Below are 108,899 nucleotides of genomic sequence, written 5' to 3' on the forward strand. Positions count from 1 at the left end.
ACGCGCCGATGCCGTTCGGGGCGAGCGCGTCGATCGTCTCGAAGGCGTGTTTCGCATAGCCCGTCGTCTCGAAGACGACGTCTACCGGCTCGTATTCGGCGGGAATCTCGGGAATCGGCGTCTCCCGTGAGTCGACGTAGGTCGCCCCCAGGCCTTCGATCAGGTCGATCGTGGGGTCGGGCCTGTCACGACGACCGAGACAGTAAGCGCGGTCGTACTCGAGTCGCTCCGTGACGATCGAAAGTGTTAGAAGTCCGAGCGATCCGTTTCCCAGTACGAGCGCGGATTCGGGTCGCCAGTCGAACGCCGACCGCGAGGCGCGGGCGTGTTCGAGGGCCTTCGCCGTGATGCTGATCGGCTCGATCAGGAACCCGGCCGGCGCGAGCTCCTCGGGGATCGGAACGAGGAACCCGGCGGGGCTCGTGAAGAACTCGGCCATGAAGCCGTGGGCCCCGACGATGCCGCGTTCGACGTACTCGCCGTCGGGAGCCATGTCGGGCTGGCCGCGCTCGAAGTGGTCGGTCGGTCCGTTCGGCGGTCGTCGCACCGTCGGCACGACGACGGTTCCCTCCTCGAGGTCGGTGTCGTTCGCGTCGGCGACGACGCCGACGGCCTCGTGGCCGAGCACGAGCCGATCCTCGCCCGCGGGGACGTCGCCGTGGTGGCCCGCGATGACCTCGTGGTCGGTGCCATCGACGCCGACGCGAAGCGTCCGCACGAGGGCCTCGCCGGGGCCCGGTTCGGGGACGGGCACTTCGAACAGCGCCGGCTCTCCCGCCCCGGGCTCGACTGCGATGGCGTCCATGCTCGATCTGACGGCGGCAACGGACTAAAGATTTACCTCGAGTCGAGTGACTTTTCTAAGATCGAGCGTGCGATCGGGTCGAAGAAGGTGTTCGATCGGACGAGACCGCGTCGCGGTCGAACCGACGAGCGATCCATCACGCTTTTGTCCCTGTGCTCGGTTCGTCTCCACGATGGATCGATCGGTGACCGAGACGGACCTCGAGTTCGAGCACGTCCCTCGAACCGACCAGTCGTTCGAGAACGCACTCGCGAAGGCCCGCGACGGCGAGCGGCTGACGGTCGCGGACGGGATCGAGCTGCTGACGACCGGGACCGACGTGGAGGGGATCGATCGACGACGCAAAGAGCGGGTGCTCGAGGTCGCAGACCGGCGACGCCGGGAGGTCGTCGGCGAGGAGGTCACCTTCGTCGCGAACCTGAACAACAACGTCACGACGGCCTGTAACGTCGGCTGTCTGTTCTGTAACTTCAAAGACGCCGCGTCCACCTTCGAGACCGACCACGAGGGGGCAACGGCCGGCTTCACGAAGACGCCCGCAGAGTCACGCGAGATCGTCAGCGACGCCGTCTCCCGTGGCATCTACGAGGTCTGTTCGGTCTCCGGGCTCCACCCGGCCTTCGCCCTCGACGCCGAACACCGCGAGATTCTCGAGGCCCACGAGGACCCGACGGCGGTCAACTACAAGCCGCCGGCGGCCTACGAGACCGATCCCGGCACCTACGTCGAGCAGATCGAAGCGATGGACGTCGACGGCGTCCACGTCCACTCGATGACCCCCGAGGAGGCCTACCACGCCCGCCGGGGCACCGACTGGAGCTACGAGGAGGTCTACCGCCGCCTGAAAGCGGCGGGTCTCGATACGGTGCCGGGCACCGCCGCCGAGATCCTCGTCGACGAGGTCCGGGAGGTGATCTGTCCCGGCAAGATCGGCTCCGACGAGTGGCTCGCGGCGATGGAAGCCGCCGCCGACGTCGGCCTGGGACTGACGGCGACGATCATGTACGGCCACGTCGAAAACGAGGCCCACCGGGTGTTACACCTCGAGCGCGTCCGCGAGCTCCAGGAGCGAGTCGACGGCGCGATCACCGAGTTCGTCCCGCTGTCGTTCGTCCACGAGAACACCCCACTGTACCGCCACGGCGTCGTCTCCGGCGGCGCGAGCCCCGACGAGGACGAACTGATGATCGCCGTCTCGCGGCTCTTTCTCGACAACGTCGAGCACATCCAGTCCTCCTGGGTCAAGTACGGCAACGAGGGCGGGCTGAAGATGTTGAACTGCGGGGCCGACGACTTCATGGGGACGATCCTCTCCGAGGAGATCACAAAGCGTGCGGGCGGGGAGTACGGCGAGTTCCGCTCGGTCGCCGACTACGTCGAGCTGATCAGCTCGATCGGGCGGGTGCCGGTCGAGCGCTCGACCGACTACACCGAACGCCGCGTGATCGACCCCGACGATCCGCCCTTCGGCCCACGGCTCGGCCCGCAGGCCGACGGCACGCCGCTGCTCGAGGACGAGAAGCGGGTGCCGGCGGACGACTGATACGGATAGCTGTAACTGTGTATCGGGGCAACCGCCAGACGTGTCGCGGTTGCCAGGGTGCGTGACATAGAAGTGTTGGAATAGGAATGGTTGCAGAAGGCAGTGCAAGACTTAGAGGATGAATTCACCGTTCGCTTCGCTCACGGTTCATTCGTCACATCGCAGAGAGACGCGCTGACGCGCGTCTCGGACCGCGGTCTATGCCGATAGAAACTGCGAGCGAAGCGAGCAGTTTGCGCCCTGTATCTTGCACGCGACACTTGACAAGACTCCGATAGGCATGGTGTGTGAGGGCTTCTATGACACGCTGCCGGACAGGACGGCAGCAGTCAGTGTGATCTCCCGGAGCCGAACCCACGATTTCAAATTCCGGCCGGCCCTAGAGCCGGCAATGGGAAACGCAGCACTCCGGGAGATCGCCGTCATCGAGGAGGTATCCTTCGCCGACCTCGAGGGGTCGGTCGTCGCCGTCGACGCCCACAACTGGCTCTACCGGTACCTGACGACGACGGTCAAGTGGACGAACAGCGACGTCTACACGACCCCCGACGGGACCGAGGTCGCCAACCTCGTCGGCATCGTCCAGGGCCTGCCGAAGTTCTTCGAACACGACATCACGCCCGTGATGGTCTTCGACGGCGGCCCCTCCGAACTCAAGGCAGACGAGATCGAGTCCCGTCGCAAACAGCGCGAGAGCTACGAGGAACAACTCGAGCGCGCCCGCGAGGAGGGCGACGCGGTCGCGATCGCCCGGCTGGAGTCACGCACCCAGCGCCTGACGCCGACGATCCAGGAGACCAGCCGCGAACTGCTCTCCCTCCTCGACGTGCCGGTCGTCGAAGCCCCCGCGGAGGGCGAGGCCCAGGCCGCACACATGGCCCGCCGGGGTGACGCCGACTACGTCGGCACCGAGGACTACGACGCCCTGCTCTTTGGCGCACCCCAGACGTTGCGCCAGCTCACGAGCAAGGGCGATCCCGAACTGATGGACCTCGAGGCGACGCTTGCGAAACACGAGCTCACGCTCGAGCAGTTGATCGACGCCGCCATTCTCATCGGGACGGACTTCAACGAGGGCGTCTCCGGGATCGGCCCCAAGACCGCGATCGCAGAGATCACCGAGCACGGCGACCTCTGGAGCGTCCTCGAGGCTCGCGGTGACAGCGTCGAGCACGGCGACCGGGTCCGCCAGCTGTTCCGCGAGCCGACCGTCACCGACGACTACGACGTCGCGACGAGCCTCGAGCCCGACCTCGAGGCCGCACGGGCCTACGTCACCGAGGAGTGGGCCGTCGATCCCGACGAGGTCGAACGTGGGTTCGAGCGCATCGAGGAGAGCGTGACACAGACGGGGCTGGATCGCTGGACGTGACGGCGGTGTCTCCGACCGGGTCGCCGTCGCGTGTATCCGGTCGACGCCGCCCGGATGACGACGGCTTTACTCCTCGAGGATGCGACTCCCGCCGGGTGGCAGGAAGTGCTGGATCAGGTCCGGACTGGCGACCGTGCGCACGAACGACTCGTCCTCGAACCGTTCGCGCAGCCGCCGGTAGATCCGCTTCGCGACGTCACCCTGTGCGAACCGGCCGGGTTCGACCTCGAGTGTCGTCACCGCCCGCTCCTCGATCGCCGACGGCGGACCGCCGATCACGCGGGTGTACGGTTCACACTGGATCCCGACGGCGACGCCGACCGGCGTGTCGTCGAAGTAGGTGCGATCGCCACGGATCGCGAAGCCGCCCTTCTCTAAGTACTCGCCGCTTTCGGGCGTCTTCGTCACCTGGTCGGCGTCGACCATGTAGACGTCGCCGGCGAAGCGGCCGTCCTTCCAGACCGAGGAGTAGGAGACGGCGAACTGGGCGGCCTCCTCGAGACTCGCGTCGGGGATGTCGACGTCGGGACTCGAGGCCTCGCTCGGGTCGGTCGCCTTGAGGACGGTGACGGGGCCGCCGTGGGCCTGGGTGTGAAAGACCCTGTCACCCGGCTCGAGGTACTTCTTGACCAGTTCTTCGTTCTGGTCGGCGTTTCGCCCGCCGATGACGAGGAAGTCGTCGCTCGTGTGGACCCACCGGAACCGCTCGTACCACTCCTCGCTCTTCCGTACCGGTACGGAGGGCTCGGCGAGCCAATCGCGTTCCGGGTCGTCCTCGCCTCCCTCGTCGGCGTCGTCCTCGTCGTCGGCCTGTTCCCACTCCTCGCGGCGACGTTTGACCGCCTCGAGGTCCTCGCGGGTGTCCTCGATCGCCGCGAGTGCGCCCTCTTTCTTCTCGGCGACGCGTTTGGCCTCCGTGTAGAGCCTGTCGGCGTTTTTCTCGACGCCGTCGCTGGCGACGAGGTCGATGTGTTCGTCCTCGAGTGCGACCGTCACCGTCCCCTCGCGGCCGTCGACGTCGGCGACCGCCTCGGCGGCCGCGATGCCGCGTTCTTTCCCCTCCTCGAAGCGCTCCTCGATCTCGTCCCAGGGACGGTCCTGCTCGCGTGCCGTCTGGATCGTCGAGAGGATCTCGTCGACCAGCCCGTAGTTCGCGTACAGCGACTCGGCCTGCTCGCGTTTCCGTTCGGCCTCCTGCTCGAACCCCTCGATCGCACCCTGCTGTTGTTCGATGATCCGTTCGTGTTTCTCGATCTCGGCCTCGAAGTCCGGGCGCTGGTCGGTCGGCTCGGCTGGCTCCTCGTCTTCGAGTTCGAGCCGGTAGAAGTAGTCGTCGAGCGCCTCGAGGAAGCTGTCGTAGGGCTCGCTCGCGAGGTCGTCGTGCTCCTCGAGCGGGAACGGCGTGACGTCGACGACGCGGTCGTCGCCGTCGCGTTCCTCGTCCGCGTCGTTCGCGTCGTCCGCGTCGTCCGCGCCGTCCGCGACGTAGAGCCGGGGATCGACGTGCCCGGTCCGGAGGTCGATCGCGAGCCGTTCGATCTCCCGGTAGAGCCGGTCGTAGACCTCCGAATCGGCGTCGTCGATGTCGAGCCCCTTCTCGACGCCGGCGCGGGTACACAGCTCCTCGGCGTACAGCCCTCCGAAGTTGAGCTGGGTCGCGAGCGTCCGGACGACGTCGGTGTCCGACTCCTCCATCTCCCGGTCGAATGCCTCCCGGGAGACCGCAAGCGGGTTGATGCGGGATTCGGGGAACTCGTAGCGCGAGCCCGGCACCACGGTACGGGACTTCAGCCGGACTGTCTCGAGGCAGTCGATCACCTCGTACTCGCCGTCCGTGACGGCGACGTTGCCCTGGCCGAACAGCTCGACGATGATCCGCGTGGTGCCGTCCTCGCGCTCGAAGACGAACTCGAGGATGCGGTCGAACTCGTACTGGGAGACGCCGGCGAAGTCCGCTCCCTGTAATCGGTTGCGAAGCATCATCGCGAACTGTGGCGGTCGTCCCGGCGCGTCGGGCACTCGTTCCTGGGCGACCGTGTGGGCGCGTTTGACGTCGCCGACCTCGATCAGTAGCTCGACCCGGCCCCGGTCGAAGTCACGCATCTTCAGCCGGACGAGGTCGTCACCGTAGAGGTAGGCCTTGTCGACCTTCGCGCCCTCGTAGGCCCCGAGTTCCTCGACGAGGGCGGCGAGGTCGACGCTTGTAAGCTCCCGCTTTGGATCCATACAACACACTGTCCGGCCAGGTCAAAAAGACGTGTCGCTCCCGGCCGCAGCAACTGCTCGTAGCCGACGTCAGTTCGTACTCACCACGCCGCGACGCGGTAGGGGCCGTCGATGGCGTCGAAGTCCTCGACGGCGTGGACGCCGGGGGCGGCCGCGAGCCGATCGCGGACTTCCCCGACGGTTGCGAGACGCTCGTCGACGTGGAACGTCAGCCGACAGCCGACCGCGACCGCGAGCCCGTCCTCGCCTGCGTCGACCTCGCCGACGGTCTCGACGCCTGCGTACCGGACGACGGGAACGGCCTCGAGGGCGTCCGTCACCCCCGCGGCGAGCTCGTCGCCTCGCTCGATCGGGACCTCGACGGTGACGGTCGCGTCGGCGATCACCTCGGTGACGGCGTCGGCGTCGGTCATGGTCGATCCTGAACGCGTCGTCGCTTGTCGATCGATTCGTTCATGATGGCCGTTCGTCGGCACACTTTGAAAAGACTAATCGGCTCGAGCGCCCTGCACTGACCCATGACCGACGCTGTCGAGGGTTGCCGGGCTGCGGTAAACCGCACCCTCACCCTCGATCCCGACCCCGATCGATCGGACGAGGTGGCTCGGCGACGATGAGCGCGGACACGACCGACCCCGGTCCCGACGTCACCCGGGTGCCGTCGTTTTTCGACCGTCTCGAGGACGCCGGCGGTCTCGCGGTCGAGGGCGTCCTCGAGGCGCTAGCGCCCGAGGTCCAGATCGCTCACGAGGGACCCGTCGAACGGGCGGGCGTCGTCTTCCACTACCGGGGCGTCCGGGTTCCAGGCTACGACGCCACGTTCGTCCACGAGAGATCTGACGCCCGCGACGTCCCGGCGTTCAGCCTCGAGGTCGACACGATCGGACCCCGGAACACGTGGGCAGTGTTCGACGCGACACTCGGCTGGGACGTCTACCTCGTCCGGACCGCTGACGCGACGGTGCTCGCCTGGATGAGTGACGAGGAGTTCGAAGCCGAGGAGGCGGGGCGGTTCGACTCGAAACGCGAGGCGGTCGCCGCGGGACGGTTCTCTCTCGGGGTCTTCCTCCGGACGGGCGAGGAGTGGGCACAGCGACGCGAACTCATGGAACGGACCGAAACGCCGGCGCTCATCCAGCTCGAGGACGGGCGCACCCTCGTCCCCGAGACCCAAGGGGAGTTCTACGAGGAGGTCGACTCGACGGTCGTCGAGTTCCGCTTACACGGCGGCGGCGCGCCCGACTACCTCGGCGTGCTCGAACTCGAGATGACCGTCGAGGAGTAACGACCTTGCGTTCCCAAGGCCGATGTTATTCGTCGCGGCTGTCCTCTCTGTCGGTTGTCCCCGTCACGGCAAGCCATCCCGGCTGGTGGCGGAACCGACATATAGTCCGATGAGCATAACACCAAGGTAGGAGGCCGTACAATCGGACATATCGTCCCATCGGACGGTGATACACACACATGGTATTTCGCACACTCTGGACCCGTCTCTCGTCTCTCTGGCGGTCCGACACTACGGACGAGGAACCGCCGACAGACGAGCCCGACGCGATCGAAGAGAGCGAGACGGACGCGACGTTGAGCTACGCCGAACAGGTCGAGTACGGCGTCGACGACCGCGACCTCTCGGACGAGGACAAGATCCTCCGCCTGCTCGTCAAACGCGGCGGGCGCGTCGACGAAACGACGATCATCGAGCAAACCGGCTGGTCGGAAGACCACCTCGAGCGCGTTGTCGACACGATGGAAGCGGACGATCAGATCAGCGCGGTCACCGTCGGTCGAAAACGCGTCATCTGCCGTCGCGGCTTCGAACCCAAGGGATATCGCTCTCACCTCGGAGAGTAACGGATACTATCGACTCGAGCGCAGTCAGTGTTCGCCCGCCGCTGTGACCGCCGACGAATCGGACACCGACGGGTGTCACTCCGTGCCGACCGCTCTGTCGGGCACGCGAGACGGCGTTCCCGGAGAGTGAGCGGAACCGCGTTCCGACGGGCCGGCGAGCTCGCTGCGGGCTCGACTTCGACGGCGTCGCAATCAGCGCGTCGTTCATCTCGATTTGACGTCCGTGACGACTTCGATGATCCCGTCTTCGAGCCGTCGCACCGCCGAGAATCCTATACCGGTGCGGACCCACGCTCTCACATGGTCGAGGTCACCTACTACTGTCCGTACTGTGGAGCCGTCACCGGCGTCGAGCGCGAGGGCTACCTCCGGGACAAGTGCGTCACCCGGGAACCACTCGCGGGCTGGGAGTACGCCGCCACGACGGACGACGTCGAGGCTGCAGACGGCATCGAGTTCGTCTGCCTGGGCGACGCCGGCGGCGACATCTACGTCGAGGGCGACGAATCCGAAGACGTCGAGGACGACAACGGCGTTCGAATCGCAGACGGCCCCAACGCCGACGTCGACGGACCGGCGGCCGACAGGGACGGCTGCGGTCGAACGTTTTACCTGAGCTACGTCAAATACGAGGACGGCACCGAGGTCGAACACCGACGACCGGCGTACGACCGGCCGCGGTTCGATTTCTCGCCGTGAGGCAGGGTCCGTCGCTCACGCTGACTCCGGACTCTCGATCATCACCGGGTCGCCGACCGCGATCGACTCCCCCCACGTCGACTCGGGAACTCGTGTGTTGACCATCAGCCTGAAGTAGTGATCGAACTGCGTCTCGTGCGCCCACGGCGGCAGCGTGGCCCGACGCCGGTCGACGAACGTCTCCCGAAATCCCGGCGTCGGCTCGCCGGTATCGGGGTGACGCGTCGGGACGACGCACCGTTGACACGGGTTGACCCCGCGAAGGCTCGCGGATCCGATCTCGAACGGGACGACTCGTCCGGGCCGATCGTAGAGTCGATCCTCCCAGAACGCCGGGACGTCGCCGACCTCGAGGTTCGGCCGCAGGCGACGACGCAGCTCCGCGGCGTCGATTCCCTCGTACCACGAGGCGACGGCCTCGAGCGTCGTCGTCCCGATCACCGTCGGTCCCGAAGCGTCTTCGTCGTCCGGAAAGCCGCCCTCGTCGTCACGGACGAGCTCGACCGGCCGGTCGAAGAAGGCGGTGAGCCAGGACGCGAGTGCGTCGCGGTCGTCCTTGAGGTGAAACGTCCGCCGGTCGACAGACGTATGGCGCTTTCCGTCACCGTCGTACTCGCCGACGGTCACCACCTCCTGCTCGAGATCGAACTCGGCTTGCAGCCGGTGGATCACCTGCTCGCGTTTCCCGGTTACGTACTCGCCACTCGAGTCCACGATCGCGTACCGTCGGTCCCACTCCAGACCGCCGTTTTCGACGATCGCCGCCGACTCGACGGCCGTCCCGTCGAGCGACTTGATCGGGTAGACGAGGATCTTCTCGAGGTGTGCCATCGATCGACACGTCGTGCCGGTCGGGAAAAGGCGTGTCTATCGACGGGGCCTACCGAACCGTAGCGATCGCTTACGAGCGGAGTCTCCGATTTCGTCGGTCTCGAGTTCACCGAATGTCAGACCCTTGTTTACTCGTACGGCGTGCGTACTCGACCGTACGAACTGCTGTATGGCAACGACACACGGGTTACGTTGTCGCACACGGGAACGAATATCCTCTACGTTTATGCGTCAGGATACGTCTCGTTCTAGTATGTCCGAAACCGGGACGGAGCGCCGGCCGCTGTCCAGACGGCTTCCCGATCCGAACACAGCGTCGAACGTCATCTACAATCCCTCGCTCGAGGAGCTCCGCGAGCTCGCAGAACCCGACGAGACGACGACCGAGTACGGATCGCCGTCGTACGTCAGCGAATACCGATCGCGAAGCTCCGAACGGACGAAAAACGCCGTCGACGACGAGTTCGGCGACGAGGACTACGAGCTGCTCGAGGACGCCGCCGACCTCGCCGGCGAGCGCGAGATGGTCTGTGTCGATCGGATCATGGGCCGCCACCCCGACGCGACGTTTTGCTGTCGGCTCTTCGTGCCGACGGAGTACGCACGGATCGCGCTCGCGTGGGCGAAGCTGTTCGAACCGACGGACGGTCGTGAACCCGATCTCCACACCGTCCAGATCCCCGACCACGACGAGACCGCGATCCGCATCCGTCCCGAGGAGGGGTTCACGGCCGTACTCGGCAGCGACTACACCGGCGAGGCCAAGAAGTCGTTCCTCCGGTTGCTCATGTACCGCACGAAACAACGCGGTGGCCTCGGGCTTCATGCCGGAAGCAAACGCGTCCGCGTCCGCGACGCCGACGGCGACATGCGCATCGTCGGCCAGGTGTTCCTCGGCCTCTCCGCGACCGGCAAATCGACGCTGACCTCGCATGGCTGCTGGCTCGAGGAGCCCGAAGACGCCGTCATGCTCCAGGACGACGTCTGTGCACTCCTGCCGGACGGCTCCGTCGCTGGCAGCGAGGGTCAGGGGCTGTACATCAAGACCATCGGCCTCGAGGAGGACGAACAGCCGGCGCTGTACGACGCGGCGACCGACGAGTCCGCGGTGCTCGAGAACGTCGCGGTCGACGACGACGGCACGGTCCACTTCGAGGAGGACCGGTACACCGCAAACTCCCGGGCCGTCGTCCAGCGCGAACACCTCGCGAGCGCGGACGAGGAGATCGACCTCGACCGGGTCGACCAGGTGTTTTTCATCACCCGGAACCCGCTGATGCCTCCGGTCACGAAACTCGACGAGGAGGAAGCCGCCGTCGCGTTCATGCTCGGCGAGTCGATCGAGACGAGCGCGGGCGACCCCGACCGGGCCGGCGAATCGATCCGCGTCGTCGGCACTAACCCCTTCATCGTCGGCTCCGAAGGTGAAGAGGGCAACCTCTTCCGTGACCTCATCGCCGACCTCGACGTCGACTGTTACGTCATCAACACCGGCTACCTCGGCAACGAATCCAAAGACGTCGGCGTCACGGAGTCGGTGACGATTCTCACCGAACTCGCGCGGGACACCGTCGAGTGGACCCACGACGACCGCATGGACATGACGATTCCCGCCGAGATCCCTGGCATCGACGTCGAGGAGTTCTACGTCCCCGACCACGTCGAGGACTACGAGGACGCCGCCGCCGAACTCCGCGAGGAACGACGCGAGTACCTCGAGAGCTTCGAAGCACTCGCTCCAGAGATCAAAGACGCGACGTACTGAGTCGGCTGGAAGCCGTATGCGAGCGAGTACCACTAACTCGCTTCCACACGAAGAACGGGTATGAGCGAATCCGGTACACCCCCAACCCCGGACGGGATGGCGCTTCTGGGGCACGGGCTGGCGTTCGCCCGGAACCCGACCGCGGCGCTGGAGCAGTGGGCCGCCCACGGCGATGTCGTTCGGCTCCGGCTCCTCGGCGAGTCGATATACCTTGTCACCGGTCCCGACGAAATCGAGACGATCCTCGTCGACGACCAGCACGCGTTCACCATCGGTACCGAGCAGCAGGCGACATTCCAGGGGATCGAGGACCACGCCATGACGACGGCGACAGGTGAGCGCTGGAAGCGGCTCCGTCGCGGGGCCCACCCGGCCGTTACCCGCGAGCGCGTCACACAGTACGGCGACCGCTTCGGATCCGTCACGGCCCGCTTTCTCGAGGACTGGAACGACGGCGACCGGATCGACCTCGCCGCCGAGATGCGTCGGCTGACGGTCCAACTCCTCGGGGAGACCCTGCTGGAGGCGGACCTCCGCGGCCGGGAGGACGTCGTCCTCGAGGCCACCGACGCCTTCCTCGACCGGGCCGACTTCAGCCGCCCCGGTCAGTTGCTCCCGAACGCGATCCCGACGCCGACGGAGTTTCGGTTTCGGCGTGCGGTGGGACGGCTCGACGCCGTCGTCGACGACCTCCTCGAGCGGCGGCGAGCCGACGCCGACGCCCGCGAGGACGTGTGCTCGATTCTGCTCGAGGCACACGATCGCGGGAAGCTAACGATGGCGGAGGTTCGACACAACCTGGTCGCGTTCGTGCTCGCCGGCCACGAGTCCCCCGCGGGGACGCTCATCCGGGCCTGGTATCTGCTCGCGAACCACCCCGAGGTGACCGACCGGCTCCGGGCGGAGTACGACCGGGTCGTCGACGGCGACTGGCCGACGGCCGGGGAGTACGACGACCTCGAGCTGACCCGTCGCGTGATCGACGAGACGCTCCGACTGTACCCGCCGACGACGGGCGTCAGCCGGCAGGCGATCGAACCCGTGACCGTCGGCGAGTACGAGTTCGACGCCGGCACCCAGTTTCTGATTCCCCAGTGGGTCCCCCACCGCGACGAACGGTTCTGGGACGAGCCGGAGACGTTCGACCCCTCGAGGTGGAAGCGAGATGCCGACCGGCCGGAGTTCGCCTACTTCCCGTTCAGCGGCGGCCCGCGCCGCTGTATCGGTGCCGACTTCGCCCGGCTGGAACTGGTGCTGGCGCTCGCGACGATGGTCGATCGCGCCGATCTCGACCTCGAGGTCGACGAACCCCTGACGTTCCGATCGTCCCTCCAGCTCCGGATCGAGACGGACATTACCGCGTCCGTACGGACACGATTTTGAATATCATCGGTGTCTCGTCGATCCCGCCACGTGCACGCTCCGTATTCGAACATTCGATCGGCCCGCGAGTGATCGAAGCCCCGAACGCGAACCCACAGCTGATCGTATACTCGGCAAACGTCGCTCGAGGTGTCACAGATCGCAGATTCAGCGGCTATCACACACAGATACGATTATATGCGTCCGGTTTCCATACCCGACAATGAGCGCGCAGCTACGGAAACCAACCGTCCGCGAATGCGAACTGTGCGGTCGGCAGGAGCGATGGGACGACGACCTCGAGGCATGGCAACTCGTCCGCGAGGACGGCGAGAAGCGGGTCGGCAATCCACACTGCATCCACGAGTGGGACATCACCGGCACGTTCAACCCGATCGACGAGAGCTGATCGCGACTCCGGAGACGTCCCCGACGGACCCACGTTCGCGTACGCTTTTGTCGGCTTCCGCCGTAGACGTATCCATGCCAACGGTGTACATCACCGCACCGCTTTCCGCCGCAGACGAGATCGTCGAAACGGTGCTCGAGGAGCGACTCGTCGCCTGTGTCAATCACCTGCCGATCAGGTCGACCTACCGCTGGGAGGGCGAGATCCACCGCGAGGAAGAGGCATTGTTGCTCGCGAAGACGACCGACGACGCCTACGACGACCTCGTTTCCCGCGTCCAGGAGCTTCACCCTCACGACGTTCCCTGCATCGAGCGATTCGACGAGGACGACGTCCTCGAGTCGTTCGCGACGTGGCGCGAGGACGTGATCGAGTAGACTGCCCCAAAAAGCAATCCTTAAAACTCGCGCACGGGTTCGTTCGGGTATGGCTGGAACCATCGAAGTGCTCGTTCCGGGTGGCCAGGCCGATCCCGGCCCGCCGCTTGGTCCCGAGCTCGGACCGACGCCGGTCGACGTCCAGGCCGTCGTACAGGAGATCAACGACCAGACCGAAGCGTTCGACGGGACTGAAGTCCCGGTAACGGTCGAGTACGAAGACGACGGCTCCTTCGAGATCGAGGTCGGCGTGCCGCCGACGGCAGAACTCATCAAAGACGAGGCCGGTTTCGATACCGGCAGCGGCGAGCCCCAGAAGGACTTCGTCGCGGACCTCTCGATCGATCAGGTCAAACAGATCGCCGAGCAGAAAAAACCCGATCTGCTGGCCTACGACGCGAAAAACGCCGCGAAGGAGGTCGTCGGCACGTGTGCCTCTCTCGGCGTCACCATCGAAGGCGAGGACGCACGCGAGTTCAAAGAGAAGGTCGACGACGGCGAATTCGACGACGTCCTGGCCGAAGCGTAACGCCGACTCGATTTTCGACGGTCGACATCGGAGCCGCTACGACGGTCTCATCGTGCGAAGCCACAGTCGAAACCGCCCGTCGTCGGCCTGGAGCCAGCCGACCGTCGTCAAGCCGGCGGCGACAAGCGGCGTGGCCGACGCGCCGCCTGGAACCAGGACGTCGGTGGTGAGGACTGCAAGAACGGTTACGATTCCGGCGCACGTGTAGGCTCGCGTGTAGCGGACGCTGATGCCGGCGTCCCACGCGTCGGCGAACAACGACGTTCCCGCGGCGAACAACACCACGAGCAGCGTCGTGTGGATCCAGTAGCCGAGCTGTGGGGAGATTGCGACGAACGCGACCGTCCCGGTCGGCTCCGACGACAGCGACCAGTACAGATCGTGTGCAGGCGTCGTGGCGATACAGACGATGTTGAGACCGGTGAGGACGGCCGTGATCCCGTAGACCAGTCGTCGCTGTGGCACGCCCACCGTGCTGCTGGCGGTGGCGGCGAACAAAAACCACCCGAGTCCGGCCAGGGACGAGCCGACGAAACTCAACGCGAGAAAAAACCCCTTCACGAGTGGGTCCGGATCGAGCACCTGCGCGGCGAACATGGCGTTCCAGACGCCCGCGCCCATCACGAGGAGAATGTACGCCAGTCCGTTGTCGCTGCCGCGATACGAGATCGCGGTCGCAACGTACGGATACGTCGAGAGGACCACGACGGCTGCGCCGGCTACGAGTACCCACGTCCCCCACTGCACCACTGACATAGCTGGTGTCGGTCGTACTCTACCTTGGTAGTTACGCCACGCCGACACAGCACCGGCTGAACGTGCTTTCTCCCCGAGCCGATCAGCTGTCGGGGTCGCCGTAGGAAGCGCCGTCGCGCTCGTCGGCGCGCATCCGTCGCAACGCCGCCCGGGCGTTGCTCGCCTCGTAGCCGAAGTAGACGTCGGTTCCGTACGCGGCTGCCACCTCGGTCGCGTGGATCAGGTTGTCGACGTCGACGTCGACCGCGTACAGTTCGACGCTAAACGGCGTCTCCTCGAGCGCGCTCTCGAATCCCTTCGCGATCGTCTCGAGCCAGTAGGTCGTCGTGTAGGCCATGTCATACAGCGGAACGACGAACTCGTCGACGACCGCTTCGAGCGCTTCGAGGTCGAGACCGGACCGTTCGTAGAGGTGACCCGGATACGGGTCGGGATACAGCGTCAGGTACACCCGACCCGGAATCCGGTCGACGGCGTCCGCGACGAACTCCGTGATGACGTCTGCCCGCCACTCGAAGCGATCGTCGAACTCGCTCGCGGCGAATGCCTCCTCGCAGACGCCACAGCGGCAGTACTCGGCTCGCGGGAAGCCGACGTCGTCGAGTCGGACGTCCTCGTTCGCCTCGACGCAGTCGTCGATGACCTCGAACAGCCCCTCCCGGTACTCCTCGCGGGAGGGACAGATGTACGCCCAGTCGAAGTACGGACGCTCACGCGTCGCTGGCCGTCCCATGTCGTCGACGGGAACGAGCGACGGGTCGGCGTCGGCGGCAGCGTTGTCCCCGAAACACGAGACCATGTTGACGGCGTCGGCGATCGGCTCGGCGGATCGACCAGTTACGTCTTTGACCTCGTAGAACCCGCGATCGAACTCCTCCCAGTTCACTTCGTCGGCGTTGCGCGTGACGACGCCATACATACGGGGACGTACGAAACGCAGCGGGTAAGACGTTCGGAATCCTACTCGGTCGGTTCGTACTCGACTTCGACCTCGGAGGAACGGCCGGAGACGAGTTTCCACACGAGAACGATGACGACCAGCGCGATCAAGACCTTGACTGTCCGGGACATGTATCTGTGGCTACGTGAGACGCGCACTTAGATTTTTCTAGAGGTCGATCCAAAACGGCCGGAGAGCGACCCGACCGCGTCCCGGCTCACTCACAGATCAGGTCGGCGATGTCCTCTCTGACGATCCGCCCACAGTACTCACAGCGAACGCCGTCTCTGAGCACCTCGAAGCGGGAGGTGGCCGGCTCGTTCGCGGTCGTGATACAGCTATCGTTGGGACACTCGAGGACGCCTTCGACGATCTCGGGGCGTTCGACGCGATGTTTTCGCTCGACGTCGTAGTCACGGACGATGTTGATCGTCGCGTCGGGGGCGATCAACGAGAGAACGTCGACCTCGTCCTGGCTGAGCTCGCGACCCTCGACCTTGACGATGTCTTTGCGTCCGAGCCGATCGGAGGGGACGTTTATCCCCACCGAAACCTCTTCTCCATCGCTGCCGTCGATGCCGAGAATAGCGAGGACGTTGAGCGCCTGCCCGCCGCGGACGTGGTCGATGACAGTGCCGTCACGGATCTTGCTGACGCGGAGTGCGTGATCGTCGGAACTCATGCGGAATCACCCACGAGGAGATCGAGCAGGGCCATCCGGACCGGAACGCCGTTGTGAGCCTGCTCGAAGTACGACGCGTGCTCGGTCGTATCGACGTCTGCGGCGATCTCGTCGACGCGGGGAAGCGGATGTAACACCGTCAGGTCGTCGCGTGCCGCCTCGAGGGTCTCGAGGTCGATCCGGTACTCGCCTGCGACTTTCCGGTACTCGTCTTCGTCGGGGAACCGTTCCTGCTGGATACGCGTGACGTAGAGCACGTCGAGCGAGGGAAGGACCGACTCGAGACTCTCGTGTTCCCGGACCGTCGCGCCCTGCTGGTGGAGATCGTAGACGACGTCTCGAGGAAGCTGTAGGCTCTCGGGACTGATGAAGTGTTGTTGCGTATCGAAGTTCGTCAGTGCGTACGAAAGCGAGTGGACGGTTCGGCCGTACTTCAGGTCGCCCATGATCCCGATCGAGAGATCGTCGAGTCCGGCGTTTTCTCGGATCGTGTACAGATCGAGCAGCGTCTGGGTCGGGTGATGGCCCGCGCCGTCGCCGGCGTTGATGAGCGGGACGTCGACGTACTCACTTGCCATCTTCGGCGCCCCCTCGAGTGGGTGACGGAGGACGAGTGCGTCGACGTACCCCTCGATGACGCGGACCGTATCCGCGAGCGTTTCGCCTTTCTGGACGCTCGAGGACTCGATCGATCCCATGTCGACGACGTCACCACCCAGTCGCTTGATCGCCGTCTCGAAGCTCATCTTCGTGCGGGTGCTCGGCTCGAAAAAGAGCAACCCGAGCAACGACCCGGCGTGTGCTTTCGCGACGGCGTCCGGATCGTCGTCGATCTCGGCCGCGCGATCGAGGACCCGCGTTATGTCCTCGCGAGAGAGTTGTTTGCTCGTGATGAGGTGATCGTGGCGCATCTGTTCGTCATGGCACTCGCCGACCCCTTGAATCTCTCCATCCGCTCGCGTCGTTTCGAAATCAGAATGATGCTACGGTGACATTTTTTACCGTCTCGACCGCGATTGACGTCGAGTTCGAACGTCGCTGGTGCGGAGCTATCCCCGGTTCGACGAGGATTTGTTCGGCGGCCGAAGCTAAGGCAAAGAGTTATCAGTCGGATAGGGAAATACTCACATCCGCATGGAGGGTCGGCTGCAGACTGGTATCAACGTGTTAGACCGAAAACTCGATGGGGGGATCCCACCCGGGTGTATCGTGGCCTACACCGCCGATCCGGCCAGCCAGTCGGAACTCCTGTTGTACGAGCTCACCGCCGCACGCGGAACGCTTTACGTCACGACACAACGGTCCGACGACGCCGTTCGTCACGCGATCGACTCGTCGATGGCACGCGTCGGCAGCCCGACCGTCCGTCACCTCGACAGCGACGAGCCACTTTCGGAAGCGACGCGCCTGATCGGTGCACTTCCCGACGGTGCGAACCTCATCATCGACCCGGTCGACGTCCTCGAACGGACGGACCGACACGAGTACGTCGACTTTCTCAATACGCTCAAAGATCGCATGCTCGAGACCGGGAGTCTCGCGTTCTTGCACTGTCTGAAAAGCGACGCCGAACCCGAGAACCGGCCGACGACGACACACGTCGCCGACGCGGTCTTCGATCTCCGGACGACCGTCGGGGCGACCGAACTCGAGAACTTCCTGACGATTCCCAAGTACCGCCGCGGTGGTGCCCCCTCCGAGACGATCAAACTCGAACTCTCAGAACGGGTCGAGATCGACACGAGCCGCGACATCGCTTGATCTCCCGATCGTAGCGTTTCGCCTCGAGCTTTCGTGAACGTTACTCGTCGGCGTCGGCCTCGAGTTCGTCGACGATCTCGTCGGCGTCGACGTCTGCGTCCTCGAGTGCGTCCTCGATGTCGCCACCGCCAGCGCCCATCCCGCTCATCATACCGCCCATGCCGCCCATCATGCCGCCGGCACCGTCGATGATCTCCTGGACGATGACGCGGTCGACGCCGACTTTGTCGATGACGTCCTGGGCGATCTGTTGTTTCGAGAACATCCACTGCTGGTTCATCGTCAGCTGTGGGGTGGACTCGACGTACAGCGTCTCTTTCTCGACGACTTCGGTCTCGAACTCGGGTTCGGCGTCTTCGTCTTCGTCGTCGGGCTCGACGGGAACCTCTTCCTCGACCTCGTCGACCTCGATCTCGAGTTCGGGCGAGACGTCGAGGTACATCTCGAAGAGGCCGGCGGCGCGTTCCTCGCGGTCGTCGACGACGTCGACGATCTCGTAGTCGTACTCGACGTCCTCGCCGGCGAGCGGATGGTTGAAGTCGACGCGAGCGCGACCGCCGATGATCGTCGTGATGTGACCGGTCCGGCCCTCGATCTGGACGTGTGCACCGGGGTAGCGGTCGTCCTCGTCGATCTTCTCGGCGCTGATCGTCTCGACGTCGTCGGGATCGTGCTCGCCGAAGGCCTCTTCGGCGGGAATCGTGACCGTGCCCGAGTCCCCGGCTTCGGCGCCGACGATCTCGTCTTCGACGGCCTCGAAGATGTGTCCCTCTCCGAGGACGATGGTCCGCGGTTTGAACTCGGTTTGCTGATCGTCGACGCCTTCCTCTTCGGCGACGTCGGGATCGGTCGTATCGACCAGCTGTTCCTCCTCGACGGTACGTGCAGTGTACCCGAGCTTGACGAAGTCGCCAGCCTGGAGCCCGCTCGCTTCGTCGTCGGTCGTGCCGTCTTCGACGTCTTCGTCGACGTCGTCGGCCTGCTCGGCCTGTTCCTCGGTCATACGTAGTACGTCCAGCCGTCTGCATAAAAGGACGACGTTTTGAGCCGGCCGGAACGACCGATACTTACGGGTCCCGACCGTGATCCGCCCCATGTACGAAGTCGAAGTGAAGGTCCCTGCAGATCTCGAGGCCGTCCGCGACCGACTCGGCGACCTCGAGGCCGATGCGCTCGCGACCGTCGTCCAGGAAGACACCTACTACGACGCGCCACACCGGTCGTTCCCGGAGACCGACGAAGCGTTGCGAATCAGACGCGAGACGGTCCGCGAGGGTCGTATCGGTGACGCCGACTCGAGCAACGACACGAACGATACCGACGGGAGTCGGCTCACGTACAAGGGGCCGCTGGTCGACGACGAGTCGAAGACCCGCGAGGAGGTCGAAACGCGCCTCGAGGACGCCGCCGAGATGGACGCGATCCTCACGAATCTCGGGTTCGAACCGGCCGCGACGGTTCGCAAAGAACGCGAGCGATTCGCACTCGAAGGCTACACCGTCACCCTCGACCGCGTCGACGACGTCGGAACGTTCGTCGAGGTCGAAACCGAAGCCGAGAAAGCCGACCTCGAGTCCGCTCGCGAAGGCGCATTCGGCGTACTCGACCAACTCGGACTCGATCCCGACGCGAGCATCCGGACGTCGTATCTCGAGCTCGCACTCGAGAAATAACCCGGAGGCATCTTTCAGGCGGGTCTGCTTTTCGCAAGTTATAGAACCACACCGACGCAACGTTCGCCAATGACCGAGCGGAACATTCGAATCGAGCCGATCGACCGACGGGCGGTCGAGGACCAGGAAGTCGAGATCGTCGAACGAAAGGGTATCGGTCACCCTGATTCGATCTGTGACGGCATCGCAGAGAGCGTCGCGAGTGCGCTCGCACGCGAATACATCGACCGCGTCGGAAAGGTGTTGCACTTCAACACCGACGAAACTCAGCTGGTCGCCGGCGAGGCAGCACCCGCATTCGGCGGCGGCGAGGTCGTCGATCCCATCTACCTGTTGATCGTCGGCCGCGCGACGAAACGCTACGGAGGCCAGACGATTCCGACCGAAACGATCGCGCTCCGGGCCGCCCGCGAGTACCTCGAGGAAGAGATCCCGAAACTCGAGTTCGGGACGGACGTCGTCGTCGACGTTCGCCTCGGCGAGGGAAGTGGCGACTTACAGGAAGTCTTCGGCGAAGACGGCGCGACCGTCCCGATGGCAAACGACACGAGCTTCGGCGTCGGACACGCCCCCCTGACGGAGACCGAACGGATCGTCTATAACGCCGAACGTCGACTCAACGGGGAGTACGCCGAACGAAACCCCGTGCTCGGCCCGGACGTGAAGATCATGGGCAAACGAGAGGGCGATCACATCGACGTCACCGTCGCCGCCGCGATGATCGACGAGCACGTCCCGGACATGGAAGCGTACAAAGCCGCCGTCGAGTCCGTCCGCGAGTACGTCCACGAGGTCGCCGGCGAGTACACCGATCGCGAGGTATCGGTTCACGTCAACACGGCCGACGACTACGAGGAGGGATCGATCTATCTCACGGTCACCGGCACCTCCGCCGAGCAGGGTGACGACGGCTCCGTCGGCCGGGGCAACCGCGCGAACGGACTCATCACGCCCAACCGCTCGATGTCGATGGAGGCGACAAGCGGCAAGAACCCGGTCAATCACATCGGCAAGATCTACAATCTGCTCTCGACGCACATCGCCGAAGACGTCGTCGCAGAGGTCGACGACATCCGCGATCTGCGCGTGCGCCTGCTCTCTCAGATCGGTCGTCCGATCGACCAGCCTCACGTCGCCGACGTCCACGTCGTCACCGACGACGGCGTCTCGCTGGGAGACGTCGAAGGCGAGATCGAAGCGATCGTCGACGACCGTCTCGCGAACGTGACCGGCGTGACGCGGCAGGTCATCGACGGCGAGTTGACGACGTTCTAATCGGCCGATGACCGCAGACCGACCAGCACCGCCCGATGACCTCGAACGCGAGCTCGATCCCGAGTTGCTCGAGGCACTCGAGTCCCACGACCCGGAGACGCTCCGTGCCGTCGGCCGGTACGTCGACGAGCTCGCGTCGTGGAAAGAACACACGCAGGGAGACGACCTCGAGGACCTCGAGTATCCGGCCGACGTTCCCGACCGCGCAAGCGTTACGGTGACCGAGATCGACGGGACGGAGTACCTGTACTACCAGTGGCGAGAAGGCGACGAGATCCGCTCGAAGACCGAAACCCGGTAGCGACCGGATCCGCGCCACAACCCCGTCGCAGTCCCACACTTTCGACGAGCGAACCATACTTCTTTTTCGCGTGCCGTCGGAACAATCTGCACGACTATGTGCGCAAATTCCACAACTGGTACGGAATCGCTATTCGACCCCCCGTCCAACCCGGTCGGGTACGTCGCGATCCTGATGGCGGTCGTCACGGGTGTGTTACACCTCGTAGCATCGACGAACGCCATCCAGTTCAGCCAGACGCTCGGCATCCTGTTTATCCTCAACGGGCTCGGCTTTCTCGGCGGGGCAGCTATCTATCTGACCCGGTTCTGGCGGCGGCCGCTGTTTCTCGTCGCGGCCGCGTACTCGATCGTGACGATCCTCGCGTTGTTCCCCGTTCAGGGCTGGGGCATCGAGGCATTCTACATGGGCGGGGACCTCAATCCGCTCGCGGTGATCACGAAAGCCGCCGAGGCGATTCTGGCTGTCTGTGCCATCTACCTCTATACCGACGCCTGATACTACCAGACAAAAGTCAGTGAACACCCGATCGCGTCTCGAGTGCGGTCGGTGTGTGAACTGTTTTGCCCGGCAGTATGAACGTCGGTCGTCACTCGTCACTGGTTTTAGCTTACGATCTCGATCGGCACCGGCATGAAACAGAGCACGCCAAGGACGAAGGTCACGATTCCAAGAAGGATCCGTTCAGCCCCCAGTCGGTCGTCGACGACCGGCTTTGCCGGTCCCGCCGCGGCGATGAGGGTGGCGAAAAACCCCCAGAAGACCCAGATGAGCACCGAGTTTCCGTCGTAGCCGCCGACGTAGTAGAGATAGCCCGCCAGCGCGAAGAGAACGCCGGGAACGAGCGCAGCGACCGTCTCCTGGCGGTCGCCGACCATCGCCCGGAGGATGTGTCCGCCGTCGAGTTGGCCGACGGGGATCAGGTTCAAGAACGTGACGAACATTCCGACCCAGCCGCCGATGACGACCGGATTGACCGACGTCGTCGGATCGTCGCGATACAGCGGCTGGTCGAACGCCGCCGCGAGCAACTCGAGCAGGGGTGGATACCCTAGCTGTAACCGGATCGCGTCGGGATCGTTTGCCAGCTCCGCCGGCGCGATTACGGGTGGAAGGTGAAGTCCGACGACGGTGACGACGACCGTCGCGACTAGCCCGGCAAGGGGGCCGGCGACGCCGATGTCGAACAGCGCCTTCCGGTCGGGCATTCTACCTTTCATCTTGATGACTGCTCCCATCGTGCCGATGATCGTCGGGACCGGAAGGAAGTACGGCAACGATGCGTCGACGTCGTGGTACCGACTCATCACGTAGTGGCCCATCTCGTGGACGCCGAGTACGAGCAAGATCGCAACCGAGAACGGCCAGGCCCGCCAGATCTCGAGCGGTTCCGCGAACGGATCGATGTGATACCACATCGCGCCAGCGAACAGCGTCGAGGCGACCGTCGCGAGAAACAACACGACGTTCGTCCACGGAATGCCGTCGATACCGGTGTTCGTCGGCTCGGCAACGATGACGTACTCGCCGTGTCGTCGGGTAAACTGCGCCTCGTAACCCGCATCACGGAACGCGGGCCATAGCTCTCGCATCATCGACTCGGGGTCGACCAGCGGATCGCCGTAGTAGAACAACCGTTCGCCGTCGGTTCGCGTCTCGTAGACGGCAAACACCGATCCGATCGTCTCGAGAGGAGGGCCTGGATCGAACTCGTCGGCGTCGTCCATTAGCAGTTGTTACTCGTCGTCAAGTATAAATCGACTGCAACCGGTCGTCGTACGGCCGTTGTAAGTCGGCGCCGGCGATCAGTTCTCGGCGGGGATGCGGGGAAGGCAGGTTCGATGGGGATCAAGCGGGTTCGACGCGCCACGTGGTCGCACCCGTGTACGACCACTTCTCGATCTCGAGGTCGGAGGCCGACTCCGAGAGTTTCACCATGAGCGCGCCGATCTCCTTCGGGGAGAGGCCGACGTCGTCCGCGATGAACTTGCCCTTGAAGTAGAGTTCACCGTCTTCGGCGCGCTCGCGCAGGTACCGCTTCAGGCGGTGTTCTTTGCTTTCCGTGGAGGTTTGGGCTGTCGTGCTCATCGACAGATATCCCTTTCGCCCAGCAGATGATATAACGGCTGGTCGGTTAGTCACGTTTCGACTACGTTTAGAAATTCGAGCGTCTTCGAAGCTTTCACCGAACGTTACAGGACGTTTTACGACACTCTCATATCTCTTTAGAAATTTTATAGCCGCTTCTAGTTCGTTATCTCCGACTGAGGGGAGGGTGCGGTTGGAATCCGGTCGACATCGTCCGGAAGTCCGAAGCGACGATCAGGAGCGTTCGTGGACCCAGAACTCGTCGTCGACCGTCACTTCCTTTTTGAACAGTGGTACCTCGTCTTTCAGCCGGTTGATGCCGTCCTCGACGGTCCGGAACGCCTCCTCGCGGTGGCCGGCGAGCACGACGACGAAGACGATGTCCTCGCCGTCGCGAACGACGCCAGTCCGATGGAACAGTTCGACGGCGTAGACGCCGTCGCGGGACTCGAGGTCGGCCTGCAGCGAGGCGAGGCGCTGTTCGGCGACGCCCTCGTACTTCTCAAACTCGAGGTACTCCGTTCGCTCGTCGTCCGGGTCGTCTCTCGCCCGGACGCGTCCGGTGAAGGTCGCAATCGCGCCCGCCTTGTCCGCGTCAGGCGACCGCTTGATTCTGGCCACCAGCGATTCGAGAGTCCTGTGGGGTTCGGTCGCCTCGAGATCGGCGACGACGGCCTCAAGGTCGAGGTCAGCGGGCGTTCGAGCGGTTGCGATAGTCGAGTCGGGAACGTCCTCGTCGTCGCCGACGACGACGGTCGGATACCGAAGCGACTCGACGCCGGCGACGACAGCGTACTCGCAGTCGGTCGCGAGCGTATCGATCGCGTCGGCGACCGATAGGCCGGTGCCGTTTGCGGTCCAGTCGCCGTCGGCACCGAGGTCGTAGGTGACGTCGCCGCCGACGGTGAGCGTCTCGTCCCGTAGCGCCGACGTGCCGTCGGCGATCGTGGCGTCGTACCAGACGACGCCGACGCGTCCGTCCTGGGAGAGTCGATCGACGATTCTGTCGACGGCTCGCTCGAGAGCGCCGTCGCGTGTACCACGGTCGAGTACACCAAGCACGTGCATACGTCAACCGTGGTTCGGTTAGGGTTTGTAGCTGTCGCCGTCGGTCGCATCTGTCGTCCAGTCTATGGTCGGGGTGGTTGGCAACCCTTAAGAACGCATCCCGGTTACACCGCGATAGCATGAAAGTGGTCGTTTCTATCGGCGGGAGCGTGCTCGTGCCCGATCCGGGTACGAATCGGGCTGGCGAGTACGCCGCCGTCATCGACGAGCTGGTCGCAGACGGCTGTCGGGTCGGTGCCGTCGTCGGCGGCGGCGGCGTCGCACGCACGTACATCGGGGCCGCTCGAAATCTCGGTGCGAACGAGATCGAGCTCGACCAGCTTGGAATCGACGTCACCCGGCTCAATGCCCGGCTGCTCATCGCCGGACTCGGCGAGGACGCGGTGACCGCGCCCGCACTCGACTACGAGGAAGGAGGCGAGGCACTCAGGCAGGGCGAGATCTGTGTCATGGGTGGCGTCGCCCCCGGCCAGACGACCGACGCCGTCGCCGCTGCACTCGCGGAGTACGTCGACGCCGATCTGCTCGTCTACGCGACGAGCGTTCCCGGCGTCTACGACGCCGACCCCAACGAGGTCGACGGAGCGACCAAACACGACGAACTCGCAGCTGCCGAACTCGTCGACGTCATCGCCTCCATCGAGATGACCGCCGGCTCTTCAGCGCCCGTCGACCTGCTCGCGGCGAAGATCATCCAGCGCTCGGGGATGCGGACCATCGTCCTCGACGGTACCGATCCCGACCGGATTGCACGGGCGGTCCGTCACGGGAAACACGACGGCACCGACGTCATTCCCGAAAACGTCGGCGAAGAACCGACCTACTGGGCCAGCGATGACAATTGAGAACGACTCCGAACGTCCGTACACCCTCCAGGCCGAGGACGGAGACGACCACCACGCCTTCTGGGCTGATGAAGTGGCGGATCGGATCGTCTCCCGGGAGCCGGACGAGCCGATCGTCGTCAAAGGCGGCATCTCGCCCTCCGGCGTCCCCCACCTCGGCAACGTCAACGAGATCCTGCGGGGCTACTTCGTCGCCGAGGTGCTTCGCGATCGCGGCTACGAGGTCGAGCAGGTGTTCACCGCCGACGACCGCGACCCGCTCCGGAAGCTCCCCCGAACGCTGTGTGACCTCGAGGGGAACCTCGTCGACTTAGGCGAGGTCGACGCCGGCGCGCTCGGTCGGAACCTCGGCGTGCCCTACACCGACGTTCCCGATCCGTTTGGCTGCTGTGACTCCTATGGTGACCACTTCGCGACCATCATCGAGGACAGCGCCGACGCCGTCGACGTCCCCATCGAGTTCGTCTCGACGACGGAACTGTACGAGTCGGGCGAACTCGAGGACGTCGTCTCCCACGTCCTCGAAAACGAGGATCGCGCCCGAGAGGTCCTCGCTTCCTACCAGGACAAGGTCGACGACGACTACGTCCCGTTCAACCCGATCTGTGCGGAGTGTGGGAAGATCACCGAAACGGTGACCGACGTCGACGTCGGTGGCGAGGCGTCTAGCGCCTCGGACGGTCGAGCGGGGAGCGACGAGACCCGAGAGACGGCCGGCACCGTCGAGTACCGCTGTACCGACATGGAAGCTGGCGATCGGACTATCGAGGGCTGTGGTCACGAGGGGGAAGCGACGTTCCGGGAGGGGAAACTGCCCTGGCGCTTCGAGTGGCCCGCCCAGTGGCAAGTCCTTGGCGTCGACTTCGAGCCGTTCGGCAAGGACCACGCCGAGGGCTCCTGGCCGAGCGGCCAGGACGTCGCCCGCAACGTCCTCGAGATCGAACCGCCCGTGCCGATGGTCTACGAGTGGTTCACCCTCGACGGCGAGCCATTCTCCTCGTCGGCGGGCAACGTGATCCTCGTCTCGGAGGTGCTCGAGCTGTTAGAGCCCGAAGTCCTGCGGTACTTCTTCGCGAAAGACCCCTCGAAGGCACGCGACTTCAGCATCGAACGACTCGATCAGCTGGTCGACGAGTTCGACCGCTTCGAGCGGATCTACTTCGACGAGGTCGAAGCCAGCGAAGACGAACGCGAGTTCGCCGACCGCGTCTATCCGTTCGTGGTCGATGGGGCGGCTGCCGCCGCCGATCCGGAGCGTGTCGACCGGCACGCAGAGGAGTCTCGCGAGGAGCGAATCCGACTGCCTTACACTTTCGCCGCGGTGCTCGGCATGACCGACGATCCCGACTTGCGCGAGGAGATCGCTCGCCGGGAGGGACACATTCCAGCGGACGCTCCCGAGTGGGCAATCGAGGATGCGCTGGCACGGGTCGAGCGAGCGCGCAACTGGGCTCGACGGACGGGCAACGAGTTCGACTACGAGCTCAAACGATCCGAAATACCCGACCACGAGTTCGACGAGGCGACCGAGACGGCGCTCGACGAACTCGCTGACTTCATCGAGGAAGGCCACGAGCCCGAGGAGATCCAAGGCGAGATCTACGAGACGGCAAAGCGCCACGACGTCGACGTCGGCGACTTCTTCGCCGCCGGTTACCGGCTCTTTTTCGACGAACAGCAGGGACCGAAACTCGGCACCTTCCTCGCGAAGGTCGATCGGGAGTTCGTCGTCGCACGGCTGCGCCGCGAGCGATAGCTGGAGAGACAAAAGCCATTTGAGAACTGGCCTCCGAGATAGGAGTGATGGACTACGGCCTCTCCTCGCCCGCCTTCCTCTCGGTCCCCGAGGTGTTCGGCTCGAGCACGCTCACCTGGATTCTCGTTGGCGTCGCGGCCTACTGGCTCGCGCTCGTGGCCCTGCGCAAGGGTGGCCTGCTCCCCGGCTACGTCGGCGCGCAGGGACCGATTATGACGATACACACGAAACGCGGCCGCGCGTTCCTCGATCGCCTCGCCGGTCCGAAGCGGTTCTGGCGAGCCTGGGCCAACCTCGGCGTCGGAATCGCGATCGTCGTGATGGTCGGCATGTTCGCGATGTTGCTGATCGCGGCGCTCTCTGCGCTTCAGGCCCCGGAGACGACGGAGGTTCAACAGCCACAGAACGTCCTCGTCATCCCGGGCGTCAACGACTTCCTGCCGCTTTCTGCGGCCCCGGGGATCGTCTTCGGACTGCTCGTCGGACTCGTCGTCCACGAGGGTGGCCACGGTCTGCTCTGTCGGGTCGAGGACATCGACATCGAGTCGATGGGTGTCGCAATGTTGGCGATCCTCCCGATCGGCGCGTTCGTCGAACCCGACGAGAGAGATCAGCGCGAGACCGATCGTGGCGGTCAGACCCGGATGTTCGCCGCCGGCGTCACGTTCAACTTCGCGGTCACGATCGTCGCGTTCGCGTTGCTCTTCGGTCCGATCGTCGGCGCGATCAGCGTCGCACCCGGCGCCGCCGTCGGCGGCGTCGCCCCGGGATCGCCCGCCGAGGCGGCCGAGATCGAACCGAACGACCGGATCACGGCCGTCGACGGCACCGACCTCGAGACCAACGACGACCTCGCGGCGACACTCCAAGAGACCGACGCCGACGAGGTGGCGGTCGAGCTCAACGACGGGGAGCGCACGACGACCGTCGAACGGTCGGTGCTTGTGACCGCCTCGGCCGGGGACGACACCGTCGGCGTCGTCACAGGTGACACCATCGTCGCCGTCGAGGACGAACCCGTCGCGACCGAGCGCGGCTTCCTCGAGACCGTCGAGAACGAGTCGGTCGCCACCTTGACCGTCGAGGACGAAGATGGCGATCGCGAGGACCGTGACGTGCCGATCGGTGCGGCCGTCCAGGTCGCCCCGGACGGCCCTCTCGCGACTGCCGGCGGTCCCGCGGGCGAACTGTTCGTAATCACCGAGATCGACGATCAGGAGCTGACGACCTACGACGACCTCGAGGTGGTCTTGGCCGAGACGGAGCCTGACGAAGACGTTACTGTCACGGGCTATCACGACGGTGACACCGTCGAGTACGACGTCACGCTCGATGAGAACCCCCGCGAGGACAGCGGCTTTCTCGGTATCAGAGGGATCGCAGGCGTCTCCGGACTCTCCGTAAACGACATCGGCATCCAGCTCTATCCGGCCGACGAGTACCTCGCCTTACTCGGCGGCGGCGGCGACAGCAGCGTCAGCGACACGTTCGTCGACTCGTTCCTCGGGAAGATCGTCATCGCGCTCGGGTTGCCGATCGTCGGCTTCCTCGAGCTGTTGCCGTTTAACTTCGCCGGCTTCACCGGTGGTATCGAGAACTTCTACGAGACGCGAGGTGCGCTTTCTCTGTTCGGTGACGGCACCGTCTTCGCGGTCGCGAACCTGCTTTTCTGGACCGGGTGGATCAACGTCCAGCTCGGGTTTTTCAACTGCATTCCGGCCTTCCCGCTCGACGGCGGACACATCTTGCGGACCAGCACCGAAGCGATTCTCTCGCGGCTGCCGATCGAGACGACCCGTGGCATGGTGCGGTCCGTGACGACGATGATCGGACTGACGATGCTCGTGAGTTTCCTCCTCATGGTGTTCGGTCCGTCCCTGTTTGCCGGATGATCGATCGGACGTCGCGCTGGACAAACACAAACGGACCTTTCTTATCGTCCCCATCCTAACCCGACGATATGGAACGACGCGAAGCGCCACCGACCGACGAGGGATGGTACGTCCTTCACGACTTCCGGTCGATCGACTGGGACGCCTGGCGAGACGCTCCTGACCACCGCCGCGAGCGAGCCATCGAGGACGGTAGCGAGTTTCTCGCTTCCTGTGAACGCCTCGACGACGCCGAGGAGGGCGACTCGGCGACGTTTACGGTGCTCGGCCACGAAGCGGACCTCCTGGTGCTCCACCTCCGGCCGTCGATGGCGGCTCTCGACGAGCTAGAACGGCAGTTCGAACAGACCGCAGTAGCCGAGTTCACCGATCGAACCGACTCCTACGTCTCGGTGACCGAGGTCTCGGGGTACGTCTCGAGCGAGTACTTCGAGGACGGCGAGGTCGACGCCGGCATCGAGAACTACATCCGGATGCGGCTGCACCCGTCGATCCCGGACGCCGAGTACGTCAACTTCTACCCGATGGACAAACGCCGCGGCGAGACCGACAACTGGTACGATCTGCCCTACGATGAACGCGCCGAGCACCTCGAGGCCCACGGCGAGATCGGCAAGGCCTACGCGGGGAAGGTCACCCAGGTCATCTCGAGCAGCATCGGCTTCGACGATTACGAGTGGGGCGTGACCCTGTTCGCCGACGATCCGACGGATATCAAAGACCTGCTGTACGAGATGCGCTTCGATCCCTCGACCTCGAGGTACGCCGAGTTCGGATCGTTCTACGTCGGCCGCCGGTTCGCCCCGGAGAACCTCGATGCGTTCCTCGCCGGCGAGGCTGTCTCCCAGGAGCCGGCCGAAGGTCACGACGAGGGAGAACGCGGACACCCCCATGCGGGTGCGGGCGACTCGCCACACGGTGAGGGCCGCCCACACGGCGAGTCGGACGAGGGGACGGACGAAGGCGAGGCCGTCAGAAGCGAACTCGAGGACCAGGGCGTCTACGCGGGCTCGCCCCACGGCGAGGACGTCCACGCGGTCGTGCTCTACTCGACGGCCGACGTCGACGAGCTCTTCGAGGAGGTCGACGGCCTCCGGACGAACTTCGATCACTACGACACACACGTCAAGACCGCAGTCTACGGGTCACACGACGGAGGCGACGAAAACGCCGTCGTGAGCCTCTGGGAGACCGAGCGTGCGGCGGAGACGGCTGCCGGTTTCCTCGCCGAATTGCCCGACGTCGTCCGTCAAGCCGGCGACGACGAAACGGATTCGTGGGGGACGATGGGCATGTTCTACACGGTCAAACCCGACCACCGCGAGGACTTCGTCGGCACGTTCGAGGACGTCGGTACCGTCCTGTCGGGAATGGACGGTCACCGAAAGAGCGACCTGCTCGTCAACCACGAGGACGAAAACGACATGTTCATCGCCAGCCGCTGGGATTCCCGCGAGGACGCGATGGCATTTTTCCGCAGCGACGAGTTCGCCGAGACTGTCGAGTACGGCCGGGACGTGCTCGCAGACCGGCCCCGGCACGTCTTCCTCGCCTGACACGGGTCATCTTCGTGTTCGGCTCTGCTCGGCGGGAGCACGGTGTGTCCCCGTCGGAACGGCCCTGCGTACTCCAGTGCCAGTGCGATCACAGACGTACACGTCTGATATCGGCGGTAACGTTGTTACGACGAGGTCGCTGTCCATCGAGTAGTAACAGTAGTCACCACCCAGCCACCGATTCGACCGAACACCAAGCCGAATAGTGAGGCGAGAACAAGCACTATCACGACGAAAAACACCACGCTGAACGGTGGTGGCCACGCTATCACGGTATCGGTAGTGGGACCGTCCGCCGCTACGATAGGTGTGAGTATTGCTATGACTCCACCGAGAAAACCGACACGAAGTCCGGCGGCATTCGGGTCTGCCGAGTGAATGACAGCTATCACTCCCGCGAGAAACCCACCGATAATCATCATTCCACCCGCGATGTCCGCCTCGGAGTGTGGCAGCCAGTTTACGAGAACTGTGACGGGGGAGTGAAATACTACTCCCTAATAGGTTTGTATCGATGACCATTTTCGATACATGATCCCATTCTGATAACTTCGTATCACCGGGTGACCGGCGTATCGCACGCGACTGTCCTTAGCGGGGGAGAGAGAACGTCGCTTTCAGGTGCTCGAGCGAGAGGACGGAGCTCGGCCGATCCATGTGAACGCCGATCTCGCCCGAGAGCGCCCGGAGACCGATCCGCTGGAGCGGCTCCGGGAGCGAGTAGGCCCGCCGGATCAGGTGACCGAGTTCGATCTCTCGCTCGAGCTCCTCGCGCCAGGCCCGTTCGTAGGCGGCGAGCGTGGTCGGCCGATCGGGATCGATCTCGCCTGCGGCGTGGTCGGCGCTTGTCATTCCATAGAGGATTCCGCCGCCAGTAAACGGCTTGGTCTGGGCGGCGGCGTCGCCGATCAGGAACCCTCGACGGGTCGTCACGCGGTCTGGCGGTCCAATAGGGATCACGCCCGAACAGCGGTCCGTGACCGCGACCTCGTAGCCGTCGATCAGCTCCTCGAAGTGTTTGCCGACCTGGACACCCGGCGGCGCGGCGAGGCCGTACTCGACGCCCGCCTCGCCGCGTGGGATCCGCCAGGCGAAAAACCGCGGCGCGGTGAGGTGGACGTCGACGAAGTTCCCGTGGTCCGGATCCGTCGCGAACGCGAGCACGCCGTGGAGCAGTTCGTCGGGCTCGGGTAAGGCGAGTTCTGACCGAACCTTCGAGCGCGGTCCGTCACAGCCCGCGACCATCTTCGCCGCGACGGTCTCGGTGCCGCCCGGCCCCTGGACCTCGAGTTCGACCCGGTCGGAATACTCCGTGACCGCGGTGACGGTGTGACCGTCGCGGACGTCCGCACCCGCCTCGCCCGCGAGTTCGGCGAGGTGACGGTCGAGCCCGACCCGATCGATGACGTTCGAAACGGCCTCGGGCTTGTAGAACGGGTAGGCGCTGCTGTCGGGACCGCCGACGTGAAAGCGTGCGCCGTAGACCTCGTTTTGCAACAGCTCCGTGCGTGCATCCTCGCCCGTAAACGCCCAGACGTCCGTGCTGACGTGTCCGGAGCACGCGAGCGGATCGCCGATCGTTCCCGACTCGAGTGCCAGCACGTCGTACCCTTGCTCGGCTGCCCGTCGTGCGAATCGGGCCCCCGGCGGACCGACGCCCACGGTCACGAAGTCGTACATGTCCGTCACGTTCTCGTCCGGCGATAAATAGTTTCTCGAGATCGGTACCTCACTCGAGCAGCGTCCACAGCCGCTCGTGGTCGCCCTCGAAGCGCTCGAGCAGCGACCGGACCTCCTCGCGGACCTCCTCGTCGACCTCGACGAGGACCATCCCCTCGTCTGGCTGGCCGTAGACGACGTGTGCACCCTCGGGGGCGGCGACGATCGCCGGCAGCGTCGCGAGGTCTTCCTCACCGTCGACGAGGATCGTGGTCGGCTCGGGGGCCTCGAGAGCCGCACAGAGGGCCTCGAGCAGGTCGACGGTGATCGCGGCGGGCGGGTTGACGACCTCGAGCGTCGCGCCGGTCGTCACCGCTTCACGGATCTCCTCGTCGACGGCACTGCGTTTGGTACGTCCGTCGACGAGGGCGATGGCGGGTTCGTGGCCGGCTTCGCGGAGGTGGTAGGTGACGACGTCGCCGACGGCGACGATCGGCCCGTCAGCTTGGGCGAGCAGGTCGGACGCGTCGGTTTCGATCGGACCCAGAGGATCTTTGAGTTCGCTCCGAAGCGACTCGGGGAGAGTGAGCAACGGCTCGTCGGACGCGGCCGTCGCGTCGTCCGTATCGCGAGTCACGTCAGCGGACCTTGAGTGCGTACGCGCCCGGCTCGGTGACCTGCATCTCCGTGGCGATCTCGCTGTCCTCGGGATGGGAGATCGAGACGTAGCCGGCCCAGTCCTCGGTCAGCGACGAGGAGCTACAGTTCTCGCAGGTTTCGGCGTCGGGATCGTTTATCGTGTGACACTCCCGGCAGGCGAGGCGGTTGGATGCCATCGTTACTCACCCGTGGTGGCTTCTTGTGCGTCCCGGTCCTCTTTGAGCCAGCCGTGTTTGCCCAGTCCGGGCTGTTTGGCCGTGAGCCCGATCTTCGAGTCCCGCGGGTTGCGCTCGTCGATGCTCTTGGTGACGATGCGGGCCCGGACGGCGTCGTCGACGCCGAGTGCGCGGTCGGACTCGTTCGAGGAGAGGCGCTGGTTCTCGCCGTCGAAGGCGAGGTATTCGTCGGAGATCTGGGAGACGTGCAACAGGCCGTCGACCGGGCCGATCCCGACGAACGCACCGAACTCGACGACCTCGACGACGGTGCCGTCGACGACCTCTTGCATCTGCGGATCGAAGGTGACAGCGTCGAACTCCGCCTCGTAGTAGACGCCCGGCCGATTGGGCAAGACCGCACCCTTGCCGATATCGTGAACTTCGGTGACCGAGACGACGCTGCCTACTTCCTCGTCCATCCGTCCTTCGAGTTTGTCCTGGAGCAGTCGCTTGACCAGCCCGGGCGAGACGTCGCCCAGCTCCTTCGGCGGTACCTCCACCGTGTCTTTCAATCTGACCCGTTTGTACATCTATGGTCGAGTGATCGCTAGTTTGTTTCTCCCGCGTAATGCAATTACCGGTACACCCGCCTCGAGCACGCGGTCCCGAAGCGGTCGGTCGTTCGTGACGACGTAGTCGGCGTGGCCCTGGCGGGCGAGTTCGACGAGCGCGTCGTCGGCGTACGATGCCTCCGTGTCGACGGCGAGACAGCGTTCGGTCGCCAGATCGTGGCCCACGTTCGCTGCGGTGCCCTCGGTGCCACCTTTCTCGGCGAGCCGGCGCAACTCCTCCAACACCGGCTGTGGCGTGACCGGCTCGAACGACTCGAGGAGTCGCTCGAGTTCGTCGAACAGCCTGACGTCGAGTTCGACCGGCATCATGAGCGCACTGGTGTCGATGGCGACCCGCTCCATCGCCTTACGCTTTCAGGGTACCGACGCCGATCAGCCGCCAGCGCGCACCGATGCGGCGATTGATCGCAATCTTCGCGCCCGGCTCGGCACAGACGGGTCGTTTGAGATTGACCTCACACTCGTTCTCTCGAGCGCTCGTAACCGCGCCGACGGTCGTCGCCGTCCCGATCGTCATCATCAGGGGTTCGCCGGTCGAGATCTCGTCGATCTCCCCGCCACCGTCGGTCCCGACGACGCGATCGAGCAGGTCGACGTCCATCGTAAACTGCTGCCAGGTCGGGGGCAGCGTGTCGGCCGGCCCCGCCAGCCGGCCCGCGAGCGCGTCACCTTTCGTGAGCGCGGGATCGAGTGCGGTTCCGACGCCGAGCAACCCGCCGGGGGTCGCCGTCTCGACGTCCGTCCCGCCGGCTTGCAGCGAGCGAACGGTCGTCCGAATCGGCTCGTACTCGGTCTGGCCACCGCGGTCGATCTCCCGGCCGGGCCGGATCTCGATCTCGTCGCCGACCTCGAGCTGGCCCTCGGCGAGGCTGCCCCCGAGGACGCCGCCGGCGAGGTCTTCCCACGTCGTGCCGGGCTTGTTGATGTCGAAACTCCGGGCGACGTGCATGCGCGGATCCACGTCGGGGTCGCGTCCGGGCGTGGGGATCTCCTCCTCGAGCGCGCCGATGAGCAGGTCCATGTTGACGTTCTGACCCGCCGAGATGGGGACGACGGGGGCATCTTCGGCGACGGTCCCCTCGACGAACTCCTGAATCTGTTCGTAGTTCCGTCGGGCCTGGTCGGCGTCGACGAGGTCGACCTTGTTCTGGGCGACGACGATGTTGTCGATCCCGATGATGTCTAGCGCCATCAGGTGTTCCTCGGTCTGGGGCTGTGGGACGGGCTCGTTGGCACTGACGACCAGTACGGCTCCGTCCATGATCGCAGCCCCCGACAGCATCGTCGCCATCAGGGTCTCGTGACCAGGGGCGTCGACGAACGAGACGGTCCGGATCGGCTCACTTTCGCTGCCGTCCGGACACTCCTCCGTTACGGTGTAACACTCGGGCTCGTCGAGCTCCGGGCACTCCCGAAACGTCGCGTCGGCGTAGCCCAGCCGGATGGAGATGCCGCGTTTCATCTCCTCTGAGTGCTGGTCCGTCCACGACCCGCTAAGTGCCTGCACCAGCGTCGTCTTGCCGTGGTCGACGTGGCCGACGAGTCCGATGTTCACCTCCGGTTGTCGATTTCCTGCCATAAGACGATGAGTAATCTTGGATGAGTCTTCCGCGGTGCGCTTGATAAACCTACTGTTCTGCCGGCGTCCATCCGTCGAAAATCCACGCACGCAGACGGATCGGCCGTCGGAACCGTGCGGATACACTAGGTGAGACGGACACGCGGAACAGCACAAACCGAACCCGAACCCGCGTCCTTTTGCACCGTCCGTCCCTGGGTAGGGCCGTGAGCGAGTTTGCGTTCGAACTCGAGCTGTGTGCCCACCTCGAGCGACGCAGCGACGGGATCCTCGCGCGCCAACTCGGCGCGAGCGTGGCCGATCCGGGCGGGCGCATCGTCGACGTCGTCCACGTCGAACCCGGCCCCGAATTCGACGAGCGCGTCGCCGTCACCGGCGAGTCGATCCCGCCGGCTGCGATCGAGTCGGCCGTCGACACCGAGCGGGCCCGACACTGGAAGGACGCCTTCGACTACCATCCCGAGCGCGCACGCCGGGCACTCGAGCGCGCCCTCGAGGTCGGATTCTTCGAGCGCGAACGCCGGAACGGACAGGAGTACGTCCGACAGGTCACCCGCTATCCGGACTGGATCGGCCGGATCGTCGGGATCGAGAACAAGCCCGATCTCGGCCGACCGGGAGAACTCACTGCCCAGTTGCGAACCGACGTCTCTCTCGCACTCGTCGACGCGGCGATTCTCGCCACCGAGAGCTACGTCACGAGAGCCCACCGCAACCGCATCCCCGACGCGGTCGGCATCTGGCGCGTCCACCGCGAGGGCGACTCCCTCGAGATCGAAGTCGTTCGCGAACCCGCCCCGTTGCCGGTCGAGGAGCCGGGCATCGAACCGATCGCGGCTCGCCCCGGCCGAACGGACGTCGCGGTCGTCTCGCCGACCGACAAGGCTCGAGCACGCCGCCGGCTGGCCGAACGCGCCTACGGAAAGGGGTGGCGAACGTTCGAGCTGCCGGCCTGTAGAGCGTGTGATCCGGCGACGACGGAGCCAACGCTGCCGTACTGTACGTGGACGGGACGGATCGTCGACGCGGCGACGGAGTGTGGTCCCTCGTGTGCGGGCTACGAGCCAGCCGAGCGTCCGGCCGTCGACCTCGAGACGGAACGCGAACGTCGAACGCCGTGGGTCGCCGAGCCCGGGAGCCGAACGCCGCGACAGTCCGGTCTCGATCGGTTCTCGTGAGCGTCCGGGAGCCGAACGCGACGTCTGTGGTTCACTTTCGACTCGAGATGACGTTCAAGCACCGCGTCTATTCGTCACCGTTCTCCCTGCGGGTTTATGATGGACGACGACCGAACCCGGTGCATGAGCGAAGCGCCGACGGTGCTCGTCGTCTGCGGAAGTCGACGCGAACCGTCACGGACCAAAGAGCTAGCACGCGTCGCCGCGGAGGTCGGTACCGAGATGGGTCTGTCCGTGCGGATGCTCGACCTCCGTGAGTATCCGATGGAACTATTCGACGGTCGCGAACCCGACGCGTACGACGGGGTCACGACCGAAGCGATTTCGATGGTCCTCGACGCGGAGATCTATCTCGTCGCGTCGCCGGTCTACTTCGGCGGAATGTCCGGCGCGCTGAAAAACCTCGTCGATCACATTCCGTACGAGTCGTTCACGGAGACCTCTCGCGCCGCAGGGATACTCGCAACCGGTCGCGACGACCGCCATCAGTTCGTCATAGAGAGACAACTTCGCTCGACGCTCGTCTATCTCGGCGTCGACGTGGCGACGACCAGCGTCTTCGCCACCGAGGAGGACTTCGACCGGTTCACGTTGGACAACCCGTCAGTAACGACGTACATCGAGTCCACGATCGAGGAGGCCGTGTCGCTGCAGAACGTGTGACTTGCCTCTCCGGCCGTCAGGCCGTGGCAGCCGGCCACCGGATAACTGTCCTGCCGAACCAGGGTGTCTCGGTTACAGTTGCTCATATGGCAATATACATTCCACACGGAGAGTTCCGTTCGAAACGGATGGTTCGATATTTTGTCACCCGTCCCTGACAGCCCAACGACGTGCTTCTTTCTTCATCCCAGTCGGGAGCAAACGAGCGCGCTCACGCTTGCGAGCGCAGCCGAAAGGCTTTATCAGCCAGTGAGCCGGTAACTGATAGAGAGGTGACAAACAGTATGACCGATCTGGCCCGACGAACGCTGTTAGAAGCCGCCGGTGCATCGATGCTGGTTGCCGCCGCTGCAGGATATCTGGGTGATAGCGAGGAAACAGACGACGAACAGCTGGATGCTATCGAGCCCGGTGAGACGATCCTCCTCGAGGCGTATATCGATGGCTGGGAGGTTGTCGAACCGTCCGAGCTTGAAGATGAGCAAAATCCGACACTCGTCCTCGAGGAGGATGAAGAGTACGAGATCGCGTGGCAACAGGGCGATGGGACGAACCACGATCTCGTCCTCTGGGACGAAGACGAGGAGGTCGTCGAGGACTACGAAACCCCCCCGACGCAGGAACCCGATCCGGACGGTGAGCAACTGCTCGAGTTCACTGCGACCGACGAACTCGCCTACTATCGCTGTACTCCGCACCCTAACATGCAAGGCGAGATCGACGTCGAATAGTCGCCTACGGTCTCCGGTTCACGTCCACCCTCACAGTCGATACTGCTCGCCGTCGACGGCCAGCGGCTCCTCGAACGCCTCCTCGACGGGGTAGTAGTGAGCGACGTGGACCAGCCGCGTCTCGGTGGCGTCTAGCTCGTCTGCGATCGCGATCGCACCCTCTCGAGTCATGTGTTTCGTCCCGAACGTGCGGGCAACGCCGTCGGGACCCGCGTGGCGACCGCCGGCCGGGTGGTACTCACAGAGGGCCGCGGGAACGATGGCGTCGGCGAGCAACAGGTCGGGATCGGCGAGTACCTCGCGTGAGGGTTCGGGGATCGCGTAGCTCGTATCGCCCGTGATCGACAGCTTCGCGCCCGTCTCGGGGTCCTCGATCGCGAGGCCGTAGCAGACCAGCGGCGGGTGATCGACGGGGACGAGCGTGACGTCGAACCCACAGAGCCGGACCGACTCGAGCGGCGTCGTCGGGTGGACGGTGACGGCGTCGAGGTAGTGATAGTCCGCGGCGACCGTCTCGGCGACGCTGTTTCCCGTCTCGGGGTCTTTCTCATCGGCGGCGATCACCTCGAGCGTATCCAGCAGCCGGTAGGCGTTGCCCAACCCGTCGAGGTGGTCGAAGTGGACGTGTGTGATCACGCAGGCGTCGGGCAACGCGAGATCGTCCCGGAGGAACTGGTAGCGAAAGTCGGGGCTGGCGTCGACGAGCAACACCTCTCCCGTACGCTCGTTCTCGACGTGGACCGAAAATCGGGTCCGCTCTAGGCCGTGCGCTCGAGCGTACTCGCAGGTGTCACAGTCACAGCCGACGGTGGGCGTGCCTGTCGTGTCGCCGGTGCCGAGCAGGGTGACGTGCATGTTCACGCCCGACTCCGACGCGTCAGAGTTGACACTTCGAGCATCGGTTCGACCGTATCGTCAGGTCGCGACTCGGTCATTGGATCCCGATTGTCGGGCGGCCTATAAGGGTGTTACTCGAGATCGTGACCGTCGCTCTCGCATCGGTCAGTGTGAGTGATTGTGGTCGTGGTCGTGGTCGTGATCGTGGGAATGACCCCCGTCGCCGGCCTTGCCGACGTCCCCGCCCGCGACGAGCGCGTCGTGGTCGCCCTCGATCATGTCCATGTTCTTCAGGTTGTCCCGTTCCTCGAAGCCCTCGACGGCCTCGAGCAGATCGTCCTGGGTGAGCGTCGTCCGGTTCTCGGTGAGGGCGTCGAGGACGGCCTCGCGAAGCACCATCCGGAGATCGCTGCCGGTCAGCCCCTCGGTGGCCTCGGCGACGGTCTTGGGATCGAACTCTTCGATATCCATTGCCCGCGTGATGACCCGAAGGATGTCCGCCCGCATGCTGTCGTCGGGTTTCGGGAAGTTGACGATCTCGTCGAACCGTCGCCAGGCGGCGGCATCGAGCTGGTCGGGGTGGTTCGTCGCGCCGATCAGCAAGACGTCGTTTTGGATCAGCGAGACGTCGTCGATGCTCTTGAGCAGGGTGTTGACGGCGCGTTTCAGGGCGGCGTGTTCGTCGCTGCGGCGGGTCTTCGCGACGAAGTCGAACTCGTCGATGAAGAGGATACACGGCGAGAGTCGTTTGGCGACCTCGAAGGTCTTGTCGACGTTTTTCGCCGTCTCGCCGAGATACTGGGAGGTGATCATCGAGAGCTTGACCTCGACGAACGGCAGGTCCATGTCACGGGCCAGCGCCCGTGCCGTCGAGGTCTTGCCGGTGCCGGGCGGCCCGACGAACAGCAGTTTGCCGATCTCTCGCAGGCCGATCTCGGCGAGGTAGTCACGGTGTTCGATCGCCTTCGAGATCTTCTCGATCTCGCCTTCCTGGTCTTCCGTGAGGACGATCTCCTCGAGCGAGACCTCGATCTCTTCGGGCGCGCGGATCTCGACGAGATCGAGCATGTCCTCGTCGTCTTCCTCGTCGAAGTACTCCTCGAGCAGGCCGTCGATCCAGACGCGGTCGGCCTGGATCGGCCGGTTCATCTCCCGGGCGGCCTCGTAGTCGAGTTCGAGGTCGTCGTGGTCCTCGAAGTGTTTCGCGAGCGTCGGATTTTTCATCAGTCGCTTCTCGCTTGCGCGTTCGACGAGCCAGCGTTCTGCCATCTCAGACTCGGTGAGCGAGATCGAGCCCGAGAACTCGTCTCTGTCGGTGAACATGAGTTCGGAGACGGCCTCCCAGGGACGGTCGATTCCCGTCGCCGCGCGTGCGGTGCTGTTCGTGACCGAGAGCGGTCGCTGGATACCGCCACGATCGTCTCCCGTATCGTCGCCTGCGCCACCGGTCCAGAATACGCGACGGTATTCGGGCGGCAGGTCGTTTTCGTCTAGCGATCGGTCGTCCGAGTAGACCCTCGTCGTGAGCAGGAACTCGACGACGTCGAGCGCCGCGTCACTCATTCTTCGGACGTTGAGCCCACACGGTCTTAATGTCGTCGTCCGGCGGGACGTGTGGGGGTCAGTGCCGCGACAGTGCTACCCACGCCTCCGCTACGCTCTGCCCACCGGCGGCAGGCGGCACAATTATTTTCGTCCGGCAGAACGCAGGGGTTCTCATGGACGTGTTACTCGGGATCGTGGGCAGCGACGAGTCGATGAAGGCGTTGCGGGCGACGATCGAGCGAACGAAAGAGGTAGACGACGACCTGACGATCGCCGTCGTCGAAAAACCCGAAGCGAAACGGACGCCGGAGGAGATGGCCCACCAGGCCAGAGAGCTGGTCCGAAGCGCCGACCTCGACGCCGAGATCCGAACGCTCGAGGGCGACCCCGGCAGTACGCTCGTCGAAGAGGCAGAACGCGGCGACTTCGACCAGCTGGTCATCGGCGGCGGCACCGAGAGCCCAATGGGGAAAATCAGGATTGGACCGATCACCGAGTTCGTCCTGTTGAATGCCACGACGACGGTGAAGCTGATCCGATAACGATGACTGGCTCCCGTGTCTATCCCGACGAGCCCGCCGGCCCGTTCCCGTCGCCGCCCTCGGAGTTCGAGGACGGCGAAGGTCGGACGATCGACGTCCAGGCGCTCGAGGAAGACGACGAGGATCAGATCGACGCCCTCGTCGAGATGTACGACGACTTCGACGCCGCCGACCGCGCCCAGGGGATCCCGCCGTCCGGCGAGAAGCGGATACGGGACTGGCTCGAGCCGATCTTCGCGGGCGGGGTCAACGTCGTCGCCTGGCACGACGAGACTGTCGCCGGACACGCCACGCTCGTCCCCGAGATCGACGACCCCGACACGGCCGACGACTACGGGGCGATCGAGTGGGAACTCGCCATCTTCGTCCACCAGACCTACCAGCGCGCCGGCATCGGTACGAAACTGCTCGAGCATCTGCTGGGACACGCAAGCGACCGGGGGATCGACCGCATCTGGCTCACCGTCGAACGGTGGAACGATCCCGCCATCGCGCTGTACGAGAGAGTCGGCTTCGAGACCTGCAGTACCGAGAGCTTCGAACAGGAGATGGCGATCCGTCTCGAGTGATCAGACAGAGAGCACGGGCTGGCTCGCGTACGCGAGGACGTACTCCGCGGCGCGCTCGAGCACGTCGGGAGAGGCGTCGGTCGTCGACTCGCGAGGGACGACGATGAAGTCGGCGCTGACCGCTTCGGCGGCGTCTAAGACGACGCTGCCGGGATGGCGCGTCTTCCGGGTCGGCGAGAACCCTTGCGCCATCGAGGTGGTCGACGGGACGGCGTGGTCGGCGCTGACGGCCTCGACGTCTGCGAGAAATTCTCGGGCGTTTTCGGCGACCTGGTCTTCGTCGAGCGCACCTGCGTTCATCCCCTCGACGACGCCACGACCGAGGACGTACAGCGCGTGGACCGACGCGTCGTATCGGTCGGCGACGGCGACGGCGTACTCGACGGCGGTGGCGGACTCTTCGCTTCCGTCGACCGGGGTGAGGACGATGTCGACCGCAAACGACTCGCTCGCGTTCATGCCTGGTGGTGAGTCTGCAGCCGTGAAAAAGACTCGGCCCGTCCTCACCCGGCGGCGTCACTCGGGTACGTCGGCGTCTTCGCTTTCGACGTCGGCGACGTCCTCGTCGACAGGAGGCCGCTCGGGCGGTTCGTCACCGACGTCGTCGTCCGACGGGACGTCTCCGACCTGACCGCTGACGAGGTAGTCCGCGACGTTGCCGACGAGGACGTCGTTATCCCCGCGGTAGGCGTTTTCGGGCTCGAGGAAGCTCGCGTCACCGATCACGAACACGTCGCCGGCGTCGGCCGCGACCGGGTAGGTGCCGGCCTCGCGGCTCGTCGACAGGCGAGTCTCCTCGGTCGTTCGCAACGCGATGGTGTCGGTGTCGGCACCGACGGCGACGGCGCCACGGAGGACGACCTCGTCGACGCCGTCGGTCACCGGCGACGAGTCGTCGGGCACTGCGTAGACGCTCAGGTAGTTGTTGTCGTTCTCCACGAGGTTGTAGAGGTAGCCCTCGTAGGTGTAGATCCCGAGCGAGGAGGTCAACGTCGCGGAGTCGTCGCCCGCCGCGGCGGGCGGTACGAAAAGCCCACCGGGCACAGCACCACTACCGGCGTCGGCCGCCACGACGACGCGTCCGCCCGCCGCGACGAATTCCTCGACGTGCTCGACGTCGTCGGCGGCGACGGCTGGACTCGAGCCGGCGATCACCACGCCGTCGGCGTCCTCGAGTTCGTCCTCGAGTCCGCCGGGAGCCGAGGCGTCGACGAACCGGACATCGTGGCCGTTCGCCGTGAGCGTCCGCGTGAGTGGGCCGACGTCGCGTTCCGAGACGTCGCCGAGCACGAGCACGGTGTTGTCACGCTCGAGGCTGTCCATTTCGATCTCGCCACCGTCGGGCGTGGCCTCGGGGGCGAGTTCGTCGTAGTCGTACTGGGCCGTCTCGAGCGCCGGGGGTTCGGTCGCGTCGTCGGCGACCAGTGTACCCACGGTGGCGAGTCCGACGGTCGCGACGACGACCAGCACGAAGATGCCGACCAGCGTTCCGAGTCGGCTCACGGTTTCTCACCTCCGATCTCGTCGGCAGACGCGTCGGCGACGCCGTCACCGTCGGAGATCTCGATCGCGTCGACGGCCTCGTGTTCGGTCTGGACGTCGCCGACGATGTAGAGGTACTGGTGGGTGTCGACCCCGTCGTAGCCGAACGGGCTCTCCTCGACGACGACGACTGTGTCACCGTCGTCGTCGGCCTCGAGCAGCAACAACCCGTCTGCCGTGCCGACGTCTCGTTCGACGACCTCGTAGCTGTCGAGACCTGCCCGCTGGGCCGCGTCGTGGACGGCGTCTTCGGTCGAGCCGATCTCGTCGGCGAAGCCGTTCTCGACTGCCTCGGTTCCCTGGTAGACCCGTGCGTGGGCGACTTCCTCGCGGTCGAGTTCGATCCTGTCGCCGCGTTCTTCCATCACGGAGTTGAGAAACGTTTCCTTGAGCAACTCCTGTTGTTCGCGGTCGTCGTCGGGGTGGGCTGCGCCCTTGTCCGGAGCGCTGTTGCCCGGATTCGGCGCGGTCGGACTCGGGCCGACACCCGCGACGCCGACGCTGCCGACGGTCGAGGTCGGCAACACGTAGATCTCCTCCGCAGGCAACATCGCGTAGTACCCGCCCGACGCGCCCATGCCGTGGACGCTCGCGACGAGCGGTTTCTCCTCGCCGGTGCGTTTTGCCGACGTGTAGATCTGTTCGCTGCCGGCGGGTGTGCCGCCGGGGCTGTCGACCTGCAAGACGACCGCGTCGATCGATTCGTTCTGTCGTACCTCCCTGAGCTCGTCCTCGACGTCCTCGGCCATGCCGGAGTGGATCGATCCCTCGACCGAGACCACGGCGACGGTCCCGTCCGGGCCACCGACCCGATCGGCGGCGTGTGGTGCAGTCCACAATCCGACAGCGAGAGCGACGAGCACGACGGCGGCGATCTGCTGTCGCCGCGTCAACCCAACGTTGCTAAGAGCGGTTACCATCTGCACGTTGCTCGAGGGAGCAGAAACTGATAATGTTTTGTGACCTTTTTCTCGACACGAATGTACGCTCCGACAACGAAACCGATATATGGCTGTGGCTGCCGGCTCGATCAGCCCTCGAGTCGCCACGTGTGCAGCCGGTAGGCACCTCGCGTGACGCCCTCGTCGTGGTACTCGACCGGTTCCTCGATCACGGCGAGACGGTCGCCCGAAAGCGAGACGGCCGTCGAGATTCCCTCGATCGAACGGGTCTCGAGCGGTCCCGTCCCGGCCTCGAGCAGGTGGACGGCGTGGGTGTCGGCGTCGCGCTCGCGGAAGTTCTGTGCCGAGGGGACGGCGACGAGGCCGTCATCGGCCGAGAGACAGCGGGCGAACCCGCGGACGTCGTGACTCCAGATCGTTTCCCCGCTCTCGAGGTCGACCGCGACGGCCGTGTGCTCGTTCGGGTGGCGGCCGTCGGGGTCTCTCGTCTCCGCGGCGTAGGTGTTGCCAGTGACGAAAATCGCCGTCCCGTCGACGACGGCGACGTGGTTCGGGTAGGCATACAGCGTCTCGTCGTCGGTCTCGCACTCGCTCGCCAGGTCGACGCACCACGCCTCCGCGCCGTCGTCTTCGAGGAGGTAACCGTGTTTGTCGCCGTGGCTGGCGACAGCGATCCTCTCGTCGGTGATAGCCACGTCGCCGACGCGGCGCTCACCCGGCGTGCCGGGATCCCAGGTCGTCAGCTCCGTGCCGGTCTCGGTCTCGAGGACGACCAGTCCGTGATCGTGGTCGTGGTTGGCCGGACAGCGGTTGTACGCGACGGCGACCCGGCCGTCGGCGACGTCGGCGGCGATGGGCGACGCCCGCGCGTCGTAGCTCCACTGGAGCTCGCCCGCCCGATCGAAGCCGTAGACGACGCTCGACCAGTGCTGGACGTCGCCGTCGCGTTCGTACCGGCGTGCGACGACGACGATCCGGTCACCAGCGATGGCGACGTCGACGACGTACGGCTGGGCGAAGAACGTCTCCCGTGCGGGCGAGCCGACGTCCTCGGCGGTGAGATACGTCCACTGCTGTTCACCGGTCTCCCGCGAGAGGACCCGGAGCCGTCCCGTCGGCCCGCGCCCCCCGACGACGACCAGCTCGTCGTCGGCCGCAAGCGAGACGGCGTACTCCTCGCCGCCTGCCTCCCAGCGACACTCGCCGTCGGGATCGTAGCTGCGGACCCGGCCGTCCGCCGTGCCGACGACGATCGACCCGTCGTGGACGGTGACGCCGGAGCGGGTCCAGTTGTGGCGACTCGCCGCCGGCTCGAGGTCGCCCAGCGACCACCCGGCCTCGTCCCGGACGACCGCTGGATCGGTGTTCGCGTCGGTCATTCCTCGACCGGGAACGCCTCGTGGAGCGTGTGGTGGGTCTCGCCGAAGTCCTCGAGCAGGCCGTCGGTTCGCTCCCGGAGCCGGCGGATCCGCTGTTCGGCGTCCCGGACCGCGACGACCCGGCCACGGAGGTAGGCCCCGTGTGGGTCGGTCGCGTCGGCCGCGGAGGCCTTCTCTTCGAGGTCGACCAGCGCCGCGTCGAGGTGGCGTTGAATCTCCTCGAGCGTTTCGGCGTCTGCCAGGGCCGCGATCGGGCCCGATTCCTCTAAGGCGTCGCCGATCTCGGCCTCGGCGTGTTGTTTGACGCTCTCGTCGACGCTGCCAGTGACGTTCATCAGTGCGAGTCTCAGTGCTTCGAGTTCTGCGCAAGCCATGGGTGTGTTGTTGTGTTGGTCTGTCGTGGTCCTACAGCGTCTGCTGGACCAGGTCGGAAACGATGCGGTCCCGTTCGAAGTGGGACGAAACGATGCGTTCGGTGTCCTCGGGGGTGACCCCGCCGTACCAGATCCCGTCGGGGTAGACGGCGACCATCGGGCCCTCGCCACACTGGCCGAGACAGGAGCTACGGGTGATGTGGACGTCACACGCCTCGGCGTCGCGGGCCTCCTGGCGGAGTCGCTCGAGGACTGTCGTCGCGCCGCTTCCCGCACAGGTCTGGTTCGTACAGACCGCGACGTGGTTTTCGGGGGCGTCGTGGACGTGTGGGTCGTCGCCGACGTCCTCGCGGTCTGCGTGTTCGGCCTGGTGGACGAGCGAGCGCAGCATTGCCCGGGCACCACCCTGGTCGTCCTCGTAGCCGTCGAGTTCGACCTTGTACTTGCAGGTGTCACAGGACATCTCGACGCCGCCGGTGCGGGCCTCACGGAAGCGATCCGCCAGCACTTTCACGATGCGTTCGTCCGTCCCGAGCGGTTCGCCGGCCCCTGCGGCCACGTAGGGATACTCCGCGTCGAACTCGTCCGTGCGGTCCCGGATCCGTCCCGTCAGGACGCCGTCGCCCAGCATGTACGGTAAGACGACCACCGCGTCGGGTCGTCCCTTCGCGACGGTGTGTAAGGCGTCCTCGAGTCGGGGTTCGGTCACCCCGATGAAGGCCGTCTCCACCCGCGTAAACGCCCGCCCCTCGTAGAGCAGCCGCGAGAGCTTGTGGGCGTCGGCGTTGGCGTCCGGATCGCTCGAGCCCCGGGCACAGACGACGACCGCGACGTCGTCGTCCTCGCGGTCGACGCCGAGCTCGTCCTCCACCGCTCGAGCGCGTTCGTCGAGCAGTTCGACGAGTGCGGGGTGGACTCCGAGATGGGAGCCACAGTGAAGCGACAGGTCGTCGTACTGTGCTCGCGCGGTCTGGACGGCCAGGGGCACGTCGTTTTTGACGTGGCTCGCCCCGAACAGCGACAGCGGGACGACCGAGAGGTGCTCACACGTCGGCGCGAGCTCTTCGATCGCCTCGGGGATAGCGGGCTCTGCGAGCTCGAGGTAGGCGACGTCTGCCGGCACGCCGACGCGCTCTTCGAGCATCGCCGCCAGCTTGCGGACCTGTTCGTTCGACTTCTCCCGCCGGGAGCCGTGGCCGACGACGAGGACGGCGTCGTCCGCGAGCACGTCGTCTGCAAGCTCCGGGCCGTCGACACTCATACGTTCTCGGCCTGTTCGAGACTGCGCTCGAGTTTCCGTTTCCGGCTCGGTGCGTACAGCCCCGTCTCCTCGCAGGTCTCGTAACACCACTCCCCGAAGGCGGGGGCGGCATCGTCTGCGAGGCCGAACCAGTAGCCGCCCGAGGAGGTCTCGCTTATTTCGCCCGTGGGGGCCTCGACGGGACAGGACGCGAGCAGGTCGTCGATCGCCTCGAGCAGTTCCCGGTCGTCGGCGACGAACGAGATGCCGACCGTCCCGCTCGAGGACTTGAAACAGACCGTCCCACAGCCCTCGAGCAGGCCCCGGAGGAGTTCCCGCTTGTGGGCCGAAAAGGCGCTAAAGCGGTAGTTCCCGCGGCCGTCGACCGGGAGACCGAGCGGGCCGCTCTGGCCGTAGAGTTCCGAGCCGTCGATCGCGACGGTGTACTCCTCGTCGGTCCGGGTGATCGAGGTGTCGTGGGCGTACTCGCGGGTCGTCGTCTCCCGTTCGGGGTCGGCCGCCGCACCGCCGGCGATCGCCGCGAGCACTTCCGCCGAGGGCTCGTCGTTCGCGACGACCTCGAGGCCATCCGCCGTGACCTCGCCGCTGCCGGCGACGTGGCCCCAGAGGTAGGCAGTCGCCGGGTGGCCGGCGAGGAGATCGGCGGGACGCTCGATCTCGAGAGTCCCGTCGGTCATTGCCCCACCTCCCGAACCTCGATCGCGTCCACCGGACAGGCCTGGGCGGCCTGTTTGGTGTCCTCGATCCGGTCGTCGTCGAAGGTGGCGACGATCCGACCATCCTCGACGGTGACAGTCTCCTCGCCCGTCGCGTCGTAGACCGGGTCGGCGTCGGGGTCGATCGTCGCCAGGCCGTCGTCGTCCTCGATAAAGCGCGGGTCCCGGGTCAGGCAGGCGAAGATGCCGTCACAGGCGTCCTTCTCGAGGGTGACTTCGTATTTGGGCATGGTGTGGTGTGCTCGTATCGGGACGTCAGTAGTCGTACTTCGTCTCGTAGCCACGCGGGGTGACCATCCGGTCGTCCCAGACGTAGGTCTCCTCGTTGCCGACGACGATGGTGGTCGTCATGTCGATGATCTCGCTTTCGCCGAGCTCTTCGAGTTCGCCGAGTTCGGTGATCATCACCTGCTCGTCCTCGCGGCCGGCAGCGTGGACGATGCCGACGGGCGTGTCGGGATCACGATGCGTGAGAAGAATCTCACAGCACTTCTGGAAGTTGTCGCGGCGCTTGCGGCTCCAGGGGTTGTAGATCGTGATCGTGAAACTCTCCTTGGCCGCGGCGTGGAGCCGGGACTCGATCTCGGGCATCGGCACGAGGTGATCGGACAGCGAGATCGAGACGGTGTCGTTCACGAGGGGAGCACCCAGGCGGGCCCCACAGGACTGTGCGGCGGGGACACCCGGCACGACCTCGAAGTCGACCATCGAGGCCGTCGCGCCCTTCGACTCTATGATCTCGAGTGCGAGTCCCGCCAGCGCGTAGACGTTCGGGTCGCCGCTGCCGACGATCGCCACGTCGTTGCCCGCGAGCGTGCGGTCGACCGACTCCTCGGTTCGCGACACTTCGCCACACATCGGCGTGTCGTAGATCTCCTCGGCCTGCTCGGTGATCTCGTCGGGGATCAGTTCGATGTAGGTCGTGTAGCCGACGATGTGATCGGCCTCGAGCAGGGCCTCTCTCGCCCGCTGGGTCATCCCCTCGGGATGGCCGGGGCCGAGGCCGACGGCCATCAGTTGGCCGGGGTCGGCGTCGAAGTCCTCGACGGTCGCGCCGACTTCTTTCTCGGTCGAATCGTCGTCGCTCGAGGCCCCACAGGAGGATGTCGAGTCGCTGGAACTCGAACTCGAGCCCCCGCATTTGGATTCCGAGGACGTCGAGTCGCTGCTCGAGGCCCCGCATTTCGAGCCGGAATCGCTCGCAGTCTCGGCCTCGGTGTCGGTGCTCGCGCCACAGTTGGAAGTCGATTCGTCAGCGTCGGTGGATTCGGGGTCGGTATCGGTGCTCATGGTCAGAAGTCGTCGACGTCACGCCCGCCACGCGGGGTGACGAGGTACGTTCGATCGTCGTTGCTCCAGGTGTCGGTCTCGTGGTTGCCGATGATGAGCGAGGTGCCCATCCCCGAGACCTTCTCGTCGTGGTTCACAGCGTCGCCAAGCGTCGTGACGAAGTGGCCCTCGCCGTTTCGCCCGGCGTCCTCTCGGCCGGCGTCGTTGACGATGGCCACGTAGGCGTCGTCGGTCCGTTCCTCGCGGACGATCTCGACGGCCTTCTCGTAGTTGCGCCAGCAGTTGTAGAGGACGATCACGAAGTCGCTGATTGCCGCGGCACGCAGTTTCTCCTCGATCTCGTCCCAGCCACGCCACTTGTCGGACAGCGAGACGGTACAGAAGTCGTTACACAGGGGTGCACCGACCATCGCCGACCCGCCGAGTGCGGCGGTCACGCCGGGAACGATCTCGATGGGGATGTCCGTCGCTTCCTCCTCGTCGGCCATCAGGAAGAGGAGGTCGGACTTGCCGTAGACCGAGGGGTCGCCGCCGGAGACGTGGGCGACGTCTTCGCCCGCGCGAACGCGCTCGAAGGCCTCCTTCGCCAGCTCGATCTGGCGTCCCATCGACGAGCGGACGATCTGCTGTTCGTGACCCTCGTTTCGAGTCACGAACCCGTCCTCGTCGACCGCCTCCTCGGGTGGCAGCGTGCCGTCCTCGCGCAGGAACTCCTGGTAGAGATTCGAGACGATCACGCAGTCGGCCGTCTCGATAACGTCTTTCGCGCGCTTGGTCATGTGATCGGGCAGGCCGGGGCCGATGCCGACGACGTAGAGGGTGCCGTACTCCTCCGGTGTCCCCGTCGCGTCGGCGCTATCGGCCGTCTCGTCGACCTGTCCAGCGTCGTCAGCGCCGCTCATCGGCCGATCGCCACCGTTACCTCGTCCTCGTAGCCGATCTTCTCGAGGACGAGTTCGTTCTCACGGCCGCCGGCGATCGCCGAGGCCTCCGAGACGCCCGGCCAGCCGATCAGCTCCTTGGACTTCGAGGGGGTCGGCCCCTCGTGCTCGAGCAGGGTCTCCTTCTCGAAGGCGACGACGCCCAGCCCGAGTTCCTCGGCCGCGGCGAGCAGCCCCTCCTCGTCTTCCTTCCGGGTCGCCGTCGCGACGAACTCGACGTCTGCTCTGTCGTAGTCGGTCTGCTCGAGGGCCGTTTCCCAGGCTGCGAGGAACGTCTCCTTGTCCGCCCCGGAGACGCTGCCGGTGCCGATGACGACGCCGTCCTCGGAGTTGCGCTTGAGGACAGTCACGTCGTCGCCGACCAGCACCGCCTTCGGGCCGTCGAGGCGGGCCACGGGGCCGAGTTCGTCGTCGAGCACGGCGAGGTTCGTCGCCACGGTCGAATCGCCGTTGACGACGTGGAGATCCATCGCCTTCGCACGGGCTTCGACGCCCTGCTTGCCCGCCGCCTCGCTCGCGGTGGTCATCGCCGGGATCGCGCCCATCGTCGCCAGGTCCTGTGCGACCTGGTTTGCGCCGTGGTGGCCACCCGTGATCGGGATCGCCCAGGTCAGTTCCTCGTCGACCACGACGATCGCCGGATCGTCCCACTTGTCCTCGAGCAGGTGGGCGGTTTTTCTCATTGCGATACCGCTTGCCATCAACCCGACGAAACAGTCGTACTCGCCCCAGTACTCCTCGAAGACGTCGCCGTGGTACTCGAGGATGTCCACCGAGTCGTAGCGAGCGCCGATGCCCTCGACGATCTCCTCGGCGGTGTCCATCTTGCGCTCGAAGGCGATGATGGCGATCTCCTCCGCGACTTCGCCGTCCGAGTCGGGCGTCTTGCAGTGTCCACTGTCGTCGGAATCGTTGCTGTCAGTACTCATCGTTCATGTCGAATAGCCGATCGTTCCATGGTTGGATCGCAATCCCGTCCAGTCACTCGAGTCGGCCGACCGACCAGTCGCCCCGGGCGGGAATGAAAGGGGCCGGCTCGAGCGAGTCGGGCACGTTCACCCTGTTGTTGACTCCGTATTGCACTACCACTCATCTCAGTCCGAACACCCATCGTCTGTCTCTTCACTATCGTTCGACCCACGATTTGCCCAGTCGCCGTAGAGGTACGAGCGCTCGTAGCCCGCGCCGGTGACGGCCTCGCCGATCAGGACCAGCGCGGAGGCCCGGTAGCCTGCCTCCGCTACCTCGTCAGCGATCGTCCCGATCGTCCCCGTGATGACGTCCTCGTCGGGCCAGGAGGCGTGATAGACCACCGCCACCGGAATGTCCGGGTCATGACCGTCCTCGAGCAACCGCTCCATCGTCTCCCGCACCGCGTGGGTACCCAGGTAGATGCAGGTCGTCACGTCGCCCATCTCGACGAAGTCGCTGATGTGATCCTCCTCCTCGCTCAAGGTCTTGCCCTGCGGGCGGGTGAACGCCACGTGGTTCGCGACCTCGTTCAAGGTCAGCTGGGTGCCAAGCGTTGCACTCGCCGCAAACGAGGAGGTCACGCCGGGGACGAAATAGGTCGGCACGTCCTCGGCCTCCAAGGCGTCCATCTGCTCGAGTGCGGCCCCGTAGATGGCGGGGTCGCCGCTGTGGAGGCGAACGACAGTTCGGCCCTCGTGATACGCCTCTGCCATCAGCGGGATCAGTTCCTCTAAGTCCTTGCCGACGGAGTTGACCAGCTCGGCGTGGTCACAGTACTCCTCGAGCAGTTCGCTGTTGACAAGCGAGCCGGCATGCACCACGAGGTCGGCCTCGGCGAGCAGTTCCCGGCCGGTAACGGTCAGCAGGCCCGGGTCGCCGGGGCCGGCCCCGACGAAGGGTACGCCCTCGCGAACGTCGCCGGCGGTGTAGTTCGCGTCGCTCATGCCGACCCCTCCGCTTCGGCGTCGGTGTCAGCGTCCGCCTCCTCGTCGACGTCGAACGCCGCCGTCGCCAGATCGCGCTCGAGACCCTCCCGTTCGGCGTAGGCGAGCGTGTAGTAATCCCGTTCGTCGATCTCGCCCGGATCGTCGGTGACGATCGTCTCGCCCTGTTCCATGAACAGTCGCCGGCCGAAGCGAACCTCGTAGCCCGCCTCGGTCAGCTTTTCGTACGTGGTCGGCGCGTCGGTGACCTTGAACAGGATCATCCGGTCGGGACCGGTGGGAGCCGCGCCGTTTGCGGCCTCCCGGAGCGCCAGGCCCGTGCCGGACTCGATCTCGACGCCGAGCGCCGTCGCAAAGGCCGTCATCGCGCTCACGCCGGGGACGACCTCGAGGTCCACCTCCGGGTGGAAGGTATCGAGGGTCCGCCGGAGGTGGCCAAACGTCGAGTAGACGTTGGGGTCGCCGAGGGTGACGAAGGCCACGTCCGTCTCGCGGGCTTGCGTCGCGACCTCCTCGGCGGCCTCCTTCCAGGCACTCCGGAGTTCCTCGGGGTCCCGGGTCATCGGGAAATCGAGGTCGCCGATCTTCGACTCCTCGACGTGTTCGAGTGCGACCGATCGGGAGAGGCGGCCGGGGGAGTAGACGATCTCGGCGTCCTCGAGGACGCGTTTGCCCTTGACCGTCACAAGCTCTGCATCGCCGGGGCCGAGGCCGACGCCGTAGACGGTCACGCCAACCCCTCCGCGTCGCGACGGCCGACGATCATGTACACCGGGTTCTGTGAATCGAAGCTCGTCGCGCCGACGAGTTCGTAGCCGTGGCTGACCTGGAACTGGACGACCTCGTCCAGGATTTCGCGCTCGCGGAAGGCCTCGACGGCCCGGCCCGCGACCTCCAGACGAGCGACGTTCATCACGATCCGGTCGACGTCGGTCTCGACGGCGTGGTCCAGCACGGCCTCGAAGTTGCGGCTCCCGCCGACGAACAGAGCGTCTGCGTCCTCGGGGAGTCCGTCGGGGGCTTCGGCTTCACGGACCGTCACGTCCGCGTCGACCTCGTTTGCCGCGAGGTTCTTCTCCGTGACCTCGAGGCGCTCGGGCTTGCGCTCGATTGCCGTCACCCGCCCGGCTCGACGGGCCGCCTCGATCGTCACCGCACCGGTACAGGAGCCGACGTCGACGACGTGATCGGACGGTCCCAAATCGAGCTTTGCGAGTGTCACCGCCCGGACCTCCGGCTTCGTCGGTCCGGCCTTCGCGTCGTGTGGCAGGGCTACCTGGGCCATCATCCGAACCCTTTCGCCGATCCGTAAAAACAATTTTGTTTGTGCTATCGAAACCAGGATTTCACACCCTGGATTGTGCTACCCCAACCGACGTTTCACTCTGTCACTCCTCGTCGTCGGTGTTTCCCACGTCGTTTACGAGGTCCCACGCCCGCGCTCGAGCATCCGCCTCGCGACCGTCCTCGAGTCGCTGCCAGACCTCCTCGTCCTCGAGCACGCGCCACAGCGCCTCCCGGCGTTCCGGGACGGACAGTTCGTCGTCGTCCTGGAGTTCCTCGCGTAGCTCCGCCTGGAGCGAGACCATCGGGTCGACGCGCTCGAGCAAGGGCTCGATCTCCTGTCGGAGGTACTTCGAGATGGCAGGGCTCGCGCCGTCGGTGGAGATGGCGACCGTCACCCGGTCGGACTCGGCGCGACTCGGTGTGACGACGTCGCCGCGGCGATCGACGCGGTTGACGAGCGCGCCGGCCTCGCGGGCGGCCGTCGCGACCGCGTCGTTGAGGTCCCCGTCGTCGGTCGCGGGGACGACGAGGAAGGTGTCGTCGACGACGACCGGAGCGTCGGCGGGCTCGAGTTCACGGCGGACGCACTCGCAGTCGACCGTCTCGAAGCCGTCGGCGAACGCCGGAGCGAACACGGTCACGTCGGCCTCGGTCGCGAAGGTCCGTGCCTTTCGCAGGGCGACGGGACCGCCGCCGACGACGACCACCGACCGACCCTCGAAGTCGTGAAAGAGCGGGAGCATGGGCTCAGGCCGGGTCGAACGGCTCGAGTGCCGGCTCGATTTCGTCTCGGATCGCGGTGACGTCGCCAATCACCGCCGTTGCGGGCGGCGAGACCGACTCCGCCTCGGCGCGGTCGACGATGGTCTCGAGGGTCCCCCGGACGACGTGTTGGTCGTCCCAGGTCGCCTTCTGGACGAGCGCGACGGGTTTGTCGGGGTCGACGCCGTGGTCACGCAGCGCCGTCACGTTTCGCTCGAGGGTCCGTACGCCCATGAGCACCACGAGCGTACCGCCGCTTTCGACGGCCGCGGAGATCGCGTCCCAGTCGAGTGCACTCTCGTCTTTGTCGGGCGTCTCGTGACCGGTGATGACCGTAAACCGCGAGGAGACGTCCCGGTGTGTCAGCGGAATCCCGGCGACGCCGGGGGCAGCGAGCACGCTCGAGACGCCGGGGACGATCTGGAACGGGACCTCGTGGTCGGTGAGGTGCTGGGCCTCCTCGCCGCCGCGGCCGAAGACGAACGGGTCGCCGCCTTTCAGCCGGACGACGGCGTCGCCGTCGCGGGCGTGAGAGACGAGCAGGTCGTTGATCTCCTCCTGTGGCGTCTTGTACTCGACGCGTTTGCCGACGTCGACGATCTCGGCCGAGGCCGGCAGCGTCTCGAGCATCGCCTTCCGGACCAGCGCGTCGTGGAGGATGACGTCGGCCGTCTCGACCAGCAGGCGGGCCCGGACCGTGAGCAGGTCCGGATCGCCGGGACCGGCACCGATCAGGTACACCGTTCCCGGCGACGCGTGACATCGGTTCGGGAGCGACGACCCCGAGTCGTCGACACCCGTTCCGTCGCCGGTACGAACAACGGCGTCAGCGGTCGCCCGTACGATGGCGCTTTCGCGCTCGTTCGTCGTCTCGGCGCGTTCGTCGTCGTCCGACGATGGCGGCTGCGGTTCGTCCGCCCGTCCCGACCCGCGAGCGGTGTCGTCTTCCATCGGAATATAATCGTCACTTGCAATAACTTCAATCTATTTGTATTGCGTCGATGATCGTCACAGACGACTGGCAGGAGCCACCGCCTCCGGTCCGCTTATGTATTCGAATATCGAAATACGGACGATGGACGAACGAAGGCCCAACAGCGAGTGTGAGCTGGTACTCTCCGAGGACGACGCCACGCCGTTCTCGGACCGCGACGTCGACGAAGAGGTCGAAGTGTTCGCTACGCTAGGGAGTGAAACTCGGTATCGGATCCTCCTGCTTCTCGACGCCGCCGACGGACCCGTCTGCGTCTGCGAACTCGAGCCACACCTCGAGGTCGGCCAGAGTAGCATCAGTCAGTCGCTCTCGAAGCTCCGGAAGGCCGACCTGGTGTCGCGGACGAAAGAGGGGCGGTGGCGGTACTACGAACCGACGCCGAAAGCGGAGCGGCTGCTCGAGACCGTCCCGGGGGCGATGACCGATACGCCTGCCGCGACGCTGTAAGCTGTAACCCAGAACTCGACGCGTGCCATCCCGGCCCGGACGGGCTAGTCAGTGTGGCAATTCACGTGAATCGCCTCGAGGTCAAGCCCCGAGCTATTCTCATAGACCGTTTGATAAATACATCTGATGTTTTCGTTTGTCCATCTGGGAGAGCTCTGAACAACTGTTCGTTACACTTCCGCCCAATATGGCCCACACATTGGGTATAAATACCCGCTAAGGAAGTAATCTAGAAATCTCTGGTTGCTTTTTCTCACCTGCGGGTCGGCGTGCCATAAGGACAAATCTTAATATTATGATCTAGCAATACAGCCAACGATGCTCGTCACTAGCATACGGCGATCCGACGGGTGGTGGTCGGCGCTATGAGCCTGAACGTCACCGAGAAGGAAGGGAATGCGTCGGGTAGCATCTCCAGACGAACGGTGCTGAAATCGATCGGGCTCGCAGCCGCGGGAGCGAGTCTCGGCGGCGCGAAGTACTTCAGTGCGGCCGGCAGTGCCGACGACGCGCCGTCGTTCGAGATGGACGAGGTGTCGACGGCCTGCTGGATCGGCAAGCAGGACTGTACGATGCGGGCGAACGTCGTCAACGACCGCGTCGTCCACCTCAAGCCCGACCCGAACGACGAGGTCATCGACGGCCTCTGTCCGAAAGGCGTCGGCCAGATCGCCGACCTCTACGACCCCTATCGAGTCAAACAGCCGCTCAAGCGCGTCGGCGGCGAGAAAGGCGAGGTCGGCGAGTTCGAACCGATCTCCTGGGAACAGGCGGCCGAGGAGATCGGCGAGGAACTCGGGCCGATGCTCGAGGACGACCCCCGCCGGGTACACTTCCAGATCGGCCGCGTGAAAGGCGCGGAGTGGCACATGGACGGCTGGGTCGCCGCCCTCGAGGAAGAGTACGGCGAGGGAATCAACGTCCGTGGCCACGGCAACGTCTGTGCGACGGGCAACAAGATGGCCATCAGCCGGATGGGAGCCGGCTTCTCGACGCCGGAACCCGACTTCGACAACACCGAGTTCTTCCTGAACTGGGGCTGGAACGCGACCCAGGCCGGCGGTCCACACCTCTGTAACACCACCTACTCGAAGGAGATGGCAGAGGGGTACGAGGACGGGATGGACGTCGCCGTGCTCGATCCCCAGCGACGGGGCTCGGGCCAGTGGTGTGACGAGTGGCTGCCGATCGAACCCGGCACCGACCTGGCCTTCTTCCTCGCGTTCAACCACGTCCTCATCGAGGAGGGCTACGTCGACGACTGGTTCCTCCGGAACACCACGAACGCCCCGTGTCTCGTCTACACCGAAGGCGACAATGAGGGGGAACTCGCCCGCGCCGACGACGCGGAAGATCCCGTCGAGTCGGTGCTGTGGACCGAGGGCGAACTCGTCTACGACGAGGAGGCAGGCGAGATCGTCCCCCACGAGGAGACGCTGCCCGAGGACCCACAGGATCCGTCGGCGGTCGGCACGGCGGCCCTTCGCGTCGACGAGGACCTCGAGGTAAACGGCGATACGGTTCGGCCGGCCTTCGAGCTGTTCGAAGAACACGTCGCCGACTACGATCCGGAGTGGGCCGCGGAGATCACCGACCTCCCGGCCGAGCAGATCCGTCGCGTCGCCGAGACGTGGGGCGAGGAGGCCCGCATCGGCGCGACGACGACGGTCGAGGTAAACGGCGAGCGCCGACAGGTGCCCTACCGGCCGGTCTCGATGTCGCTGTATCACGTCAGCCAGCAGGAACTCGGTCCGACCGCGATGCAGGCCGGCGTCATGCCGATGTTCCTGGTCGGTGCCGTCGAAACCGTCGGGAGCAGCCGAACCGGTTACCAGAACGCACCGAACCCGGCCCACAGGGAACACGTCCGCGAACAGGCGTTCGACCCCGAGGAAGCACTTAGCTGGGAGCCGGACGGCCCCGACCTCGAGGGGACGTACTTCCATCCGGACGCCAACGGCGCGTACTCGCGCGTGCCGGACGTGCTCAACAACGCCGACGAGTACAACCTCCCACACGACCCCGAGGACATGGCCGTCGTCGTCTGTTATGCGAACCCGGTGTCGGGTGCGCCAAACCAGGAGCGAAGCCGGGAGGGCTACTCCCAGTACGGCACCGTCATCGCGGTCGATCCCGAGATGAGCGACACGGCAGCCTACACTGCCGACTACGTGTTGCCGACGACGACCGTCGACAAACACGAGAACGCCAAAGACGGGATGAGCAACACCCACTACACGAGCGCGACCCGGACGGCACCGATCCCACAGCTGTGGGAGTGTCGCGACGAGGGCGAGATCTTCAAAGACCTCGCCGCCGAACTCGACGCGGGCGACAACTACGTCGAGCAGATCAACGACGCCTTCGAACTCGAGGGAGCCGACGCGTTCGACAGCGTCGACGAGATCAGCGTCGAGGAGTGTATGGACCGGACGCCTCGCTACGGCGAGGAGTTTCGCGACGCGCCACAGAGCGAGGAGCGCCCGCTGTACGAACGGTACTGGGTACTCCTATCAGAATCGGAGCACCTGGATGAGGACGTCCACCGCACCGAGTACAGCCCGTTCGGACTCAAGTGGCAGTTCTACCTCGAGTCCTTCCAGCTCATGGGCGAGAACGTCCGTGGGGGCTTCGCCGAGGAGTACGGCGACGACGCGACCGAACAGTTCCCCTACATCCAGGACATCACCGGCTTCGCGGACTGGCGCGAGCCCACGATGTGGACCTCCCCAGCGGAGTACGAGTACACGCTGTTCGATTACAAGCAGATCGAACACAAACAGACCCGGACCGCACAGAACCCGCTGTTGAACGAACTCGCACCGAAAAACCACATCCGCATGAACCCACGCGACGCCGACGAGATCGGCGTCTCCGACGGCGACCGGGTCGTCCTCGAGAGCCACAACGCGGTCACCGACGAGACCTACGAACTCGAGGGCGACGTGATGACCCTCCAGGGCATCAAGCCGGGGACGATCGCGATCCCGTACGGGAACGATACCCACTCGGAACACCCCAACGTCGAGGAACTCGACGAGGGGATCAATCCCAACGAGCTGTTCGACTCGACGCCGGGATACTGTTCGTGGGCCGCCGACCAGTCGTTCCACATCCGTGTCAGAGCCGAGCCCGCAGGGGGTGATGGCGCATGAGCCAGATGGGCATGGCGATCGACTTAGAGCGCTGTCAGGGCTGTCGTGCCTGCGTGCTCGCCTGCAAGACCGAGAACGACACGCCCCGTGGCGCGTTCTGGATGAACGTCTTCCGTCACGAGGAAGGCGAGTTCCCGGACGTCGAGCAGGGCTTTACCCCGAACCCGTGTCACCACTGTTCGGAACCGTCCTGTTCGGAGGTCTGTCCGACCGACGCGCGGTTCAAGCGCGAAGACGACGGCATCGTTCTCACGGACTACGACACCTGTATCGGCTGTCGGTACTGCGAGGTCGGCTGTCCCTACGGCGTCAACTACTTCCAGTGGCGCGACTCCGAGGAGGGCCAGTACGGCTTCGCCTCCGAAGCGGAACTCGTCCAGGACGTCCACCAGAACCTCGAGGAGCTCGACGCGGACTTCGAGGGCGACGACCGACCGTGGGCCGACCCCGGCCTCGACGCCGTCCAGGAGCCACGCGGCAACAAGATGGGCGGCGGCGACCAGAAGGTCGGGACGATGGGCAAGTGTACCTTCTGTGTCCAGCGTCAGGACGGCGACGACGACGAACTCCGGGGAACGACCGCCTGCGAGGAGGTCTGCCCGACCAACGTCATCTTCTTCGGGGACATGGAAGATCCCGAGAGCAAACCCCGCCAGCACCTCGCGGAACACTCCGGCAAGGAGCAGTGGCAGATGCTCGAGGGCACGGGCAACGAGCCGAACGTCGTCTACCTCGGCGAACAGCCTGGTTCGGGCGCTCGCAACATGGAGGACAACTACAAGGACCCCGAGGAGGCGATCGAGGCAGAGGCCGATCGTGAGCCTGGGTACCTGGTTACCGACGGAGGTGAGCAGCAATGAGCGCAATCGACGCCGACATCGAACGGCTCACCGAACCGCTGCGGAACACCTCGAGGAAGTTCTACGTCGCGCTGGTCGTGTCGGCGATCGTCTCGCTCGGCGTCGGCGTCGCGTACCTCAGCCAGCTCCGGTTCGGAATGGCCATCACCGGCCTGGACGGCTGGGGAACCCAGGGTGGCGTCCCGTGGGGGCTGTACATCGGGACGTTCGTCTGGTGGATCGGCATCGCCCACGGTGGCGTCGCCATCTCCGCCGCGGTCCGGCTGTTCGACTTCAAGGAGTACCTGCCGATCGCCCGGATCGCCGAGATCCTGACGCTGATCGCGTTGCCGATGGCGGCGACGAACATCCTGTTCGACATCGGCCGTCCCGACCAGCTGTGGGTCATGATCACGAACTGGCCAACGACGGTCCAGACCTCGCCGCTGACTTGGGACATGACGGCGACGTTCCTGTACTTCATCATGGCAGGAACGTATCTCGTCATCACGCTCCGTAACGACCTCTACGACTGCATGCAGCGTGGAACGCTGCCGTCGGCGCTGAGCCCGCTGTACAAGCTGTTGTTGCTCGGCTACCGCCCGAGCGAGCGCGAGAAGACCCACCAGATGGCGTGGTGGATGGCCGTCGGCATCCTGCTTCTGGTCCCGCTGATGAGCGGCGGCGTCGTCCCGTGGCTGTTCGCCACGATGGGGATGCATCCCGGCTGGTTCGGTGCCTCCCACGGGCCGGCGATGTTCGCCGAGTCGATGACCTCCGCGATCGCCGCCGTGGTCATCACCGCGGCCGCCTTCCGGTGGGCCTACGGCTGGGACGACGTGATCAGCGACGAGATCTTCCGTGGCCTGAACAAGGCGCTGATCGCGCTCGTGTTGGTCACGCTGTGGTTCCTGGCACAGGACCTGGTCACCGGCTCCTACCCGGCCGCCCCGACCGACGTCGGCGAACTCACCGCCTCGCTCGTGACCGGGAGCATGGCGACCCCGTTCTGGCTCGCCGTCGGTGGCCTCGTCGTTGCGCTCGCGTATCTGGTCGCCCAGGCGCTTCGCCCGTCGCTGTTTAGCATCGGTGCTTCGGTGATCGCAGCCGTCCTCGTGACGGGCTCGATCCTGCTGAAGAAGGTCGTCTTCGTCGTCGAGGGGCTTCTCTACCCGACGCGGGATCCGCTGGCGAGTATGTTCCCCGCGAACAGCTACTGGCCGACGATCCCCGAGTTCGTGATGGCACTCGGGACGATCGGCGTCGCGGTGTTGATCTTCCTCGTCGCGACGAAGATCATCCCGATCGTCGAACTCGAGCACGCCAGACAGACGGATGAGGAGGAGGCCGACTCGGAGGTGATCGAAGCATGAGCGTCGGTCTGTGGGTCATGTTCGGCATCGTCCTGGTGCCGCTTTACGTGACGCTGCTGGGCTGGTTCCTCGGGGAGCCCCGCGATTACCGGACCGCCGGCATCGGCGTCGGCGTCCTGGCGGGGCTGCTCCTGTTGATGATCGTCGCCTCGTTCGTCCCGATTGCGTTCCAGGTCGTCATCCCTGGCTAACGCCTGCCACGTGGGATCGTCACACGACCGACCGCCGTTTTGTGTCAACCCTGTCGAGATACTCGATACCACGAAGCGTATTAGTCTCGGCCAATATGGACTCGACAACAGTCTCGCATGCACGAACCGACCCGTCAGACCCGACAGCGTGGTGATGAGTACGATGAGTGACGCGGATGCGGACGCGGAAGTGACCGAAATCGGCGCGTTGCTGGCACCGGCCTACCGTACGCTCGGCCAGCTGTATCTCGAGCCGCCGGACGAGCGGACGGTACGAGCGATCCAGCAGTGGTGTGACGCGTTCGCCGACGAGTCGCTCCCGCCGGAGCTCGAGGCGGCCGTCGAGACCGTCCGGACCGCCGACCCCGAGCTCGACGTGCTACGTGGTGCGTTCACGCGGCTCCTGCAGGGCGTGAGCTACGGCGAGGCCGTTCCGCCGCCGTACGAGTCGATGTACGTCGACGAGATGCTCAACGGTCCGAGTTCGACGGAGGTCGAGGCCTTCTACTACGAGGTGGGGGTCACGCTCGACGTCGACGACGAACTCATCGATCACGCGGGCTACGAACTGTCCTTCCTCGCCGAGCTGTGTGATCGCGGCGACCGGGAGGCACAGCTGGGGTTCATCCGGACCCACGTCGGCGACTGGCTCACTGAGTTCCACGAGGCCGCCCGCGGGGAGGACCCGCCGGCGTTCTACCGGGGGCTGTTCGCCCTGACCGAATCGCTCCTCGAACTGCACGCGGACACCCTCGAAGAATCATGACCGACGACAGCGACGTCGGCGCGTTCGTCTGCTCGTGTGCCGATACCTGTGACGTCAATCTCGACGTGGCACGCGAACGGGTAGACGACGTGGCGATGGCCGCCAGTTCCGACCTGCTGTGTGGTGAAGACACCCTCGGTGACGTCTGCAGCGTCGTCGAGGAGCGCGACCTGACCGACGTGATCGTCACCTGCCCGGCAGCGGCCGGCCAGCAACAGCTCGAGCGCGTCGAAGCGGAGACGGGCGCGACCGTCCACTTCGTCGACCAGCGCGAGGGCGCGGGCTGGGTCCACGACGAACGGGCAGCCACCGAGAAGACGGCCCGGCTGGTCAACGCCGCCCGCGCCAGCCTCGTCGATGGCGACGAGCCGGCATCGGTCGGTGGCGACGTCGGCCGCTCGGTCGCGGTCGTCGGCGACGCACAACTGGCCGCGGCGATGCCCGACTCCGCGGACGTGAGCCTGATCGCCGACGGCCAGGAACTCGACGACGTCGGCGTCGACCTCTCCGCGGTCAGCCTCGAGCGCGGTCGCGTCCGGGACGTCTCCGGCACGCTCGGCAATTTCGAGGTCGTCCTCGAGTCCCGCGTGACCGAGGACTGCATCGACTGCATGGAGTGTGTCCGGCTCGGCCCCGACGACGGCGTGACGCGGACACCGGTCGACGTCGACCCCGACGTCGACAGCGGGGAGTGGGTCGAGGTCTGTCCGACCGACGCGATCGACCTCGAGGGCGTCACTCGCACGGTCCCGTTCGACCAGGTCGTCCATCCCGACGGCGCAGACGACGCGGTCGGGGGGACCACGGGCTATCACACCGACGACGACCTCGGGACGATCGCCGCGGTCAGTGACCTGCTCGGGCTCGACCGGGGGTCGTACCTCGAGCTCGAGCCCGACGTCTGTGCCGCCGGCGACTCCGGCCAGGAGGGGTGTCGGGCCTGTTACGACGCCTGTCCTCACGACGCGGTCTCGAAGCCCGCACCTGACGAAGTCTCGTTCGACCTCGCTGCCTGCCAGAACTGCGGGGCCTGTACGAGCTCCTGTCCGACCGGCGCGGTCGAACTGACCGAGCGGTCCAGCGAACGCATCGCCCGCGAGGTCGAGGCGCTCGTCGACGAGGCACCCGGCGGCGGGCTGCTCGATCGCTCCGGCCCCGCGATCGACGAACAGGTCGTCGCCTTCGTCTGTTCCGAGCGAGCCGAACGCGCGCTCTCGACGTACGGCCGGATGGCGGCACGCGGCGACGCCGACGTCTCCTACCCGCCGATCCTCCCGGTACGGGTCAACTGTACCGACACGGTCGGCGAGGCCCACGTCCTCCACGCGCTGGCTGCGGGAGCAGACGGCGTGACGATCGTCGGCTGTGGCTGTGACTGTTCCCACTCCGGCCCCGATCCGAAAGCCGAGCTGGTCGAGCGGCTGAACACCGCGACGTCCGACCTCGGGCTCGGCGAACGCGTCCGGTTCCTCGCGCCCGAGCCCGACGCGCCCGCGGCGTTCGCCGACGAGCTCGCGGCGTTCGTCGACGACCTCGAGGCGACGCCGATCCCCGCGGGCGAACACGCGGCCTCGGGAACGTCGCTGTCTGCCGACGACGAGGACCTCCCCGCGTTCGGCAACCGCGTGTGGGCCCTAGAGAGCGTCCGTGCGATCCTCGAGCACGTCGAGCCAGAGCGTGAGCTGATCCGTGGCCTCGAGAGCTTCGGGACGATGTCGGTCGACGACAGCTGTGGCATGACCCCGACCTGCGAGAACCTCTGTCCGACCGGCGCGATCCGTCGCTCGGCCGAGGCCGGCACGCTCGAGTTCAACCACGAACGATGTGTCAACTGCGAGCTCTGTGAGTCGGGCTGTCCCGAAACCGCCATCACCATGGAGACCGGACTCGACGTAGGACTGTTGCCCGAGGAAAACGACGGCGACGCCTGGACGACCGTCCACGAGGAGGAGATGTTCGAGTGCCGGAGCTGTGGTGCTGTCGTCGCCAGCGTCTCGACGGTCGAGGAAATAAAAGAAGCGCTCCCCGACGACGAGATGGACGGCGTCGACGGCCACATGGCGGAATACTGTAGTGACTGCAAGGGCGACCTCGCATTCAAGCTATGACTACGACCCTGATGACGGACGAACGACGGACGAACCGCTCGACGATCGACGGTGGCCAGGACGAAACGAGACCACGATGACCGCGACCGAGACACAGCTTCGCGAACGGCTCCGGCAGGTCGAGGATCCCGCGCTCGGGATCGACATCGTCTCGCTCGGACTGGTCGAGGACCTCCGGATCGACGACGACGTCGCGAGGATCACCCTCGCGTTCAACGCTCCCTACGCGACTGACGAGATGCAGATGGGTGACCGGATCCGCGAGGTCGCCGCCGACCTCGGCCTCGAGGCGAAACTATCGGTGACCGTTCCCGACCGCGAGAGCGATATATTGCCCGGCGTCCGGAACGTGATCGCGGTCTCCTCTGGGAAGGGTGGCGTCGGCAAGACGACCGTTGCGACGAATCTCGCGGCGGGGCTCGCCGACGCCGGTGCCCGCGTCGGCCTGCTCGACGGTGACATCTACGGCCCGAACGTCCCGAAGATGGCCGGCGTCATGGGTGAGCCGGGACTCAAAGAGGACGGTACGCTCGTCCCGCCGGAGGCCCACGGCGTGACGATGATCAGCATGGCGTTTCTCACCGGGGGCGGGGACGACCCCGCGGTGATGCGCGGGCCGATGATCGACAAGGTCCTCATGCAACTGCTCGACGACGTCGAGTGGGGCCAGCTCGATTACCTCGTCGTCGACCTCCCGCCGGGGACCGGCGACGCACAGCTCACACTGTTGCAGTCCGTTCCCGTCACCGGCTCCGTGATCGTGACCACGCCCGAGGAAGTCGCCCTAGACGACGTTCGCAAGGGCATCGAGATGTTCCGGGATCACAACACGCCCGTACTCGGCATCGTCGAGAACATGAGCGCGTTTCACTGCCCCGACTGCGGGGGCGAACACGCCCTCTTCGGCAGCGGTGGCGGCCGCGAGGTCGCCGAGACGTACGACGTCCCGCTGCTCGAGGAGATCCCGATGGACCCGGAGATCCGGACCAAAGGCGACGAGGGCGCGCCGATCGTCCTCTGGGACACCGCCGCCTCGGACGCCTTCGAGGAGCTCGCTGGCTCGGTCGCGAACCGCGTCGGGGCGGTCAACCGGGCCGACGTCGCGGGCGTCGATCCCGACGATCCCGACCCCGAAGAACTCGATACTCCGCCCGAATACGGCGGCTTCGAGGAACTCGACGAGGACGACGAGAACGACGATGACGACGAGGCGACCGCTTTCGGCGGTCTCGACGTCTCGGATGGTGGGTGACGTGGCGGCGATACCGACTGACAGCTCGTGGACGGCCCGGGCCGACGGTCACGCTGGTGGGCGTACGGCCACCGACTGGAACGGAGACGGATGACCACGGGAATCGTCATCGCCGGTGGCCCCTCCGAGCGATTCGGCGTCGAGGACAAGGCGCTCGCGACCCTGAACGGGTCGGCGATGCTCCGACACGTCGTCGACCGGCTGGCGGCCGTCTGTGACGAACTCGTCGTCAACTGCCGGCAGGAACAGCGACCCGCGTTCGAGGACGTCCTCGGAGACGTCGAGGTACCCATCCGGATCGCCGTCGATCCGGTTCAGTACGCCGGTCCCGTCGCCGGTCTCGAGACGGCACTCGAGCGCGTCGACGACGAGGTCACGATCGCCATCGGCTGTGACGCCCCGTTCGTCTCGCCGAGGGCGTTCGCCGAGTTACAGGAGACGCTCGTTGGCGGCGGGGACGTAGACGTCGTCGTCCCCCACGCCGGGGGCCGAAAGCAGCCCCTGGGTGGCGTCTATTACGTCGACGCGCTCGCGGCCGCGATCGACGCGCTCGGGGACACCGAGAACGCCTCCTTGTTTGCCATCCTCGACCGACTCGAGGTCGGGGTCGTACCCGCAGACAGGCTTCCGGGTGGGGAGCGCGCGTTCAGAAACGTCAATACCCGTGCGGACCTCGAGCGAGTGAGGACCCAGGAATGAACGTGCTTCGCATCGTCGGTCCGAGCGACGCCGGCAAGACGACGCTCGTCGAGGAACTCGTGGGTCGGCTCGACTGTCGCGTCGCGACGGTGAAGTCGATCCACCACGACGTCGAACCGGATACGCCAGGAAAGGATACGTACCGCCACCGGGACGCAGGAGCCGACGCGACCGTCGGCGTCACTCCCTCGCGAACCTTCCGGATCACCGAACAGGGGAAAGGAAACGACGAGGTCGAAACGCTGTATCGAATCCTCGGGGAGCTGGCCGATGACGGCTACGACGTCACGCTCGTCGAGGGGTTCAGCGCAGCAGCGCTTCCCGCGGTCGTCCTCGGCGGCCGCGAGGTCCCGGCCGAACACGTCGTCGCCCGCGGCGACCGAGCGGGAGACGTCGACGTCGACACCGTCCTCACGTGGCTCGAGACGGCACCGCCGGCGCTCGAGTGAGACGCGTAGACGATCACTACCGCCCGGAATCCAGCAAACCCGGTCTGGCCGGACAGCAGGGCTGTACCGCTCCCGCTTACTCTGTGACGATGTGACCGTCTAAGTACGATCGCGTCTTGTCGTTGGTCGACTGGATGCGCTTGTCGAAGGTGACCACACGATCGCCGTCCTCGTGGTCGTCCTCGACGACGTCGACCGTCAGTCCCTGGCCGCGGAGGTGCTCGAGAAGCGCGTCGATCGCTTCGTCGTCGGCCCGGACGGTGTGGCGCTCGTCGACCCGACCGCCGTCGTCGATCGTCTCGACGGTGTCTCGCATCGACAGCAGGATCGCCTCGCCCAGCTCGTGGGCGCGCTCGCGGGCCTCGGCCTCGGACTCGTCCCACTCGACCGTCTGGAACGCCTCGCGAATGAGTCGCCGAAACATGAACGCCTGACCGTAGTCGAACGGGTAGGTGAAGGCGAACTCGAGGTCGCCCTGGTTCGCCGCCGAGGCCGTGTACTTCAGCTCGTTGCCGCCGTCGGGGGCTTTCATCACGATGCCCTCGCGGTCCTCGGCGTCGAGTTCCTCGACTATCTCTCGGAGCTCCGTCGCGGCCTCCTCGGGCTCGTAGATCCCGAACAGCCGCGTCTGTGGGACGTCGAAGCTCTCGTAGCGGTCCCGCCGGTCCTCGACGGGGAGGGGCTCGCCGGACTCGCGATTACGCCAGTCGAACGCCCGGAACGCGAGCGAGTCGACCTCGGGGTAGTCGTGAGCCGTGTAGGGATTTTCGGGACCGATCATCTCGCCACAGACCATCGCGTCGGGATGGGCCTCGAAGATCGGCTCGAGGTCGACCATCCCCTCGAGGACGCGGGTCGTGAACGGACAGACCATCCCGCTCCGGGAAAAGGCGAGTACGTCGCCGTCGAGGCGGGCGACCCGGACGTTGTAGCCGTTGAGTTTCTCCTCGACGGCGAGTGGCCCGTCGAAGTGTTGTGGGATCCCCTCCGAGAGCACGAGCGTCCGGGGCACTTTCGGGAATCCGCGGACGATCTGTCCCTCGATCAGGACGGTGCCGCGTTCGACCCCCCGGCGGTAGTCGGGAACGTGGCGGTACTCTCGGCCCTCGTACTCCCGTTGCTGGACGTGTTCCTCGAGCTGTTCGAACGCCTCCTCGCCCATCCCGAGTTGACGGTGGTAGGCCGTATCGCTCATCGCCTCGTCTTACAGGTGCTGTCCTCTTATACCGTCGGCCGGAACGAAATCGTCATCGGGCTCCGGCGACAATCCCGGCCTATGCGCATGGAACTGCGGGTCTGCCAGCACTGTCTCGACGGCGACCACGACAACGAGCACAAGACCGCGATCCTGAACGACCTCGTCCGCTGTGCCGAGAAGATTCAGGAGTACCAGGACGCGATCGATCTCGACGAGGTCGTCGTTCGACGGGTGACCGAAGACGAGCCGGGAAAGCCCGAGGCGCTACCGGTCGTCGCCGCGACGATCGAAAGCGACCAGATGGCCCTGACCGACACCCAGCTCGTGACCGAGGACGACGACGGTTACATGCTCCTGTACCCCAATCCGCAGGACGTGCTGACGGTGCTCGTCAAGAACGTCGAACGGATCGACGAACAGCTCGACGACGAGGACGTCACCGTGGAGCTCTCCGAGGAAGGCAAGCAGCTGCTGTCGGCGACGACCGAACCACAGGGACAACATCAGCAGTAAACTACCCCACCCTACTTCGCTCACCGCATACGCGGCTCGCTCGTTGAGGGTGGGGCTTTGATGTGGACTCCCGGCGATCAACTGTCGGCGGTTGGCCGATAGCCGTCACCGTTCAACGTCCCACCATTTATACGCACGTCTACTGGTGCGTCTGCGCTCCCCGACGTGGGCGAGGAACGCAGTCTGTGCTGTCGCTTCCGCATGTACCGCAGGCCGACGTTTTTCGCGCCGTTGTAGTCCGCGTTGATTTCGCACCCACACTTTAAACACTGGAAATGCTCGCCGTCACGGTTGTCTTCGTGGGTAAAGCCACAGTCGGTGTGCGAACACCGCTGGCTCGTATGGTCTGGTTCGACCTGTTCAACCGCTACACCGCATTCTGGGGCTTTGTACTCAACGTACTCGACAAGACGGCGGAACGCCCAGATGTGATGCCAGTCAGCGTGAGGCAGTCGCTCCCGTATATCCGTCAACTCCTCGAACACGATTACGTCGCAGTCGTGGTCAATCGCTTCGTCAACAATCTCGTTGGCGACCGTGTGGATGTACTGTTTGCGCCATGCTCGTTCACGCTTTCCAAGCCGCAGCAAAGCGTTATGAGCAGCTTGCGTCCCGCGCTGTTGCATCTCTGCTCGGCGTTTCTCGAACTCCTGTATCCAGTGGTCGTATTCGTTACCACTCCAGAACGTGCCCGTGCTGGCGACGGCGAGACTGTTCACACCGAGGTCGATACCGAGGACAGTTTGGTGCTCGGTATCGTCCGAAACCTCGATTTCAACAGCTTCACCGTCTGTATCTATCTTCCGTGTTTTGACGTGGAAGTAGAACTCGTCGGTTGCTTGATCGTACTGGAATGTACTCGTCCGAAACTCGTAGGCTTCCGAGAGGACGTACTCCTCGTACGGTGTTGGACTGTCTGCTGGCAACTCAAAGCCACACTCGATGCGACCATTCACGGTGGAGAGTGAGATTTTGTTCCGGTAAAAGGTAGCACTCCGCTTGTCGTACACCATACTCCAGGAGGTGAACTCCGGTTTGTTCGTCCGGTTGCCCTTTTTCCAGCGGTCAACACCGCTGTCGACGGCGTGGACAGCACGCCGGATGGCTTCTTGGACGAGGTTTGCCGTGAGGTCTGTTTCCTCGCGGAGACGGTCGTACAACGCATCTCTGGCCTTCGCATTCGAGGTTACGCAGTCTTCGTAGTCGGTGTTGTCCCAGCAGTAGTCACTGGCCTCGTTCGCGCAGTAGAGAAATTGCTCGGCGGTTTCGTGGAGGTCATCGTGATACTCGTCGGGAACGACGAGTTTGACCGGTGCGGTGCGTCTGACCTCCATAGTTCAGATATTGTATCGACGGTACTTATACCGCCGGACGTAAGTCGTGAAAGATTCTCGCCGTCTCGGGGTGGCGAGAATCTTCACACAGTTACGTCCGACAGTATTACTAGTTCGGGAGCCGGGCGGCTACTGTCTCGTGAGTTGTGTCGTGAAGTGTCGGCTTCCTCCCCGGCCTACTCGCTTCGCGCTTCCGACTGGTCGGAAGCCCTCGCTCTCTCCTCACGGGCCGCAGGCCCGTTCGGATGGTCAGCGGGACCTTCGGTCCCGCACGACTTGAGGCCGGGGGCTCCGCCTCGAAACTGCTGGACAGTTCGCGACACGATCGGGATTCTGATCGTCGTCGGGATTACTCTCTCCGCGGCACGCTCCCTCGAGGGGATCGCCCAGGCGCTCGTCGTGCTCGTCGGCGTCGTCGTCGCGCTGTTGTGGACCGCCAAGTTCTTCTTCGAGGGGTACACCGACGCGGTCGGATCGACGTCGCCCGACCACTGATACGGACGTCCTCCCGGGACGCCCACTTATTTCCCCGTTCGATACGAACGCTCGAGCATGTCCACAGATCCGTTCAAACAGCGATTCGTACTCGACACCTCGCTGTTTATCACCGAGCAGATCCGCCAGGACGGCGAATCCGCCGGGGAGGCGAGTCTCCGCCTGCTCGAGTTGATCTCGCGGGCCAGACTCGAGCTCGGCATCTCCTGTTACATGCCGCCGACGATCCACGACGAACTCACGACGATGCTCGCCGATCGAAACGTCGACGACGAGGTGTACTCGAAACTCAACACCTGGGTCATCCGCAAACACCCGAACCGGTACGACGTCTCGATCCCGGCGAACGTCGTCTACAGCTTCGTCGACGAGATGAGCGATCGCGTCAACCGCGGGCTGCGCGTCTCCGAGGAGGCCGTTCGACGCGCCGAGAGCGCACTCGACGAGCCGATCGACGACCACGAGTACAAGACCGAAGTCGACACCGTGATCGCCGACCTCCGGGACAAGTACCGCGACGCGCTTCGCAGCGGCGTGTTAGACTCCCGGGAGGACTTCGACCTGCTCATCCTCGCACGAGAGCTCGACGCCGGCGTCGTCACCGAGGATCGGGGAATCATCGGCTGGACCGAGGACTTCGGCCTGCGGTACATCTACGGCGGGGAGTTTCCCGAGCTCCTCACCCAGTACCTCGAGGCGGTCGCGCCCGACGAGCGCGTGACCGAGGACTGATCGGCAGAAAAACCCGACCGAACGAAGCCGCGTCAGATACGGCCGACGTTCTCGACGGAGACGCTCTCGACGTCCTCGAGTTCGGCGAAGTTCTCCTCGACGGTTTCGGTGCCGCCGGCGTCGTCGGGGACGATGACGGTCGGATAGAGCGCGGTGAGACCGAACGCGACCTCCTCGCGTTCGACGCCGTTTATCTTCGCACCCTCCGGCAGAGTGCTCTCGAGACGCTCCTGGAGCGCGTCGAGGTCGATTTCGGGGCTGTTCGGCATGACCTTGATCTTGGCTGCGACTTTACCCATGGGTATCAGGGACCGGTGAATCCGCAGTCGGGACACTCATAGAGGTTGCTCTGCTTGCGACACTTCGCACAGCGGTAGACCCGCGTCCCACACTCGGGACAGTCGAACGCGGCGGCGTTCGTCCCGGAGATGTTGATTCCACAGGAGACGCAGGACCGCGCACCGTGCTCGTCCGTCGTACTCATACTCCCACCTTCCGTCCGGGTACTTTTAACCGTTGTCTTTCGCGAGGCGGCGTCAATCGTCGGCAGCGGCCTCGCTGTCACCGACCTCGACGTCTTCTCGCGGACCGCCAGCGTGGCCCTCGTGGCTGATCGCGGTTTCGAGAAGTTCTCGTGAGATCGCGGGGGCGTCCGCCGCCGTGACCGGCCCCTCGGCGTCGACCTCCTCGAGCGAGCGCGGGAACGCCCGGAGCTCTTTCGAGAGGGCGATTCCCGCCTTCGCGCCCTGGCCCATCGCGATCGGGATCTGGTTGTGTCCCGGCGTGAGGTCGCCGACGGCGTAGACGCCCTCCATGGACGTTCGGCCGTGGTCGTCGACGGCGACGGTGCCCTCCTCGGTACGTTCGAGACCGAGTGAGTCGGCGAGGTCGGCGTGATAGTTCGAGCCGTACATCGCGAACCCGCCGCGGTACTCGCGAACCTCGCCGTCGGCGAACTCGAGCGACTCGAGCCAGCCGTCCTCGCCCGTGTTCGTGCCGACGACGTCAGTGGTCACGACGTCGACGGGGTGGTTCGAAAGGAGCGTGGCCGTCTCGTCGCTCCAGGTCGGCTCCTCACTGCGAGTGAGCAAGTCGACGTCGTCGGTGTAGTTCAGCATGATCATCGCGACGTAGGCGGCTACATCGTTGGTGCCCATCACGTACACCGGTTCGTCGACGAACATGAACGCATCACAGTGCAGACAGTAGTGCAGACCCGTCCCGGTTCGGGGCAGTGGCGGGTCCGGACGTTCGTCCGCGAAGCCGGTCGCGAGCACGACCCGGCAGACGCGGTAGGTTTCCTTCACGGTGACGACGTCGAAGCCGTCGTCGGGGACCGCTCCGACCGGTTCGACCGCCTCGACGAAGCCGCGTTCGTACGTTCCGCCGTACCCTTCGACCTGTTCGCGGGCAGTCTCGAGGAACTCGTTTCCGGAGACGTCTTCGGTGACGCCGATGACGTTGTGTGTATCCTGCATCATCGCTGCGCGGCCGCCACCGCGGTCGACGACCAGCGTATCGAGGCCGAGTCGCGTCGCGTACAGCGCGCTCGTCAGCCCCGCCGGCCCCCCGCCGACGACCGCCACGTCGTAGTCGAATCCGTCGTCAGTGTGCATTCGGTTCGTCGTAGGAGCGTCACCGTCAAAAACACCTTGCTGACCAGCAAGTGTGACGGTGTCCCGGACAGACAACGCTTATGCCGGTCGCGACGGAGTCGCCGGATATGGTCCCCCGACGATCGATCGATCACCCCTCCGTCGTGTCACGACGCCGCGCGCTGGCCGGTGTCGGAACTGCCCTCGCAGTCTCGCTTGCGGGATGTTCTGCGCTTCCGAGCCGGACTCTCGACGACCCGGAACGGGAAGACCAAGCTAGCTCGGCGATCCTCAACTACTACGTCGACGACGAACGCGTCGCGGAGGTCGCCATGACGGAGCTGTGGCGGACGTCGCATGGCGACGCGTACGGCGACTGGCAGTTCCCGTTCCGGACGAACGTCTGGCACGGCGACGACTTCACCCTCGAGAGTCTCAGGTACGTCTTCCGGCCACGCGGCGTCGATCACCCGCCGGAGTTCTACCTGCAGCGTCCGGGCGGCTACCCCTGGGAACCGATCGAGTTCGCACGCGGCGAAGACCACGAGGAGACGATCCTCGAGGTTCCCGACCTCGGCTTCCAGGGCCGTGGATCCGTCGCGTTCGAGCTGGTCGCCGCCGTCTACGACGAGGAGCCGTTCGAGCTGGAAATCGACGTCGCGGCGACGCTCGGTGCGGACGGACTCACGGGACGGGACTACCGGATCGAAGGCACGCTCGAGCGGACTATCCCCGGCCGGGGCGGACAAGCGTAGTCGTCTCTCACGCACCGATCATCAACGGTCCGATCAACACGCCCATCAGGTGCACCCGCCGGGCTCGAAACCGGACCGGCACCATTCCGATCACCGCGGCGACGGCGAAGATTCCGATACCGACGATCCCGGTGAACAGATACGAGAGGACGAACAGCAACGCGAGCACCGCAACCGAGATCCGCCAGTACTCGAGCCGGCCGACGGCCTCGAGGTAGTAGTCCCCGAGGACGATCACCAGCACGAACCCGATCAGACCGGCGACGAGGACGGCACCCACGAGGACGGGCAGAGAGAGTGGCGCGTCGGCGTTCTCGAAGGCGACCATCACGCCGGTTCGGGGCTGGCCGATGGCGGCGAGGGCGAACAGTGCGAAGATCGTGTTCGCCGTATCGACGCCGCTGGTCGCGACGATGTACCCGCGGTCGCCGCCACCATCGGGGAGCACGAGCAACACTGCGACGGCCGCGATCGCCGCGGAGATGCCGGGCACGTAACCGACGATCGCACCTGCGATCGCACCCGAAAGCGCCGTTGCACCGACGAGCGGCTTCGACAGCCACACGTCGCCGCCGTCTTGCGGTGGCACTCCACCGCCACGGAGCGCGTCGATCAACACCGGCGCACCGAACAGCCCGGCGAAAAGCGGCGCGAGGATTCCGCCCGCCTCGAGCGGGGCGTCCGGCGAGAGCTCGAGCGTTGCCGATCCCAGCGCAGCCGCGAGCGCGAACGAGACGAGTCCCCCCAGCCGTCCGCGCCAGGTGTGTTCGGAGGCGACCAGCCCGACGACGACGACCGCGAGCACGAGCGGGAGGTTCGAGCGCACGGTCGGATAGACTGCCGTCACCCCCCACGTGATCGGAACGGCAAGCGGCACGGCGACGAGCACCGCGAGGACGCTGCCGAGTGCGGAGAGTCGGATCGCCTCGTAGCCACGTCCCTCGAGCACCATCCGGTGAGCCGGCAACGCAATGGCGGCCATCTCGGCGTCGGGGACACCAAGCGCCATCGCGGGGACGGCGTTGACGAACGTGTGGACGACGCCCGCCGAGAGCATGGCGACGCCGACGAGAAGCGGCTGTCCGGGAAGCGCCGGGACGATGCCGGCGAGCAAGAGTGCGAAGTTGTTGGCGTGCAGCCCCGGGACGAGCCCGCTAACCGCACCGAGTGCCGCGCCGGCGAGCGTCCAGGCGAGTAGCTGTCCCGCGAACGACGGCTCGACGACGACCTCGACCGACGCGGCGTCCATCGAGACGGTCTGGTCTCGGTATGAGATATAAACTACCGCATCGCATCACAGCGTCGCGTCGACACGCAGATCAACGATCGGGCTGTCCGCTGGCGTCGCTACCCGATCGATCGAAGAAAAACGGATCTGTGACGTCGGTGTCGGCCGGATCAGCCGAAGAGTTCGCCGAGGCCTTCGCCGCTGGCCTCTTCGTCCTCGTCGTCGTCGTCCTCGTCGTCGTCGGTGGTGTCCGGGACGTCGGCTTCGTCCTCGTCCTCGTCGTCGTCGGCGGCCGCGCCCGCGGCGGCTCCACCGGCGGCAGCGCCAGCGGCGGCGGGTGCAGCGGCAGCTTCCTCGACGGCCTCCTCGATGTCGACGTCCTCGAGCGCGGCGACGAGCGCCTTCGCGCGGGACTCCTCGACGTCGACGCCGGCGGCCTCGAGCACGCCGGTGATGTTTTCTTCGTTGATCTCTGCGTCCGTCTCGTTCAGGATGAGTGCAGCGTATACGTATTCCATTGTCGTAGTCGTATTCTCCGTTATCCGAACATCGCACCGAGACCCTCGGCTCCGCCATCGTCGTCATCGTCTTCGTCGTCGTCAGCGTCGGCGTCCTCGGTGTCGGTGTCGGTGTCGGTGTCGTCCTGGTCGTCAGCCGATTCGTCCTCGTCGCCGGCTTCCGCCGCGGGCGCGGCGGGTGCCTCGACGTCCTGGAGCTCTTCGGGCAGGGCCTCCTCGTCGTCGATCTGCGCAGCCAGCGTGCGAAGCTGTGCGTCGGCCTTGCTGATCAGGTCTGGCATGAGCGCTTCGTCCTCGATCGCAGCCTGCAGACCGAGGCTCTTTGCCTCGCCCGTCGCTTTCGCAAGCAGCGTCGTCGCGGTCGCTGCGGTCGGGTAGCTCGCGTTGACCGCGAGATTCCGGGCACGCGCCGCGGCCGTCGAGACGTCGCTCTCGTAGGCCTCGACGTCGATGTCGAGATCCTCCGGTTCGAAGAGCACGCCCTCGGAGTGCACCGCACGAAGGTCGAGGCCGACCTCCTTGGGCTCGATACCGAGTTCGTTGAGGACGTTCGCGAGGTCAGCAGAGACCTCCTCGCCCGCATCGAGCACCGTCGAATCCTCCATGACCTGGATCGAGCCCTCCTCGATCCGGGCGTTCGCGCCGATGCTCTGGAGTTCGCCGACGAACGGACCCGGGTCGACGCCGGTGTCGCCCTCGGGAATGACGATGTCGTTCGGGGCGACCTCGCCTTCGTTAATCGGGGCGGGCGTCTTCGAGGCTTCGAGCTCCTGGTAGAGCGTGAAGGGGTTGTCGTTCGTCGCGATGATGCCGACCTGCCCCTCGAGGTGCTCGCTGAGGTCGCCGAGTCCAGCGGCCTCGAGTGCACGCTCTTGCAGCGTGTTGCGGCTGACCCGCAACACGGCGGTGCCGTGGAGATCACGGCGCATGTCCTGGAGCTGCTTGCTCGGGATGCCGGCGATGCCGACGATGCCGACACTCTCGTAGCGCTCGATGAGTTCCGAGAGCTCGTCGACTTCCTCCCGTTTCCACTCGGGGAGGTTCTCGGTCTTGCGTTCGGCTTCTGCGCTCATATCAGGCCACCTCCACGGACGGGCCCATCGTGGTCTTGATGTAGACCGAATCGATGTTCTGTGGACCCTTCTCGAGGTCGGTGTGCAGGCGACGGAGGATCACGTCGATGTTGTCGGCGATCTCCTCCGCGTCCATGTCCTCGGCACCGACGCGCGTGTGGAAGGTGCGTCGGTCCCGGGAGCGGATCTGCACGGTGTTTTTCATGCGGTTGACCGTCTCGACGACGTCGTCGTCCGGCGAGAGCGGGGTCGGCATCTTCCCTCGCGGACCGAGGACGGTCCCGAGGTAGCGACCGATATCTTGCATCATCGCCTCCTCGGCGATGAAGAAATCCGTCTCGTCGGCCAGGTCTTTGGCCTGGTCGTCGTCGTCGCCCAGGTCGGCCAGCTCGTCGCCGTCGAAGACGTCGTCCGCGACCTCCTCGGCGCGGACGGCGGTTTCGCCTTCGGCGAAGACGACGATGCTGGTCTCCTGTCCGGTTCCTTCCGGAAGGACGACCGACTCGTCGACACGGTTTGACGGTTCGTCAAGGTCAAGATCGCGCAGATTGATCGCGAGGTCCACCGTCTCGGTGAAGTTCCGGTCCGGCGACTCCTCGAGTGCGCGAGTTACTGCTTGTTCGATATCCGAATCTGCCATCGTTCACCTCCGTAGTACGCAGGGATGCTCCTACGGGTCAGTGAAACAGGCGTTCGCCTGTCTCCGTTGAGAGAAGGCCCATCCCGAACTTAAACCCGTCGAACTACTCCCTCGAGCGGGGTCTGGGAGTCGGTTTCGAGGGTCACGCCAGCGTCCTCGCCTCCTCGAGTCGTCAGGTGCCGGCCGTGAGCGGCTCGAACCACACCGCGGCGACGAGTATCGCGAGGAACACGTACGAACCGCGAACGAGCAGCATCGTCGCGAGCTCCGGTCCCGCCCGGCGGGCGAACGCGGCGACGACGGCGAACGCGACCGCTGCGAGCACCGCGGTCGGAGGAAACACGCGGGCGACGGCGAGGGCGACGACGGCGAGCAGGGCGATCACCATGAACCCGTAGGCGACGTCGTAGGCTCGAGTCGGACCGACGGCGACGGCGACGGTGCGTTTCTCGATCGATCGATCGTAGGCGTAGTCCTGGGCGTCGTCGATCACCTTGATCCCCGAGAGCAACACCAGAAAGACGACCGCGAAGCCGACCGCGACGAGCGAGATCGCTCGCGCCTGGACGTAGTAACCGCCGAGGATCGCGAGTGCGATCCCGGCCGGGTAGCCGGTCGTGGCCGTGACCGGGTTCGTATCGAGCTGTGGCGCGTGGTGGTACGCGATCAGCCACGTCGGAAGCGTCAGGGCGACGGCGATCCAGTCGACCAGAACGAACAGGAGGGAAGTACAGACCGCAAACGTCGCACTCGAGGCCACCAGTCCGAGCCGACAGCCCCGCTCGGTCAGCGGGTGGTCGTCGTCCTCTCCGCGGACGTGAAAGTCGACGTAGCCGTCTTTGAGGTGTGCTGTGTACACCGCCGCGAAGATGGCGGCGACGTGGATCGTCGCGCTCCGGGGATCGATCCCGGCCGCGAGCACCGCACCGAACAGCGATGCTGCAAGCGGTGGCAGCATGAACACCGGGTGGACCTGCGAGCCGTACGCCCGCGCCGTCGCCTCGAGGCCGGAGCCGTCTCTCGCGAGCGCCATAGCGTGACCTCCACGGACTGGCGTATAGTTCACCGGGCGAGTGACACGGGCTGGGACTGCAACTCCGACGGTCGCGTTCGGGGTCGGGACCACCGCCGAGACGTTTACAGCCGTCGCCGGTGACGAAGCGAGCGTGAGACCATACTCCCAGCGATCCGGCGGGCTCCGACCTGACGGCGGACGCGCACGGTCACAGTCGGCCCCAACCGCGCTCGGCGTCGTCTTCCGTGACGGCGTCGTCCTCGCGGGGACGACCGGCCGCGTCCGAGGTGCGACCGTCACGGGAACCGATCGACCGATCGTCCAGATCCATCCGACCGCGGCGGTGACGCTCACCGCGTCCCTCGGTGACGCGCGGGCGTTCGCCGACCGGCTCCGGGAGATCGCCGATCGGTACGAACTCGAACACGACGCGCCCATCGGTCTCGAGGCACTCGCGACCCGCGCTGGCTCCCTGCGTCGGGACGACGACGGCAGCGGTCGCTTGCTGCTCGGCGGCGTCGACGACGAGCCCAGACTGTACGTTCTCGAGGCCGACGGCGGACTCCTCGCGGAAGCGGCGTTCACCGCCGTGGGAAGCGGCTCTCAGCTCGTCGTCGGCACGCTCGAGGACCGGTACGACGATCCCGACCGAGCCGACGCGACCGAGCTCGCGCGGTCGGCACTCGAGAGCGCGGTCTCTCGCGATACGGGCAGCGTAGGGCCAGCTACGCTGGCGACGGTCACCGCCGACGGGGTTTCGATGAACGACGTCGACCGCTAGGTCGCCGGCGACGTGGCCGCTCGCCCGACGACCGATCTGACAGAAGAGCTATATCCGATAGTATCGTCATAAACACGTATGGGAACCAACAACCCCGACACCGGAACACTCGCCTCCTCGCTTCACCGATCGATCCTCGGCGCGTTGCTCGCGATCGTCGGCATCGTGGGTCTCGGGATGGCACTCGAGTGGCTCCCCGACGACAACGTGGTGGCAGGCGTCGTCGGGCTGGCGATCGCCGTCGGTGCCGCCGTCTGGATCGCCTCGTTGTTCCTCGAGGGACTTCGCGAACGGTAAGTCCGGGTGACGAAAGACCCACTTGCCTGCCGTCCGCACTCGCGACCATGGAGTACGAGACGCCGCTTTTCTTCCACGTGATGACGTACGCGGCACGGGCGGACCGGGACGTGATCGACATGGTCAGCGGCAACCCCGACTGGGAGCCGCCCGAGGCGTTGCGCGAGGGGCTCCGGGAGTACGCCGACCTCGAGTCGGACCGGTTTCAGTATCCGCCGAGCGAGGGGCTCCGACGGCTGCGCGAGCAAATCGCGACTCGCCGCGGCGTCGACGACGATCAGGTGATCGTCACCAACGGGGCGGGCGAGGCGAACTACCTCGCGATGGCACGCGCCTTAGAGCGCGAGGCCGGCTCGGAGGTCCTGTTGACCGACCCCGTCTATCCCTACTACCCCGGGAAGACGACGATGCTGGGAGGCGAACAGCGGTTCGTCGCCGTCGACGACGACGGCCAGCTCGATCCGGCGGCGGTCCGGGCGGCCGCGAGCGAGGAGACGGCGGCGATCGTCGTCAACTCGCCGAACAACCCCACGGGGGCGGTCTATTCCGAAGCGACGATGCGAGAGCTGGTCGCCATCGCCGAAGCACACGACGCCGTCCTCGTAAGCGACGAGGTCTACGACCACTACGATCTCTCCGGACGGTTCACGAGTGCCCTCGAGTTCGACTCCGACCATCGGATCGTCACCAACGCTTTCTCGAAGTCGATGGCGATCACGGGCTTTCGGGTCGGCTACGGCGTTTTCCCGCCCGAACTCGTCGCCGACGCCCGGACTCGTCACATGCTGGTCAACGTCGCCGGCAGTCGCCCGGCCCAGTACGCGGTCGCCCGCGCGCTCGAGGACACCGATCCGGCGTACTACGAGGCGAACCGCGAACTGCTTTACGAACGCGTCGAGACGTTCACCGACGCGCTCGAGGCCGCCGGTGCCGAGTACACCCGTCCCGAGGGCTCGTTCTACGTCATGGCTCGCTTCGACGGGTTCCCGGGTACGCTCGAGAACGTCGAGCGACTGATCGACGAGGCGGGCGTCGCGGGGATGCCCGGCGAGGCGTTCGGTAGCGCCCGGGAGGCGTGGCTGCGGTTCGCACTCGTCACACCACGCGTCGAAGAGGCGGCCGATCGGCTGGCGACGTACTTCGAGTGACAGGCCGGTCCTCCCGTCGTCGAACCGCGTCGACCCAACTAGCGCAGCCGTCCCTGCCACGAACAGGACGTACAAGCGAACAGTCCCACGCCGTTTATCGTCTCACTCTCACAGGCCGGACAGACCGTCGTCCCGACCCGACCGTCCGGGCCGTCGGCCGACACCAACACGCCGCGGGCCCGCCCGGCGCGCACCGACCGTCCCCGCTCGTGGCCGCGGTACGGAAAGACTGCCTGCAGTGTCGGTTTCGCGTCCGGTTCGGCGTCCGCTGTCGTCGGAAGTTCGAGTTTGGGCGTCATGGTTGTGAGGGCGAACGAACCGCCACCTGGTCCGAGTCGTCCTGAGTAACGATAGTCATGCAGTTAACATTATCCATTAACGACGTTTAATACTGATATGTATCATTGAATGGGATATAATGTCGGCCGGCAGGGGATAACGGGACACGCTGACGAGACGCGTCGGCGGTGGCCGAGACCGACGAATACACGTGTGGTGACCCGGTACAGTGGCGTATGAGTGGACTCGACGTCGAACCGGCCGAGGGAGACGAGGAGGCAGGCGACAACACGATCGAGGTGACGCCGACGGAGTCCGTCGACGACGAGCGCGAGACGGTCGACGTCGAGGACGACGGCGGGTCGATCGACGGCCCCGAGTACGTCCTCTACGGCGGGAAAGGCGGCGTCGGAAAGACGACGATGGCCGCCGCGACCGCGCTCGACAGCGCCCGACGGGGCGTGCGCACGCTCGTGGTCTCGACCGACCCGGCTCACTCGCTGTCGGACGCGTTCGACACCGACGTCGGCACGAAACCGGAGCCCATCCACGAGACGTATCCGCTGTTCGGGGTCGAGATCGATCCCGACGCCGCCCTCGAGGAGGGGGCAGCGATCTTCGGCGGCGCGGACGAGTCGGGAGACGGGGGGTGGGACGGTGACGACGCGACCGCGGCGTGGGACGACGATACGGGAAACGCCGATCCGATGGGCGGTCCCGGCGCGGGCGGTCCGATGGGCGGACTCGGCGGTGACGGGCCGATGGGCGGACTCGGCGAGATGCTCGGCGAGGACTCCCCGATGGAGGCGATGTTCGGCGGCACCATGCCCGGTGCCGACGAGGCAGCGGCGATGCAGACGCTGCTCGAGTACTTAGACGACGACCGGTTCGACCGCGTGGTCGTCGATACGGCCCCGACGGGACACACCCTCCGACTGCTCCAGTTACCCGAGATCATGGACTCGATGGTCGGCCGAATCATGACGATGCGCCAGCGCATCGGGAGCATGCTCGAGGGCGTGAAGGGGATGTTCGGCGGGGAGACACCCGACGAGGGCGACGACCTCGAGGACTTGGAGGAGCTTCGCGATCGCATCGAGCGGCTCCGGGCCGCCCTGCGCGATCCGAACCGGACCGATTTTAGGATCGTTCTCGTCCCCGAGGAGATGAGCGTCTACGAGTCCGAACGCCTCGAATCCCAGCTCTCCGAGTTCGACATCCCGGTCGGAACCGTCGTCGTCAACCGCGTGATGGAGCCGCTCGCGGACGTCACCGACGACGTCGACGACGAGGCGTTTCTCAGCCCCGACCTCGACGAGTGTGAGTTCTGTCAACGTCGCTGGGACGTCCAGCAGGCCGCGCTCGCCGAGGCACAGGATCTCTTCCGGGGGGTCGAGGTCAAACGCGTCCCGCTGTTCGCCGACGAAGTCCGCGGCGAGGACCACCTCGAGGTCGTCGCGGCCTGTCTGCGCTGAGCCGCAGGCGACGGGTTACCGCTTACCGCCCGAGATCCTCGTGTGCGCTCGCGAGGTGTCGCGAGGAAAGCGCCGCGAGCAAGGAGAGTTCGCCGGCGAGTGCGCCGACGGCGATCACCTCCGCCAGCGCATCGGCGTTGCTGCCGGGTGGATCGCCGCCGCCTGCGAGGCCGATCGTCTCGAGCGCTTCCCGTTGTGTGGGCAGTTTCGTCCCGCCGCCGACGGTGCCGACCTCGAGCGAGGCGAGCGAGACGGAGGCGTAGAGATCGGTCGTCCCACCTTCGCCCTCGCGCGTGTCCATCGTCGTGATGGCGTTTGCCCCTTCGACGACCTGGGCCTCGTCCTGGCCGGTCGCGAGGAAGGCCGCGGCGACGACGTTCGCGGCGTGGGCGTTGAACCCGAGGCTGCCGGCTTTGGCGCTCCCGGTCAGGTTCTTGCGGGTGTTCGCCTCGACGATGCCCCCGGCGGTCGTGTGGAGTCGGTCCTCGAGCAACTCCCCGGGAATCACGACGTCGGCCGTTACCGACCGGCCCCGGCCCTCGACGGCGTTGATCGCGGCGGGTTTCTTGTCCGAACAGAGGTTGCCCGACAGCGCCACGAGGTCGGCGGGGGTCTCGGCCTCGACGAGGTCACAGGCCTCCCGGGTCGCGATGGTGGCCATGTTCATCCCCATCGCGTCTTTGGTGTCGTAGGCGAACCGGAGGTAGACGGAGTCGCCGACGACGTACGGCTCGACCCCGAGCAGTTCGCCGTGACTCGTCGTCGACTCGGCTGCCTCTCGCAACGGCTCGACGTTGTCGTCGACCCACTCGACAGTCGCGGCCGCCTCGGCGACGCCGTCGACCCGGAACACGGGCGCGCGGGTCATCCCCGTCTTGGTGACGCGGGCGGTCGCGCCGCCGGCCGCGCGGATAACGGAGAGGCCGCGGTTAACCGACGCGAGCAACGCCCCCTCGGTCGTCGCGAGCGGGAGGTAGTACGCGCCGTCTGCGGCGCTGCCGTCGATGCCGACCGGTCCCGCGACGCCCATCGGCACCTGCGCCGCGCCGATCATGTTCTCGATGTTCGGCTCGGCCCGTTTCGCTTCGAAGCTGTAGTCGGCGACGGTCTCGAGGGTGGCGTCGGTCTCGCGTTCGAGCACCAGTCGACGCGCCTCGGCGGCGACGTCGTGGTCGGCGTGGTCTTCGAGTTCGTGGATCCGGAGATCGCCGTCGGCGACACGGTCGGCGAGGTCTGCGGGATCGGTCGTGGTCATGCGTCAGTGGAGACAGCGGTCGGTCCTAAGGGTTGTTGATTTCGCCACCGGCTCGAACACGCGGTCGCACCACCGACGTCGGTCCCGACTCGTCACTCGGTGGCGTCGCTCCCGTCCGAGCGGTAGCCGACGGCGAGCTCGTAGGCGATCAGCCCCAGGAGCGACCCGCCACCGATCGCCAGGATCGACAGGTTCTGGAGCGTCTCGAGGTCCTCGAGCGGACTCGCTTCGATCCCCGTGACGAGCACGTCGCTTGCGAACAGGAGGGAAAAGGCCGCGGTCGCGATGGCGGCGAATCGGACGCGAGCCCGAGGCGACACCTCGTCGCCCTCGTCGGGATCGGTCACGGCGAGATACAGCTGGGGAACGACGACCGCCAGTCCGACGACGACGAGGAACGCGGGGAGGGGATGGTGTCCCATCGACACGTCGAGGTAGGTGTCGATCGCGGTCAGAACGACGATGGCGACCGCGAGGAGGACGAACGAGCCGGCGATGGCGCGATTTTCGCGAGAGACCATGTGGCCGTGCTCGAGTCGGAACGGTTTATATCGCCGGGGTTCCGTCGACGACGGGTCGGCTCGAGCGCGGGCGACGCAGTCGGCGGTGACAGCGTGATACGGACTGCTGTAACTATACACCCGGTCATGGTCCAGTCAACGGTTGCGTGGACTGAACGGCTGACTGAACCCGTATCGAGGCCATTCCCGGCAGCCGACTGTTGAACGAATCATGACCGGGTGTATATGTACTGGGGTAACCGCAAGACGAAGCGCGGGTGCCCCGGTACGGACGTACAGCAGTCAGTCTGAGACGCCGCCGAACCTACACGATCGATCGTCTCGAAAATACTTATGGAAACGCCGACATCATTTACTCGTGTATGAGTAATATTCCATCCATCCTGGTGACGTGTACGCGTATCGGTACGAAAGCACGGCGGACGATCGCACACTCCCCCGACTTTCCGGATCCCGACGCGGACTCGAGCGAGGACTCCCCGGCGGGGCGAGTGCCGCCCGGTGGCTACCTGACCGGGTGAACTGGCGAGGCGACGCCTCGTCGCTGTCCGCCACCCGATCCCCAACCGTTTTGCGCTTCGGCACCTCCCTCGAGGTATGACCGAGGCTGCCGATCTGATTCTGCGAAACGCGGAGGTGCACACGCTGGCCGACCCCGACGAGACTCACGAGGCGGTCGCGATCCGAGATGGCGAGATCGTCGCCGTCGACAGCGACTACGAGATCGATTTTCTCGAGGGCGTCGAGACCGACGTGATCGACTGCGAGAGAGGGGTCGTCCTGCCAGGGTTCGTCGACGCACACACGCACGTCGAGGCGCTGGGTCGCCAGCTGGTCCACGCCGACCTCTCGAGTGCGGAGGGACGCGAGGACGCGCTCGCCCGGCTCCGAGCGGCGGCCGACCCGGACCGCGAGTGGATCCTCGGCTTCGGCTACGACGAGAGCGAGTGGGACGACACAGCGTATCTCACCCGTGACGACCTCGATCGGGTCAGCGACGACCGACCCGTCGTCGCGATGCGGGTGGACCTCCACACCGCCTCGGTGAACGGCGTCGCCCTCGAGCGGCTCCGTGCGTCCCTGCCCGCGGACGACCTCGAGTACGAAGACGGCGAACCCACCGGCGTCGTCGTCGAGGCGGCCACCGAGGTCGTCCGGGAAGCGATCGCACCCGACGTCGAGGAGACGCACGAACTCGTCGCCGAAGCGCTCTCTCACGCGGCCGCACGCGGCGTCACCTGCGTCCACGACAAGGTCCGCGATTCGCACGCCCCGCGGGTCTACCGCGAGCTCGACGCCGCAGGCGACCTCGACGTCCGAGTCCGGATCGACTACTGGCGCGATCACCTCGAGAGCGCGATCGACGTCGGTCTCGCGACGAACGCGGGCAGCGGGTTCGTCCGGACGGGCGCGATCAAGACGTTCACCGACGGCTCGATCGGCGGCCGGACGGCGAAGCTCTCGGAGCCGTACGCGGACGTCCCGGAAACCGAGGGCCGCAACGACTGCGGTCAGTGGGTCCTCGCTCCCGACGAACTCGCCTCGCTCGTCGAGCGGGCCGACGACGCGGGCTATCAGCTGTCGATCCACGCCATCGGCGACGAGGCGATCGACGAGACCGTCCGTCTCCTCGAGGACGCCGACGATCCAGAAGCGATGCGCCACCGGATCGAACACGCCGAACTCGCGGGAGACGAGGCGATCGAACGCATGGCCGAGTCGGGCATCGTCGCCTCGATGCAGCCGAACTTCCACCGGTGGGCCGACGAGGGCGGACTCTACGACCGGCGGCTGGGAGCGAAGCGTCGGCGACGGTCGAACCGCTTTCGGACGATGCTCGAGGCGGGCGTTCCCCTCGCCTTCGGCTCCGACTGCATGCCACTGGATCCGTTGCTCGGCGTCCACCACGCGGTCAACGCTCCCGTCGAGGAGCAGCGACTGTCGGTGACGGAGGCGTTGCGGGCGTACACCCACGGGGCGGCCTACGCCGGCTTCGACGAGGACCGACTGGGGACGGTCGAACCGGGCAAGCGAGCCGACCTGGTCGTCCTCGAGGCCTCGCCGTGGGAGCAGCCGGAGCGGATCGAGGAGATCGACGTGGCGACGACGCTGATCGACGGCGACGTCGTCTACGACGGTCGGTGAGCGTCCGTTTTCCGGTGCGACTCCGACTCGCAGCCGTTGCCTAAAATAGCCTTATACAACTGCAACAGTTCGAGCTGAATAAGAGGTGCGCTTAACTCCCTTCGTCAGGTTCCGTTCGACGATGGCAATACACCAACACACAGAGCTGACGTTTCGCTGTCCCGACTGCGACGGTGCCGTCGTCTTCGAGTACGGCAGCTGGCAGTGTGAGGACTGCGGTCACGCACCGAGACACGGTGCCGACTAACGCCGGCTGACCGTCCCGGATCAGGGAGCCAGCTTCCCGAGTAACGACCGCAGTCGGTATCCCAGCGTCCCGTTCTCGTAGCCACGCCAGCGTCGCATTCCGCCGGCCAGCGTCGTCGCCTCGTACCCCTCCTCTTCGAGTACGTTCGTCGCTTTGCGTGCCGTGACGCCGGCCTTGCAGACGGTGACGACCGTCTTGTGCTCGGGGACCTTCTCGAGGTTCTGTCGTAGCGTCTCCTCGTCTCCGCTTTTCAGGTCGTCGTAGACCGGCACGTTGACGCTGCCGTCTATGTGTGCGCGCTGATACGTCTTCCGAGGCCGGATGTCGAGGACGACGTACTCGTCGCGCGATCGCCTCTCGTCTAGTTCCGCTGGAGTAATCTTGCTCATTAGGCCCAATTCCGTGACGAGTAGGCAAAGCGTTGTTGGTCCCGCCGACGTGTTTTCGAGACTGACGGTGACAGTCGTCGTCTTCGATCGTCCGCTTGAGGGGGTGTTTCTGTGTTCGTTCGGTGGAACACAACTCTATCGCTCCCAATACAGGCGATGGAGTGAACAGAGGCCACTGAATTGGAGAGTTGAAGATAAAATCTTTTCAATGACGATCGTTGATAGAGAGACGACTGGTGACCAGAATGGTCGAGATGGAAACGGCAGAGCTAGAGACCGACCTGAGTCTCTTCAAGTACGACAACCTCGAACAGTTGCCGTCGCAGTACCGCGACCTCGAGGAGACAGCACGGACCGAACGCATCGAGGCCGCACTCGCCGAACTCGGCGACGACGTGATCGTCCTGGGACACAACTACCAGCGACGGGAGATCGTCGAACACGCCGACTTCATCGGCGACTCCTACGAGCTGTCGAAACGGGCGTCCAACTCCGACGCCGAGTACGTGATCTTCTGTGGCGTGACGTTCATGGCCGAGTCGGCGGACATCATCACGGACGACGATCAGACGGTGATCCTGCCGTCGATGGAGGCCTCCTGTCCGATGGCCGGCATGGCCGAGGCGTTGCAGGTCGACGCCGCGTGGGCCGAGATCACGGAGGTCGTCCCCGAGTCGGAGCTGATCCCGATCACTTACATGAACTCGTATGCCGACCTGAAGGCGTTCTGTGCCGACCAGGGCGGGCTCGTCTGTACCTCCTCGAACGCCCACAAGGCATTCGAGTGGGCGTTCGAGCGGGCCGAGAAGGTGCTGTTCCTGCCGGACAAACACCTCGGCGAGAACACGGCCCACCGGCTGGGGATGGAAGACGCCGTCGCGACGTGGGACCCCTGGGACCCCGAGGGCAAAGACGTCGAAGAGGTCGCCGAAGCCGACGTCATCCTCTGGGACGGCTACTGCCAGGTCCACGAGCGGTTCAACGTCGAACACATCGAGCAACTGCGCGAAGAGCGACCCGACGCGAACGTCGTCGTCCACCCCGAGTGTCGCCGCGAGGTCGTCGAGGCCGCCGACGTCGTCGGTTCGACGAGCACGATCTGTGATACGATCGCCGAGGCCGACCCCGGCGAGACGTGGGCGATCGGCACCGAGATCCACCTGGCGAACCACCTCGAGCGCTGGCACCCCGAGGTCGAGGTCCTCCCGCTGTGTGGCGACGCCTGTATGGACTGCAATGCTATGCGCCAGATCGATCCCAACTACCTCGCGTGGGTCCTAGAAGAGCTCGTCGAAGGTCGGGAGCGAAACGTCATCGAGGTCGCGCCCGCCGAGAAAGAACTCGCAGGCGTCGCACTCGACCGCATGCTCGAGATCTACCAATGACCAGTACCGATCCCGAAACCACGGACGTGTTGGTCGTCGGCTCCGGCATCGCCGGCTGTGCCGCCGCACTGGCGGCTGCCCGCGAGGGAGCCGACGTACTCGTCCTGACGAAAGCGACCCGTCCCGAGGACGCGAGCACCGACTGGGCCCAGGGCGGCATCTCGACGACGCGTGGCGATCCCGAGGGTTTCAAAGAAGACATCCTCGCTGCAAGCGACGATACGGCCGAGGAGGACGCGATCGACGTTTTGCTCGCCGAGGCCGACGACGCCATCGAGGACGTGTTGCTCGAGACCCTCGAGATTCCGTTCGACGAGACCGAGGACGGTGACGACTTCGACTACACCCGTGAGGCTGGCCACTCGATGCGGCGCATCCTCCACGTCGACGCCGAGACCGGGACACACATCCTGCGACCCTTCCTCGCCTCCCTCGACGATCACGACCGTATCGAGATTCGCCAGGACACCGCCGCCCTCGAACTCGTCACCGACGAGGGGCGGGTTCACGGGGTGTTGAGCGACGAGAAGCCTACGGGCCATCCGATCTACGCCGGCACGACGATTCTCGCGACGGGCGGGGTCGGCGCACTGTATCCGCGCTCGACGAATCCCGACGACGCGACCGGCGACGGGATCGCCATGGCCGCCCTGGCGGGAGCCGACGTCAGAGACCTCGAGTACGTCCAGTTTCACCCCACTGCCTACGACGGCGAGGATCCGTTCTTGCTCTCGGAGGCCATTCGCGGTGAGGGGGCGGTCCTTCGCAACGGCGACGGCGAGCGGTTCATGCCCGAGTACCACCCCGACGCCGACCTCGCGCCGCGTGATGTCGTTTCCCGCGCGGTCGCACGCGAACGCGAGGCCACCGGCGAGGTCGTCCTCGACGTGAGCCCACTCGAGGACGGCTTCGCGGCCGAGTTCCCGACGATCGCCGAGACCTGTCGCGACCGCGGCATCGAGGGCGAACAGATTCCCGTCGCACCCTGCGAGCACTTCCTCTGTGGCGGGATCGACGTCGACGAGTACGGTCGGACCACGCTTGACCGGCTCTACGCCGTCGGCGAGTGTTCCCGTACAGGCGTCCACGGCGCGAACCGGCTCGCGAGTACGAGTCTGCTCGAGGGGCTGGTCTGGGGGCTTCGGGCCGGCGAAGATGCAGTCGGTCGTGAGTCCGAGGTCGTCGACGCGCCCGACCTACGAAACAGCGACCCCGCCCTTCCGGAGCGGTTCGCCGCGGAGAAGTTCACCCGTCTCCGGAAAACGATGGACGAATATCTCGGCTTAGAGCGCGATCCGGACAGAGTCTCCCGCGCCGGCGCGGTGTTGCGACGGCTCAAAGGCGAGGTCGACGCCTACGTCCGAACCCGGACCTCCCGCGAACTGTACGAGCTCCGTCACGCGACCGTGACCGCGCTGTTGATCACGCGGGCGGCAGCCGAGAACACGGAGTCGGCCGGTTGTCACCGCGTGAGCGAGGACACAGGCGCGACGGCTGACTGATCAGCCGTCCTCGAGCAAGCCCAGTTCCTCGGCCACCAGGTCCGCGATCCGGTCGGCGACGTCCGGATCGACCCGTGCGATCGCTTCCCCGTCGTGTAACTGCGCGTTGTGTCGCTCGAGGCTGTCCGCGACGTCGGCAAGCGGGATCCGCGAGGTCGTCTCGCACTCGGGACAGACGATCGGCACCCGCGGTTCGGTTCCGGACTCGTTCGACGAGGTCATCTTCCTGGAGTCTCGTTGCGACCGTTAAAACTCACGTGGTTCGTCCACGATGAGGCCGCGTCGTCGGTGTGACGGGTCCACCCGTCACGGTCACGGGACGGTGTGAGGCCTCGAGCGAGGAGAAGACGACAACTGTTATCGTCACGGCGGCACCTGTCGGCTAGTAGATGCTCACCGACACCCAGATCGAGCGCTGGCTCCGCGAGGACGTCGGTCACCACGACGTGACGAACGACGTGCCCGGAGAGACGACCGGCCGGCTCGTCGCGAAAGAGGGAGGCGTCGTCGCCGGCCTCGAAGCCGCCGTCGCCGTTTTCGAATACCTCGGCGTCACGACCGACGACTCGCTGACGGACGGCACTCGAATCGAGGCGGGCGACGAACTGCTTCGCGTGACTGGGCCAGCCCGCGCCGTACTCCGTGGCGAGCGCGTCGCTGTCAACCTCGTCGGGCACGCCTCCGGCGTCGCCTCCCGCACCCGCCGGGCGGTCGACGCCGCCAACGAGGACGTCCGCATCGCCGCCACCCGGAAAACGACGCCCGGCCTGCGCGGCCTCGAGAAACGCGCCGTCGTCGCCGGCGGCGGCGACACCCACCGGCTCGATCTCTCGCACATGGTCATGGTGAAGGACAACCACGTCGCCGAGCTCGGCCTCGAGGAGGCCGTCTCCCACTTCCGCAAACGGGTCTCGTTCGCGACGAAAATCGAGGTCGAGGTCGAGACCGTCGGCGACGCCCCGCGTGCGGCCGAGGCGGGTGCCGACGTCGTCTTGCTCGATAACATGTCTCCCGAGGACGTACGGGAGGCCGTCGACGCACTCGAGGCCTACGACGGTGTGCTCGCGGAGGCAAGCGGCGGCATCACCGTAGCGGACGTGCCGGCCTACGCCGCGACGGGCGTCGACGTGATCTCGATGGGATCGCTGACTCACTCCGCGCCGAGCCTGGACTGCTCTTTCTATACTGATATGTAGAAGCAACCAATAATACTTTTCAATAGATTTAATAGTATATGGGAAAAATAATAGTCAGTGAGTGGAGAAATAACGGAAGCGGACGTCCAGAGGGTGAACTGGGTCGCGATAACATTCGCAGCGATGGGCGGGATCGGACACGGGTACGTCGCTCACCTGATAGTCGAGAACGCCGTTCTCACGGTGCTCGTCGCTGTGGCCGTCGGAGTCGGGCTGTATCTCTTTGTTCCCTACGCGCTGTGGATGGCCTCGTTGCCGGACCAAGCCCCGGCGGAGCTAGTACCGCAACCGGGCGTTTTACACCGGGGCGCTACCGGCCTCTCTCTGCTCGTGGCATCGATCGTGGTACTCTCGGCTGGAATGGTCGTCGAGTCGACCGCGGTCCCGATCCTGTTCGGAGTCGTCTGCGGCGCCGTCTTGCTGTTCGTGCTGTCGTATGCACTAGACAGGCCGGCCGACGTGGCCGACGCTGCCACCTGACGGCACTCGAGTTTTCACCTCCGACCGCGAACGGGCGACCGTGACCGAACCGATCTACGCGTGCGAGGACCACGGCTTCTACGAGGGCACGGACTGTCCCATCTGTGGCTCGAGCGGGACGTCTCTCCTGTCGGGCGGTCGCCGCCGCACCCTCTCGAAGTACCTAAGCGGCGCGCTCCGGCACTACCCCGACAATGCCGGCCTCGAACTCGACGGCCGCGGGTGGACCGACGACGACGATCTCGTGGCGGCTGCCTGCAGGCGGTACGCGTGGGTGCGTCCGGAACACGTCGAGGCCGTGATCGCGACCGACCCGAAAGGGCGATTCGAGTGGACGGGTGCCGACGACGGCGGCACCGAGCGAGTCCGAGCCGCCTACGGTCACTCCGTCGACGTCGACCTCGAGCCGACCGACGCGCCGGTTCCGGACGACCTCTACCACGGGACCGCATCGGACAACCTCGAGTCGATCCTCGAAGAGGGGCTCCGCCCGATGGCTCGCCAGCGGGTCCACCTCTCGCACAGCCCCGCGTCCGCACGGCGGGTCGGCCGTCGGCATACGGACGACCCCGTCCTGCTCGTGGTCGACGCCGCGGCGATGCTCGCGGACGGACGCCGGATCGCGAAACGAGGCCGGGAGACGTACACGACCGAGTGGGTGCCGCCTGCGTATCTCGCGGTCGCCGACGAACGATCGGAGACCGATCCCGATCCGTAGCGGTAACGCTGTCGGAGCCGACGCGAGGGTCACGCGTCGGTCAGTCGTGACGTAGCAGCCGCTCGAGCGTCGAGTTACGCAAAAAACCGAGTAGTTGTATCGGAACCCGTAAACGCCGCCTTACAGGCGGGTGACGTTGGTCGCCCGGGGGCCCTTGGGGGCCTGCTCGATGCTGAATTCGACGTCTGTCCCTTCTTCGAGGTCCGGACCGCCAACGTCTTCCATGTGGAAGAATACGTCGTCGTCCGCGTCGTCCGTCGAAATGAAACCGTAGCCGCCAGTGTCGTTGAAGAAATCAACGTTGCCTTCTGCCATTGCCTCTGAACACAGAGGCGGTGTACAGATAAGTGTTCCGTGAGAATCAGGCACGTGATTTGTCTCTTCGAAGATACGCTGTGGACGGTTCGTGCCGCGAGAACAGCCACGGAACGCTCCAGCCCTCGAATGGAACGTAATCTGTCCCACCGCCGGTCCGGGCGAGAGCCACGTGACGCCGAGGCGGTTTATGTGGTTCGTGGCTCCTCGAGCGTCGCCGTCGAAAACAACGAGTCGAACACCTTCTGCTCTGCCTTGCGGAGGTGCTGGTGGAAGGTCGACGGCGCGACGCCCAGCGATTCGGCGACCTCCTCGCCGGACGTCTCGCGGGGCCACTCGAAGAACCCCGCGTGGTAGGCGACGTCCAGGGTTGTTCGCTGTCGGTCGGTGAGGCCCGATGCGAGACGTCGCGTGGCGTGCTGGGAAGCGTCTCGAGGCCGGCTGATCTGCTGACGACGGAGCATCTCGGCCTGCGGGTACGTCGTTTCGACGGCGTCGATGATCCGGCGAACGTCGGCACTCGGCGCGAGGTGGATCGTCATCTGGTAGTCGCCGTCCTCGAAGACGGCTCGTTCGATGTAGCCGCCGAGTGACGCGACGAGCGAGAGCACCGGTGGGTCCGTCAGGCGGAGTTCGAAACTGGCGGGATCGCCCTCCGAGCGGACGGTAACCGTAACCGACTCCCAGTGAGAACGCGTCTCGACGAGGCCGTCGAGGGTGTCGACCGCGTCCGGCGTCGCAGTTCCGTAGACGAGAAACTCGTCGTCGCCGACCGGGACCGCGTGTTCGATCGTAATACGGCCGTCCGTTTCGCCCGGAACGCCGAACGCCTCGAAGATGTCCTGGATCCGGAACTTGAGTTCGACGAGTTCGTCGCTCATCAGCGCACGCTTGCGCTCGGCTGCGGCGATGGCGTGACCGACGACCTGGCCGAGCTGGCCGATGAGTTCGCCTTCTCGCCCTTCGAACGCGCGTAGCCGTTCGGCGTAGACGTTCAGCGTTCCGTAGAGAGCGCCGTCGTGGCTGATCGGGATCGCCGCGGACGACCGAAACCCGTACGGCTCGATGTGATCTCGCCAGGGATCGTGCCTGGACTCGGCGTCGACGTCGTGTGTCGTCTGCATCTCGCCCGTCCGGAACGCCCTGCCGGTCGGTCCCTTGCTCCGTTCGTCGTCGGGATCGACCGAGATCGTTATTCCGTCGAGATACCCTTCGACGCCGGCTTCGGTCCGCAGGTTTACCGTCTGTGTCGCGGCGTCGACGTCGCCGATCCAGGCGAACAGGTACGAGTCGGACTCGGCGAGGTGCGTACAGACCGTCTCTTCGATCTCTTCGCGTGTCGACTGGCCGATGACGGCGTCCGTGATCTCGCTGACGACCTGGTTGAGGCTGTCCAGTGCGGCGAGTTGTTCGCGCTGGTGTTCGAGCTTGCGCTCGCGCTCGATTCGGTCGGTGACGTCCTCGATGACCCCCTCGACCGAGACGAGTTCTCCCGCCTCGAAGACGCCGCGACCGTAGTCTCTCACCCACCGGCGTTCGCCGTCGGCAGTCTCGATACGGTAGGTTTCGGAGAACGTCGATCCGCAATCTCCCCTCTGCTGGACAGCCTTCCACAGCGTTTCGCGGTCTCGTTGCAGCATCACGTCTTCACCCCACTCTACGTCGCCGCGCTCGAGCGTCTCGGGGTCGTAGCCAGTCAGCTCGTTGCAGGCGTCGCTGACGAACTCCATGGGCCAGCCGCGCTCGTTCCGACACCGATAGACCATCCCCGGGACGTTGTCGATCAACGACGACAGCCGCCGTTCACGCTCTTTTCGATCGGAGACGTCACGGAAGTACACCGAGAGCCCGCTTTCGGACGGATACGCCGTGACCTCGAGCCAGGCACCGGCTGCGTCGGAGTAGGCCTCGAATACGACCGACTCCTGGGTTCTCATCGCTCGCTCGTAGTGGTCCTCGAACGACCGGTCGAAGACCTCCCAGACGGCCGTCCCGAGCAGTTCCGCTCTCGTCTCTCCGAGGATCGCTACGGCGCGATCGTTGAGGTACGTGAACTGCCAGTCCTCGTCCAGCCCGTAGACGGCGTCGTCGATGCGGTCGAACACCTCCTCGAGTTCGGCCCGTAACTCGTCGCGCTGGCGCTCGAGTCGCCGTTGCGTTCGCGTGAGCGCGGTCACGTCTTTGCCGGCGACCACGACCCGTTCGACGTCCCCGTCGTCGTCGAAAAGCGGTGCAACGGTGAGCGAAACCCACCGACGGTCCCCGTCCGGTCCGTCGTGTTGAACGAGCCAGTCCGAAACCGTCTCCCCGGTCTCGATTACGTGTGGAACCGGGTGCTCCGACACGGGGATCGGCGTTCCGTCGGGGTCGTAGATGTCGAAGTCCTCGACGCCGAACTCGGAGACCGCTGACTCGTCGATTCCGAGTTGCTGTCTCGTCCGAGAGCTGATTCGCTCGACCGAGCCGTCGGGCCGGAAGACGGCGAGTCTGGCCGGGACGGTCTCTAAGAGCCGTTCCGTGAGATCGCGCTCGCGGCGGAGTTGACGTTCCCGTTGCTGGCGCTCGGTCGTGTCGCGGGTGATCGTCGCGTAGCCCCGAAGGTTCCCGGCTTCGTCGTGGATAGCCGTGATCGTGACGTCCGCCCAAAACCGCGACCCGTCCTCCCGAACGCGCCAGCCTTCCTCCTGTATCGAGCCGTGCTCGGCGGCGGCGTCTAAGTTCCGTTCGGGGACGCCGGCTTCGCGATCGTCGTCGGTGTAAAACGTCGACACGTGCTCGCCGCAGACGTCGTCGGACTCGTAGCCGTTGATCCGTTCGGCACCGGGGCTCCAGGTCTGGACGTGTCCCTCGGAATCGAGGGTGAAGATCGCGTACTCCTCGAGTGTGCCGACCAGCGAGGTGAACGTCTCGCGGTGTTTCTCGCGAGTCCGATCCGATCGTTTCCGGTCGGTGACGTCGTAGTAGAGTTCGATCCGACCACCCGCGTACTCGCCCGAGTCGATAGGCTTGCTCCGATATTCGAGCCAGCGTTCCTCGCGCTCGTCGCCGGCTGTCACGTGACACTCGAATCGTTCGGTGTACGTGTTGTCGTCGTACGTCGCCAGGACCGTCTCCGTAAACGCCGTCGGTGATTCGAAGACCGTAGCGATGTGCTCGTCGACGAGGCGGCGTTTGTCCCTGCCGAGGACCTGTTCGCGGTCGAGTCCGAAGTACCGTTCCGTCGCAGCGTTGGTCCAGGCGACGTCGAGCTGTTCGTCGAGGACGAAGATACCGACGTCGACGTCGTCGAGAACGTCGTCGACGAGCGACGCCGCGTCCGTCGAGCGGCCCGCAGACTCGGACGGTCGCCACCAGATGCGGGCGTTTGCGCCGACTTTCTTGGTTTCGAGTCGGTTCCGCTCGGCGAGTCGCTCCAGCCGATCGTACGTACTCCGTCGGCCGAGCTCGAGTCGGTCGGCCACCTCGGGAGTCGTCCGTGGCTCTCCGGAACCGTCGAAGACGGCGAGGGTTTCCTCGAGCGCGGCGGTCAACGATCCCGATTCCATTATCACGTGTATCGGATCCCGCGTCATCAACCTTCCGTCGACGGAGCCTTCGAGACGACCCGGGTACCGGTGTGACCGAGCGGCCGATTCACGACCGCCGGCATGACGTCTCATCGAACGGCATGGTCTCGACCGTTCCGCCGGGGCGAACCTAAACACTTCTAGTGAACCCTTAGTCGTGACGGGGTCCTGCTAGTTCGTACGCACCGGCCGCTCTTGGCCTGGATCGAAAATCTATGCTCCATCGATCGAACAATGGATCGGACGAACGCGCCGATGCGGTCGAACTGACGACGGACGAGTATCACGAACTGCTCGTGTCGAAACGGCGCCGACTGACGATCGACGTCCTCGGCGGAAACACCAGCTCGGTCGCTCTCGACGAGCTGGCGGCGGGGATCGTCGCACGAGAGGAGGGCATCGACGCTGCCAACGAAGACGCTGTCGAACGCGTGGCGATCGACCTCCACCACGTCCACCTTCCCAAGATGGACGAGTTGGGCCTGCTCGAGTACGACCCGGATTCGTGTCGGGTCGATCCCTCCGGCGTATCGATCGACGCCGGCTACGCGGATCGCGTCGGCCGCTAAGGCCCGCTCATCGATCGAACACGGTCTCGAAGAACTGCCGTTCGGCGGCCCGGAGATGCTGGGTGAACGTCGCCGACGTGATGTCGAGTCGCTCGGCGATCTCCTCGGCAGTGCTCGCACGCGGCCAGTCGAAATAGCCCGCGTAGACGGCGACCTCGAGGGCTTCGCGCTGTTTCTCGGTGAGGTTTTCGAGGATCGCCTGGTAGTCGAGCAGGTCGTCTGCGGTTCGTGTCACCGTCCGCTGGGCGACGTGGTCGGCGGCCGGACAGTGCTCCTCGATCGCGTCGATCAGCTGGCGTGCGTCGGCCCCGTGTGGGACCGTCGCGACGAACCGGAACTCGCCGTCGTCGATCGTGGCGGAGGCCAGCCTGCCACCCTGAGCTGCGAGGGTGTCGACCAACTCGAGGCCGGCCGTCGTCTTGGCCTCGAACTCGAACTCGTCGTAGCCGCCGGTGAGCAGGCGTACGCCGTCGACGAGGCTGGTGTCGGCGGCGACCTCCTGGAACTCCTCCCGAGGGAGATCCGACGCCGTTCCGTAGGCGAAGATGGCGTTCTCGCGTCCGTGGAGCTGTTCGACCTGGACCGTTCCGTCCCCCTCGTCTGCGAGCGCGATCAGCTCCTCGGCGACGCCCTCGAGCCGGAACTCGAGTTCGAGCGCCGAGTCGCTGACGAGCGCGTCCTTGCGTTCGATCGCGGCGATCGCGTGGCCGATGATGTCTCCCAGCCCGGCTAAGACCTCGAGTTCCGCACCCGTGAACGCGTTCGGTCGATCGGCGTAGACGTTCAAGATACCATAGCGGAGCCCTTCGTGAGTGATGGGAATAGTCGCCGACGATCGGAACCCTCGCTCGAGCGCCCGGTCACGCCAGGGTTCGAAGTCTGGATCCGTCTCGATGTCGCTGGCGATCTGGACCTCCCCCGTCCGTACCGCGGTTCCCGCCGGCCCGGCTCCGGTATCTCCCTCGTCCGCCGTGATAGTGACTTCCTCGAGGTAGCCCTCCGAGACGCCGGCAGACGCCGTCGGGACGATCTCCGTGCCGCCGCGTTCGAGCTGACCGATCCAGGCGAACCGATAGCGCTCGGCCTCGACGAGACGATCGCAGACGTGTTGTTCGAGCTCTGCCCGCGAGGACGTGGTGATGACGTCGTGGATGACGTCCTGGTTGATCTCGTTGAGCCGGTTGAGTGACGCGAGCTGTTGGCGTCGGCGCTCGCGGTCGCGTTTCTGCCTGTTGCGTTCGATGGCGTGTTGGATCGATCGGATCAACAGCTCGTCGGTCACCTCGTCTTTGACGAGGTAGTCCTGGGCGCCCTGTTCGATCGCCTGAAGCCCGATCTCCTGGTCGCGAACGCCGGTCAGGACGACGATCGGGGTCCACTCGACTGTCGCGAGCGTCTCACGAAGCGTCTCGAGCCCCTTGCTGTCGGGCAGGTTGAGATCGAGCAGTATCACGTCGACTGACGCCGACTCGAGGTGTTCGAGACCGTCCTCGAGTTGCGTCTCGTGGTCGACGACCGGTTCGGTCGTGGCCGTCTCGGAACCACCGGGCGCGACGCGTTGTCCGAGTTCCTCGGCGGTGGCGAGCATCTCCCGGATCAGCCTGGCATCGCCGGGGTTGTCCTCGATGAGGAGTACGTCGAGGCTCCCGGCGCTTCCGTCGTCGGTGGCATCTGTGACGTCGGCGTCTCTCATGGTCTCTCCTCCGGCGGTAGTCGCACGATACTGAGCCAGAACTGTTCGAACGCCCTGATCGTTTCGATGAACTCGGTCGGATCGACCGGCTTCGTGAGGTAGGCGTTCGCACACAGTTCGTACGAGGAGATGACGTCCTCTTCGGCTTTCGAGCTCGTCAACACGATGACCGGAATGCGCTGGAGATCCGGATCGTCGTTCATCACCTCGAGCACCTCGTCACCGTTTTTGCGCGGGAGGTTGAGATCCAGCAAGACGAGATCGGGTCGTGGGGCATCCGCGTGCTCGCCGCGTCGCTCGAGGAACTCGAGGGCTTCGACGCCGTCGGTGACGACGTGGAGGTCGTTCTCGATTCGTCCCTCCGCGAGCGCTTCCTCCGTGAGTCTGACGTCGCCGGGGTTGTCCTCGACGAGGAGGATCTGTGCTGGCGTCGTTCGTCGGGTCCGGTCGTTACTCATGGTCCGTATTTGGTGGTACTGCTGGCAGTGAAACCGTGAACGTCGACCCCTCGCCGGGTTCGGACTCGACGTCGATCTCGCCGCCGTGGCGGTCGACGATGCGCCGACAGAGCGTGAGACCGATCCCCGTTCCGGGGTGTTCGTCCTGGCTGTGGAGGCGGTTGAAGACCTCGAAGATGCGGTCCGCGTTCTCCGGTTCGATACCGATGCCGTCGTCCTCGACGGAGACGCGCCACGTCTCGCTTTCACCCTCGTCCGCCCGTTCGGCGGTGACGGCGACCCGTGGTGGTCTCTCGCCTGAGTACTCGATCGCGTTCGCGATGAGGTTTTGAAACGCCTGTCGAAGCTGGCTGCGATCGCCGTAGACGCGAGGGAGCGACTCGACCGTGACGTCGGCGTTACTCTCCTCGATCCGAACCTCGAGATCGGCGAGTACCTCCTCGAGTACCGCATCGAGTTCGACCGGCTCGAACGGATCGCCGCGGGTGTCGATCCGCGAGTACTCGAGCAGCCCGTCGATCATCGCTTGCATCCGGTCGGCTCCGTCGACCGCGAAGCCGATGAACTCCCGGGCGTCGTCGTCGAGTTCGTCCGTGTAGCGTCGCTCGAGTAGCGTCAGGTAGCTCGAGACCATCCGTAACGGCTCCTGGAGGTCGTGTGAGACGGCGTAGGCGAACTGCTCCAACTGTTCGTTCGAGGCCTCGAGCTCGTCGACCAACTCCTCGAGCTTGCGCCGGGCCTCCTTGCGCTCGGTGACGTCTTGTGCCATGAGCATCCCGGCGAAGATGTTGCCCGAACTGTTGCGGACGGGCAGCGTGTAGACGAGTAGGTCTCTGTCGTAGTACTCGATCTCGACGGAATGTTCTTCGCCCGCGAGCGCGCCGCGGAACTTCGGCTCGATCCGTGAAACCAGCTCCTCGGGATACCGTTCGTCGACGGATTCGCCGATGATCTCCTCGCTTTCGATACCGAGCTCGTCGAGCAACTCGCCGCCTGCGATCGTATACTCGAGGCTCTCGTCGAACAGCGCGACCGCACCGTTCGGGAAGTGCTCGAGTAGCGTCCGATAGCGCTGTTCGCTCTCTTCGAGTGTCCGCTCGCGACGCTTGCGTTCGGTGACGTCGTTTGCGATCCCGACGATCCGATCGACCGCACCGTCCTCGTACACGGGCGTCGCACGATCCCGCACCCACCGAACCGTCCCGTCGGGACGGACGACCCGGTACTCTTCGTCGTACTCGCCCCCTTTCTGACCGTCGAGCGACGCCCGAACGCGGTCTCGATCGTCCGGATGAATCGCCTCGAGAAACGCGTCCGGATTCTCGTACAGCTGTTCCCGGCTCCGGTCCCAGACCTCCTCGTAGGCCGGGTTCACGTAGAGCATCTCGTCTTTCTCGGGCGTCGACATCCAGACGACCTGCTCGAGGTTCTCCGCGAGCTGGCGGAACTTCCGTTCGCTCTTGTGAAGCTCCCGTTCGATCTCCTTGCGCTCGGTGACGTCCTCGATCGCGAAGACGACGCCCTCTATCTCCCCGCGCTCGTCACGGAGCGGCGCTCCATTGACGGAGATCCAGACGCGTTCGCCGTCCGGGCGGAGGACGCCACTGACCTGATCGTACAACGGCTCTCCGCTCTCGATGATCCGTGGGAACGGCAGGTCCTCCCTCTCGAGTGGCTCCCCGTCGACGCCGATCTCGTCCCAGTCGGGATCGTCGAAACTGAGTTCGTTGATCCACGCTCTCTCTCGCCCGAATATCTCCTCGGCGCGGTCGTTCGCGAACTGCAGTTCGCCGTCTCTCCCGACGATCGTGATTCCGATCGGACTCGTCTCGACGATCCGTTCGTTCAGCGTCCGTTCTTCGTGGAGCCGTCGTTTCACTCGCTCGTTTTCGATCGCCGACGAGAGAACGTTGCCGACGTTTCGGACGAAGGTGACGTCGTGGTCGGCGAACGACCGTCGATCGGTCGTGTAAATGCCGAAGACGCCCCACGGATTCTCGGTCGGACCGACGACGACGGTGATCCCGCTCGTGACGTCACGGCCGGCGAGTCGATCCGACAGAAAACGCGAGTCGGCCTCGAGATCCCCGACGACGACCGGCTCGGTGGTGAGCAGCGCGTACCCGACCTGGGAGTCCCGGTCGGCCGGCACCGTCGCGGATCCGACGAGGTCGTCCGCCACGCCGACGCCCTCACGAAGCACCAGTTCGTCGCCGCGGGCCTCGAAAAGCGTACAGCAATCGGCCTCGAGGACATCGGTGACGGCGCTCGCCGCTGCCTCCACGAACGCCTCGAGGTCGTCGGTTTCGAGGGCGCGTCGCCCGAGTTCGGCGACTGTTTCTTGCTGCCGAACAGGGGCCCGGAGTTCGCCACCGTCCGGGCGGTCGGTGCTCGCCATGATTGTCGAGTGGACGGGAGCCGTGCGGGTAAATGTAGTGCTCGGTAGCGCAGGTCGCCGTGCGATTGGATTTCATATCGCGATATGTGATTTATTAATATTTATTCCGAACGTGATCGTCGTGCATCGGTGGTCTCTCGGACAAAACCGTACGCGTCGGAGAAGACGCGACTTCGCCTACGGACCGACGCGGTGTCGATCGTCCGTCTCGAGTCCGGTGCGCTTCGACGATGGGGTCAAACCTCGAGGCACTCGTCTTGAACCACGTCGCACGCTCCGATCCCGCGAACGCCGAAACTCGAAGACCACCTCGACCTCGCTTCCAGAGAGCGCCGGCGAGTGACGCCGGTGCCGTCCGGTCTGAGTGCATGGTCGCCGTCACACCGGACTTCAGACTCGCGGCGCACTCGAGCGAGAAGCGATCGGAGTAGAGGATACGTCCACCATAAACCATATATCGAGATATGAATCGTGGCTGCGCGAAAACGAGAACTGGCGAAACCCGCAGTTCTCGGCAGGTCGGCTGTGCCAGCGCACACCAATATACTTAGACGGAGCAGCTTTCAGGGTAGGGGCCTTGCTCCAGATAGAACCTAGAATGAAGAAGACGGAGGCGTTCCGCGTCCTCGCTAGCGCTGACCGCCAGCTCGTACTCCACGAACTGGTCGAGCGAGACGACGGCGTCTCCGTAGACGAACTATCACGGCACGTCGCTGCCCGAAGACACAAGATCACTCCCGAAACGGTCAGCAGTTCCGCAGTCGAGCGAGCTCGAGTACGGTTGGTTCACACTCACCTCCCACAGCTGGTAGCGACGGACACCGTCGACGTCGACTGGGACGAACGTAGGGTATCGCTTACCGACGACGAGGCGACGGCCGAGCTGTTCGAGGCCGCCACGGAGCTGGACAGTTGGCCGCCGGACGACTTGCTGGCACCGCCGTCTCGTAGCCGTGGCTAGCTAACCCAACTGACACCGACGCTGGAGGACGGGTACCGACCGCGAGAGCGGATGCGAAATCCGCCAGCGCGATACGTCTCCGGGGGTCCGGTACGGGGTTTCTTATCGATCGGTGACGTCTACCGGAGCATGGACGAGGTATCACTCGGCGTTCCGAAACCGCTGCTCGAGCGACTGCCCGACGGCGACGACGACGCTGCAGCCGACATGCAACAGGCGGTCGCAGGCTGGGAGCGACGGATCAACCGTGCGATTGCAGAGGCCGACGACGACCGCGAGGCGGCCGGCCACGTCCTCGATGCGATCGATCGATTCGAACGGCGCTTCGAGACCTACGACGAGTTCGTCCCCGAACTGCGAGCGTGGGGACAGTCACCGATCTACGCAATCGCCTGGCGCAACCTCTATGCTGATCTGATCGGTCAGCTCTACGAACACGAGGACCTCGCCGATCGTCTCGATCGTGAACGAAACGCCAGGCTGGTCGAGGACGGCATTCGCCTTCAGGATCTCTAGTTGTCGACCCTCCACGACGATCATCCGAGGGTTCAAATCTTAGCACTCGATATCGCTTCCATGGAGTACGCCGTCTCTCGTGACGGAACGACGCTCGTGACGCTGCACGGAGGCAGCGAGACGACTGCCAGAGACGAGGCGATAGACCAGCTCGCGGCGACGTTTGTCGACCTCGAGGACGAAGGTGAGATCACAGACTGGGTGATCACCGACGCCGACGTCGCCGAGCAGCCGACGGCGCCGTTCGAGCCGTACACGATCGGAGTCGCATTCGCCGTGACCGTCGTCGTCGAGGCCGACGACCGAGCCGAAGCGATGGACCGTGGCGCGGCGGCGATCGAGGAGGCGCTCGAGTCGGCTGCGCTCGACGGCGTCACCTACGCGGCCGGACCCGACGTCGCCGAGCTGGAATAGCAGGTGAGAGCGTCGGGCCAACGACGAACCGTCCTGCAGTTGCCTCGAACGCAACTCACAACCGATCGTCCGACGCCCGAACTTATGTCAGTTCGCATCGACCGTACGGACATGGAACTCGAGTTGCGATTTTTCGCGACCTTTCGGGAGGCCGTCGGACGGAAAGAACTCGAGCGCGAGTTCGACGACGACGCCACCGTCGGCGACGTTCTCGAGACGTTAGAAGGCGAGTACGACGGTCTCGAGGGACAGTTGATCGAAGACGGTGAGATCCGTCCACAGCTAAGCGTGTTGAAAAACGGCCGCGACGTCGCCCACATGGAGGGAGTGGCGACCGACCTGGAGGACGGTGACCTGCTCTCGGTGTTTCCGCCGATTGCGGGCGGTGCCAGCGGGTCGACGTGACGGCGCTGTTCGTCGCTGGCCGCGAGTTTATCTCACTGCCGCCCGAATTTCGAGTGTGACTGCACGCGTCGAACGCTCGTTCCGTGGCATCTCGGAGCGACTCGCGATCCGGTACCTGTGCAACCTCGGGGGCGAACAGGTCGACGACGGCGTCGTCGAGGGCGACGGCTGGCGAGCTCACCTCTCGAGTGACACCGTCGCGGTCGGTCCGTCACTTACTCTCACCGAGGTGACGGTCGTCTTCGAGAGCGAGGACGAAAACGGCCTCGAAGACCTCGTCGAGACGTTCGCCCGCAAGGCGATGCGGGCAGGTGGCTGATGGCGGGCGAACCGATCGAGGGACAGGTGCTCGTGCTCGCGGCGGCGAAAGCGAGCGTCCCTCCGCAGCGACTCCCCGTCCTCCTCGAGCGCGTCCAGACCGACCTCGAGACGCGACTCGAGACGTACCGACGCAGCTACGAACGCGTCTACGACGGCGACGATCTCGAGGTATTCCTCGTCGAGCGGGATCACTGGGTGGATATCGGCGACCGGCTCGGGTTCGATCGGCGCGAGACCGCTGCGGTTCGACGGACACACGAAGAGCAGTTGTTACGGATCGGCCGCCGCCACGACCGCGAGGCGGAGTTCGAGTCGGCACTCGAGATCCGTGATCCGGTCGTGATCGGAACGAACGACCGTTCGGGTTCGCATCGGGACCGGTGAGGCCGTCGGCGAGCCGTAATCGACGTGCGACCGTTTCAGCCGAGACGTCGATCCCAGTGCGTGATTACTCGAGTCGGAATCGAGTGGCGGGTCCCACTCTGGGTTCACTCAATCGATCGTTGGACGTCCCATACGGATGTGGCTGGATCGGCTATCGGTAATCACCCATACTATCATCGAAACAACCGGTGTAGTTTATGCCCACTCCCGTCTCCGATCCGCGTATGAGTGACACAGCCGAGCGACCGGAAGGACGATCGGAAACGATGGCCGAACCGGAGGGAATGAAGTGGCTTAGCGGCATCGCCTCGCTGGTTGGACTCTGGATCCTGGTCTCGCCGTTCGTGTACGCTGCCACGGACGCGGGACTCTGGAACAACGTGATCATCGGCGCGGCGATTTTCCTGATCGCGGGCTACAACTACTACCGGATCGTCAACGACTATCCGACCAGCGTCGGCGCGATGTCGCTCGTTGCCCTCCTCGCACTGTGGACGATAGCCGCCCCGTTTACCTTCGAGATTGGGGTCGACGCGTTGCTGTGGAGTAACGTCGTCGCCGGCCTTCTGGGACTCATCTTCGCCGGATACGTCGCCTACACCGGCCGGAGGATCCGCGCGGGAGCACCCGCTGGCGCGACCGATTAAGGATTCTGGTCGGTCGCCTCGACGAGTTGCGCCTGGGTCACGATCTCCGTGTCACCGCCGCGACGGATCTGTAGATCGTGACCCGGTAGGTCGTCGTCCGTCTCCTCGAGGTCGTCCTGTGGAACCGATACCGCGGCGACGTCGTCGTAACTCATCGCTCGACGGAGAACCGTCTCGCCGCGGTGGGTGACCCGCTCCCAGCCCTCGTCGGCCTCGAGTTCGTCGGTGTCGAAGTACTCGTCGGACTCGTGGTCGGGATCGACGTCGCCGTCGGACCGGACGGTTTCGTTGGCGTCGTCGCGACGATACTGGTTGAGGTGGACGAGCATACTCGTCTCTCCCGGAGACAACGGCGTAAGTAGTGTGCTGGCGTGTGACGGGGGATCGCGTTCTCATCTCGAGAAAGACGAAAGCAGCCGTTCGGTTACCCGCCCCGGAGCGTCGAGGTGGACCCAGTGGCCAGCGTCCGGATACCGCTCGACGACGACGTCGGTGGCGTACGCCTCGAGGCCGTCGCTCCGGGCGAGAGACAGCGCCGGATCGCGCTCGCCCCAGCAGACGAGCGTCGGGACGTCGACCCGGTCGACGGGTTCGACCAACCGGTCGCCGACGACCGGGATCGCTCCCGGGAGCTGATCTCGGACCATGGTCCGAGCGAACGCCCGGTAGTAGTTGATCGCGGACTCGAGCGCCCCCGGCTGACGGAGCGCGACCCGGTAGCGTGCGAGATCGTCGTCGGTGAACGCGTCGGGTCGGACCGTCCACTCCCGGAAGAGCCGCTCGAGCGAGGCGAACCCGCGTCTGGCGAGCAGCCGCTCGGGCAGCCACGGGAGCTGGAACGTGAGAGCGTACCACGAGCGCCGGATTTGTTCGAGATCGAGTTCGCGGGCGTACTCGACCGGATGCGGTGCGTTCAGGACCGACAGCGTCGAGACGGTTTCGGGGTGAGATCGGGCGACGTCCCAGGCGACGACGCCGCCCCAGTCGTGGCCGACGACGTGGGCAGCGTCGTTTACCGTCCGGACGAACGCCGCGACGTCGTCCGCGAGCGTCGGGAGCCGATAGACGTCGATCCCGTGGGGTTTCTCCGAGCGGTTGTACCCGCGCATGTCGGGCGCGAGGACGCGATAGCCTGCCGCGGCGAGCGCCGGCAGCTGCTCGCGCCAGGTGTACCAAAACTCCGGGAAGCCATGGAGCAGGACGACCGGCGGTCCGTCCTCGGGGCCGGCCGCGACGTAGTGCAGGCGAACGCCGTTTGCGATCGTCTGTCCGTGTGTGACCAACTCGTCGACGTCAGCCGTCGGTTTCCCGTGCGGACCGACGGTCGAGCCCGCCTCTCGTGTGGGTGTGTCCTCCATATTTGAGTATCCCCTCTGCCGAGTTCGACGTAGCCCAGGCCTGCGATTACTCGAACCGCGTCGTGGCCGCCGAAACCGATCCGATCGGTGGGTGGATCAGTCGTCGCCGGCTGCGGCCGCACCGCCACCGCTGACGCCGGTGCCGGGGCCGATCTCGATCTCGAGTTCCTCGAGTTTCTCGTCCGGGACGACGCCGTCGACCCAGCCGCGGTGGTCGTAGTACTCGTCTTTCATCTCCTCGAGTTCGCAGTACTCGCCGTCGGAGCCGCCCTGGCCGGGGATACCGTCCTCGAGGAATCGCTCCGGCAGTGAGTCGTCGCTCCCGTCGAAGCCGACGAGGTTGTTGTAGTAGCGTTCGAGGTTGTAGACGCGTTCGCCGGCCTGGAGCAGTTCGTCCTCGCTGACGTCGCGGCCGGTCATCCCGTTGTACTGGGTGACGTACTCCTCGATGCCCTCGGCGAAGGCGTTGAACTTGCAGATGTCGAAGGAGTCGCTGATGGCGTGGAGGTCCTGGAACTGGGCGGTGAGTTCGCCTTTGCCCTCCCACTCGTAGGGATCGACCTTCTCGGGGATGCCGAGGATCTCCGCGGCGGGGGTGTACCCGCGAAGGTGACAGGCACCGCGGTTCGAGGTGGCGTAGCCGATGCCCATCCCCTTCATGCAGCGGGGGTCGTAGGCTGGAATCGTCTGGCCCTTGACCGCAATCGAGTTCTCGTGGGCGTCGAGTTCCTCGGCGATGCGGTCGGCACCCTCCGCGAGCAGGTCGCCGATGCCCTCGCGGTGGCCGATCTTTTTGATCATCTCGATCATCGTCTCGGTGTCGCCCCAGTCGACGTCCTCGTCTACGTTGCCGTCCTCGCTCATCTCCATCGCCATCGCGAGCATGTTGCCCGTCTCGATGGCGTCGATCGAGAGGTCGTTACAGCGGTCGATCATCACGGCGATGGAGTCTCTGTCGTCGTTCATGGAGTTCGGACCGAGCGAGAACGCGGGCTCGTACTCGAAGGACTCCATGCGGACGTTCATCTCCTCGCCTTTGTGCATGTAGTCGACCTCGACTTCCTTCTTGCACGCGACTGGACAGGAGTGACACGTCGGCTCGTCGACGAGGATGTTCTCGCGGACGTTCTCGCCGGAGACACGTTCGGCGTCGAAGTCGATGCCTCTGTCCTCGCTCGCGGCGCGGGTGCTCGTGTAGCGGGCGTTGCCCGTCGGGAGGCCGTCCATCTCCTCGGTGATGTTCATCAGGACGTTGGTCCCGTACACCGAGAGCCCGCCCTCGTTTGGTGCGGTGACGTCCGACTCCTGGATGGCCTGCATCGCGGCCTGGTGGCCCTCCTTGAACGTCTCCGGATCCGCGGGCTGGGGCATCTTTGTCCCCGATTTGACGACGACCGCCTTGAGGTTCTTGTTCCCCATCACACAGCCGGTGCCGCCCCGCCCGGAAGCACGGTCGTCCTCGTTGATGATACACCCGAAGCGGACCTCGTTTTCCGCGCCGGGACCGATCCCCATGATCGAGAGGTTCTTGCCGTACTCGCCGTCTACCTCTTCTTCGAGCGTGTCACGGGCCTCGTGAAAGCCCTTGCCCCAGAGGTGAGAGGCGTCTCGTAACTCGAGTTCGCCGTCTTCGACGTAGGCGTATACCGGGTCGTCGGCCTGACCTTCGAACAGCAGGCCGTCGAAACCGGCCCACTTCAGACGCGCGCCCGACCAGCCGCCCTGGTGGCTGTCGGTGACCGTCCCCGTCAGTGGCGATTTGGTACAGACGGCGATGCGGCCGCTCATCGTCACCTGCGTGCCCGACAGCGGCCCGTTCATGAACGCGAGCAGGTTGTCGGGGCCGAGCGGGTCGACGTCCGGCCCCTGTTCGAAGACGTACTTTACGCCGAGGCCGCGCGCGCCGATGTACTTCGTCGCGTCCTCGTCGTCGATCGACTCGTACGCAACCGACTCCTCGCCGAGGTCGACGCGGGCAACCTTGTCCTGAAATCCGCCGAGTTCTGTCATGGTAACCTCCGTACCTTGTATTGGATGTCCAGGGTGTTAGTTATTCCCTGTCGGTCGTAACTAGAATGAGTTTCATACTTGGGATAGTATAACTAATATCAGACATCAGGAGGCGATGTTTGCAGGCGAACCGTTACAGCAACAGCGAGACGACGGCGAGGATCAGAAAGACCACCACGAAGATTCGGGCGACCTCCATCGAAATTCCGGCGACGCCTCGAGCGCCGACCGCCGCAGCGACGATTGCGAGCACGAAAAAGACGAGTGCCCAGTACAGGAAGCCGCCGCCGCCGATCTGTAGTACCTCGAGCATGAGCCCAGATATCACACCACCGGTTATAAACGCAGGCGACCGTCCCGGACCGTTTACGGTCCTAGCAGCGCCCTACACCGAGGTAAAGCGCCGTTCAGATGGACCCAGACGAGCATCGATGAACGGAACCGACCAAAATCGACGGAATCGTCCATCGACGCCAGTCACGGACTTTTCCGAGGACGCTACGCATCGAAAAACGCCCGGCAGAGCTTCGCTTCCGCGGTCCGGAGGTGTTCGTGAAACGTCGGCCGGGTGACGTCCATCGACGCCGCGAGTTCCTCGCCGGTCGTCGGACGCGGCCACTCGAAGTACCCGCCGAGATACGCCCGCCGCAACGCCGCCAGCTGGCGGTCGGTGAGCGCTTTCTCGAGCCGGCGGGCGAACTCCTGGCTGGTCTCGTCGCTGCGGTCTCGCTGTTGGACCGAGCGGACGTCGGTCTCCGGATACCGCCGTGTCAGGGCGTCGACGACGTCACGGACGTTCGCCGATCTGGGTAGCTCGAGTGTCAGCGTCGCTGTCCCGTCCGCGGCGGTGATCGTTCGGACGACGCCACCGCGGTCGGAGAGCCACTCGACGATCCCGTCTTCGATTTCGAGTTCGATCAGCGACGACGACTCGCGTTCGACGACTGGCTCGAGGTCGACGCCGGGAAGCTCGGTCGCGGCCGCCTCGAGATCTGCCATCGATGCACCCGTGGCGGTAAACAGCGAGGTCGTCTCGGCGTCGGTGCGATGGACCGACCGGCGGTACTCGAGTTCACAGTCGGCGAGAGCCGAGAGCGCGGCCGGCGCGAGGTCGTCGTCTGCGATCTCGAGGTCGACCGCGACGACGGCGTCGGTCGCGAGCATCCGACTCGTCTCGCGGGCGTTGATCCCGCTCGCGACCGCCCGGGCGAGCGCGGAGAGGACGACCTCCTCGCGGTCGTCGACGGCCTCGCCGGGTGCCGTCCGGACGGTCAACACGCCGTATTCGACGTCGTTGTACGACAACGGGACGGCTGCGACGGTCGTCTCTCCGCCGGCGTCGACGACGAACTCGTCGCCCTCGAGCGCGGCGACGGCGGGGTGGTCACCGTCGACGGAGACGGATCCCTCCTCACCGGCCGTCGCGCGCGCTTCGACCGAGTCGGTCGTGGGCGTTCGCTCGCCGATCCAGACCGTTTCGTAGCTCGCCTCGGCGGCGATCCGGTCACAGACGGCCGCCTCGAGGTCGTCCCGCGAGGACGCCCCCGCGACGGCGGCGGTGACGTCTTTGACCAGCCCCTCGACGCGTTCGAGGACGCGCTCGAGTTCGGTCCGACGTCGCTGGGCCTCGAGTTCGGCGTTCTTGCGTGCGGTGACGTCGTTCTGGAAGCCGACGTAGTTCGTGACGGTGCCGTCGTCGTCGCGTACGGGGGCGATGGTCACCTCGTTCCAGAACTCCGTGCCGTCTCTGCGGTAGTTTTTCAGTTCGACGGTGACCGGTTCGGTCGCCTCGATGGCCTCGCGCATGGCGGCGACTGCCTCGGGATCTGAGTCCTCGCCCTGGAGGAACCGGCAGTTGCGGCCGACGATCTCCTCGACGTCGTAGCCCGTGATCTCCTGGAAGGCGTCGTTGACGTAGATCAGCGGGTTGTCCTCCCGGTCGGGATCGGAGATCGTGACGCCGACGGGCGTCTCGTCGATCGCCCGGTCTTTGAGTACTCTGTCGCGATCGAGTGCGTCTGCGTCGCCGTCGAACGTGACCGTTGCCCCGTCGACGTCCCGGTGGACGCGGGCGTCGAACCGGTCGTCCGCGAGCGCGACCGTCCGTGCGGTGCCGACGGCCGTCTCGTCGATCGCCCCCTCGAGGTCGTCCCAGACCTCCCCGAGGACGTCGCCGGCCGCTCGACCGACCGCGTCGCCGGAGAGGTCAAAC

General features: G+C 65.4%; 119 protein-coding genes and 1 pseudogene (2 of these 120 running past the window's edge). 58 read left to right on the forward strand and 62 right to left on the reverse strand.

What is annotated here, in order from left to right; all coding sequences use genetic code 11:
- On the reverse strand, window positions 1-805 hold the 5' portion of the coding sequence (locus tag QQ977_RS12070; protein WP_285926022.1) for a glucose 1-dehydrogenase. Its footprint begins 263 nt before the window's first position; the window shows 805 of its 1,068 coding nt (coding positions 1-805); its start codon is at window positions 803-805; the stop codon falls past the left edge of the window.
- Between the two features lie 172 nt (window positions 806-977).
- On the opposite strand from QQ977_RS12070, the gene cofH reads away from it, so the two are divergent.
- Together cofH and fen are read left to right on the forward strand one after the other, a co-directional pair.
- A complete protein-coding gene (gene cofH / locus QQ977_RS12075) occupies window positions 978-2,348 on the forward strand; it encodes a 7,8-didemethyl-8-hydroxy-5-deazariboflavin synthase subunit CofH (RefSeq protein WP_285926023.1) in 1,371 nt (456 codons plus the stop codon).
- Window positions 2,349-2,739: 391 nt separating this feature from the next.
- Window positions 2,740-3,720, forward strand: a complete 981-nt coding sequence (fen, locus tag QQ977_RS12080; protein ID WP_285926024.1) for a flap endonuclease-1 — start codon at window positions 2,740-2,742, stop codon at window positions 3,718-3,720.
- 66 nt (window positions 3,721-3,786) lie between these two features.
- Here the strand turns inward: fen and rqcH are convergent, their stop codons facing one another.
- Window positions 3,787-5,946: a ribosome rescue protein RqcH gene (rqcH, locus tag QQ977_RS12085; protein WP_285926025.1), complete on the reverse strand. Its 2,160-nt coding sequence runs from the start codon at window positions 5,944-5,946 to the stop codon at window positions 3,787-3,789.
- Between the two features lie 80 nt (window positions 5,947-6,026).
- Window positions 6,027-6,359, reverse strand: coding sequence for a hypothetical protein (locus QQ977_RS12090; protein ID WP_285926026.1), 333 nt, complete (start codon window positions 6,357-6,359; stop codon window positions 6,027-6,029).
- A 200-nt stretch (window positions 6,360-6,559) separates the two neighbouring features.
- On the opposite strand from QQ977_RS12090, the gene QQ977_RS12095 reads away from it, so the two are divergent.
- From QQ977_RS12095 to QQ977_RS12105, 3 genes are all read left to right on the forward strand, one after another.
- The gene (locus QQ977_RS12095; protein ID WP_285926027.1) at window positions 6,560-7,231 is read left to right on the forward strand and encodes a hypothetical protein; all 672 of its coding nucleotides are present in this window, start codon (window positions 6,560-6,562) and stop codon (window positions 7,229-7,231) included.
- Window positions 7,232-7,410: 179 nt separating this feature from the next.
- Window positions 7,411-7,797 (forward strand): helix-turn-helix transcriptional regulator, encoded by a 387-nt coding sequence (locus QQ977_RS12100; RefSeq protein WP_285926028.1) that lies wholly within the window; start codon window positions 7,411-7,413, stop codon window positions 7,795-7,797.
- Between the two features lie 300 nt (window positions 7,798-8,097).
- A complete protein-coding gene (locus QQ977_RS12105) occupies window positions 8,098-8,496 on the forward strand; it encodes a hypothetical protein (RefSeq protein ID WP_285926029.1) in 399 nt (132 codons plus the stop codon).
- 15 nt (window positions 8,497-8,511) lie between these two features.
- Here QQ977_RS12105 and QQ977_RS12110 read toward each other — a convergent pair whose 3' ends face one another.
- Window positions 8,512-9,327, reverse strand: coding sequence for an MOSC domain-containing protein (locus QQ977_RS12110; RefSeq protein ID WP_285926030.1), 816 nt, complete (start codon window positions 9,325-9,327; stop codon window positions 8,512-8,514).
- A 253-nt stretch (window positions 9,328-9,580) separates the two neighbouring features.
- Between QQ977_RS12110 and QQ977_RS12115 the strand changes: the two genes are divergently transcribed.
- The 5 genes from QQ977_RS12115 to QQ977_RS12135 all read left to right on the forward strand — a co-directional run bounded on the left by QQ977_RS12115 (window position 9,581) and on the right by QQ977_RS12135 (window position 13,769).
- Window positions 9,581-11,092: a phosphoenolpyruvate carboxykinase (ATP) gene (locus QQ977_RS12115; RefSeq protein ID WP_285926031.1), complete on the forward strand. Its 1,512-nt coding sequence runs from the start codon at window positions 9,581-9,583 to the stop codon at window positions 11,090-11,092.
- A 60-nt stretch (window positions 11,093-11,152) separates the two neighbouring features.
- Window positions 11,153-12,475: a cytochrome P450 gene (locus QQ977_RS12120; protein WP_285926032.1), complete on the forward strand. Its 1,323-nt coding sequence runs from the start codon at window positions 11,153-11,155 to the stop codon at window positions 12,473-12,475.
- 202 nt (window positions 12,476-12,677) lie between these two features.
- Entirely contained in the window at window positions 12,678-12,863 is a 186-nt protein-coding gene (locus tag QQ977_RS12125; RefSeq protein ID WP_285926033.1) for an HEWD family protein, read from the forward strand.
- Window positions 12,864-12,937: 74 nt separating this feature from the next.
- Window positions 12,938-13,240 carry a divalent-cation tolerance protein CutA gene (gene cutA / locus QQ977_RS12130; protein ID WP_285926034.1) on the forward strand — a complete coding sequence of 101 codons (303 nt, stop codon included), beginning with the start codon at window positions 12,938-12,940 and terminating at the stop codon, window positions 13,238-13,240.
- A 49-nt stretch (window positions 13,241-13,289) separates the two neighbouring features.
- Window positions 13,290-13,769: a 50S ribosomal protein L11 gene (locus QQ977_RS12135; protein WP_285926035.1), complete on the forward strand. Its 480-nt coding sequence runs from the start codon at window positions 13,290-13,292 to the stop codon at window positions 13,767-13,769.
- Between the two features lie 36 nt (window positions 13,770-13,805).
- Here QQ977_RS12135 and QQ977_RS12140 read toward each other — a convergent pair whose 3' ends face one another.
- The 4 genes from QQ977_RS12140 to pyrB all read right to left on the reverse strand — a co-directional run bounded on the left by QQ977_RS12140 (window position 13,806) and on the right by pyrB (window position 17,058).
- Window positions 13,806-14,525, reverse strand: a complete 720-nt coding sequence (locus tag QQ977_RS12140; protein WP_285926036.1) for a histidine kinase N-terminal 7TM domain-containing protein — start codon at window positions 14,523-14,525, stop codon at window positions 13,806-13,808.
- 82 nt (window positions 14,526-14,607) lie between these two features.
- Window positions 14,608-15,444: a hypothetical protein gene (locus tag QQ977_RS12145; RefSeq protein WP_285926037.1), complete on the reverse strand. Its 837-nt coding sequence runs from the start codon at window positions 15,442-15,444 to the stop codon at window positions 14,608-14,610.
- Between the two features lie 238 nt (window positions 15,445-15,682).
- Window positions 15,683-16,147, reverse strand: coding sequence for an aspartate carbamoyltransferase regulatory subunit (pyrI, locus tag QQ977_RS12150; protein ID WP_285926038.1), 465 nt, complete (start codon window positions 16,145-16,147; stop codon window positions 15,683-15,685).
- The gene (pyrB, locus tag QQ977_RS12155; RefSeq protein WP_285926039.1) at window positions 16,144-17,058 is read right to left on the reverse strand and encodes an aspartate carbamoyltransferase; all 915 of its coding nucleotides are present in this window, start codon (window positions 17,056-17,058) and stop codon (window positions 16,144-16,146) included. The genes pyrI and pyrB overlap by 4 nt, the downstream gene beginning before the upstream one ends.
- A gap of 223 nt (window positions 17,059-17,281) precedes the next feature.
- Here pyrB and QQ977_RS12160 point away from each other — a divergent pair, with 223 nt between their 5' ends.
- Window positions 17,282-17,908: an RAD55 family ATPase gene (locus QQ977_RS12160; protein WP_285926040.1), complete on the forward strand. Its 627-nt coding sequence runs from the start codon at window positions 17,282-17,284 to the stop codon at window positions 17,906-17,908.
- A 40-nt stretch (window positions 17,909-17,948) separates the two neighbouring features.
- Here the strand turns inward: QQ977_RS12160 and QQ977_RS12165 are convergent, their stop codons facing one another.
- Window positions 17,949-18,911, reverse strand: coding sequence for an FKBP-type peptidyl-prolyl cis-trans isomerase (locus QQ977_RS12165; protein ID WP_285926041.1), 963 nt, complete (start codon window positions 18,909-18,911; stop codon window positions 17,949-17,951).
- 91 nt (window positions 18,912-19,002) lie between these two features.
- Here QQ977_RS12165 and cyaB point away from each other — a divergent pair, with 91 nt between their 5' ends.
- From cyaB to QQ977_RS12185, 4 genes are all read left to right on the forward strand, one after another.
- On the forward strand, window positions 19,003-19,581 hold the full coding sequence (gene cyaB, locus QQ977_RS12170; protein ID WP_285926042.1) for a class IV adenylate cyclase: 579 nt from the start codon (window positions 19,003-19,005) through the stop codon (window positions 19,579-19,581).
- A gap of 69 nt (window positions 19,582-19,650) precedes the next feature.
- Entirely contained in the window at window positions 19,651-20,856 is a 1,206-nt protein-coding gene (locus QQ977_RS12175) for a methionine adenosyltransferase (protein ID WP_285926043.1), read from the forward strand.
- Window positions 20,857-20,863: 7 nt separating this feature from the next.
- A complete protein-coding gene (locus QQ977_RS12180; RefSeq protein ID WP_285926044.1) occupies window positions 20,864-21,157 on the forward strand; it encodes a hypothetical protein in 294 nt (97 codons plus the stop codon).
- A 96-nt stretch (window positions 21,158-21,253) separates the two neighbouring features.
- Window positions 21,254-21,655, forward strand: coding sequence for a DUF7475 family protein (locus QQ977_RS12185; protein WP_345783336.1), 402 nt, complete (start codon window positions 21,254-21,256; stop codon window positions 21,653-21,655).
- A 107-nt stretch (window positions 21,656-21,762) separates the two neighbouring features.
- Here the strand turns inward: QQ977_RS12185 and QQ977_RS12190 are convergent, their stop codons facing one another.
- The 3 genes from QQ977_RS12190 to QQ977_RS12200 form a co-directional block, all read right to left on the reverse strand.
- On the reverse strand, window positions 21,763-22,884 hold the full coding sequence (locus tag QQ977_RS12190) for a site-2 protease family protein (RefSeq protein WP_285926046.1): 1,122 nt from the start codon (window positions 22,882-22,884) through the stop codon (window positions 21,763-21,765).
- 121 nt (window positions 22,885-23,005) lie between these two features.
- Entirely contained in the window at window positions 23,006-23,245 is a 240-nt protein-coding gene (locus QQ977_RS12195) for a DUF7123 family protein (RefSeq protein ID WP_285926047.1), read from the reverse strand.
- Between the two features lie 234 nt (window positions 23,246-23,479).
- Window positions 23,480-24,313: a molybdopterin synthase gene (locus QQ977_RS12200; protein ID WP_285926048.1), complete on the reverse strand. Its 834-nt coding sequence runs from the start codon at window positions 24,311-24,313 to the stop codon at window positions 23,480-23,482.
- 119 nt (window positions 24,314-24,432) lie between these two features.
- On the opposite strand from QQ977_RS12200, the gene pyrH reads away from it, so the two are divergent.
- From pyrH to QQ977_RS12220, 4 genes are all read left to right on the forward strand, one after another.
- A complete protein-coding gene (gene pyrH, locus QQ977_RS12205) occupies window positions 24,433-25,158 on the forward strand; it encodes a UMP kinase (protein ID WP_285926049.1) in 726 nt (241 codons plus the stop codon).
- The gene (gene lysS / locus QQ977_RS12210; RefSeq protein WP_285926050.1) at window positions 25,148-26,914 is read left to right on the forward strand and encodes a lysine--tRNA ligase; all 1,767 of its coding nucleotides are present in this window, start codon (window positions 25,148-25,150) and stop codon (window positions 26,912-26,914) included. The genes pyrH and lysS overlap by 11 nt, the downstream gene beginning before the upstream one ends.
- A gap of 47 nt (window positions 26,915-26,961) precedes the next feature.
- The gene (locus tag QQ977_RS12215; protein ID WP_285926051.1) at window positions 26,962-28,806 is read left to right on the forward strand and encodes a site-2 protease family protein; all 1,845 of its coding nucleotides are present in this window, start codon (window positions 26,962-26,964) and stop codon (window positions 28,804-28,806) included.
- A gap of 68 nt (window positions 28,807-28,874) precedes the next feature.
- Complete coding sequence (locus QQ977_RS12220) at window positions 28,875-30,362, forward strand: heme-binding protein (protein ID WP_285926052.1); 1,488 nt, start codon at window positions 28,875-28,877, stop codon at window positions 30,360-30,362.
- A 125-nt stretch (window positions 30,363-30,487) separates the two neighbouring features.
- Here the strand turns inward: QQ977_RS12220 and QQ977_RS17345 are convergent.
- The 7 genes and pseudogenes from QQ977_RS17345 to QQ977_RS12250 form a co-directional block, all read right to left on the reverse strand.
- Window positions 30,488-30,832 (reverse strand): annotated as a pseudogene (locus tag QQ977_RS17345) (DUF5518 domain-containing protein); the annotation flags it as partial.
- Window positions 30,833-30,953: 121 nt separating this feature from the next.
- Window positions 30,954-32,042, reverse strand: coding sequence for a geranylgeranyl reductase family protein (locus QQ977_RS12225; protein ID WP_285926053.1), 1,089 nt, complete (start codon window positions 32,040-32,042; stop codon window positions 30,954-30,956).
- 49 nt (window positions 32,043-32,091) lie between these two features.
- Window positions 32,092-32,658: a GTP-dependent dephospho-CoA kinase family protein gene (locus QQ977_RS12230; RefSeq protein ID WP_285926054.1), complete on the reverse strand. Its 567-nt coding sequence runs from the start codon at window positions 32,656-32,658 to the stop codon at window positions 32,092-32,094.
- A 1-nt stretch (window position 32,659) separates the two neighbouring features.
- The gene (gene spt4 / locus QQ977_RS12235; RefSeq protein WP_285926055.1) at window positions 32,660-32,857 is read right to left on the reverse strand and encodes a transcription elongation factor subunit Spt4; all 198 of its coding nucleotides are present in this window, start codon (window positions 32,855-32,857) and stop codon (window positions 32,660-32,662) included.
- 2 nt (window positions 32,858-32,859) lie between these two features.
- Complete coding sequence (locus tag QQ977_RS12240; RefSeq protein ID WP_285926056.1) at window positions 32,860-33,429, reverse strand: DNA-directed RNA polymerase; 570 nt, start codon at window positions 33,427-33,429, stop codon at window positions 32,860-32,862.
- The gene (locus QQ977_RS12245; protein ID WP_285926057.1) at window positions 33,430-33,813 is read right to left on the reverse strand and encodes a PIN domain-containing protein; all 384 of its coding nucleotides are present in this window, start codon (window positions 33,811-33,813) and stop codon (window positions 33,430-33,432) included. It lies immediately after the preceding gene.
- Window positions 33,814-33,817: 4 nt separating this feature from the next.
- The gene (locus QQ977_RS12250) at window positions 33,818-35,050 is read right to left on the reverse strand and encodes a translation initiation factor IF-2 subunit gamma (RefSeq protein WP_285926058.1); all 1,233 of its coding nucleotides are present in this window, start codon (window positions 35,048-35,050) and stop codon (window positions 33,818-33,820) included.
- Between the two features lie 206 nt (window positions 35,051-35,256).
- Here QQ977_RS12250 and QQ977_RS12255 point away from each other — a divergent pair, with 206 nt between their 5' ends.
- From QQ977_RS12255 to QQ977_RS12265, 3 genes are all read left to right on the forward strand, one after another.
- The gene (locus tag QQ977_RS12255) at window positions 35,257-36,228 is read left to right on the forward strand and encodes a DUF5787 family protein (RefSeq protein ID WP_285926059.1); all 972 of its coding nucleotides are present in this window, start codon (window positions 35,257-35,259) and stop codon (window positions 36,226-36,228) included.
- 123 nt (window positions 36,229-36,351) lie between these two features.
- Window positions 36,352-36,891, forward strand: coding sequence for an NADPH-dependent FMN reductase (locus tag QQ977_RS12260; protein ID WP_285926060.1), 540 nt, complete (start codon window positions 36,352-36,354; stop codon window positions 36,889-36,891).
- A gap of 284 nt (window positions 36,892-37,175) precedes the next feature.
- Window positions 37,176-37,622: a hypothetical protein gene (locus QQ977_RS12265; protein ID WP_285926061.1), complete on the forward strand. Its 447-nt coding sequence runs from the start codon at window positions 37,176-37,178 to the stop codon at window positions 37,620-37,622.
- Window positions 37,623-37,652: 30 nt separating this feature from the next.
- Here the strand turns inward: QQ977_RS12265 and QQ977_RS12270 are convergent, their stop codons facing one another.
- Together QQ977_RS12270 and QQ977_RS12275 are read right to left on the reverse strand one after the other, a co-directional pair.
- The gene (locus tag QQ977_RS12270) at window positions 37,653-38,477 is read right to left on the reverse strand and encodes an MBL fold metallo-hydrolase (protein WP_285926062.1); all 825 of its coding nucleotides are present in this window, start codon (window positions 38,475-38,477) and stop codon (window positions 37,653-37,655) included.
- 147 nt (window positions 38,478-38,624) lie between these two features.
- Window positions 38,625-40,022: an ATP-binding protein gene (locus tag QQ977_RS12275; protein ID WP_285926063.1), complete on the reverse strand. Its 1,398-nt coding sequence runs from the start codon at window positions 40,020-40,022 to the stop codon at window positions 38,625-38,627.
- Window positions 40,023-40,177: 155 nt separating this feature from the next.
- On the opposite strand from QQ977_RS12275, the gene QQ977_RS12280 reads away from it, so the two are divergent.
- Together QQ977_RS12280 and QQ977_RS12285 are read left to right on the forward strand one after the other, a co-directional pair.
- On the forward strand, window positions 40,178-40,546 hold the full coding sequence (locus tag QQ977_RS12280; RefSeq protein WP_285926064.1) for a universal stress protein: 369 nt from the start codon (window positions 40,178-40,180) through the stop codon (window positions 40,544-40,546).
- A 2-nt stretch (window positions 40,547-40,548) separates the two neighbouring features.
- On the forward strand, window positions 40,549-41,115 hold the full coding sequence (locus tag QQ977_RS12285) for a GNAT family N-acetyltransferase (RefSeq protein WP_285926065.1): 567 nt from the start codon (window positions 40,549-40,551) through the stop codon (window positions 41,113-41,115).
- Here the strand turns inward: QQ977_RS12285 and QQ977_RS12290 are convergent, their stop codons facing one another.
- The 16 genes from QQ977_RS12290 to cobA all read right to left on the reverse strand — a co-directional run bounded on the left by QQ977_RS12290 (window position 41,116) and on the right by cobA (window position 54,436).
- The gene (locus tag QQ977_RS12290; protein WP_285926066.1) at window positions 41,116-41,574 is read right to left on the reverse strand and encodes a universal stress protein; all 459 of its coding nucleotides are present in this window, start codon (window positions 41,572-41,574) and stop codon (window positions 41,116-41,118) included.
- 57 nt (window positions 41,575-41,631) lie between these two features.
- Window positions 41,632-42,618, reverse strand: coding sequence for a DUF4350 domain-containing protein (locus QQ977_RS12295; RefSeq protein WP_285926067.1), 987 nt, complete (start codon window positions 42,616-42,618; stop codon window positions 41,632-41,634).
- Window positions 42,615-43,577: a S49 family peptidase gene (locus QQ977_RS12300; protein WP_285926068.1), complete on the reverse strand. Its 963-nt coding sequence runs from the start codon at window positions 43,575-43,577 to the stop codon at window positions 42,615-42,617. The genes QQ977_RS12295 and QQ977_RS12300 overlap by 4 nt, the downstream gene beginning before the upstream one ends.
- A gap of 110 nt (window positions 43,578-43,687) precedes the next feature.
- Complete coding sequence (locus tag QQ977_RS12305; protein ID WP_285926069.1) at window positions 43,688-44,938, reverse strand: PQQ-binding-like beta-propeller repeat protein; 1,251 nt, start codon at window positions 44,936-44,938, stop codon at window positions 43,688-43,690.
- Window positions 44,935-45,312, reverse strand: coding sequence for a DUF3209 family protein (locus tag QQ977_RS12310; protein ID WP_285926070.1), 378 nt, complete (start codon window positions 45,310-45,312; stop codon window positions 44,935-44,937). The genes QQ977_RS12305 and QQ977_RS12310 overlap by 4 nt, the downstream gene beginning before the upstream one ends.
- A gap of 31 nt (window positions 45,313-45,343) precedes the next feature.
- Complete coding sequence (locus QQ977_RS12315) at window positions 45,344-46,573, reverse strand: CbiX/SirB N-terminal domain-containing protein (protein ID WP_285926071.1); 1,230 nt, start codon at window positions 46,571-46,573, stop codon at window positions 45,344-45,346.
- Window positions 46,570-47,250: a cobalamin biosynthesis protein gene (locus QQ977_RS12320; RefSeq protein ID WP_285926072.1), complete on the reverse strand. Its 681-nt coding sequence runs from the start codon at window positions 47,248-47,250 to the stop codon at window positions 46,570-46,572. The genes QQ977_RS12315 and QQ977_RS12320 overlap by 4 nt, the downstream gene beginning before the upstream one ends.
- Complete coding sequence (locus tag QQ977_RS12325) at window positions 47,247-47,519, reverse strand: ferredoxin (RefSeq protein WP_285926073.1); 273 nt, start codon at window positions 47,517-47,519, stop codon at window positions 47,247-47,249. Before QQ977_RS12325 ends, QQ977_RS12320 begins: the two co-directional genes overlap by 4 nt.
- A 25-nt stretch (window positions 47,520-47,544) precedes the next feature.
- The gene (gene cobJ / locus QQ977_RS12330) at window positions 47,545-48,579 is read right to left on the reverse strand and encodes a precorrin-3B C(17)-methyltransferase (RefSeq protein ID WP_285926074.1); all 1,035 of its coding nucleotides are present in this window, start codon (window positions 48,577-48,579) and stop codon (window positions 47,545-47,547) included.
- A gap of 2 nt (window positions 48,580-48,581) precedes the next feature.
- Window positions 48,582-49,481, reverse strand: a complete 900-nt coding sequence (locus QQ977_RS12335; protein ID WP_285926075.1) for a precorrin-3B C(17)-methyltransferase — start codon at window positions 49,479-49,481, stop codon at window positions 48,582-48,584.
- Complete coding sequence (cbiG, locus tag QQ977_RS12340) at window positions 49,478-50,449, reverse strand: cobalt-precorrin 5A hydrolase (protein WP_285926076.1); 972 nt, start codon at window positions 50,447-50,449, stop codon at window positions 49,478-49,480. The genes QQ977_RS12335 and cbiG overlap by 4 nt, the downstream gene beginning before the upstream one ends.
- A gap of 165 nt (window positions 50,450-50,614) precedes the next feature.
- Window positions 50,615-51,436 (reverse strand): cobalt-precorrin-4/precorrin-4 C(11)-methyltransferase, encoded by an 822-nt coding sequence (locus QQ977_RS12345; RefSeq protein WP_285926077.1) that lies wholly within the window; start codon window positions 51,434-51,436, stop codon window positions 50,615-50,617.
- Window positions 51,433-52,167 (reverse strand): cobalt-factor II C(20)-methyltransferase, encoded by a 735-nt coding sequence (locus tag QQ977_RS12350; protein WP_285926078.1) that lies wholly within the window; start codon window positions 52,165-52,167, stop codon window positions 51,433-51,435. The genes QQ977_RS12345 and QQ977_RS12350 overlap by 4 nt, the downstream gene beginning before the upstream one ends.
- The gene (gene cbiT / locus QQ977_RS12355; RefSeq protein WP_285928707.1) at window positions 52,164-52,721 is read right to left on the reverse strand and encodes a precorrin-6Y C5,15-methyltransferase (decarboxylating) subunit CbiT; all 558 of its coding nucleotides are present in this window, start codon (window positions 52,719-52,721) and stop codon (window positions 52,164-52,166) included. Before cbiT ends, QQ977_RS12350 begins: the two co-directional genes overlap by 4 nt.
- A 103-nt stretch (window positions 52,722-52,824) precedes the next feature.
- A complete protein-coding gene (locus tag QQ977_RS12360) occupies window positions 52,825-53,466 on the reverse strand; it encodes a precorrin-2 dehydrogenase/sirohydrochlorin ferrochelatase family protein (RefSeq protein ID WP_285926079.1) in 642 nt (213 codons plus the stop codon).
- A gap of 4 nt (window positions 53,467-53,470) precedes the next feature.
- The gene (gene cobA, locus QQ977_RS12365) at window positions 53,471-54,436 is read right to left on the reverse strand and encodes a uroporphyrinogen-III C-methyltransferase (RefSeq protein ID WP_285926080.1); all 966 of its coding nucleotides are present in this window, start codon (window positions 54,434-54,436) and stop codon (window positions 53,471-53,473) included.
- 124 nt (window positions 54,437-54,560) lie between these two features.
- Here cobA and QQ977_RS12370 point away from each other — a divergent pair, with 124 nt between their 5' ends.
- The 10 genes from QQ977_RS12370 to mobB all read left to right on the forward strand — a co-directional run bounded on the left by QQ977_RS12370 (window position 54,561) and on the right by mobB (window position 65,758).
- On the forward strand, window positions 54,561-54,926 hold the full coding sequence (locus QQ977_RS12370) for an ArsR/SmtB family transcription factor (protein ID WP_285926081.1): 366 nt from the start codon (window positions 54,561-54,563) through the stop codon (window positions 54,924-54,926).
- 365 nt (window positions 54,927-55,291) lie between these two features.
- Window positions 55,292-58,081, forward strand: a complete 2,790-nt coding sequence (locus QQ977_RS12375) for a molybdopterin-containing oxidoreductase family protein (RefSeq protein WP_285926082.1) — start codon at window positions 55,292-55,294, stop codon at window positions 58,079-58,081.
- The gene (locus QQ977_RS12380) at window positions 58,078-58,941 is read left to right on the forward strand and encodes a 4Fe-4S dicluster domain-containing protein (RefSeq protein WP_285926083.1); all 864 of its coding nucleotides are present in this window, start codon (window positions 58,078-58,080) and stop codon (window positions 58,939-58,941) included. The genes QQ977_RS12375 and QQ977_RS12380 overlap by 4 nt, the downstream gene beginning before the upstream one ends.
- Window positions 58,938-60,293 carry an NrfD/PsrC family molybdoenzyme membrane anchor subunit gene (gene nrfD / locus QQ977_RS12385; RefSeq protein WP_285926084.1) on the forward strand — a complete coding sequence of 452 codons (1,356 nt, stop codon included), beginning with the start codon at window positions 58,938-58,940 and terminating at the stop codon, window positions 60,291-60,293. Before QQ977_RS12380 ends, nrfD begins: the two co-directional genes overlap by 4 nt.
- Window positions 60,290-60,484, forward strand: coding sequence for a hypothetical protein (locus QQ977_RS12390; protein WP_285926085.1), 195 nt, complete (start codon window positions 60,290-60,292; stop codon window positions 60,482-60,484). Before nrfD ends, QQ977_RS12390 begins: the two co-directional genes overlap by 4 nt.
- Window positions 60,485-60,647: 163 nt before the next feature.
- Window positions 60,648-61,250, forward strand: a complete 603-nt coding sequence (locus tag QQ977_RS12395) for a TorD/DmsD family molecular chaperone (RefSeq protein ID WP_285926086.1) — start codon at window positions 60,648-60,650, stop codon at window positions 61,248-61,250.
- Window positions 61,247-63,358 (forward strand): hydrogenase iron-sulfur subunit, encoded by a 2,112-nt coding sequence (locus QQ977_RS12400; RefSeq protein WP_285926087.1) that lies wholly within the window; start codon window positions 61,247-61,249, stop codon window positions 63,356-63,358. The genes QQ977_RS12395 and QQ977_RS12400 overlap by 4 nt, the downstream gene beginning before the upstream one ends.
- Before the next feature lie 76 nt (window positions 63,359-63,434).
- The gene (locus QQ977_RS12405) at window positions 63,435-64,610 is read left to right on the forward strand and encodes an Mrp/NBP35 family ATP-binding protein (RefSeq protein WP_285926088.1); all 1,176 of its coding nucleotides are present in this window, start codon (window positions 63,435-63,437) and stop codon (window positions 64,608-64,610) included.
- A gap of 90 nt (window positions 64,611-64,700) precedes the next feature.
- On the forward strand, window positions 64,701-65,309 hold the full coding sequence (gene mobA / locus QQ977_RS12410; protein ID WP_285926089.1) for a molybdenum cofactor guanylyltransferase: 609 nt from the start codon (window positions 64,701-64,703) through the stop codon (window positions 65,307-65,309).
- Window positions 65,306-65,758 carry a molybdopterin-guanine dinucleotide biosynthesis protein B gene (gene mobB, locus QQ977_RS12415; protein ID WP_285926090.1) on the forward strand — a complete coding sequence of 151 codons (453 nt, stop codon included), beginning with the start codon at window positions 65,306-65,308 and terminating at the stop codon, window positions 65,756-65,758. The genes mobA and mobB overlap by 4 nt, the downstream gene beginning before the upstream one ends.
- A gap of 76 nt (window positions 65,759-65,834) precedes the next feature.
- Here the strand turns inward: mobB and QQ977_RS12420 are convergent, their stop codons facing one another.
- The gene (locus QQ977_RS12420) at window positions 65,835-66,953 is read right to left on the reverse strand and encodes an RNA ligase (protein WP_285926091.1); all 1,119 of its coding nucleotides are present in this window, start codon (window positions 66,951-66,953) and stop codon (window positions 65,835-65,837) included.
- Window positions 66,954-67,034: 81 nt separating this feature from the next.
- Here QQ977_RS12420 and QQ977_RS12425 point away from each other — a divergent pair, with 81 nt between their 5' ends.
- Window positions 67,035-67,469: a hypothetical protein gene (locus QQ977_RS12425; protein WP_285926092.1), complete on the forward strand. Its 435-nt coding sequence runs from the start codon at window positions 67,035-67,037 to the stop codon at window positions 67,467-67,469.
- Window positions 67,470-67,546: 77 nt separating this feature from the next.
- On the opposite strand, the gene QQ977_RS12430 is transcribed toward QQ977_RS12425, so the two are convergent.
- Window positions 67,547-68,803: an RNA-guided endonuclease InsQ/TnpB family protein gene (locus QQ977_RS12430; protein ID WP_285926093.1), complete on the reverse strand. Its 1,257-nt coding sequence runs from the start codon at window positions 68,801-68,803 to the stop codon at window positions 67,547-67,549.
- 276 nt (window positions 68,804-69,079) lie between these two features.
- On the opposite strand from QQ977_RS12430, the gene QQ977_RS12435 reads away from it, so the two are divergent.
- Complete coding sequence (locus QQ977_RS12435; RefSeq protein ID WP_285926094.1) at window positions 69,080-69,298, forward strand: hypothetical protein; 219 nt, start codon at window positions 69,080-69,082, stop codon at window positions 69,296-69,298.
- Between the two features lie 57 nt (window positions 69,299-69,355).
- A complete protein-coding gene (locus tag QQ977_RS12440; protein ID WP_285926095.1) occupies window positions 69,356-70,030 on the forward strand; it encodes an RNA ligase partner protein in 675 nt (224 codons plus the stop codon).
- A 32-nt stretch (window positions 70,031-70,062) separates the two neighbouring features.
- Here the strand turns inward: QQ977_RS12440 and QQ977_RS12445 are convergent, their stop codons facing one another.
- Genes QQ977_RS12445 through QQ977_RS12455 form a run of 3 tightly spaced genes read right to left on the reverse strand, consistent with a single transcriptional unit; the run spans window position 70,063 to window position 71,646 of the window.
- Window positions 70,063-70,329: an elongation factor 1-beta gene (locus QQ977_RS12445; RefSeq protein ID WP_285926096.1), complete on the reverse strand. Its 267-nt coding sequence runs from the start codon at window positions 70,327-70,329 to the stop codon at window positions 70,063-70,065.
- Window positions 70,330-70,334: 5 nt separating this feature from the next.
- The gene (locus tag QQ977_RS12450; protein WP_285926097.1) at window positions 70,335-70,514 is read right to left on the reverse strand and encodes an HVO_2753 family zinc finger protein; all 180 of its coding nucleotides are present in this window, start codon (window positions 70,512-70,514) and stop codon (window positions 70,335-70,337) included.
- Window positions 70,515-70,566: 52 nt separating this feature from the next.
- Entirely contained in the window at window positions 70,567-71,646 is a 1,080-nt protein-coding gene (locus tag QQ977_RS12455) for an NAD(P)/FAD-dependent oxidoreductase (RefSeq protein ID WP_285926098.1), read from the reverse strand.
- Window positions 71,647-71,753: 107 nt separating this feature from the next.
- Between QQ977_RS12455 and QQ977_RS12460 the strand changes: the two genes are divergently transcribed.
- Window positions 71,754-72,380 (forward strand): hypothetical protein, encoded by a 627-nt coding sequence (locus QQ977_RS12460; RefSeq protein ID WP_285926099.1) that lies wholly within the window; start codon window positions 71,754-71,756, stop codon window positions 72,378-72,380.
- 7 nt (window positions 72,381-72,387) lie between these two features.
- On the opposite strand, the gene QQ977_RS12465 is transcribed toward QQ977_RS12460, so the two are convergent.
- From QQ977_RS12465 to QQ977_RS12485, 5 genes are all read right to left on the reverse strand, one after another.
- Window positions 72,388-73,629, reverse strand: a complete 1,242-nt coding sequence (locus tag QQ977_RS12465; protein ID WP_285926100.1) for a tripartite tricarboxylate transporter permease — start codon at window positions 73,627-73,629, stop codon at window positions 72,388-72,390.
- Between the two features lie 149 nt (window positions 73,630-73,778).
- Window positions 73,779-74,126: a 50S ribosomal protein P1 gene (rpl12p, locus tag QQ977_RS12470; protein WP_285926101.1), complete on the reverse strand. Its 348-nt coding sequence runs from the start codon at window positions 74,124-74,126 to the stop codon at window positions 73,779-73,781.
- Between the two features lie 20 nt (window positions 74,127-74,146).
- Window positions 74,147-75,199 (reverse strand): 50S ribosomal protein L10, encoded by a 1,053-nt coding sequence (locus QQ977_RS12475; protein ID WP_285926102.1) that lies wholly within the window; start codon window positions 75,197-75,199, stop codon window positions 74,147-74,149.
- A gap of 1 nt (window position 75,200) precedes the next feature.
- Complete coding sequence (locus QQ977_RS12480; RefSeq protein ID WP_285926103.1) at window positions 75,201-75,839, reverse strand: 50S ribosomal protein L1; 639 nt, start codon at window positions 75,837-75,839, stop codon at window positions 75,201-75,203.
- 172 nt (window positions 75,840-76,011) lie between these two features.
- The gene (locus tag QQ977_RS12485) at window positions 76,012-76,872 is read right to left on the reverse strand and encodes a UbiA family prenyltransferase (RefSeq protein WP_285926104.1); all 861 of its coding nucleotides are present in this window, start codon (window positions 76,870-76,872) and stop codon (window positions 76,012-76,014) included.
- Window positions 76,873-77,005: 133 nt separating this feature from the next.
- On the opposite strand from QQ977_RS12485, the gene QQ977_RS12490 reads away from it, so the two are divergent.
- The 3 genes from QQ977_RS12490 to QQ977_RS12500 all read left to right on the forward strand — a co-directional run bounded on the left by QQ977_RS12490 (window position 77,006) and on the right by QQ977_RS12500 (window position 79,080).
- Window positions 77,006-77,635 carry a hypothetical protein gene (locus QQ977_RS12490; protein WP_285926105.1) on the forward strand — a complete coding sequence of 210 codons (630 nt, stop codon included), beginning with the start codon at window positions 77,006-77,008 and terminating at the stop codon, window positions 77,633-77,635.
- 78 nt (window positions 77,636-77,713) lie between these two features.
- Window positions 77,714-77,932 carry a hypothetical protein gene (locus QQ977_RS12495; RefSeq protein ID WP_285926106.1) on the forward strand — a complete coding sequence of 73 codons (219 nt, stop codon included), beginning with the start codon at window positions 77,714-77,716 and terminating at the stop codon, window positions 77,930-77,932.
- A gap of 47 nt (window positions 77,933-77,979) precedes the next feature.
- Complete coding sequence (locus tag QQ977_RS12500; protein WP_285926107.1) at window positions 77,980-79,080, forward strand: pyridoxal phosphate-dependent aminotransferase; 1,101 nt, start codon at window positions 77,980-77,982, stop codon at window positions 79,078-79,080.
- Between the two features lie 38 nt (window positions 79,081-79,118).
- Here QQ977_RS12500 and QQ977_RS12505 read toward each other — a convergent pair whose 3' ends face one another.
- On the reverse strand, window positions 79,119-79,379 hold the full coding sequence (locus QQ977_RS12505) for a hypothetical protein (RefSeq protein ID WP_285926108.1): 261 nt from the start codon (window positions 79,377-79,379) through the stop codon (window positions 79,119-79,121).
- 216 nt (window positions 79,380-79,595) lie between these two features.
- Here QQ977_RS12505 and QQ977_RS12510 point away from each other — a divergent pair, with 216 nt between their 5' ends.
- Window positions 79,596-80,834 (forward strand): ArsA family ATPase, encoded by a 1,239-nt coding sequence (locus QQ977_RS12510; RefSeq protein WP_285926109.1) that lies wholly within the window; start codon window positions 79,596-79,598, stop codon window positions 80,832-80,834.
- A gap of 22 nt (window positions 80,835-80,856) precedes the next feature.
- On the opposite strand, the gene hmgA is transcribed toward QQ977_RS12510, so the two are convergent.
- Both hmgA and QQ977_RS12520 read right to left on the reverse strand, forming a co-directional pair.
- Complete coding sequence (gene hmgA / locus QQ977_RS12515) at window positions 80,857-82,089, reverse strand: hydroxymethylglutaryl-CoA reductase (NADPH) (protein WP_285926110.1); 1,233 nt, start codon at window positions 82,087-82,089, stop codon at window positions 80,857-80,859.
- Between the two features lie 92 nt (window positions 82,090-82,181).
- Complete coding sequence (locus QQ977_RS12520; protein WP_285926111.1) at window positions 82,182-82,610, reverse strand: hypothetical protein; 429 nt, start codon at window positions 82,608-82,610, stop codon at window positions 82,182-82,184.
- 362 nt (window positions 82,611-82,972) lie between these two features.
- Between QQ977_RS12520 and QQ977_RS12525 the strand changes: the two genes are divergently transcribed.
- The 3 genes from QQ977_RS12525 (at window position 82,973) to QQ977_RS12535 (ending at window position 85,002) form a co-directional block, all read left to right on the forward strand.
- On the forward strand, window positions 82,973-83,131 hold the full coding sequence (locus QQ977_RS12525; protein WP_285926112.1) for a hypothetical protein: 159 nt from the start codon (window positions 82,973-82,975) through the stop codon (window positions 83,129-83,131).
- 76 nt (window positions 83,132-83,207) lie between these two features.
- Complete coding sequence (locus QQ977_RS12530) at window positions 83,208-84,755, forward strand: amidohydrolase (RefSeq protein ID WP_285926113.1); 1,548 nt, start codon at window positions 83,208-83,210, stop codon at window positions 84,753-84,755.
- A gap of 121 nt (window positions 84,756-84,876) precedes the next feature.
- Window positions 84,877-85,002, forward strand: a complete 126-nt coding sequence (locus QQ977_RS12535) for a hypothetical protein (protein ID WP_285926114.1) — start codon at window positions 84,877-84,879, stop codon at window positions 85,000-85,002.
- Between the two features lie 20 nt (window positions 85,003-85,022).
- On the opposite strand, the gene QQ977_RS12540 is transcribed toward QQ977_RS12535, so the two are convergent.
- Window positions 85,023-85,391, reverse strand: coding sequence for a rhodanese-like domain-containing protein (locus QQ977_RS12540; RefSeq protein WP_285926115.1), 369 nt, complete (start codon window positions 85,389-85,391; stop codon window positions 85,023-85,025).
- 245 nt (window positions 85,392-85,636) lie between these two features.
- Between QQ977_RS12540 and nadA the strand changes: the two genes are divergently transcribed.
- Complete coding sequence (nadA, locus tag QQ977_RS12545; RefSeq protein WP_285928708.1) at window positions 85,637-86,776, forward strand: quinolinate synthase NadA; 1,140 nt, start codon at window positions 85,637-85,639, stop codon at window positions 86,774-86,776.
- Window positions 86,773-88,278, forward strand: a complete 1,506-nt coding sequence (locus tag QQ977_RS12550) for an L-aspartate oxidase (RefSeq protein ID WP_285926116.1) — start codon at window positions 86,773-86,775, stop codon at window positions 88,276-88,278. Before nadA ends, QQ977_RS12550 begins: the two co-directional genes overlap by 4 nt.
- On the opposite strand, the gene QQ977_RS12555 is transcribed toward QQ977_RS12550, so the two are convergent.
- Complete coding sequence (locus QQ977_RS12555; protein WP_285926117.1) at window positions 88,279-88,500, reverse strand: hypothetical protein; 222 nt, start codon at window positions 88,498-88,500, stop codon at window positions 88,279-88,281.
- 167 nt (window positions 88,501-88,667) lie between these two features.
- Here QQ977_RS12555 and nadC point away from each other — a divergent pair, with 167 nt between their 5' ends.
- From nadC to QQ977_RS12570, 3 genes are read left to right on the forward strand one after another with little or no spacing between them, the layout of a single operon-like run.
- A complete protein-coding gene (gene nadC / locus QQ977_RS12560) occupies window positions 88,668-89,474 on the forward strand; it encodes a carboxylating nicotinate-nucleotide diphosphorylase (RefSeq protein WP_285926118.1) in 807 nt (268 codons plus the stop codon).
- 57 nt (window positions 89,475-89,531) lie between these two features.
- The gene (locus tag QQ977_RS12565) at window positions 89,532-89,954 is read left to right on the forward strand and encodes a hypothetical protein (protein ID WP_285926119.1); all 423 of its coding nucleotides are present in this window, start codon (window positions 89,532-89,534) and stop codon (window positions 89,952-89,954) included.
- Window positions 89,955-89,994: 40 nt separating this feature from the next.
- Window positions 89,995-90,672: an RNA 2'-phosphotransferase gene (locus QQ977_RS12570; RefSeq protein WP_285926120.1), complete on the forward strand. Its 678-nt coding sequence runs from the start codon at window positions 89,995-89,997 to the stop codon at window positions 90,670-90,672.
- A 120-nt stretch (window positions 90,673-90,792) separates the two neighbouring features.
- Here QQ977_RS12570 and QQ977_RS12575 read toward each other — a convergent pair whose 3' ends face one another.
- Together QQ977_RS12575 and QQ977_RS12580 are read right to left on the reverse strand one after the other, a co-directional pair.
- A complete protein-coding gene (locus tag QQ977_RS12575; protein ID WP_285926121.1) occupies window positions 90,793-90,987 on the reverse strand; it encodes a cold-shock protein in 195 nt (64 codons plus the stop codon).
- A 188-nt stretch (window positions 90,988-91,175) separates the two neighbouring features.
- Complete coding sequence (locus QQ977_RS12580; protein WP_285926122.1) at window positions 91,176-94,532, reverse strand: PAS domain S-box protein; 3,357 nt, start codon at window positions 94,530-94,532, stop codon at window positions 91,176-91,178.
- 236 nt (window positions 94,533-94,768) lie between these two features.
- Here QQ977_RS12580 and QQ977_RS12585 point away from each other — a divergent pair, with 236 nt between their 5' ends.
- On the forward strand, window positions 94,769-95,122 hold the full coding sequence (locus QQ977_RS12585; RefSeq protein ID WP_285926123.1) for a DUF7344 domain-containing protein: 354 nt from the start codon (window positions 94,769-94,771) through the stop codon (window positions 95,120-95,122).
- Between the two features lie 7 nt (window positions 95,123-95,129).
- Here the strand turns inward: QQ977_RS12585 and QQ977_RS12590 are convergent, their stop codons facing one another.
- Genes QQ977_RS12590 through QQ977_RS12600 form a run of 3 tightly spaced genes read right to left on the reverse strand, consistent with a single transcriptional unit; the run spans window position 95,130 to window position 99,671 of the window.
- Window positions 95,130-96,815, reverse strand: coding sequence for a bacterio-opsin activator domain-containing protein (locus QQ977_RS12590; protein ID WP_285926124.1), 1,686 nt, complete (start codon window positions 96,813-96,815; stop codon window positions 95,130-95,132).
- Complete coding sequence (locus QQ977_RS12595) at window positions 96,812-97,273, reverse strand: response regulator (RefSeq protein ID WP_285926125.1); 462 nt, start codon at window positions 97,271-97,273, stop codon at window positions 96,812-96,814. The genes QQ977_RS12590 and QQ977_RS12595 overlap by 4 nt, the downstream gene beginning before the upstream one ends.
- On the reverse strand, window positions 97,266-99,671 hold the full coding sequence (locus QQ977_RS12600; RefSeq protein ID WP_285926126.1) for a PAS domain S-box protein: 2,406 nt from the start codon (window positions 99,669-99,671) through the stop codon (window positions 97,266-97,268). Before QQ977_RS12600 ends, QQ977_RS12595 begins: the two co-directional genes overlap by 8 nt.
- A gap of 598 nt (window positions 99,672-100,269) precedes the next feature.
- Between QQ977_RS12600 and QQ977_RS12605 the strand changes: the two genes are divergently transcribed.
- The 7 genes from QQ977_RS12605 to QQ977_RS12635 all read left to right on the forward strand — a co-directional run bounded on the left by QQ977_RS12605 (window position 100,270) and on the right by QQ977_RS12635 (window position 103,319).
- Window positions 100,270-100,632 (forward strand): DUF7344 domain-containing protein, encoded by a 363-nt coding sequence (locus QQ977_RS12605; RefSeq protein ID WP_285926127.1) that lies wholly within the window; start codon window positions 100,270-100,272, stop codon window positions 100,630-100,632.
- 129 nt (window positions 100,633-100,761) lie between these two features.
- Window positions 100,762-101,148 carry a hypothetical protein gene (locus QQ977_RS12610; protein ID WP_285926128.1) on the forward strand — a complete coding sequence of 129 codons (387 nt, stop codon included), beginning with the start codon at window positions 100,762-100,764 and terminating at the stop codon, window positions 101,146-101,148.
- A gap of 60 nt (window positions 101,149-101,208) precedes the next feature.
- Window positions 101,209-101,562 (forward strand): hypothetical protein, encoded by a 354-nt coding sequence (locus QQ977_RS12615; protein WP_285926129.1) that lies wholly within the window; start codon window positions 101,209-101,211, stop codon window positions 101,560-101,562.
- Window positions 101,563-101,673: 111 nt separating this feature from the next.
- Entirely contained in the window at window positions 101,674-101,967 is a 294-nt protein-coding gene (locus QQ977_RS12620; protein WP_285928709.1) for a ubiquitin-like small modifier protein 1, read from the forward strand.
- A 55-nt stretch (window positions 101,968-102,022) separates the two neighbouring features.
- On the forward strand, window positions 102,023-102,286 hold the full coding sequence (locus QQ977_RS12625; protein ID WP_285926130.1) for a hypothetical protein: 264 nt from the start codon (window positions 102,023-102,025) through the stop codon (window positions 102,284-102,286).
- A complete protein-coding gene (locus tag QQ977_RS12630; protein ID WP_285926131.1) occupies window positions 102,286-102,672 on the forward strand; it encodes a hypothetical protein in 387 nt (128 codons plus the stop codon). Before QQ977_RS12625 ends, QQ977_RS12630 begins: the two co-directional genes overlap by 1 nt.
- A 224-nt stretch (window positions 102,673-102,896) precedes the next feature.
- Entirely contained in the window at window positions 102,897-103,319 is a 423-nt protein-coding gene (locus QQ977_RS12635; RefSeq protein WP_285926132.1) for an SPW repeat domain-containing protein, read from the forward strand.
- Here QQ977_RS12635 and QQ977_RS12640 read toward each other — a convergent pair.
- The 5 genes from QQ977_RS12640 to QQ977_RS12660 all read right to left on the reverse strand — a co-directional run.
- Complete coding sequence (locus QQ977_RS12640; protein WP_285926133.1) at window positions 103,316-103,648, reverse strand: hypothetical protein; 333 nt, start codon at window positions 103,646-103,648, stop codon at window positions 103,316-103,318. The genes QQ977_RS12635 and QQ977_RS12640 overlap by 4 nt on opposite strands.
- A 63-nt stretch (window positions 103,649-103,711) precedes the next feature.
- Window positions 103,712-104,677, reverse strand: a complete 966-nt coding sequence (locus QQ977_RS12645; protein WP_285926134.1) for an alpha/beta fold hydrolase — start codon at window positions 104,675-104,677, stop codon at window positions 103,712-103,714.
- 96 nt (window positions 104,678-104,773) lie between these two features.
- Window positions 104,774-106,687, reverse strand: coding sequence for an aldehyde ferredoxin oxidoreductase family protein (locus tag QQ977_RS12650; RefSeq protein ID WP_285926135.1), 1,914 nt, complete (start codon window positions 106,685-106,687; stop codon window positions 104,774-104,776).
- Window positions 106,688-106,820: 133 nt separating this feature from the next.
- Complete coding sequence (locus tag QQ977_RS12655; RefSeq protein WP_285926136.1) at window positions 106,821-107,000, reverse strand: DUF1328 family protein; 180 nt, start codon at window positions 106,998-107,000, stop codon at window positions 106,821-106,823.
- Window positions 107,001-107,185: 185 nt separating this feature from the next.
- A protein-coding gene (locus tag QQ977_RS12660) for a bacterio-opsin activator domain-containing protein (RefSeq protein WP_285926137.1) crosses the window boundary here: on the reverse strand, window positions 107,186-108,899 show its 3' portion. 137 nt of this gene lie beyond the right edge of the window; 1,714 of the gene's 1,851 nt are visible here — the last part of the coding sequence; the start codon falls outside the window, past its right edge; it ends in the stop codon at window positions 107,186-107,188.

This window comes from Natrialbaceae archaeon AArc-T1-2 (assembly GCF_030273315.1).
Lineage (GTDB): Archaea > Halobacteriota > Halobacteria > Halobacteriales > Natrialbaceae > Tc-Br11-E2g1.

Bases quoted from the DNA above. Each gene is read 5' to 3' on its own strand.
- cofH (WP_285926023.1), top strand. From the start codon at position 978: ATGGATCGATCGGTGACCGAGACGGACCTCGAGTTCGAGCACGTCCCT.
- fen (WP_285926024.1), top strand. From the start codon at position 2,740: ATGGGAAACGCAGCACTCCGGGAGATCGCCGTCATCGAGGAGGTATCC.
- rqcH (WP_285926025.1), bottom strand. From the start codon at position 5,946: ATGGATCCAAAGCGGGAGCTTACAAGCGTCGACCTCGCCGCCCTCGTC.
- QQ977_RS12090 (WP_285926026.1), bottom strand. From the start codon at position 6,359: ATGACCGACGCCGACGCCGTCACCGAGGTGATCGCCGACGCGACCGTC.
- QQ977_RS12095 (WP_285926027.1), top strand. From the start codon at position 6,560: ATGAGCGCGGACACGACCGACCCCGGTCCCGACGTCACCCGGGTGCCG.
- QQ977_RS12100 (WP_285926028.1), top strand. From the start codon at position 7,411: ATGGTATTTCGCACACTCTGGACCCGTCTCTCGTCTCTCTGGCGGTCC.
- QQ977_RS12105 (WP_285926029.1), top strand. From the start codon at position 8,098: ATGGTCGAGGTCACCTACTACTGTCCGTACTGTGGAGCCGTCACCGGC.
- QQ977_RS12110 (WP_285926030.1), bottom strand. From the start codon at position 9,327: ATGGCACACCTCGAGAAGATCCTCGTCTACCCGATCAAGTCGCTCGAC.
- QQ977_RS12115 (WP_285926031.1), top strand. From the start codon at position 9,581: ATGTCCGAAACCGGGACGGAGCGCCGGCCGCTGTCCAGACGGCTTCCC.
- QQ977_RS12120 (WP_285926032.1), top strand. From the start codon at position 11,153: ATGAGCGAATCCGGTACACCCCCAACCCCGGACGGGATGGCGCTTCTG.
- QQ977_RS12125 (WP_285926033.1), top strand. From the start codon at position 12,678: ATGAGCGCGCAGCTACGGAAACCAACCGTCCGCGAATGCGAACTGTGC.
- cutA (WP_285926034.1), top strand. From the start codon at position 12,938: ATGCCAACGGTGTACATCACCGCACCGCTTTCCGCCGCAGACGAGATC.
- QQ977_RS12135 (WP_285926035.1), top strand. From the start codon at position 13,290: ATGGCTGGAACCATCGAAGTGCTCGTTCCGGGTGGCCAGGCCGATCCC.
- QQ977_RS12140 (WP_285926036.1), bottom strand. From the start codon at position 14,525: ATGTCAGTGGTGCAGTGGGGGACGTGGGTACTCGTAGCCGGCGCAGCC.
- QQ977_RS12145 (WP_285926037.1), bottom strand. From the start codon at position 15,444: ATGTATGGCGTCGTCACGCGCAACGCCGACGAAGTGAACTGGGAGGAG.
- pyrI (WP_285926038.1), bottom strand. From the start codon at position 16,147: ATGAGTTCCGACGATCACGCACTCCGCGTCAGCAAGATCCGTGACGGC.
- pyrB (WP_285926039.1), bottom strand. From the start codon at position 17,058: ATGCGCCACGATCACCTCATCACGAGCAAACAACTCTCTCGCGAGGAC.
- QQ977_RS12160 (WP_285926040.1), top strand. From the start codon at position 17,282: ATGGAGGGTCGGCTGCAGACTGGTATCAACGTGTTAGACCGAAAACTC.
- QQ977_RS12165 (WP_285926041.1), bottom strand. From the start codon at position 18,911: ATGACCGAGGAACAGGCCGAGCAGGCCGACGACGTCGACGAAGACGTC.
- cyaB (WP_285926042.1), top strand. From the start codon at position 19,003: ATGTACGAAGTCGAAGTGAAGGTCCCTGCAGATCTCGAGGCCGTCCGC.
- QQ977_RS12175 (WP_285926043.1), top strand. From the start codon at position 19,651: ATGACCGAGCGGAACATTCGAATCGAGCCGATCGACCGACGGGCGGTC.
- QQ977_RS12180 (WP_285926044.1), top strand. From the start codon at position 20,864: ATGACCGCAGACCGACCAGCACCGCCCGATGACCTCGAACGCGAGCTC.
- QQ977_RS12185 (WP_345783336.1), top strand. From the start codon at position 21,254: ATGTGCGCAAATTCCACAACTGGTACGGAATCGCTATTCGACCCCCCG.
- QQ977_RS12190 (WP_285926046.1), bottom strand. From the start codon at position 22,884: ATGGACGACGCCGACGAGTTCGATCCAGGCCCTCCTCTCGAGACGATC.
- QQ977_RS12195 (WP_285926047.1), bottom strand. From the start codon at position 23,245: ATGAGCACGACAGCCCAAACCTCCACGGAAAGCAAAGAACACCGCCTG.
- QQ977_RS12200 (WP_285926048.1), bottom strand. From the start codon at position 24,313: ATGCACGTGCTTGGTGTACTCGACCGTGGTACACGCGACGGCGCTCTC.
- pyrH (WP_285926049.1), top strand. From the start codon at position 24,433: ATGAAAGTGGTCGTTTCTATCGGCGGGAGCGTGCTCGTGCCCGATCCG.
- lysS (WP_285926050.1), top strand. From the start codon at position 25,148: ATGACAATTGAGAACGACTCCGAACGTCCGTACACCCTCCAGGCCGAG.
- QQ977_RS12215 (WP_285926051.1), top strand. From the start codon at position 26,962: ATGGACTACGGCCTCTCCTCGCCCGCCTTCCTCTCGGTCCCCGAGGTG.
- QQ977_RS12220 (WP_285926052.1), top strand. From the start codon at position 28,875: ATGGAACGACGCGAAGCGCCACCGACCGACGAGGGATGGTACGTCCTT.
- QQ977_RS12225 (WP_285926053.1), bottom strand. From the start codon at position 32,042: ATGTACGACTTCGTGACCGTGGGCGTCGGTCCGCCGGGGGCCCGATTC.
- spt4 (WP_285926055.1), bottom strand. From the start codon at position 32,857: ATGGCATCCAACCGCCTCGCCTGCCGGGAGTGTCACACGATAAACGAT.
- QQ977_RS12240 (WP_285926056.1), bottom strand. From the start codon at position 33,429: ATGTACAAACGGGTCAGATTGAAAGACACGGTGGAGGTACCGCCGAAG.
- QQ977_RS12245 (WP_285926057.1), bottom strand. From the start codon at position 33,813: ATGGAGCGGGTCGCCATCGACACCAGTGCGCTCATGATGCCGGTCGAA.
- QQ977_RS12250 (WP_285926058.1), bottom strand. From the start codon at position 35,050: ATGGCAGGAAATCGACAACCGGAGGTGAACATCGGACTCGTCGGCCAC.
- QQ977_RS12260 (WP_285926060.1), top strand. From the start codon at position 36,352: ATGAGCGAAGCGCCGACGGTGCTCGTCGTCTGCGGAAGTCGACGCGAA.
- QQ977_RS12265 (WP_285926061.1), top strand. From the start codon at position 37,176: ATGACCGATCTGGCCCGACGAACGCTGTTAGAAGCCGCCGGTGCATCG.
- QQ977_RS12270 (WP_285926062.1), bottom strand. From the start codon at position 38,477: ATGCACGTCACCCTGCTCGGCACCGGCGACACGACAGGCACGCCCACC.
- QQ977_RS12275 (WP_285926063.1), bottom strand. From the start codon at position 40,022: ATGAGTGACGCGGCGCTCGACGTCGTCGAGTTCCTGCTCACGACGAGG.
- QQ977_RS12280 (WP_285926064.1), top strand. From the start codon at position 40,178: ATGGACGTGTTACTCGGGATCGTGGGCAGCGACGAGTCGATGAAGGCG.
- QQ977_RS12285 (WP_285926065.1), top strand. From the start codon at position 40,549: ATGACTGGCTCCCGTGTCTATCCCGACGAGCCCGCCGGCCCGTTCCCG.
- QQ977_RS12290 (WP_285926066.1), bottom strand. From the start codon at position 41,574: ATGAACGCGAGCGAGTCGTTTGCGGTCGACATCGTCCTCACCCCGGTC.
- QQ977_RS12300 (WP_285926068.1), bottom strand. From the start codon at position 43,577: ATGGTAACCGCTCTTAGCAACGTTGGGTTGACGCGGCGACAGCAGATC.
- QQ977_RS12305 (WP_285926069.1), bottom strand. From the start codon at position 44,938: ATGACCGACGCGAACACCGATCCAGCGGTCGTCCGGGACGAGGCCGGG.
- QQ977_RS12310 (WP_285926070.1), bottom strand. From the start codon at position 45,312: ATGGCTTGCGCAGAACTCGAAGCACTGAGACTCGCACTGATGAACGTC.
- QQ977_RS12315 (WP_285926071.1), bottom strand. From the start codon at position 46,573: ATGAGTGTCGACGGCCCGGAGCTTGCAGACGACGTGCTCGCGGACGAC.
- QQ977_RS12320 (WP_285926072.1), bottom strand. From the start codon at position 47,250: ATGACCGACGGGACTCTCGAGATCGAGCGTCCCGCCGATCTCCTCGCC.
- QQ977_RS12325 (WP_285926073.1), bottom strand. From the start codon at position 47,519: ATGCCCAAATACGAAGTCACCCTCGAGAAGGACGCCTGTGACGGCATC.
- cobJ (WP_285926074.1), bottom strand. From the start codon at position 48,579: ATGAGCACCGATACCGACCCCGAATCCACCGACGCTGACGAATCGACT.
- QQ977_RS12335 (WP_285926075.1), bottom strand. From the start codon at position 49,481: ATGAGCGGCGCTGACGACGCTGGACAGGTCGACGAGACGGCCGATAGC.
- cbiG (WP_285926076.1), bottom strand. From the start codon at position 50,449: ATGAGTACTGACAGCAACGATTCCGACGACAGTGGACACTGCAAGACG.
- QQ977_RS12345 (WP_285926077.1), bottom strand. From the start codon at position 51,436: ATGAGCGACGCGAACTACACCGCCGGCGACGTTCGCGAGGGCGTACCC.
- cbiT (WP_285928707.1), bottom strand. From the start codon at position 52,721: ATGGCCCAGGTAGCCCTGCCACACGACGCGAAGGCCGGACCGACGAAG.
- QQ977_RS12360 (WP_285926079.1), bottom strand. From the start codon at position 53,466: ATGCTCCCGCTCTTTCACGACTTCGAGGGTCGGTCGGTGGTCGTCGTC.
- cobA (WP_285926080.1), bottom strand. From the start codon at position 54,436: ATGGAAGACGACACCGCTCGCGGGTCGGGACGGGCGGACGAACCGCAG.
- QQ977_RS12370 (WP_285926081.1), top strand. From the start codon at position 54,561: ATGGACGAACGAAGGCCCAACAGCGAGTGTGAGCTGGTACTCTCCGAG.
- QQ977_RS12375 (WP_285926082.1), top strand. From the start codon at position 55,292: ATGAGCCTGAACGTCACCGAGAAGGAAGGGAATGCGTCGGGTAGCATC.
- QQ977_RS12380 (WP_285926083.1), top strand. From the start codon at position 58,078: ATGAGCCAGATGGGCATGGCGATCGACTTAGAGCGCTGTCAGGGCTGT.
- nrfD (WP_285926084.1), top strand. From the start codon at position 58,938: ATGAGCGCAATCGACGCCGACATCGAACGGCTCACCGAACCGCTGCGG.
- QQ977_RS12390 (WP_285926085.1), top strand. From the start codon at position 60,290: ATGAGCGTCGGTCTGTGGGTCATGTTCGGCATCGTCCTGGTGCCGCTT.
- QQ977_RS12395 (WP_285926086.1), top strand. From the start codon at position 60,648: ATGAGTGACGCGGATGCGGACGCGGAAGTGACCGAAATCGGCGCGTTG.
- QQ977_RS12400 (WP_285926087.1), top strand. From the start codon at position 61,247: ATGACCGACGACAGCGACGTCGGCGCGTTCGTCTGCTCGTGTGCCGAT.
- QQ977_RS12405 (WP_285926088.1), top strand. From the start codon at position 63,435: ATGACCGCGACCGAGACACAGCTTCGCGAACGGCTCCGGCAGGTCGAG.
- mobA (WP_285926089.1), top strand. From the start codon at position 64,701: ATGACCACGGGAATCGTCATCGCCGGTGGCCCCTCCGAGCGATTCGGC.
- mobB (WP_285926090.1), top strand. From the start codon at position 65,306: ATGAACGTGCTTCGCATCGTCGGTCCGAGCGACGCCGGCAAGACGACG.
- QQ977_RS12420 (WP_285926091.1), bottom strand. From the start codon at position 66,953: ATGAGCGATACGGCCTACCACCGTCAACTCGGGATGGGCGAGGAGGCG.
- QQ977_RS12425 (WP_285926092.1), top strand. From the start codon at position 67,035: ATGCGCATGGAACTGCGGGTCTGCCAGCACTGTCTCGACGGCGACCAC.
- QQ977_RS12430 (WP_285926093.1), bottom strand. From the start codon at position 68,803: ATGGAGGTCAGACGCACCGCACCGGTCAAACTCGTCGTTCCCGACGAG.
- QQ977_RS12440 (WP_285926095.1), top strand. From the start codon at position 69,356: ATGTCCACAGATCCGTTCAAACAGCGATTCGTACTCGACACCTCGCTG.
- QQ977_RS12445 (WP_285926096.1), bottom strand. From the start codon at position 70,329: ATGGGTAAAGTCGCAGCCAAGATCAAGGTCATGCCGAACAGCCCCGAA.
- QQ977_RS12450 (WP_285926097.1), bottom strand. From the start codon at position 70,514: ATGAGTACGACGGACGAGCACGGTGCGCGGTCCTGCGTCTCCTGTGGA.
- QQ977_RS12455 (WP_285926098.1), bottom strand. From the start codon at position 71,646: ATGCACACTGACGACGGATTCGACTACGACGTGGCGGTCGTCGGCGGG.
- QQ977_RS12460 (WP_285926099.1), top strand. From the start codon at position 71,754: ATGGTCCCCCGACGATCGATCGATCACCCCTCCGTCGTGTCACGACGC.
- QQ977_RS12465 (WP_285926100.1), bottom strand. From the start codon at position 73,629: ATGGACGCCGCGTCGGTCGAGGTCGTCGTCGAGCCGTCGTTCGCGGGA.
- rpl12p (WP_285926101.1), bottom strand. From the start codon at position 74,126: ATGGAATACGTATACGCTGCACTCATCCTGAACGAGACGGACGCAGAG.
- QQ977_RS12475 (WP_285926102.1), bottom strand. From the start codon at position 75,199: ATGAGCGCAGAAGCCGAACGCAAGACCGAGAACCTCCCCGAGTGGAAA.
- QQ977_RS12480 (WP_285926103.1), bottom strand. From the start codon at position 75,839: ATGGCAGATTCGGATATCGAACAAGCAGTAACTCGCGCACTCGAGGAG.
- QQ977_RS12485 (WP_285926104.1), bottom strand. From the start codon at position 76,872: ATGGCGCTCGCGAGAGACGGCTCCGGCCTCGAGGCGACGGCGCGGGCG.
- QQ977_RS12495 (WP_285926106.1), top strand. From the start codon at position 77,714: ATGGGAACCAACAACCCCGACACCGGAACACTCGCCTCCTCGCTTCAC.
- QQ977_RS12500 (WP_285926107.1), top strand. From the start codon at position 77,980: ATGGAGTACGAGACGCCGCTTTTCTTCCACGTGATGACGTACGCGGCA.
- QQ977_RS12505 (WP_285926108.1), bottom strand. From the start codon at position 79,379: ATGACGCCCAAACTCGAACTTCCGACGACAGCGGACGCCGAACCGGAC.
- QQ977_RS12510 (WP_285926109.1), top strand. From the start codon at position 79,596: ATGAGTGGACTCGACGTCGAACCGGCCGAGGGAGACGAGGAGGCAGGC.
- hmgA (WP_285926110.1), bottom strand. From the start codon at position 82,089: ATGACCACGACCGATCCCGCAGACCTCGCCGACCGTGTCGCCGACGGC.
- QQ977_RS12520 (WP_285926111.1), bottom strand. From the start codon at position 82,610: ATGGTCTCTCGCGAAAATCGCGCCATCGCCGGCTCGTTCGTCCTCCTC.
- QQ977_RS12525 (WP_285926112.1), top strand. From the start codon at position 82,973: ATGAGTAATATTCCATCCATCCTGGTGACGTGTACGCGTATCGGTACG.
- QQ977_RS12530 (WP_285926113.1), top strand. From the start codon at position 83,208: ATGACCGAGGCTGCCGATCTGATTCTGCGAAACGCGGAGGTGCACACG.
- QQ977_RS12535 (WP_285926114.1), top strand. From the start codon at position 84,877: ATGGCAATACACCAACACACAGAGCTGACGTTTCGCTGTCCCGACTGC.
- QQ977_RS12540 (WP_285926115.1), bottom strand. From the start codon at position 85,391: ATGAGCAAGATTACTCCAGCGGAACTAGACGAGAGGCGATCGCGCGAC.
- nadA (WP_285928708.1), top strand. From the start codon at position 85,637: ATGGTCGAGATGGAAACGGCAGAGCTAGAGACCGACCTGAGTCTCTTC.
- QQ977_RS12550 (WP_285926116.1), top strand. From the start codon at position 86,773: ATGACCAGTACCGATCCCGAAACCACGGACGTGTTGGTCGTCGGCTCC.
- QQ977_RS12555 (WP_285926117.1), bottom strand. From the start codon at position 88,500: ATGACCTCGTCGAACGAGTCCGGAACCGAACCGCGGGTGCCGATCGTC.
- nadC (WP_285926118.1), top strand. From the start codon at position 88,668: ATGCTCACCGACACCCAGATCGAGCGCTGGCTCCGCGAGGACGTCGGT.
- QQ977_RS12575 (WP_285926121.1), bottom strand. From the start codon at position 90,987: ATGGCAGAAGGCAACGTTGATTTCTTCAACGACACTGGCGGCTACGGT.
- QQ977_RS12580 (WP_285926122.1), bottom strand. From the start codon at position 94,532: ATGGAATCGGGATCGTTGACCGCCGCGCTCGAGGAAACCCTCGCCGTC.
- QQ977_RS12585 (WP_285926123.1), top strand. From the start codon at position 94,769: ATGCTCCATCGATCGAACAATGGATCGGACGAACGCGCCGATGCGGTC.
- QQ977_RS12590 (WP_285926124.1), bottom strand. From the start codon at position 96,815: ATGAGAGACGCCGACGTCACAGATGCCACCGACGACGGAAGCGCCGGG.
- QQ977_RS12595 (WP_285926125.1), bottom strand. From the start codon at position 97,273: ATGAGTAACGACCGGACCCGACGAACGACGCCAGCACAGATCCTCCTC.
- QQ977_RS12600 (WP_285926126.1), bottom strand. From the start codon at position 99,671: ATGGCGAGCACCGACCGCCCGGACGGTGGCGAACTCCGGGCCCCTGTT.
- QQ977_RS12605 (WP_285926127.1), top strand. From the start codon at position 100,270: ATGAAGAAGACGGAGGCGTTCCGCGTCCTCGCTAGCGCTGACCGCCAG.
- QQ977_RS12610 (WP_285926128.1), top strand. From the start codon at position 100,762: ATGGACGAGGTATCACTCGGCGTTCCGAAACCGCTGCTCGAGCGACTG.
- QQ977_RS12615 (WP_285926129.1), top strand. From the start codon at position 101,209: ATGGAGTACGCCGTCTCTCGTGACGGAACGACGCTCGTGACGCTGCAC.
- QQ977_RS12620 (WP_285928709.1), top strand. From the start codon at position 101,674: ATGGAACTCGAGTTGCGATTTTTCGCGACCTTTCGGGAGGCCGTCGGA.
- QQ977_RS12630 (WP_285926131.1), top strand. From the start codon at position 102,286: ATGGCGGGCGAACCGATCGAGGGACAGGTGCTCGTGCTCGCGGCGGCG.
- QQ977_RS12635 (WP_285926132.1), top strand. From the start codon at position 102,897: ATGAGTGACACAGCCGAGCGACCGGAAGGACGATCGGAAACGATGGCC.
- QQ977_RS12640 (WP_285926133.1), bottom strand. From the start codon at position 103,648: ATGCTCGTCCACCTCAACCAGTATCGTCGCGACGACGCCAACGAAACC.
- QQ977_RS12645 (WP_285926134.1), bottom strand. From the start codon at position 104,677: ATGGAGGACACACCCACACGAGAGGCGGGCTCGACCGTCGGTCCGCAC.
- QQ977_RS12650 (WP_285926135.1), bottom strand. From the start codon at position 106,687: ATGACAGAACTCGGCGGATTTCAGGACAAGGTTGCCCGCGTCGACCTC.
- QQ977_RS12655 (WP_285926136.1), bottom strand. From the start codon at position 107,000: ATGCTCGAGGTACTACAGATCGGCGGCGGCGGCTTCCTGTACTGGGCA.